The organism is Cellulosilyticum sp. ST5 (assembly GCF_046529625.1).
GTDB classification, from domain to species: Bacteria; Bacillota; Clostridia; order Lachnospirales; family Cellulosilyticaceae; genus Cellulosilyticum; species Cellulosilyticum lentocellum.
On record NZ_CP132338.1, the window covers coordinates 4,650,104 to 4,765,446 of the forward strand.

101 protein-coding genes, 2 tRNA genes, 1 pseudogene and 3 riboswitches (2 of these 107 running past the window's edge) are annotated in these 115,343 nt (G+C 34.5%); of the genes and pseudogenes, 87 read left to right on the top strand and 17 right to left on the bottom strand.

Annotated features, from left to right (window positions below):
* Positions 1-239, top strand: the end of a protein-coding gene (locus QTL86_RS22245) for a DUF4097 family beta strand repeat-containing protein (protein ID WP_410496060.1). 565 nt of this gene lie to the left of the window's left edge; the window shows 239 of its 804 coding nt (coding positions 566-804); its start codon lies beyond the left edge, outside the window; the stop codon is at positions 237-239.
* A 76-nt stretch (positions 240-315) separates the two neighbouring features.
* Here the strand turns inward: QTL86_RS22245 and QTL86_RS22250 are convergent, their stop codons facing one another.
* Positions 316-1,362: a hypothetical protein gene (locus tag QTL86_RS22250; RefSeq protein WP_410496061.1), complete on the bottom strand. Its 1,047-nt coding sequence runs from the start codon at positions 1,360-1,362 to the stop codon at positions 316-318.
* Positions 1,363-1,522: 160 nt separating this feature from the next.
* Between QTL86_RS22250 and tkt the strand changes: the two genes are divergently transcribed.
* The 13 genes from tkt (at position 1,523) to QTL86_RS22315 (ending at position 18,015) form a co-directional block, all read left to right on the top strand.
* Positions 1,523-3,502 carry a transketolase gene (gene tkt, locus QTL86_RS22255; protein ID WP_410496062.1) on the top strand — a complete coding sequence of 660 codons (1,980 nt, stop codon included), beginning with the start codon at positions 1,523-1,525 and terminating at the stop codon, positions 3,500-3,502.
* 307 nt (positions 3,503-3,809) lie between these two features.
* Positions 3,810-7,214, top strand: coding sequence for an insulinase family protein (locus QTL86_RS22260; RefSeq protein ID WP_410496063.1), 3,405 nt, complete (start codon positions 3,810-3,812; stop codon positions 7,212-7,214).
* Between the two features lie 161 nt (positions 7,215-7,375).
* Positions 7,376-7,816 carry a hypothetical protein gene (locus QTL86_RS22265; protein ID WP_410496064.1) on the top strand — a complete coding sequence of 147 codons (441 nt, stop codon included), beginning with the start codon at positions 7,376-7,378 and terminating at the stop codon, positions 7,814-7,816.
* 13 nt (positions 7,817-7,829) lie between these two features.
* Positions 7,830-10,013 (top strand): protein translocase subunit SecD, encoded by a 2,184-nt coding sequence (gene secD, locus QTL86_RS22270; RefSeq protein ID WP_410496065.1) that lies wholly within the window; start codon positions 7,830-7,832, stop codon positions 10,011-10,013.
* A 269-nt stretch (positions 10,014-10,282) separates the two neighbouring features.
* Complete coding sequence (locus tag QTL86_RS22275; RefSeq protein ID WP_013658438.1) at positions 10,283-10,843, top strand: YdeI/OmpD-associated family protein; 561 nt, start codon at positions 10,283-10,285, stop codon at positions 10,841-10,843.
* Positions 10,844-10,893: 50 nt separating this feature from the next.
* Positions 10,894-11,337: a GNAT family N-acetyltransferase gene (locus tag QTL86_RS22280; RefSeq protein ID WP_127067811.1), complete on the top strand. Its 444-nt coding sequence runs from the start codon at positions 10,894-10,896 to the stop codon at positions 11,335-11,337.
* A gap of 160 nt (positions 11,338-11,497) precedes the next feature.
* On the top strand, positions 11,498-11,830 hold the full coding sequence (locus QTL86_RS22285) for a Dabb family protein (protein WP_410496066.1): 333 nt from the start codon (positions 11,498-11,500) through the stop codon (positions 11,828-11,830).
* 423 nt (positions 11,831-12,253) lie between these two features.
* Positions 12,254-13,012: a basic amino acid ABC transporter substrate-binding protein gene (locus tag QTL86_RS22290; RefSeq protein WP_127067809.1), complete on the top strand. Its 759-nt coding sequence runs from the start codon at positions 12,254-12,256 to the stop codon at positions 13,010-13,012.
* A gap of 156 nt (positions 13,013-13,168) precedes the next feature.
* Positions 13,169-13,909, top strand: coding sequence for an amino acid ABC transporter permease (locus QTL86_RS22295; RefSeq protein ID WP_127067808.1), 741 nt, complete (start codon positions 13,169-13,171; stop codon positions 13,907-13,909).
* Between the two features lie 12 nt (positions 13,910-13,921).
* Positions 13,922-14,644, top strand: a complete 723-nt coding sequence (locus QTL86_RS22300; RefSeq protein ID WP_127067807.1) for an amino acid ABC transporter ATP-binding protein — start codon at positions 13,922-13,924, stop codon at positions 14,642-14,644.
* A gap of 238 nt (positions 14,645-14,882) precedes the next feature.
* The gene (locus QTL86_RS22305; protein WP_410496067.1) at positions 14,883-16,352 is read left to right on the top strand and encodes a protein adenylyltransferase SelO; all 1,470 of its coding nucleotides are present in this window, start codon (positions 14,883-14,885) and stop codon (positions 16,350-16,352) included.
* A gap of 255 nt (positions 16,353-16,607) precedes the next feature.
* Entirely contained in the window at positions 16,608-17,474 is an 867-nt protein-coding gene (locus QTL86_RS22310; protein ID WP_410496068.1) for a helix-turn-helix domain-containing protein, read from the top strand.
* Between the two features lie 124 nt (positions 17,475-17,598).
* Positions 17,599-18,015, top strand: coding sequence for a pyridoxamine 5'-phosphate oxidase family protein (locus tag QTL86_RS22315; protein WP_127067804.1), 417 nt, complete (start codon positions 17,599-17,601; stop codon positions 18,013-18,015).
* A gap of 106 nt (positions 18,016-18,121) precedes the next feature.
* On the opposite strand, the gene queC is transcribed toward QTL86_RS22315, so the two are convergent.
* Genes queC through QTL86_RS22330 form a run of 3 tightly spaced genes read right to left on the bottom strand, consistent with a single transcriptional unit; the run spans position 18,122 to position 19,822 of the window.
* Positions 18,122-18,805 (bottom strand): 7-cyano-7-deazaguanine synthase QueC, encoded by a 684-nt coding sequence (gene queC / locus QTL86_RS22320; protein ID WP_410496070.1) that lies wholly within the window; start codon positions 18,803-18,805, stop codon positions 18,122-18,124.
* Positions 18,806-18,824: 19 nt separating this feature from the next.
* The gene (gene queF, locus QTL86_RS22325) at positions 18,825-19,322 is read right to left on the bottom strand and encodes a preQ(1) synthase (RefSeq protein ID WP_127067802.1); all 498 of its coding nucleotides are present in this window, start codon (positions 19,320-19,322) and stop codon (positions 18,825-18,827) included.
* Complete coding sequence (locus tag QTL86_RS22330; RefSeq protein WP_190283420.1) at positions 19,319-19,822, bottom strand: QueT transporter family protein; 504 nt, start codon at positions 19,820-19,822, stop codon at positions 19,319-19,321. The genes queF and QTL86_RS22330 overlap by 4 nt, the downstream gene beginning before the upstream one ends.
* A gap of 279 nt (positions 19,823-20,101) precedes the next feature.
* Here QTL86_RS22330 and QTL86_RS22335 point away from each other — a divergent pair, with 279 nt between their 5' ends.
* Positions 20,102-21,436, top strand: coding sequence for a stalk domain-containing protein (locus QTL86_RS22335; RefSeq protein WP_410496071.1), 1,335 nt, complete (start codon positions 20,102-20,104; stop codon positions 21,434-21,436).
* A gap of 101 nt (positions 21,437-21,537) precedes the next feature.
* Here the strand turns inward: QTL86_RS22335 and QTL86_RS22340 are convergent, their stop codons facing one another.
* Complete coding sequence (locus tag QTL86_RS22340; protein ID WP_127067800.1) at positions 21,538-21,738, bottom strand: helix-turn-helix transcriptional regulator; 201 nt, start codon at positions 21,736-21,738, stop codon at positions 21,538-21,540.
* 2 nt (positions 21,739-21,740) lie between these two features.
* Complete coding sequence (locus QTL86_RS22345) at positions 21,741-22,199, bottom strand: DUF3796 domain-containing protein (protein ID WP_127067799.1); 459 nt, start codon at positions 22,197-22,199, stop codon at positions 21,741-21,743.
* A 264-nt stretch (positions 22,200-22,463) separates the two neighbouring features.
* Positions 22,464-22,577, top strand: a riboswitch (SAM riboswitch).
* Between the two features lie 292 nt (positions 22,578-22,869).
* On the opposite strand from QTL86_RS22345, the gene QTL86_RS22350 reads away from it, so the two are divergent.
* The 33 genes from QTL86_RS22350 (at position 22,870) to QTL86_RS22510 (ending at position 56,169) form a co-directional block, all read left to right on the top strand.
* Positions 22,870-23,043 carry a hypothetical protein gene (locus QTL86_RS22350; RefSeq protein ID WP_190283419.1) on the top strand — a complete coding sequence of 58 codons (174 nt, stop codon included), beginning with the start codon at positions 22,870-22,872 and terminating at the stop codon, positions 23,041-23,043.
* A 4-nt stretch (positions 23,044-23,047) separates the two neighbouring features.
* Positions 23,048-23,188: a YezD family protein gene (locus QTL86_RS22355; RefSeq protein ID WP_243118623.1), complete on the top strand. Its 141-nt coding sequence runs from the start codon at positions 23,048-23,050 to the stop codon at positions 23,186-23,188.
* A gap of 130 nt (positions 23,189-23,318) precedes the next feature.
* Entirely contained in the window at positions 23,319-24,110 is a 792-nt protein-coding gene (locus tag QTL86_RS22360) for a methionine ABC transporter ATP-binding protein (protein ID WP_127067797.1), read from the top strand.
* Complete coding sequence (locus QTL86_RS22365; protein ID WP_243118622.1) at positions 24,107-24,898, top strand: methionine ABC transporter permease; 792 nt, start codon at positions 24,107-24,109, stop codon at positions 24,896-24,898. The genes QTL86_RS22360 and QTL86_RS22365 overlap by 4 nt, the downstream gene beginning before the upstream one ends.
* A 26-nt stretch (positions 24,899-24,924) precedes the next feature.
* Entirely contained in the window at positions 24,925-25,806 is an 882-nt protein-coding gene (locus QTL86_RS22370; protein ID WP_410496072.1) for a MetQ/NlpA family ABC transporter substrate-binding protein, read from the top strand.
* Positions 25,807-25,880: 74 nt separating this feature from the next.
* Positions 25,881-26,738, top strand: a complete 858-nt coding sequence (nifH, locus tag QTL86_RS22375) for a nitrogenase iron protein (protein WP_127067795.1) — start codon at positions 25,881-25,883, stop codon at positions 26,736-26,738.
* Positions 26,739-26,762: 24 nt separating this feature from the next.
* A complete protein-coding gene (locus tag QTL86_RS22380; protein ID WP_127067794.1) occupies positions 26,763-27,107 on the top strand; it encodes a NifB/NifX family molybdenum-iron cluster-binding protein in 345 nt (114 codons plus the stop codon).
* 19 nt (positions 27,108-27,126) lie between these two features.
* Positions 27,127-28,026, top strand: a complete 900-nt coding sequence (locus QTL86_RS22385; RefSeq protein ID WP_410496073.1) for a radical SAM protein — start codon at positions 27,127-27,129, stop codon at positions 28,024-28,026.
* 92 nt (positions 28,027-28,118) lie between these two features.
* Complete coding sequence (locus QTL86_RS22390; RefSeq protein WP_410496074.1) at positions 28,119-29,597, top strand: nitrogenase component 1; 1,479 nt, start codon at positions 28,119-28,121, stop codon at positions 29,595-29,597.
* Positions 29,590-30,924, top strand: coding sequence for a nitrogenase component 1 (locus tag QTL86_RS22395; protein ID WP_410496075.1), 1,335 nt, complete (start codon positions 29,590-29,592; stop codon positions 30,922-30,924). The genes QTL86_RS22390 and QTL86_RS22395 overlap by 8 nt, the downstream gene beginning before the upstream one ends.
* Before the next feature lie 306 nt (positions 30,925-31,230).
* A complete protein-coding gene (locus QTL86_RS22400; RefSeq protein WP_410496076.1) occupies positions 31,231-32,529 on the top strand; it encodes an O-acetylhomoserine aminocarboxypropyltransferase/cysteine synthase family protein in 1,299 nt (432 codons plus the stop codon).
* A gap of 67 nt (positions 32,530-32,596) precedes the next feature.
* On the top strand, positions 32,597-34,156 hold the full coding sequence (locus tag QTL86_RS22405) for a nitrogenase component 1 (RefSeq protein WP_410496077.1): 1,560 nt from the start codon (positions 32,597-32,599) through the stop codon (positions 34,154-34,156).
* Positions 34,157-34,161: 5 nt separating this feature from the next.
* Positions 34,162-35,526, top strand: a complete 1,365-nt coding sequence (locus tag QTL86_RS22410) for a nitrogenase component 1 (protein ID WP_410496078.1) — start codon at positions 34,162-34,164, stop codon at positions 35,524-35,526.
* 18 nt (positions 35,527-35,544) lie between these two features.
* Positions 35,545-36,447, top strand: a complete 903-nt coding sequence (gene metA, locus QTL86_RS22415; protein ID WP_410496079.1) for a homoserine O-succinyltransferase — start codon at positions 35,545-35,547, stop codon at positions 36,445-36,447.
* A gap of 199 nt (positions 36,448-36,646) precedes the next feature.
* Complete coding sequence (truA, locus tag QTL86_RS22420) at positions 36,647-37,384, top strand: tRNA pseudouridine(38-40) synthase TruA (protein WP_410496080.1); 738 nt, start codon at positions 36,647-36,649, stop codon at positions 37,382-37,384.
* 76 nt (positions 37,385-37,460) lie between these two features.
* Positions 37,461-38,021 carry a hypothetical protein gene (locus QTL86_RS22425; protein ID WP_410496081.1) on the top strand — a complete coding sequence of 187 codons (561 nt, stop codon included), beginning with the start codon at positions 37,461-37,463 and terminating at the stop codon, positions 38,019-38,021.
* 90 nt (positions 38,022-38,111) lie between these two features.
* Positions 38,112-38,930, top strand: coding sequence for an HAD family hydrolase (locus tag QTL86_RS22430; RefSeq protein WP_410496082.1), 819 nt, complete (start codon positions 38,112-38,114; stop codon positions 38,928-38,930).
* 17 nt (positions 38,931-38,947) lie between these two features.
* Positions 38,948-40,300, top strand: coding sequence for a CapA family protein (locus QTL86_RS22435; RefSeq protein WP_410496083.1), 1,353 nt, complete (start codon positions 38,948-38,950; stop codon positions 40,298-40,300).
* A 65-nt stretch (positions 40,301-40,365) separates the two neighbouring features.
* On the top strand, positions 40,366-40,851 hold the full coding sequence (locus QTL86_RS22440; protein WP_410496084.1) for an HD domain-containing protein: 486 nt from the start codon (positions 40,366-40,368) through the stop codon (positions 40,849-40,851).
* A gap of 196 nt (positions 40,852-41,047) precedes the next feature.
* Positions 41,048-41,842: a GNAT family N-acetyltransferase gene (locus QTL86_RS22445; RefSeq protein ID WP_410496085.1), complete on the top strand. Its 795-nt coding sequence runs from the start codon at positions 41,048-41,050 to the stop codon at positions 41,840-41,842.
* A 184-nt stretch (positions 41,843-42,026) separates the two neighbouring features.
* Positions 42,027-42,824 carry a MerR family transcriptional regulator gene (locus tag QTL86_RS22450; RefSeq protein WP_410496086.1) on the top strand — a complete coding sequence of 266 codons (798 nt, stop codon included), beginning with the start codon at positions 42,027-42,029 and terminating at the stop codon, positions 42,822-42,824.
* An 88-nt stretch (positions 42,825-42,912) separates the two neighbouring features.
* The gene (locus QTL86_RS22455; protein WP_410496087.1) at positions 42,913-43,392 is read left to right on the top strand and encodes a hypothetical protein; all 480 of its coding nucleotides are present in this window, start codon (positions 42,913-42,915) and stop codon (positions 43,390-43,392) included.
* Entirely contained in the window at positions 43,393-44,052 is a 660-nt protein-coding gene (locus QTL86_RS22460) for an NAD(P)H dehydrogenase (RefSeq protein WP_127067780.1), read from the top strand.
* Positions 44,053-44,211: 159 nt separating this feature from the next.
* Complete coding sequence (locus tag QTL86_RS22465) at positions 44,212-44,940, top strand: 4Fe-4S binding protein (protein WP_410496088.1); 729 nt, start codon at positions 44,212-44,214, stop codon at positions 44,938-44,940.
* A gap of 71 nt (positions 44,941-45,011) precedes the next feature.
* Positions 45,012-45,563 carry a PadR family transcriptional regulator gene (locus QTL86_RS22470; RefSeq protein WP_410496089.1) on the top strand — a complete coding sequence of 184 codons (552 nt, stop codon included), beginning with the start codon at positions 45,012-45,014 and terminating at the stop codon, positions 45,561-45,563.
* A 15-nt stretch (positions 45,564-45,578) separates the two neighbouring features.
* Positions 45,579-46,061: a flavodoxin family protein gene (locus QTL86_RS22475; protein WP_127067777.1), complete on the top strand. Its 483-nt coding sequence runs from the start codon at positions 45,579-45,581 to the stop codon at positions 46,059-46,061.
* A 196-nt stretch (positions 46,062-46,257) separates the two neighbouring features.
* Positions 46,258-46,342: riboswitch (NiCo riboswitch) on the top strand.
* 154 nt (positions 46,343-46,496) lie between these two features.
* Complete coding sequence (locus QTL86_RS22480; protein WP_127067776.1) at positions 46,497-47,384, top strand: cation diffusion facilitator family transporter; 888 nt, start codon at positions 46,497-46,499, stop codon at positions 47,382-47,384.
* 24 nt (positions 47,385-47,408) lie between these two features.
* Entirely contained in the window at positions 47,409-48,065 is a 657-nt protein-coding gene (locus QTL86_RS22485) for an L-2-amino-thiazoline-4-carboxylic acid hydrolase (protein ID WP_410496090.1), read from the top strand.
* A 48-nt stretch (positions 48,066-48,113) separates the two neighbouring features.
* Positions 48,114-48,986 carry a PhzF family phenazine biosynthesis isomerase gene (locus QTL86_RS22490; protein WP_410496092.1) on the top strand — a complete coding sequence of 291 codons (873 nt, stop codon included), beginning with the start codon at positions 48,114-48,116 and terminating at the stop codon, positions 48,984-48,986.
* 166 nt (positions 48,987-49,152) lie between these two features.
* Positions 49,153-50,670, top strand: coding sequence for a replicative DNA helicase (locus tag QTL86_RS22495; protein ID WP_410496093.1), 1,518 nt, complete (start codon positions 49,153-49,155; stop codon positions 50,668-50,670).
* A complete protein-coding gene (locus QTL86_RS22500) occupies positions 50,660-51,376 on the top strand; it encodes a DUF6063 family protein (protein WP_410496094.1) in 717 nt (238 codons plus the stop codon). The genes QTL86_RS22495 and QTL86_RS22500 overlap by 11 nt, the downstream gene beginning before the upstream one ends.
* Positions 51,377-51,394: 18 nt before the next feature.
* Positions 51,395-55,819, top strand: coding sequence for a hypothetical protein (locus QTL86_RS22505; protein WP_410496095.1), 4,425 nt, complete (start codon positions 51,395-51,397; stop codon positions 55,817-55,819).
* 98 nt (positions 55,820-55,917) lie between these two features.
* Entirely contained in the window at positions 55,918-56,169 is a 252-nt protein-coding gene (locus QTL86_RS22510) for a hypothetical protein (RefSeq protein WP_410496096.1), read from the top strand.
* On the opposite strand, the gene QTL86_RS22515 is transcribed toward QTL86_RS22510, so the two are convergent.
* From QTL86_RS22515 to QTL86_RS22525, 3 genes are all read right to left on the bottom strand, one after another.
* Positions 56,166-57,566, bottom strand: coding sequence for an MATE family efflux transporter (locus tag QTL86_RS22515; protein ID WP_127067769.1), 1,401 nt, complete (start codon positions 57,564-57,566; stop codon positions 56,166-56,168). The two genes, QTL86_RS22510 and QTL86_RS22515, sit on opposite strands and share 4 nt — an antisense overlap.
* An 18-nt stretch (positions 57,567-57,584) precedes the next feature.
* Positions 57,585-58,028, bottom strand: a complete 444-nt coding sequence (locus QTL86_RS22520) for a MarR family winged helix-turn-helix transcriptional regulator (RefSeq protein ID WP_013658408.1) — start codon at positions 58,026-58,028, stop codon at positions 57,585-57,587.
* Positions 58,029-58,318: 290 nt separating this feature from the next.
* Complete coding sequence (locus QTL86_RS22525) at positions 58,319-59,182, bottom strand: LysR family transcriptional regulator (protein ID WP_410496097.1); 864 nt, start codon at positions 59,180-59,182, stop codon at positions 58,319-58,321.
* Positions 59,183-59,302: 120 nt separating this feature from the next.
* On the opposite strand from QTL86_RS22525, the gene QTL86_RS22530 reads away from it, so the two are divergent.
* The 8 genes from QTL86_RS22530 to QTL86_RS22565 all read left to right on the top strand — a co-directional run bounded on the left by QTL86_RS22530 (position 59,303) and on the right by QTL86_RS22565 (position 69,424).
* Positions 59,303-61,039: an ABC transporter ATP-binding protein gene (locus QTL86_RS22530; RefSeq protein ID WP_410496098.1), complete on the top strand. Its 1,737-nt coding sequence runs from the start codon at positions 59,303-59,305 to the stop codon at positions 61,037-61,039.
* Positions 61,036-62,793 carry an ABC transporter ATP-binding protein gene (locus tag QTL86_RS22535; protein ID WP_410496099.1) on the top strand — a complete coding sequence of 586 codons (1,758 nt, stop codon included), beginning with the start codon at positions 61,036-61,038 and terminating at the stop codon, positions 62,791-62,793. Before QTL86_RS22530 ends, QTL86_RS22535 begins: the two co-directional genes overlap by 4 nt.
* Positions 62,794-62,985: 192 nt before the next feature.
* On the top strand, positions 62,986-63,414 hold the full coding sequence (locus QTL86_RS22540) for a MarR family winged helix-turn-helix transcriptional regulator (RefSeq protein WP_127067765.1): 429 nt from the start codon (positions 62,986-62,988) through the stop codon (positions 63,412-63,414).
* Between the two features lie 136 nt (positions 63,415-63,550).
* Complete coding sequence (locus QTL86_RS22545; RefSeq protein ID WP_410496100.1) at positions 63,551-64,192, top strand: nitroreductase family protein; 642 nt, start codon at positions 63,551-63,553, stop codon at positions 64,190-64,192.
* 194 nt (positions 64,193-64,386) lie between these two features.
* A complete protein-coding gene (locus QTL86_RS22550; protein WP_127067763.1) occupies positions 64,387-66,126 on the top strand; it encodes an ABC transporter ATP-binding protein in 1,740 nt (579 codons plus the stop codon).
* A complete protein-coding gene (locus tag QTL86_RS22555) occupies positions 66,113-68,044 on the top strand; it encodes an ABC transporter ATP-binding protein (protein WP_410496101.1) in 1,932 nt (643 codons plus the stop codon). Before QTL86_RS22550 ends, QTL86_RS22555 begins: the two co-directional genes overlap by 14 nt.
* 203 nt (positions 68,045-68,247) lie before the next feature.
* Positions 68,248-68,997 (top strand): hypothetical protein, encoded by a 750-nt coding sequence (locus QTL86_RS22560; protein WP_410496102.1) that lies wholly within the window; start codon positions 68,248-68,250, stop codon positions 68,995-68,997.
* A gap of 103 nt (positions 68,998-69,100) precedes the next feature.
* Complete coding sequence (locus tag QTL86_RS22565) at positions 69,101-69,424, top strand: rhodanese-like domain-containing protein (RefSeq protein WP_127067761.1); 324 nt, start codon at positions 69,101-69,103, stop codon at positions 69,422-69,424.
* Between the two features lie 827 nt (positions 69,425-70,251).
* On the opposite strand, the gene QTL86_RS22570 is transcribed toward QTL86_RS22565, so the two are convergent.
* Both QTL86_RS22570 and QTL86_RS22575 read right to left on the bottom strand, forming a co-directional pair.
* Positions 70,252-70,638 (bottom strand): VOC family protein, encoded by a 387-nt coding sequence (locus QTL86_RS22570; protein ID WP_410496103.1) that lies wholly within the window; start codon positions 70,636-70,638, stop codon positions 70,252-70,254.
* A 328-nt stretch (positions 70,639-70,966) separates the two neighbouring features.
* Entirely contained in the window at positions 70,967-72,154 is a 1,188-nt protein-coding gene (locus tag QTL86_RS22575; RefSeq protein WP_013658396.1) for a pyridoxal phosphate-dependent aminotransferase, read from the bottom strand.
* Positions 72,155-72,506: 352 nt separating this feature from the next.
* Here QTL86_RS22575 and QTL86_RS22580 point away from each other — a divergent pair, with 352 nt between their 5' ends.
* Both QTL86_RS22580 and QTL86_RS22585 read left to right on the top strand, forming a co-directional pair.
* Positions 72,507-73,718 (top strand): Gfo/Idh/MocA family protein, encoded by a 1,212-nt coding sequence (locus tag QTL86_RS22580; protein WP_410496104.1) that lies wholly within the window; start codon positions 72,507-72,509, stop codon positions 73,716-73,718.
* A gap of 141 nt (positions 73,719-73,859) precedes the next feature.
* Complete coding sequence (locus QTL86_RS22585; RefSeq protein WP_410496105.1) at positions 73,860-74,207, top strand: zinc ribbon domain-containing protein YjdM; 348 nt, start codon at positions 73,860-73,862, stop codon at positions 74,205-74,207.
* 65 nt (positions 74,208-74,272) lie between these two features.
* On the opposite strand, the gene QTL86_RS22590 is transcribed toward QTL86_RS22585, so the two are convergent.
* Positions 74,273-75,880, bottom strand: a complete 1,608-nt coding sequence (locus QTL86_RS22590) for a cache domain-containing protein (protein WP_410496106.1) — start codon at positions 75,878-75,880, stop codon at positions 74,273-74,275.
* A gap of 244 nt (positions 75,881-76,124) precedes the next feature.
* Positions 76,125-76,994, bottom strand: a complete 870-nt coding sequence (locus tag QTL86_RS22595) for a C39 family peptidase (RefSeq protein WP_410496107.1) — start codon at positions 76,992-76,994, stop codon at positions 76,125-76,127.
* A gap of 1,128 nt (positions 76,995-78,122) precedes the next feature.
* On the opposite strand from QTL86_RS22595, the gene QTL86_RS22600 reads away from it, so the two are divergent.
* The 8 genes from QTL86_RS22600 (at position 78,123) to QTL86_RS22635 (ending at position 86,275) form a co-directional block, all read left to right on the top strand.
* Positions 78,123-78,497: a GntR family transcriptional regulator gene (locus tag QTL86_RS22600; RefSeq protein WP_013658391.1), complete on the top strand. Its 375-nt coding sequence runs from the start codon at positions 78,123-78,125 to the stop codon at positions 78,495-78,497.
* A gap of 3 nt (positions 78,498-78,500) precedes the next feature.
* A complete protein-coding gene (locus QTL86_RS22605; protein ID WP_127067756.1) occupies positions 78,501-79,361 on the top strand; it encodes an ABC transporter ATP-binding protein in 861 nt (286 codons plus the stop codon).
* 3 nt (positions 79,362-79,364) lie between these two features.
* A complete protein-coding gene (locus tag QTL86_RS22610) occupies positions 79,365-80,024 on the top strand; it encodes an ABC-2 transporter permease (protein ID WP_127067755.1) in 660 nt (219 codons plus the stop codon).
* A 71-nt stretch (positions 80,025-80,095) separates the two neighbouring features.
* Positions 80,096-80,273, top strand: a riboswitch (cobalamin riboswitch).
* A gap of 336 nt (positions 80,274-80,609) precedes the next feature.
* On the top strand, positions 80,610-82,139 hold the full coding sequence (locus QTL86_RS22615) for a cobyric acid synthase (protein ID WP_410496108.1): 1,530 nt from the start codon (positions 80,610-80,612) through the stop codon (positions 82,137-82,139).
* On the top strand, positions 82,136-83,485 hold the full coding sequence (locus tag QTL86_RS22620; protein ID WP_127067753.1) for a cobyrinate a,c-diamide synthase: 1,350 nt from the start codon (positions 82,136-82,138) through the stop codon (positions 83,483-83,485). Before QTL86_RS22615 ends, QTL86_RS22620 begins: the two co-directional genes overlap by 4 nt.
* Entirely contained in the window at positions 83,485-84,441 is a 957-nt protein-coding gene (cbiB, locus tag QTL86_RS22625) for an adenosylcobinamide-phosphate synthase CbiB (protein WP_127067752.1), read from the top strand. The genes QTL86_RS22620 and cbiB overlap by 1 nt, the downstream gene beginning before the upstream one ends.
* Before the next feature lie 46 nt (positions 84,442-84,487).
* Complete coding sequence (gene cobD, locus QTL86_RS22630) at positions 84,488-85,582, top strand: threonine-phosphate decarboxylase CobD (protein WP_410496109.1); 1,095 nt, start codon at positions 84,488-84,490, stop codon at positions 85,580-85,582.
* A gap of 417 nt (positions 85,583-85,999) precedes the next feature.
* The gene (locus QTL86_RS22635; RefSeq protein WP_127067750.1) at positions 86,000-86,275 is read left to right on the top strand and encodes a cysteine-rich small domain-containing protein; all 276 of its coding nucleotides are present in this window, start codon (positions 86,000-86,002) and stop codon (positions 86,273-86,275) included.
* A gap of 58 nt (positions 86,276-86,333) precedes the next feature.
* Here the strand turns inward: QTL86_RS22635 and QTL86_RS22640 are convergent, their stop codons facing one another.
* The gene (locus tag QTL86_RS22640) at positions 86,334-86,852 is read right to left on the bottom strand and encodes a peptidylprolyl isomerase (RefSeq protein WP_334295405.1); all 519 of its coding nucleotides are present in this window, start codon (positions 86,850-86,852) and stop codon (positions 86,334-86,336) included.
* A 48-nt stretch (positions 86,853-86,900) separates the two neighbouring features.
* Positions 86,901-87,308, bottom strand: a pseudogene (locus QTL86_RS22645) (copper amine oxidase N-terminal domain-containing protein); the annotation flags it as partial.
* 218 nt (positions 87,309-87,526) lie between these two features.
* On the opposite strand from QTL86_RS22645, the gene cobT reads away from it, so the two are divergent.
* The 5 genes from cobT (at position 87,527) to QTL86_RS22670 (ending at position 91,299) form a co-directional block, all read left to right on the top strand.
* Positions 87,527-88,567: a nicotinate-nucleotide--dimethylbenzimidazole phosphoribosyltransferase gene (cobT, locus tag QTL86_RS22650; RefSeq protein ID WP_410496111.1), complete on the top strand. Its 1,041-nt coding sequence runs from the start codon at positions 87,527-87,529 to the stop codon at positions 88,565-88,567.
* Positions 88,568-88,650: 83 nt separating this feature from the next.
* Positions 88,651-89,481, top strand: coding sequence for an AraC family transcriptional regulator (locus QTL86_RS22655; RefSeq protein WP_127067747.1), 831 nt, complete (start codon positions 88,651-88,653; stop codon positions 89,479-89,481).
* Positions 89,482-89,536: 55 nt separating this feature from the next.
* Positions 89,537-90,097, top strand: a complete 561-nt coding sequence (gene cobU / locus QTL86_RS22660) for a bifunctional adenosylcobinamide kinase/adenosylcobinamide-phosphate guanylyltransferase (RefSeq protein WP_127067746.1) — start codon at positions 89,537-89,539, stop codon at positions 90,095-90,097.
* An 11-nt stretch (positions 90,098-90,108) separates the two neighbouring features.
* Positions 90,109-90,879: an adenosylcobinamide-GDP ribazoletransferase gene (cobS, locus tag QTL86_RS22665; RefSeq protein ID WP_127067745.1), complete on the top strand. Its 771-nt coding sequence runs from the start codon at positions 90,109-90,111 to the stop codon at positions 90,877-90,879.
* Positions 90,880-90,942: 63 nt separating this feature from the next.
* Entirely contained in the window at positions 90,943-91,299 is a 357-nt protein-coding gene (locus QTL86_RS22670; protein ID WP_127067744.1) for a DUF6483 family protein, read from the top strand.
* A gap of 82 nt (positions 91,300-91,381) precedes the next feature.
* Here the strand turns inward: QTL86_RS22670 and QTL86_RS22675 are convergent, their stop codons facing one another.
* Both QTL86_RS22675 and QTL86_RS22680 read right to left on the bottom strand, forming a co-directional pair.
* Positions 91,382-93,592, bottom strand: coding sequence for an endo-1,4-beta-xylanase (locus QTL86_RS22675; RefSeq protein WP_410496112.1), 2,211 nt, complete (start codon positions 93,590-93,592; stop codon positions 91,382-91,384).
* 170 nt (positions 93,593-93,762) lie between these two features.
* Positions 93,763-95,517 (bottom strand): methyl-accepting chemotaxis protein, encoded by a 1,755-nt coding sequence (locus QTL86_RS22680; protein WP_410496113.1) that lies wholly within the window; start codon positions 95,515-95,517, stop codon positions 93,763-93,765.
* A gap of 240 nt (positions 95,518-95,757) precedes the next feature.
* Here QTL86_RS22680 and QTL86_RS22685 point away from each other — a divergent pair, with 240 nt between their 5' ends.
* The 16 genes from QTL86_RS22685 to QTL86_RS22760 form a co-directional block, all read left to right on the top strand.
* Positions 95,758-96,681, top strand: a complete 924-nt coding sequence (locus QTL86_RS22685) for a DMT family transporter (RefSeq protein WP_410496114.1) — start codon at positions 95,758-95,760, stop codon at positions 96,679-96,681.
* A 299-nt stretch (positions 96,682-96,980) separates the two neighbouring features.
* A complete protein-coding gene (locus QTL86_RS22690) occupies positions 96,981-97,526 on the top strand; it encodes a QueT transporter family protein (protein ID WP_330547567.1) in 546 nt (181 codons plus the stop codon).
* Between the two features lie 272 nt (positions 97,527-97,798).
* A complete protein-coding gene (hpf, locus tag QTL86_RS22695) occupies positions 97,799-98,332 on the top strand; it encodes a ribosome hibernation-promoting factor, HPF/YfiA family (protein ID WP_127067740.1) in 534 nt (177 codons plus the stop codon).
* Positions 98,333-98,589: 257 nt separating this feature from the next.
* Positions 98,590-101,166, top strand: coding sequence for a preprotein translocase subunit SecA (gene secA, locus QTL86_RS22700; protein ID WP_127067739.1), 2,577 nt, complete (start codon positions 98,590-98,592; stop codon positions 101,164-101,166).
* Between the two features lie 334 nt (positions 101,167-101,500).
* Complete coding sequence (locus tag QTL86_RS22705; RefSeq protein WP_127067738.1) at positions 101,501-102,937, top strand: ABC transporter substrate-binding protein; 1,437 nt, start codon at positions 101,501-101,503, stop codon at positions 102,935-102,937.
* Positions 102,938-103,038: 101 nt separating this feature from the next.
* The gene (locus tag QTL86_RS22710; protein WP_127067737.1) at positions 103,039-103,896 is read left to right on the top strand and encodes a carbohydrate ABC transporter permease; all 858 of its coding nucleotides are present in this window, start codon (positions 103,039-103,041) and stop codon (positions 103,894-103,896) included.
* Between the two features lies 1 nt (position 103,897).
* Entirely contained in the window at positions 103,898-104,725 is an 828-nt protein-coding gene (locus QTL86_RS22715; protein ID WP_127067736.1) for a carbohydrate ABC transporter permease, read from the top strand.
* Positions 104,726-104,751: 26 nt separating this feature from the next.
* On the top strand, positions 104,752-105,396 hold the full coding sequence (locus QTL86_RS22720; RefSeq protein WP_410496116.1) for a hypothetical protein: 645 nt from the start codon (positions 104,752-104,754) through the stop codon (positions 105,394-105,396).
* Between the two features lie 30 nt (positions 105,397-105,426).
* Positions 105,427-106,449: a glycoside hydrolase family 130 protein gene (locus QTL86_RS22725; RefSeq protein ID WP_013658367.1), complete on the top strand. Its 1,023-nt coding sequence runs from the start codon at positions 105,427-105,429 to the stop codon at positions 106,447-106,449.
* A gap of 409 nt (positions 106,450-106,858) precedes the next feature.
* Entirely contained in the window at positions 106,859-107,218 is a 360-nt protein-coding gene (locus QTL86_RS22730; protein WP_127067735.1) for a hypothetical protein, read from the top strand.
* 310 nt (positions 107,219-107,528) lie between these two features.
* A tRNA-Met gene (locus tag QTL86_RS22735) sits at positions 107,529-107,602 on the top strand.
* Between the two features lie 4 nt (positions 107,603-107,606).
* Positions 107,607-107,679 (top strand) — tRNA-Val (locus QTL86_RS22740).
* 255 nt (positions 107,680-107,934) lie between these two features.
* The gene (locus QTL86_RS22745) at positions 107,935-108,936 is read left to right on the top strand and encodes an aromatic acid exporter family protein (protein WP_410496117.1); all 1,002 of its coding nucleotides are present in this window, start codon (positions 107,935-107,937) and stop codon (positions 108,934-108,936) included.
* 182 nt (positions 108,937-109,118) lie between these two features.
* A complete protein-coding gene (gene spoIIE / locus QTL86_RS22750; protein ID WP_410496118.1) occupies positions 109,119-111,476 on the top strand; it encodes a stage II sporulation protein E in 2,358 nt (785 codons plus the stop codon).
* A gap of 173 nt (positions 111,477-111,649) precedes the next feature.
* Complete coding sequence (locus tag QTL86_RS22755; protein WP_127067732.1) at positions 111,650-112,552, top strand: stalk domain-containing protein; 903 nt, start codon at positions 111,650-111,652, stop codon at positions 112,550-112,552.
* Positions 112,553-112,604: 52 nt separating this feature from the next.
* Positions 112,605-115,343: the beginning of a PKD domain-containing protein gene (locus QTL86_RS22760; protein WP_410496119.1), read on the top strand. It continues 7,410 nt past the right edge of the window; only the first 2,739 of its 10,149 coding nucleotides appear in the window; its start codon is at positions 112,605-112,607; its stop codon lies off the right edge, out of view.

Consider the following 115,343-nt stretch of genomic DNA (forward strand, 5'->3'; position numbering starts at 1 on the left):
TGAAAATACAAGGTGATTTAAAGGGAAAAACATCTATAGAAGGTGGTGTTGGTAGTTTTTATTTAGAATTAGTAGGGGATGAAAAAGAATATAATTATACTATTAATAAAGGGATAGGGGAAACCATTATTAATAATCGAACTTACGAAGGCTTTGGTGACACCAAAGAAAATAATGATGCACCAAATCAAATTTCTATCGATAGTGGCATAGGAGAAATTAAAATTAAAACGAATTAGTGAAAAGCTACTTATAGCAGTTTCTATACTTTGAAAGGTATTAAGAAACAATATAAGTAGCTTTTACTTTTCTATATTAGGTTGTAGGTTGTTTAGAAGTGATATGTTTAGCAAGCAACTGCGCTATACGAGGCGTATCAGGGTCATAAACAACAGGCGTTATAGGATTGATATAGCCCTGCCTACCATATAAATAAAAGGAGGCATAATTATAAGCTTGGGCAGCTCTTTTTTCAGTAGGATAATTTCCAAGGTATATTTGTTTTTTCTGATAACCAATAAGTGCTTTAAAGCTATTTTTATCTTTGCAGATGCCTCTATAAAGCTTATTGGAGGTAATACGTTTGTGCTTATTATGTGGTTCTAATAATGTAAGCGAGATAGAAAGCTTATCATAGATTTGATTATACTCACTTTTGGTTAAAAACGGGATTTCGTTAGGCACAAAGTTTTTTTCTATGCCTCTAGCCCTGAGGAGGTCAATTCCTTTATTATAAGCAATAGCGGCCTCTATCTCAGAAGCATAATGCCCGAGTATGATATTCTTAGTTGTATAGATACTAGTAATATAAAGGGTTTGAGCACCTTTTTCCTTTTTTGAAACCCCTTTATAATGGTTAATGATGACTAGGTTTTCTCTACGGAAATCATAACAATTGTTATTTTTAAAGTAATAGTCTTTACCTAAAACGCTATGATTTTGAATATCGAACCTGGATAATAAATTTTGCTGAGAGATATGATCCTGGGTGTAAAGATAATTACCTCTTTTATAAATTTTATAAGTAGAAAAGAAAAATAAATCTTTTAAATCAAAGAGTAAAATCATATCTTTAGACAAATAATAACTAAAGTATGTAGGAAAGAGGTAAATTGGATTTTTAATGTAAGTATGATGATCTCTTAAATTACAAAGGCAGACAACCTTTTTATAATTTAAGTGTGACTCCGGAAAATTTGGAGGTCCTGGAGGAAGTAACATGATTGCCTCTGCTTCTCTAAGAACGTTTTCTGCAATTGCTAAAGAAGGAAAGGCACCAAGGTAAATTTTATGAGTCTGATATAAAAAATAAACCTTAAACTGCGCCTTATTGCGTTCAACTGTGGGATAAATATAAGACATAAATTCACCGCCTTTGTTCTAGAATACAGCAAAAGCGCTATAAATTCATTAAAAATATACAAGAAATCAAGTAAATTTACAATATACAGGGACATGCAAAAACAGTATAATAGAATTGTATGTTTAATCGAAAGACATTGTTTATCATAAGGAGGAAGAAATGGACGCAGTATCACAAAAAACTATTAATACCATTAGGGTGCTTGCAGCAGAAGCCATTCAAAAGGCAAATTCAGGACATCCAGGGTTACCACTGGGTTCAGCACCTATGGCATATACATTATGGGCTGATCACATGAATCATAATCCTAAAAATCCAAAATGGGAAAACAGAGACCGTTTTGTACTTTCAGCAGGTCATGGATCAACATTACTTTATACTTTACTTCACTTATTTGAGTACGGACTTACTATGGAAGATCTTAAAAACTTCCGTCAAGAAGGGAGCCTTACACCAGGACATCCTGAATATGGTCACACAGTGGGTGTAGAAACAACAACAGGACCACTTGGACAAGGTATTGCTACAGCAGTTGGTATGGCTATGGCTGAAAAACATTTAGCAGCACACTTTAACAAAGAAGGTTTTAACCTTGTTGATCACTATTCCTATGCATTAGTTGGTGACGGTTGCTTAATGGAAGGTATTTCTTATGAAGCAGCAGCATTAGCTGGTACACTTGGACTTGGTAAATTAATCGTACTTTATGATTCAAATAACATCACTATCGAAGGTGATACACAAATTGCTTTTAGAGAAAATGTAAGAGCACGTTTTGAGGCGCAGGGCTTTGAAACTTTCCTTGTAGAAGATGGTAATGATACTAAAGCTATTTCAGAAGCTATTGCTAAAGCAAAAGCGAATACATCAAAACCAAGCTTTATTGAAGTTAAAACACAAATCGGTTATGGTTGTCCTAACAAACAAGGTAAAGCAGCAGCTCATGGTGAGCCATTAGGAGCAGATAACATTGTAGAAATGAGAGCTTTCTTAGAACACCACAATGAAGAGTTCTTCGTAGCAGATGATGTTAAAGCACATATGGCAGAGCTTGTAAAAGCTGGAGCAGCTAAAGAAGTAGCTTGGAACGAACTTTTTGCAGCTTATGAAAAAGCTTATCCAGAACTTGCAAAAGAGTGGAAAGCTTGGCATTCTGATGAAGAAATTAGCTTAGATATTTATAACAACTACACAGATGAAGCTGGTAAAAAAGCAACACGTGTAGCTTCCTTTGAAGTAATTAATCATATGGCAGACATTGTGCCAAATATGATTGGTGGTTCAGCTGACCTTGCACCATCAACGAAAACCTATATGAACGGAAAAGGAGATTTCAGCGCTGAGGATTACTCAGGAAGAAATCTTCACTTTGGTATTCGTGAACATGCAATGGGTGCTATTGCAAATGGTATTGCAGTACACGGCGGGCTTAAAACATTCTGCTCTACGTTCTTTGTATTTAGTGATTATATGAAGAATCCAATGAGACTTGCAGCACTTATGAAACTACCAGTAACTTATGTGCTCACTCATGACAGTATTGGTGTAGGTGAAGACGGACCAACTCACCAACCAATCGAACAGCTTGCAATGCTTCGTAGTACACCAAACCTTGTAACCTTTAGACCAGCAGATGCAAAAGAAACAGTAGCTGCATGGGAATATGCACTTAATAGTAAAACTGAGCCAGTAGCTATTGTGCTTACAAGACAAGACCTTCCTTACCTTGCAAAAACAGGTGTAGAAGCTAAAAAAGGTGCGTATGTAGTAGCAGGAGTAGAACCAAAAGAGGCAGATATCATCTTAATTGCAACAGGTTCAGAAGTACAACTTGTAGTAGGTGCAGTAAAAGAATTAGAAGCACAAGGTATTAAAGCTACTGCAGTAAGTATGCCATCAATGGATGTTTTCGAAGAACAACCAAAAGCATACAAAGATGCGATTTTACCTCCAAACAAAACGAAGAGAGTAGCAGTAGAAGCACTTTCTTCATTTGGTTGGCATAAATATACTGGTCTTGAAGGACAAGTGATTTCAATGGATCACTTTGGTGAATCAGCACCTGCTGGTTTAATCTTTAAGAAAAATGGCTTTACAGTAGAACACGTAGTAGAAGTGGCTAAAGAAGTATTAGCGTAATCTATATTATATGAAAAGGACTTAAGCTCTTCACAAGCTTAGGTCCTTTTTCTGTAGATAAAAAAGTTTTATTTCATTTCTATTTGAATAGGGTACGGAGCTACTTTTTTGATGATGGCTAAATAGTTATTTTAAATTTATGGCATAAAGGTAAAATGACTAATATGAGATGGAGATACAATAGGAAATATATGAAATACGACTAATTATTTTGAAAATAAAAATTACTACTGAAAAAAGTTGCAAAAAAGTCTTATAATGGATATTGGTTGATTTAAAAAATAAAAGAGATAGAGGAGGAAATTAAGTGAGAAGAGTAGGGGCTCTCATATTAGTGGCTGCATTAATCATAGGATGTTTATCTCCTGCCACGTTAATGGCTGCAGTTAATGATTCAAAGACTTTACCACAAATAGGGGAAGTGGTATCAGGTTTTAAAGCTTTAGAAAAGGGGAAAATGGAAATTGTTAATGGACAAACAGTTTTATTTGAACATGTGAAATCAGGAGCTAAATTATTGTACATAAAAAACGCTGATAAAAATAGAGCTTTTGACATTAGTTTTAAAACACCAGCAAACGATAATACAGGTGTTAACCATGTACTAGAGCATGTAAGTACAGCAGGGTCCCAAAAGTATCCCTTTAAGGATGTTTTCTTTAATATAAGCAATCAAACCTATTGTAGTTATATTAATGCTTTTACGACTAATACAATGACCAGCTATCCTGTAGCTTCTATGAGCGAAGCACAGCTTTTAAAATTAGCTGATGTGTATATGGATTGTGTGTTTAATCCATTCATTTATAAAGAACCTAATCTCTTTAAAAGAGAAGCGTGGAGATATGAGAAAGAAAATGAAGGAGCACCTCTTAATTTAACAGGAATTATTTATAGCGAAATGCAAGGAAGTACAGATGGCATAGAGAATGCTGAAGTACGTAATTGCTTAAAAGCATTATTCCCAAACGGCACAATGAGTAATGCGTCTGGAGGTACGCCAGAAGCCATACCTACATTAACTTATGAAGACGTATTAAAGGTACATGAGACCTACTATCATCCTTCAAATGCTTTAATTGTACTTTATGGGGATCTAGATTATCGTAGTTTCTTAAAATTATTAGATGAAAACTATCTCTCCCAATATGATAAAAAGGCCATTACAGTAGACTATAAAGATGAAAAGCCTTTTACAACAGTAGCTAATAAAACCTATGATTTTCCTGCAGGTGAAAATGCCACCACTGGTGAGAGCATTATCAGTTATGCGTATGCAATGACGGATATATCCCAAACTGATAGAGTGGGAATGTCTATTATTGCCGAATACTTAAATCAAGGTAGTTCTATTGTACAGAAAGCCTTTAAAAGAGCTAATATAGGAAATACTTTAGAAGTTTATTATGAAGATAGTTTACCTCAGCCAGTATTAGTTTTTAGTGTGGCTAATACCTCTCCTAGTAAAAAAGAAGTTTTAGGACGTATCGTGGATGAAAGTATGAAAGCTTTAGTTACTAAAGGCTTTGATGAGACAGTATTAGAAATGATTATTGCTAATACTGAATTTAATAATGCTTTAGTAACAGAAGGAAGTCATCTGGGTGTCAATATTGCAGTAGCAGTGGCACAGTATTGGGCGGCTCATGGAGAATATGACTATTACAACAGTTATATGAGTCATATAGATTATGCTAAGGCCCATATGACAGATGGTTATTTAGAACAACTTGTAAAGAAATATATTGTAGGAAATAAGCATGCAGCTTTAGTAGCCACAGTACCTAAAGCTGGTTTATTGGAGCAAAAGAGAGCTCAGCAAAAGAAACAGCTAGCAGCTAAGGAAGCAAGTATGACTAAAGAAGAAGTAGCAAAATTATTATCAGAAACGGCTAGTTTTAATAATTGGAATGCAAAGGAAGACTCTAAAGAACATATAAAAGAATTGCAAGCAGTAAGCATCAAAGATTTACCCATAGAACTTAAAGAATATAGTATTAAAGATGTTACGGATAATGGTGTGAGATATTTAAGTGCTAACGCAGATGTGGGAGATACTTTTCTAGCAGATTTAATGTTTGATACATCAGGAGTAGCTGTAGAAGATCTACACTATTTACAGCTTTATGCAAATCTTATAGGGGAGATAAGTACTACTAAGCACTCCATTGATGAATTAAGCACACTAAAAAGTATGTATCTGCATAACTTCCGCTGCACTACAGATACATGGGCAAATGCCAAGACTGATTTTACTTATAGACCTATTTTAGATGTATCGTGGTTAGGCCTTATTGGTGAATCTAGTAAGTCTACTAATTTATTAGAAGAATTACTCTTAGAAACAGATTTTACACAAACAGATGAGCTGCTAAGTTATGTAAAAACAGCTCAGTCTTATTACAAAGACTATTTTAATGGATCACCTTATAATATCTTGTATCAATATAATACTGCAGCTTACTTAAGTGACCAAAATTATAGTGTTTATATGAAGCAAACAGCTTATTATCATTTTTTAAAAGAAGTAGAGTCTCTTTTACAAAAAGAACCTTCCAAGGTAACCTCAAAATTACAGCAAATACAAGATAAGATTATGAATAGGACACACTTAATGAGTGTTTTTGCAGGTAATGAGTCGCATACAGCCACCTTTTATAAAGCATTAAATACATTTATTAGCAGGCTACCTGAGAAAAGGATTAATACACAAAATTATTTTAATTTGCCAGAGGTGCCTACTAATTTAGGAATCGCCATGGATACAACGGTAAATTATAATATGCTTTCAGCATCATTTGGAAACTTAAGCAAGGACTTTAGTGGTAAGTATCTTCCACTTATGAACGTCATTTCAGATAATTTCTTAACAGCTCAGCTAAGGTATCAAAATAACGTTTATTCTAACATAGAAAGTGTAAGCTGGAATGGTATTAGATTATCAACTTATATGGATCCCTATATTGATAAGACCTTAAATACTTATAAAGACATAGAAAGCTTTACTCAAAGTTATGCTTTAACACAAGAAAGTTTAGATGGCTATATTTTAAAAGCTTTTAGTGAATATACCTTGCCACAAGGAGAATTAAGTGGAGCAGTTAATGCAGTCTTTAATTATATGTGTGGTTATAGTAATAATGAAACTGTAAAATTACTAGAAGAGATAAAATCAGCACAGGTAAGTGACCTAAAAGAACTAGGACAATTAATAAATGAAGTAGTAGAGGTAGGAGCTTGGACCAGTGTAGGGAGTAAAAGTAACTTAGAAAAGAATAAAAAGTTATATGACCAGATTATCTCGCTGCAGGATAAGGTAGCAGAACTTAATCAGTCTACTAACCTTACCAAAAAAGATTTTATTGATTTGCTTTTAGGTGAGGACACCTACAATAAAGCAGTTATACAAGGTCTTATTTCAGGAAAGTCAGATGAAATCCTTACTAGAGAAGAAGCAGCCATAAGTATTTATAAGCTATTAGAATCACACGATTTAATAGAGTTACTTAAGGGGAGTAACGTAGTAATTAAGGATGCTAATACCTTATCTGAAAAAGGATTAAAAGCAGTAGAGTTCTTAGTAGGAAATAACTGCATGAGCTTAGACGAAGACTACCAGTTCAATGGAACTGCGCCATTATCGGAAGATGACTTACTTCAAATAGTACTTCAAATAGGGCATTTACTAATAGTTACGGATGAAGCTGCTTAAAGAGGTAAGTGAAAGCTTTTGAAAAATAAAGCAAGAAATCGCTGAGCTTGAAATGAGTAAAAATATGACATAAAATGATAAGATTTTTTCAAATAAATAGTATAAAAAATTTTTGATTAGTATTATAATAGGTTCAAATGACTAAAAGAAGGAGGAGTATCATGAAGGCTAATAGAATAAGCTACCAAATAGCATATATAGGCCTATGTATCTGTGTGATACTCCTCTTTATGCGCCTAACACCAGATATGGTTGTTAAAAAAGAACAACCTACACAAGTGCCTTATGAAACCACAACTAAGCGTGCGCTTTATGATGTAGGAATGATGTCACCAAATCATTTATTAGGACTGATGCCTAAGAAAGTCAATGAGTTTGTGGAGCAGCATCTAGATGAAGAACTCATTCTTAATGAGCTTACAAGCTATGAGGAGTGCCTTGCATTATTAGATTATCTCAAGATGTTACAGCGGGTACTTTATCAAATGTTTGTTTGCTTAGTTACACTGATATGTATACATACTACTCGAAGAAGGGTTTTAAATTATATTTATAACAAGGACGGACCAAGGAGAAATATTCCTCTTATAACAACATTTTAAATTATAGGAGGAAATGAAAGTGAAGGCAAAAAAATATACGTTTTTTATTATTGTAGCCATTATTATAGGATTATTAATATTAGCTGTATTTGGAGCTCCTCATGTTAAAGGAGCTAAAGAAATGCGTTTTGGCATTGATATTAGAGGTGGCGTAGAAGCTATCTACGAACCTGTTGATTTAGACAGAGCAGCAACCTCAGATGAGCTTAATGCAGCTAGAAGTGTTATTGAAACAAGATTAGATAATAAGAACATACTAGATAGAGAAGTAACAATTGATAAGAAAAATGGTAGAATCATTGTAAGATTCCCATGGAAGTCTGATGAAGCAGAGTTTAACCCTGAAAAAGCTATATCTGAATTAGGTGAAACAGCTAGGCTAACCTTTAGAGATAGTGAAGGTAATATTCTTATCGAAGGTAAGGATGTAAAAAGTAGCCGTGCTGTAATGAATCAACAAACCAATCAGTATATGGTACAGTTAGTATTTAATGCAGAAGGCGCAAAGCTTTTTGAAGAAGCAACGGCAAAACTGATTGGTCAACAACTTTTCATTTTTATGGATGAAACTTATATTTCTGGACCTATGGTAAATCAGAAGATTTCAGGCGGGGAAGGCGTTATCGAGGGTACATTTACCCTAGATCAGGCACAAGACTTAGCAGAGAAAATTAGTTCAGGTGCACTACCATTCTCTATGACTGCTACAAGCCATAACACGATTAGCCCAAGCCTTGGAAGTGGGGCCCTAAAAGTAATGGTTATGGCAGGTATAACAGCGTTTGCACTTATTTGTTTATTTATGCTTGTCTTTTATAGATTACCAGGCTTTATAAGTTGTATTGCTTTAACGCTGCAGTTAGCGGTGCAGATTTTAGCTCTTTCTGTGCCACAATTTACTTTAACCTTACCAGGTATAGCAGGTATTATCTTATCCCTAGGTATGGGGGTAGATGCTAACGTTATCATTAATGAGCGTATTGGAGAGGAATTAAGGTCAGGAAAATCTTTACCATTAGCGCTTAAATCAGGTTATAGTAGAGCTTTTGCTTCTGTATTTGATGGTAATATTACAACAGCTATTGTAGCCATTATTCTAATGGCATTAGGTTCAGGAACAATGCTATCTTTTGGTTATACACTATTAGTCGGAATTGTACTTAACTTCATAGCTGGTATCTATACAACTCATAAGTTATTACTTTCTTTAATTAATTTCAAAGCGTTTAGAAATATCAAGCTTTACCATTTACCAAAGGAAAGAAAAACGATTCCTTTTTACAAGAAGAGATGGGGACTTTACAGTATTTCTATTGTATTAATGGTTATTGGTATTGCAAGTTGTTTCATTAATGGGATAGCATTAGATACAACCTTTAAAGGTGGAGCAATGCTTACTTATACTTATACAGGCGACTTAAATGTAGAAGATGTATCTAGACTTGCAACAAGTACCTTAAATAGAAATGTAACAGGACAGATCACAGAGGATTTAGGAAATAAACAACAAAAGATTGTTTTAAGCTTAGCTGGTACAGATAGCTTAAATGCAAAAGACCAAGTTAAATTAGATGAAGCTTTAGACAAAGCTTATGCAGCTAATAAATTAGAGCTATCAGAATCTTATATGGTAGAGCCTTATATCGGTAAAGAAACTCTTATTAGATCAATCATGTCTTTGGTGATAGCACTTGCATTAATTGTTGTTTATGTTTGGGTTCGTTTTAAGAAGATTGGTGGTTTATCAGCTGGAGCTATGGCACTTGTAGCTTTGGGACATGATATATTAGTCATTTTCTTTACATTCGTTGTTTTAAGAATTCCACTGGATACCAACTTCATAGCAGTAGCCCTCACTATTATCGGTTACTCCATTAATGATACTGTTGTTATTTATGACCGTATCCGTGAGAATATGGCACTTAATAGTAAGAATATGGAAGTACTAATGGATGACAGTTTAACACAAACCTTAACACGTTCTATTAATACCAGTGTAACAACAAGTATTAGTGTTTTAATTATGTACATTTTTGCTTATGTTTTTGGTATTGAATCTATTAAAGTTTTTGCACTTCCTATGATGATGGGTGTTTTAAGTGGTTGCTTCTCTTCAGTATGTTTAGCTGGTCCACTTTGGGTATCTTGGAAGAATAGCAAAAAGTTTAATAAAGGTGCACATGTAAAAACGGCTTAAGAGTTTTATAGTAAAAGAACATTATCAATAGTATTTGTTTGAGTATTTATGAGGAATATTACGGAGCAGAAATGAGAGGATAAGGATTACCTTCCGAAATTCTGCTCCGTATTTTTTGAAGCACTAAGGCTTACTTTTTTTGGTGAACATGTAAAAACTCATTCTTTTACTAAGCTTTAAAGTAAACATAGTGAGCATATGTGAAACTGACAAATTTAAATTTATTTAAGTGGGTCTTTGACAAAGAAGGTGAAATGAAGGAGGGGACTATGGGTCAAATCATGCAATTTATTAATCGGGAGGAATTTAGAAAATGGCTATCAGTACATTGCCTATCTAGTGACGGCATTTGGCTGCTATTTGGCAAGGCAGGTGGCCCGGAAACAATAACCGCTAGTGACGCGCTTGAGGAAGCACTTTGTTTTGGATGGATTGACGGGCAGATGCAAAGCATTGATGACAAGACATATAAAAAATATTTTTCTTTACGCAGAGATAATAGTAAGTGGTCAGAGAAGAATAAGGCATTAGTAAAGCAACTGGAGCAACGGGGAATCATGACCGACCATGGCAGGCGCAAAATTGAAGAAGCCAAGCAAAATGGACAGTGGAACATTGCAAAGCCAGCAGCTATTACGGAAGAACAGATTACGCTCATAGCCGCCATGTTAAAAGGCTTTGATCCTGCCTACTCCAATTTCATGTCGATGTCTCCAGCCGTTCAGAAAACTTATACACGGGCATATCTTGATGCAAAGACAGACGCAGGGCGTGCCAAACGCTTTTCCTGGATGGTAGAAAGGCTCAATAAAAATTTAAAGCCCATGTAGCAGATTTATGAGTATTATTGATATAAAGTAAATGAGTTAGGGGGTATTCCGTGGAAATTAAAATGATAAATGAGAATAAAAAACAGTTTCTTGATTTACTGTTGCTTGCAGATGAGTCGGAATCCATGATAGACAAATATCTTGAGCGTGGAGAGTTGTTTGCCTTGTATGATAATGAACTCAGAAGTGTATGTGTTGTCACAAGAGAGAGCTGTGATATATGCGAGCTTAAAAATATAGCAACATACGAAAAGTGGCATGGTATGGGATATGGCAGTAAGCTGATTCAATATATTGGGGCATTTTACAAAGATAAATATAAAACTATGATTGTCGGAACGGGCGATGTTCCTTCTATGATGCAATTTTATGGAAAAAATGGTTTTCATCTTTCACACAGGGTTCATAACTTTTTTACTGACAATTACGACCACCCAATGTTTGAAAATGGGGTACAGCTTGTGGATATGGTCTACTTAAAAAAAGAGTTATAACTGTGCCAGTCTTCGTAGCTTACGCCGGGGCGTTATGCCTCGGCGATATATTTTGTCATCATCGTGGAGCTATCGAAAAAATTTATCTACGATTAAGACTATTTATAAATATTATGAATAAATATGTTGAGAAGCTATAAGGAGACTAGTATAATGAAAAATGATTAATAAGAAACGAGGTTATAAAATGGTCAAACATATTGTAATGTGGCAAGTAGCAGAACATGAAGTACATGGGACAAAAGAAGAAGTAATGCATAAGATTAAAGAACAGCTAGAGGGACTTAAGGGTCAGATAGAGGGACTTCTTGAAATAGAAGTAGGTCTTAATTTTAATGCTTCACCAGCAGCTTATGACGTAGTACTTTACTCAGAATTCGTAGATGCATCAGCTTTAGATTATTACCAAGCACATGAAAAGCACTTAGCGGTAGCAAATCAATTAGTAAGACAAGTGGCAACTAGTAGAGCAGTGGTTGATTATACAATTTAAAATGTATTTTTATAAATAAACAATTTAGGACAATATTGTTAAAATGTGGTATAAAATCAAACGCGAAATGTATAGTTTTTAACATAAAGTATTCACTTAAGTGTTTCCATAAACAGCGTGTCCACATTTATGCTCTTAAAATAGTATAGTATTTTCAACTTATGCACAAAGTTATACACATTATCCACAAAAAATAAATAAGTCTATTTAATTTTATGTTTACTAGATGTTTATAAAATTGTGGATAAAAGTAAGAAAATATTAAATATCAAGGGCTCGTCCTAATTTTGATCAGAGAATATTTTCATTAAAGTATAAAAAAATAAAAATATAGATTGACTATTAATACTTGAATGTGTATAATTATTCATATCAAACAGGAAATAGATTATTTTATTAAATCACATAGAGGGGGATTATATAATGAAACAAAGTAAATTATTTAAAGTAGTAAGTTTAATAGGTATAAGTGTATTAACAATGGGGTTATTTGTTGGTTGTGGTAGCTCAAAAGATAGTAAAGTACTTGTAATGGGAACTAATGCAGAATTTGAACCTTTTGAATATCGTGAAGGAACAGATATAGTTGGTTTTGATGTAGATATTGCTAAAGCTATCGCAGACAAAATGGGAAAAGAATTAAAAATTGAAGATATGGCATTCGATTCATTACTTTTGGCATTAGGAAGTGATAAGATTGATTTTGTTGCAGCTGGATTAACAGTAGATGATGAACGTAAAAAACAAGCAGATTTTACTCAAACTTATTTTAAATCTAAACAAGTTATTATTGTAAAAGCAGACAATACAGAAATAAGTACAGTGGATAACCTTGTAGGTAAAACAGTGGGAGTACAACTAGGTACAACTGGAGATTTAGCTATTAGTGCTGTAGAGGGTGTAGAAGTGATTCGTCTTGACAAAGGTACTCAAGCAGTAGCAGATCTTCAAAATGGAAAAGTAGACGCAGTAGTTATTGATGAGGAACCAGCTAAGAAAATGATAGCAGGTAAAGATGATCTTAAAATTATAGAAGCACCATTTGTGGAAGAAGAATATGCAATTGCCATTAAAAAAGGCGATCAAGCATTAGTAGATGAAATGAATAAAGCGTTAGATGATCTTAAAGCTAGTGGTGAATACGATACTATTTATGAAAAGTATTTTGGTAAAGCAGAATAAGTTTATAGTTAATGGAGCTCTACAAACAAAGGGACTGTTCAGAATAAGGACTGTCCCTTTTATAGTATGAAAATATTTTCTAAATTATTAGACTTGACAATAAACTAATGTTATATTATAAATAGACAACATAATAATGAAAGTTGAGGTATAAGAATGGAAAACTTCTTTATTAACATATTCGGTCAACAAACCGTGTCGTTTTATCAGACCTTTTTTCAAGAAAAATATTATGAACTGATATGGCAAGGCTTACAGTGGACACTTGGTCTAACAGCGATTGCCCTCATTTTAGGACTTTTGATAGGTATTTTTGTTGCACTGACTCAGATTTGTGTATTGCCTAAAAAAGTTGGTGTTTTAAGAGCTTTTTTATATTATGTAATGAAATTTTTAAAATGGATTACAAGAGCTTATATTTACATAATTAGGGGAACACCGTCTGTACTTCAAATTGTGCTGATGTGGAATGTTGTATTTGCTACCTCAAGTATTGACCGTATTTGGGTAGGCGGTATTGCTTTTGGTATTAATAGTGGGGCTTATATGGCTGAGCTTATTAGAGCAGGAATACAAGGGATTGATAAAGGACAAATGGAAGCTGGACGTTCATTAGGCTTAGGTTATGGGCAAACAATGAGATATATTATCTTCCCACAAGCATTTATTCAAATGCTTCCTGCTTTTGTTAGTGAATTTATTATCCTGATTAAAGAGACAGCTATTATTGGATTTATTGGAGGGCTAGATTTAATGAAGGCTCAAAATATTATTACAAGTCGAACCTTTAATCCTCTACAACCATTATTAATCGTGGGTGTATGCTATTTTATCATTACTAGCTTACTGACAGTATTTATGAGGCAAATAGAGAAAAAGGTTAACGTGAGCAAATAAGGAGGGCTGAAAATGATTAAGGTAGTAGACTTACATAAAAGTTTCGGAGATTTAAAGGTATTACAAGGAATTAATGACTCTATTAATAAGGGTGAGGTAGTTGTTATTATCGGTCCATCTGGTTCTGGGAAATCTACGTATTTAAGATGTATTAATCAAATGGAAGAAGTCACAAGTGGGCAGGTTTTAGTTGATGAAGTCGACATTACTGATCCTAAGGTAGATATTAATGAAATACGTCAAAAAATAGGAATGGTGTTCCAGCATTTCAACCTTTTTCCCCATATGACAGTGCTTGATAATATTACATTAGCACCTATGAAGATTAAAAAGATGGAGAAGGAAGAAGCAGAGAAATTAGCATATAGCCTCTTAGAAAAAGTAGGACTAAGAGAGAAAGCCAGTGAATATCCTAATAAATTATCTGGTGGACAAAAGCAAAGAATAGCTATTGCAAGAGCCTTAGCGATGAAACCAGAAGTGATGTTATTTGATGAACCAACTTCTGCCTTAGATCCTGAAATGGTTAATGAGGTATTAGACGTTATTAAGGAACTAGCTGATGAAGGTATGACTATGATGATTGTAACGCATGAAATGGGCTTTGCAAAAGAAGTAGGTACAAGACTTTTATTTATGGATCAAGGCAAGATTATTGAAGAAGGCGTACCAAAGGATATATTTGATGCACCTAAAGAAGAAAGAACAAAACTTTTCTTAAGCAAGGTATTATAAATAAAATAAATAGAGAAATAGGGCTGTTGCTAAATTTTCTTCTATTACAAAGTATAGGTTAAGCATTTATTTGTGTAGGGCTATGTTTTGTGAAATAGGAGATCTAAATGACAGTCCTTTTTTAGTTACTATTGATAAGATAAGTAAAATGGTGTTGTATAATAATTAGAGTTATGAAGAGACTAAAAATGAAATCATATGATGCAAATAAATAATAAAAAGTAAGGAGGAAGATATTATGGAAGAACAATTTGTAGAAACTAAATGTAAAATGCTAGAAAATACGTATATAACTTTACCGGAAGCATTTTTCTCAAGGCAATCTCCAAGTAAAGTGCCATCACCACAGCTAATTCTGTGGAATGAAAATCTTGCAGAAAAAATGGGTTTAGATATAGATTTTTTTAAAAGTAAAGAAGGGGTGGAAGTTTTAGCCGGTAACAAGGTTTTACAAGGAACAACACCAATTGCACAGGCTTATGCAGGCCATCAATTTGGATATTTTACCATGCTAGGAGATGGAAGAGCCATTCTTTTAGGAGAGTATCTAACAAAAGAAGAACGATTTGATATTCAACTCAAGGGTTCAGGAAGAACACCCTATTCAAGACGAGGAGATGGAAAAGCAACACTTGGCCCTATGCTACGTGAATATATAATCAGTGAGGGAATGAAAGGGTTAGGCATTCCGACTACAAGAAGTCTGGCAGTATTAACGACTGGTGAAACCATTATGAGAGAAACGAGTTTACCGGGAGCTATCTTGGTGAGAGTGGCTAAAAGCCATATCAGAGTAGGTACTTTTCAATATGCAAATCAGTTTCAGACTAAAGAAGAGCTAAAGGCTTTAGCTGATTATACCTTAGAGAGACATTTTAAAGAGGGCATATCTAAAGCAGCACCTTATATGTATTTACTTCAAGAAGTAGTAAGAAGACAAGCAGAATTAATTGCAAAGTGGCAATTGGTTGGGTTTATTCATGGTGTAATGAATACAGACAATATGACAATTAGCGGAGAAACCATTGACTATGGGCCTTGTGCATTTATGGATAGCTATAATCCTGATACGGTGTTTAGTTCCATTGATACTAATGGGAGATATGCTTATCAGAATCAACCTAAAATGGCTGCATGGAATTTAGCTAGATTTGCAGAAGCCTTACTACCATTATTACATGAAGACCAAGCAGAAGCCGTTAAACTTGCAGAAAAAGAAGTAAATCAGTTTTTCACCTTATATCATAGTTTTTGGTATGAGGGAATGAGAAGAAAACTTGGTTTATTTCATGAAAATGAAATGGATCAATCTTTAATCGAAGCGCTTCTAGGTTTAATGCAAAAGTACAATGCAGATTATACCAATACGTTTCGCGAATTGACATTAGAACAGATGAAGCCTTCTAAACTTACAGCTTCTCAGGAATTTGAACAATGGTTTAGTTTGTGGCAACAACGTCTGGGGGGTCAAAAGGAATCTTTAGAGGAAGCAAGAAGCTTGATGGAGAGAAATAATCCTACAATAATACCTAGAAATCATAGAGTTGAAGAGGCGTTAGAACATGCCGTTAAGAATCAGGATTATAGACCTCTAGAATCTCTGGTAAGAGCACTTCAGAACCCTTATGATTATCAAAATCTGAATGATGATTATACAGTAGTACCTGAGTCATTTACTTGTGGGTATAAAACATATTGTGGGACATAATAGCGGTATTTTCTAAGATGGCTATTAAGTAGTGAATGGCTATAGAGGATAGGTTGTGAAATAGACGGAGTTTAGAAACTTCGTCTATTTTATATGCTCATTAAAGAACTATGGTGAAAGGAAAGACGAGTTACTATAATCCAGGATAGACACAAAGAATAAATTTATATTTGACGGTTGAAGTAATAGATATTAGAATAAAATGAAAATTAAAATATATAAAAATAAATCAATACACTATAGAAGGGACAGATAATGATGGACGACTTTAAACTAGTTCAGAAATTAATCGGTGAAAGTGTAACACAAGAAGATTTAAAACATGTAGACTGTTATGTACATCATAAAATGGGATTATTTATTCCAAGTACAGGGGCATGTCAATATGCCATTAAACCTAATCATACGCACCCTTCCTATATGTTTATTATTGATTTTTCTCTTGAGATGGTGCAACCTGTTATTGAAATCAAAGAAAATCATTATGTTGCTACTGCAGTATCGCCATATATACCTCACCAAGAGCAAGGAGAAAAGTTTGTTCATTATTACTGTATCTTAATTGAGAAAGTTTATTTTGAGGAACAATACAAAAGGTATACAGATGAGAAACCATATTTCAATTGGAAGCAGTTTGCAATATGTCAAGATATTTTGAAAGCCTTAAATACATTTGCTTTTGAATACAGTAAAAGAATGAAAAATTCAGATATAACATTGGAGGCACAAACGACTATTATCACTCATTGGTTAATAAGAAGTCTTATGGGAGAAAGTTATGATGTAAGGGCAATATCCTCTCATTATGCAGTAGCCCGTGCACAGCATTATATAGAAGAGCATTTTAGTGAAGGCATAACAGTGAAACAGTTGGCACAGCTAGGGAGTATGTCAGCCTCAAGCTTTAATCGTATTTTTAAAAAGGAGATCCACTTGACGCCCATCGAATATTTGATAGAAACAAGAGTAGAAAAATCGAAAAAACTTCTTAGAAGAAAAGAGATACCTATTACTGAAATAGCTATGAGATGTGGTTTTAGCAGTAGTGCCCATTTTTCATCAAAGTTTAGTAGGTTAGTGGGCGTGACACCTTCTGAATATCGCCATACATATAATAATTAATGCATATGATAAATACTATATAGAAAAGTAGTTGTTTTGTGATAGTAATTGCATTTATTTTGAAAGTGTATTTTATCTTTTATACGTATAATAATCCTATCATTTTTAAAGGAGAGATACATAGATGGTAAAAGAGAACATATTTAAATTAATGAATGAAAATCCGGTTTTTCATTTGGCAACAATGGATGGGGACCAACCAAGAGTAAGAGGAATGCTTTTATTTAGAGCTGATGAAGAGGGGATTATATTTCATACAGCATCTACCAAAGACTTATTTAAACAAGTAATGGAAAATCCCAAAGCAGAATTATGCTTTCAAGGACAAGGTAGTCAAATAAGAGTTTCAGGTATCTTAGAGCAAGTAAATGATGAAAAGTTAAAGAATGAAATCTTTAATCATCCTTCTAGAAAATTTCTGCAAGCATGGAAGGAAAATGGAATTGATGTGTTGCTTCAAATCTTTTGTTTGAAGAATGGAACCGCGGTAGAATGGACAATGGCAACTAATTTTGAAGAAAAGAAACCTATAAGCTTATAAGTAGAGAGTGGATATCATTACTGAAAGATTACCAAGGCAATAGTAAGTACTTTTTGAGTAATATAGCGGGAGTTCAGTTGAATTCTCGCTATATTTTTTTTGCTTTTTATTCTTGAAGTAAAGGATCTATAAGGTCATTTAACTTAAAAGCTTTTTCACGATCAATACAAGTACCACACTCTCGGCAAGGCGTAGTATGCCCCTCATAGCAGCTCCAGGTGAGGTGATAAGGAACATTAAGGCGTAATCCCTCACTAACAACATCAGCTTTAGTAAGACCAACAAAGGGAGCCACTACTTGTAAGGCTTTGCCACTACCTTCATAGATAGCCCTATTAATGGCCTCATTAAAAGTTTGACTACAATCAGGATAAGCATTACCAGCAGCATCATCGCTATGAGCACCATAGTAAATAGAAGAGCAACCTTTAGCTAAAGCAATACTTGCAGCTGAAGATAGAAAAAGCCCATTTCTAAAAGGGACATAAGTCGATACTGGCTTACCATTAGTATGCTCAAGTTGCTCAGCATAAGAAGTTTGAGGAATCTCCTCCTTAGAATGACTTAGAAGAGAGCAGTCACTATAGGTAAACATAGGTGTTAAATCAAGTTCCATACCTTCTAGCTCATAGTAGCTTAAAATACTCTTGGCAGCAGCTAATTCTTTGCTATGCTTTTGACCATAGGTAATGGATAAGGGAATTACATTTTCCTTGCCGAACTTTTCTATGGCAAGGGCTAGACAAGTCGTACTATCGATGCCCCCACTAAATAAAACCATTGCTTTCATATAGCACACATCCTTCCGATTAGCGATTATCTACTTTTTCAGGGTATAAATCATGATGGGTTAGTCGGTCAAAAGCAACAGCTTCCCATTTAGTCCCAGGCTTCCCATAATTACAATAAGGGTCTATAGAAATACCTCCTCTTGGAGTGAATTTACCCCATACCTCTATGTATTTAGGGTCCATTAGCTTAATAAGGTCTTTCATAATAATATTCATACAATCCTCATGAAAATCACCATGATTTCTAAAACTGAAAAGGTAGAGCTTAAGGGATTTACTTTCTACCATACGAGGACCTGGTACATAAGAAATATAAATGGTTGCAAAGTCAGGTTGACCAGTAATCGGACATAAGCTCGTAAATTCTGGACAGTTAAATTTAACGAAATAATCATTATCAGGGTGTTTATTAATAAAAGTTTCTAAGACCTCTGGGGCATAATTATCTCGGTAGGCTACCTTTTGATTACCTAAATGGGTTACACCGTTTAATTCCTCTTTTGTTCTACTACTCATACTAAATTCTCCTTTTGTGTTTTACAAATAATAGGTGCTAATGTTTTTACCAAAAGTACGCCTACAAGTGCAGGGATGATTTGCCCAATACATAAGCTCATAGCTAGTGCAGTATATGGCAGATTTAAAAGATAAGAAAGCCAAATAGAGACACCTAACCCTGGAACTAAAATAATAGGTAGGGCAATGAGCCATTTATTAAGATTACCTTGTTTAATAAGGACAATAGAGTAGGTTGTAACGATGCCAACAGCACAACCTCCAATCATATCAAGAAGACCTAAGCCACCAAAAAGGGCATTAGCAATAAAATTGGCGAGACCAAGTGGGAAAACTAGGAACGGAAAGAAATATGATAGGGCGTACATACTCGTAGCAATACGGATTTGATAAGCCCCAAAAGAAAAGCTTTGCGTAAAATACAAAATGACGATATAAAGCGCCATGAGCATAGAAGAAAAAACTAATTTTTGTGTTTTACTTAAGTTTGTCATATTCATAAACGTTCACCTCCAAATTAAATTCACAACAACATAAGTTGTCCCTAGTTTTGTTTTTAGACAGGATGGTCTCGAACTGTCTTATTAATTTAAGGCGTACCCTTACATCATATGTCAAAATAATAAAATATACAACATTATTTCTTTTTACTCCAATAAAAATAACAACTTATGAACAAAATGAAATGCACAAATGAGAGTATGCTATAATGAATTATCTTTAAAATGCGAAGGTTTTAATCATTTTTTCTAGGGTTATTTATAAAAAGGAGGAAAAAGATGAAAGCAAGGAAGATGTTAGCTATACTTTTAGGAATGTTGGTGGCAATACCATCAGGAGCTGTTATGGCACAGAAACCAGTAAGTGTTACGATTAATAACGAAAATGTAGTTTTTAAAGATGTAGCTCCTTTCATTGATAGTAATAATCGTACCTTAGTACCACTGCGTTTTATTAGTGAAGAGCTTGGCGCTCAGGTAGAATGGGACCAAGTATCTGGAACGGCTACTATTATGAAAGACAATATGAAGGTGATTTTAACGGTGGGACAAACCACAATGATAGTAAATGGAAAGACTAAAGAAATGGATACCAAGGCAACTATGCAAGACGGTCGTCTGTTTGTACCTGTTAAATATATTGGGGAACTACTTAATGTAGAAGTTAAGTGGCTTGCTAAAGAGAATACAGTAGCGATTACGCCAGGTATTACAAGCGATGCAGTAGTAGCTAAAGTGGGCGACTTAACGATAACAGCAAAAGAGATATTGACTCAATTAGATTATGAAATGATGATGATTCAATATCAATATCAATACGATGATAGCTTTTTTGAAACAGAGGAAGCTAAACAGTATATGGAGCAGCGCAAGGGAGAGCTTGTTGATTATATTATTAAGAACAAAGTGGCACTCATTAAGGGAAGAGAACTTAAGTTAGAGCCTACAGTGACAGAAGTAAATAATGAATTTAACAAAACTAAGGAAGATTATGAGACAGCAGCAGAATTTGAAAAAGCTTTAGTAAATAGTGGCTTAACAGCAGAGGGTTATAAAACTCAGATTAAAGATAGTCTAACGATTTCCAATGTTGCTAAATACATTAGTAAGAACATCCCTGTTACCGATGCTGAAATTAAGGCATATTATGAGAGCAATAGTGGAAACTATACAATGGCACCAGGTGCTGAAATGGCACATATTTTAGTTGCAACGGAGGAAGAAGCTAAGGCTATTAAAGCAGAATATGATAAAGATACAAGCTTTGCAGAGCTTGCTAAAAAGTATGGTACAGACGGGACTAAAGATACTGGAGGAGAACTAGGTTATATCGCATATGATTCAAGTTATTATGATCAGGACTTCTTAAATGGAGCAAAGACTTTAGAAGAAGGGCAAGTATCAAACCCAGTTAAAACCCAATTTGGTTGGCATTTAATAAAAGTTTTAAATGTACATAAAGAAGCTTATAAGGTGCCGTTAGAAGAAATAAAAGAAGACCTTAAAAACATTATCATTTCTGAAAAAGCAACTGAATTTATTTATAGTCAATTAGATGAATGGGGTAAAGAAATGACTATTGAGAAATATGAGGATGTGATTAATAAGCTTTAGGGCCTGCTAGACAATACTAAGGAGATTAATATAATTTTTCCTCCAAACAATAAAAAGAAATACCCATGGATATAAGTGGGTATTTCTTTTTGGGTTAATCTCTAATCAAAAATAAAAATCTCTTCAATCGGGGTATTTACAGCTTTTGAAATATCTATTGCTAACTTTAAAGAAGGATTATATCTCCCTGCCTCCAATCTCATTATAGTTTCACGTCTTACACCAACTTGTTCTGCTAACTGTTCTTGCGTTAGGTCTTGTAATAGTCGGTATTTCTTTAGAGTGCATTTAAATTCTGCCATACTTATTCCTCGTGTTCAAAGCGATATAATAAATATTGTTGCAAAAAGACTGAAAGGCCAAATGCTAATCCAATAAGAGCTATTAAAAAGCTTATTACTAACTCGGTTTTTTCCAGCTTTAGTACAAATACAAGGGTTAAGAATATAATCATCATCATAGAAATCTTATTTGCTAGGGCTTCTGCGCGATAAGCATTTACCTTAAATCGCTCGTCTATCAGCGTGTTGGACATCTTACCTTCATAATAGAAGCTGAAAAGGCCAAAGAATGCAAAAAAGAATAATGGAAAAGGTATATCAGTTAAATCTGGTAAAAATCCTAGAAAACCAAGCAACCCACAAAAACCTAATAAACCTAATTTGGGGTTTATTTTTCGAGTATAAGTGCGTTCTGTGTCGGTAGTTGAGTCATACAATAAGTTACTACTCCAAAATCGCTTGAACCTACTTTTTATATTCATAAAAGCTCCTCACTTTATGCGATATAATTGTATCTTTATGATATAAATATATCACATAAAAATAATAGTTTCAATAAAAATAGGTAGGATGATTTATAAGAAGCTTAGTGTATACCTCTCTAAAGCGATATATACCATATGTATAGCCATACAAAACAAATTAATAAAAATAAATATTAAAAATATATTGACAATAAAAAGCGACGAGAATATAATGCAATTAATAAAAGTAAAAATATAGAATTACCAGGAAATAATAAATTTTTCTTATCCAGAGAGGCAGAGGGACTGGCCCGATGATGCCCGGCAACCTGAAAGATAGCATAATATCTTTCAAGGTGCTAATTCCTACAAACTTTTAAGTTTGAGAGATGAGAAAGTGTAGATACCTCGATATATAGGTGCCACTTTCTTATCTAAGAAAGTGGCATTTTCTATAGTCTAGGAAAGTTCTACTTTTGTATAAAAATAGAACTTTCCTAGACTATAAGGGGTGCAGGGGAAGTATTCCCTGCCGTATTCAGGAGGGTGCTCAGCTGACATGTTTTTTTGTCAGCGCCGAAGGGAACCTAGGGTTCCCTAGCGGAAGAAATGTGGATGATAGTCCACTTTCTTGTTGCATAGGAAATATTAGAGTTTTCTTGGTTGAATAAGGAGGAGAATCAATCATATGGAGTTAGCTACAGACTATAGAGATCAAGTATGGCATACAAAAAAATTAGAGAAAGTCTTAGAAGACATATTGTCAACCATAGAAAACGGAAGCTTAACAGTCGTTATACAAGATGAGTATGCCATTCAGATTAATGTAAAAAATAATTATATCTATGCAGGAGGTGAATAGAGCAATGCCCGATAAGAATAACCAAGAAGAGGTAAAGAAAGTATTGCAAATTATAGAAACAATAAAATATGGATCTGTAACTGTAATGATTCAAGATGGGAAGATTGTTCAAATAGAAAAAAATGAAAAATTACGTATTAAATAATCTGTTAACTAGAAGAACTAGAGGCTGATTATTATTCTTAACAAGGGAATAATAATTGGCCTTTTATTGTATTCAAGAAATGAGGATTTTTTATTGAACTTACCATGCAAGTGGGAAAAGAGGTGATAGAATGAGTGACGCATTTATTAGCATAACAGATTTACACAAATCGTATGTGAGTCAAGGACAATATATCGAAGTTTTAAAGGGGATTAATTTAGAGATTACAAAAGGAGATATTTTTGGAATAGTAGGTTTTAGCGGGGCTGGAAAGTCAACCTTAGTAAGATGCTTAAATCGATTAGAAGAACCTGATTATGGAGAAATCAAAATTGATGGAAAGAATATTACACTTTTATCAAAGAAAGCACTTAATATCCAACGGCAAAAGATAGGGATGATCTTTCAAAACTTCAATCTATTTGAAAGCAAAACCGTTTATCAAAATGTAGCATATCCCTTGAAACTTGTGGGCTATGATAAGAAGCAGATTAAAACAAGAGTTAAAGAAATACTTGAGCTAGTGGGTTTAAGTGACAAGATAAATGCTTATCCAGGGCAACTTTCAGGAGGACAAAAGCAAAGGGTGGGAATTGCAAGAGCTCTTGCCAATAATCCAGATGTACTTCTAAGTGATGAAGCCACTAGTGCATTAGATCCCCAAACTACTGTTTCTGTTCTAGAGCTTTTAAAAAAAATTAATGATAAGTTAGGGATTACCATTGTTCTTATTACCCATGAACTAGAGGTGATTAAGTATATCTGTCAAAACATGGCTATTTTAGAGGAGGGGGAGTTGATTGAACAAGGCGAAGTGAGAAATATCTTTTTAAATCCTCAAAGCAGTACAGGTAAATTATTTATCAAAATCCACTCAGAATTTCAAAGAAATGATTGGGTAAAGGAAGGTGAGGGCATTTGAGTTTATATAAGCATTCTGTATGGGAAGTGATTCAAAGTACATTTACGAAACCTATATGGGATACAATTTGGCCAGCACTTGGAGATACCCTTTATATGGTTATTATCTCTACGCTATTTACATTAATCATTGGACTTATGCTAGGGCTCATATTAGTTCTAACCAGCAAGGAAGGTTTACATCCGGTTCCTTGGATCAGCCGTTTATTAGGAATAACCATTAACTGCTTAAGATCCATGCCTCAAATGATAGTCATTATACTCATGCTTCCCATAGCAAGGTTAATTGTAGGTAAAGCCTATGGGACTAATGCATGTATTATTGCTTTGGTTGCAAGTTGTGTTCCTATGTTTGCAAGATTAGTAGAAAGTAGCTTATTAGAGGTTGAAAAAGGAAAAGTGGAAGCTGCTAGAGCAATGGGGGCTGGGAATATTCACATCTTACTTACTGTTATGCTACCTGAAGCACTGCCATCACTTATTAGAGCTTTCACCGTGGCTGTTATAGCAGTGATTTCGATGACTGCTTTAGCAGGTAGTTTTGGAGCAGGAGGCATAGGAGACATCGCAGTAAGGTTTGGCTTTAATAGATTCCAACATGACATTTTATTAGCAACAGTGTTGGTGTTAATTGTGATTGTGCAGCTAGTTCAAGTAGCAGGGGATTTTATATCTAAATTACTTTTGAAAAAATGGCACTTAATCCATTTGAATCAAAGAGAGAGTAGCAAGAGTTTAAAAAAGACACTGCGTTTACTTTCCAAAGGAAGTAGTCAGCAGAAGTTATAAAAAAATGAATATGAGGAGTGATTAAAATGAAAAAAAGATTATTTGTAGGGGCAGTTACATTAGGATTAACGACAGCTTTAATGGGGTGCAGTTCAGTAGCCAAAACCAGTAGTGCACAAGTTAATACAGAGAATGAAAGGGTAGCTAGTGCAGGAGGTGAAAGTGAGAACAAGACAGGCAATGTAGAAACAACAAAGCTCATTGGTTTAGCTGACCTTGTTCCACATAATGAGCTTATAGAATTGGTGAAGCCTGCACTAAGCAAGCAGGGCATTGAAATAGAAATTGTTTCAACTGCAGCTGATGCTACTTGGTTAGATAAATTAAATGGAGGCGAGGTAGACTTTGCATTTTTTGCACACTGGCCTTATGTAGAAGAGTATAACGATGTTAGTGGCGTTAAGATTGCAAATGCAGGCAATATTCATGTAGAACCTATATCAGCTTATTCAAATGAGTATCAAAGCGTAGATGAAGTACCAGACAATGCAAAGTTTGTGATACCAAATGATGCGACTAATGAATATAGAGCGCTAAAGATTATTGAAAAAGCAGGTTTCATTAAATTAGATCCTAATCTAAAGGAGCTTAAAGCTTCTGTTAAGGACATTGTAGAGTATGTGAAACCTATTGAAATTACAGAGATTGATTCTATTCAAATTATTGGGCTTGCACAAGATTTTGATGTTTATATTACCAATACTAATAAAGCACTTGAAGCAGGTATAGATACAACCAAATATCTTTTTAGAGAAGATGCTAACTCTCCTTATGCCAATATTATTGCGGTAAAAGAAGAAAGGCTAGAGGATCCAGGGATTAAAGCGTTAGTCGAAGCACTTCGCTCAGATGAAACTAAGAAGTTTATTGAAGAAAAGTATAATGGTGCAGTTATTCCAGCAGAGTAGTATAAATAAAAGCTCAAGTGAAATGATCAAGCATCTTACTAAATAATTAAATAAAAATAAGGAGTGAATGTGTGATGGCAAAAGAAACAATAAGACAGGTAGCAATCTATGGCAAAGGAGGAATTGGTAAATCAACGACTACACAAAATCTGACAGCTGGGTTAGCTGAATTAGGTAAGAAGATTATGGTGGTAGGTTGTGACCCAAAAGCTGATTCAACTAGGTTATTACTTGGTGGCCTTGCTCAAAAGACAGTACTTGATACCATCAGAGATGAAGGTGAAGATATAGAACTTGGTACTATTTTAAAAACAGGCTTCAAGGGGATTAAATGTGTAGAATCAGGTGGACCAGAACCGGGTGTAGGCTGTGCAGGGCGAGGGATTATTACTTCTATTGGCACCTTGGAAAGATTAGAGGCTTACACAGAGGATTTAGACTATGTTTTTTATGATGTTCTTGGAGATGTTGTATGTGGTGGTTTTGCAATGCCTATTCGTGAAGGAAAAGCAAAGGAAATCTATATTGTAGCATCAGGTGAAATGATGGCACTGTATGCAGCTAATAATATTTCAAAAGGTATTCAAAAGTATGCTAATAAAGGCGGCGTTAGATTAGGGGGAATCATCTGTAACAGTAGAAGTGTGGATAGAGAACTAGATCTTCTGAGAGCTTTTTCTAAAGAACTTGGAACCCAGCTTATTCATTTTGTGCCAAGAGATAACGTGGTACAAAGGGCAGAGATTAGAAAGAAAACTGTTATTGAATATGACCCAAACACGCACCAAGCTGATGAATATAGAGAGTTAGCCAAACACATTGATGAAAACGACAAGTTCGTTATTCCAGAACCTATGTCTCAAGAAAGACTAGAAGAAATTCTTATTGAGTATGGACTAATGGATGGGCTAGTAGATGATTATAAAATTTAAGTAAAAAAATAAGGGGGCATTTAAGTGACCTATAGAGTAGCATTGGCTAGTAGCGATGGCATAGTCGTTAATAGGCATTTTGGCAAAAGCGAGAAGTTTCAAATCTATGAAGTGAATGATGAGCATGAAGCTAAGTTTATCGAAGAAAGAGAGAATACACCCTCCTGCCAAGAATTTGAGCATTCAGAGGAAGCACTACTTAAGACGATTAAAGTCATCAAGGACTGCCGAGTTGTATTTGTTTCACGTATTGGGGCAGGAGCATATGATGAGCTTCGTAGACATGGCATAGAAGCCTTTGAAATGGTTAGAGAAGTTAATGAAATCATTGAAAAGCTAAAGAAGACCAATATTAAATATTTAAGTTAGTGAAGAAAGGGGTGAAGAGATGGCTGAAGTAGGAACGCAAAAATATGACGATCATTTTGATCATCTATTTAAAAATCATCCGTGTTTAAGTAAGGAAGCACATTATACGAGTGGGAGAATTCATTTACCGGTGAGCCCTAATTGTAATATTCAATGTAAATTTTGCAAGAGGGGATTTAATAAGTCAGATATTAGGCCAGGTGTAAGTTCACTCCTTTTGCGGCCAGAAGAAACACCGGATATTTTGGAAAAAGCACTTAGTCTTTGCCCAGAATTAAAGGTAGTAGGTATTGCGGGACCTGGCGATACACTTGCCACTGATTATGCCTTAGAGACTTTTGAGGTTATAAGGAAAACACATCCTGAGCTACTTAGCTGCTTAAGTACAAATGGACTTAGGTTATATGACAAATTAGATAGGTTAAAGGAAGTAGGCGTAAATTCTATTACAGTTACAGTTAATGCAGTAGATCCTTATATTCTGACGCAGATTGTAGCTTATGTTATAGATGAAAATGGAAATAAGTTAGTTGGTATTGAGGCAGCGAATAAGTTAATAAATGCTCAGATGAAGGGCATTAAGCGAGCGGCTGAATTAGGTATCCTTGTGAAAATTAACAGTGTTCTTATTCCAGGTATTAATGATGAACACATTAAAGACATTGCAAAGGTTACTAGGGAGCTTGGGGCTAGGATATTAAATATTATTCCACTTATACCGCAGTATGAACTAAGTCATATTAAAGCACCAAGCTGCAGCTTACTAGAGAAGGTTAGAGGGGAAGCAGGAGCATACCTAGATGTATTTAGACATTGTAAGCACTGTAGGGCGGATGCCTGTGGTATACCCGGCAAAGGACAAAGCTTACATAAGGAGCTATATGATAAAGAAGTTGTAGAGACCTTTTCTCATGGCTAGGCCTAACAAAACAATAAGTGAAGAATGAAGCTGGCAGAAGACTAAGAAGGTATTAGGCTCTATAACTTATGGGATTATAAATGGAGGTAATGATGAGTAAAGTAAATTTAGATTTACCAGAAGTAGCGATTCGAGAAACGAGACTTGGCTCTATTACAGGTTATTGTGGAAGTGCCAAGGAATTAGTAGGATGTTCACGTTGTGGCAAATTAAAAGAAGGTGAGCATCAGTTTAATCAAACCATAGGGTGTTCAGTAGGGCAGGCTATTTGTACTGTTGTACTTATTCAAGATGCAGCAGTAGTAAGTCATGGACCAATAGGTTGTCTAGGTTGCTTACATGAGTTTGACTTTACCTATCAGCAAAATGGTGATTTAAGAGGTGTGAGTAGTCCTACTCAAAGAAAGCTTTTTTCAACTGATATTGAAGAAAAAGATACCATTTATGGTGGTAGTCAAAAGCTGAGAGAAGCCGTCAAAGAAGTTTATGAGAAAGTAAATCCTAAGGTTATCTTTGTGGCAACAACTTGCGCCGTAGGTATCATAGGAGATGATGTAGAAGCTATCACAGATGAATTACAAGAAGAATTAGGCATTCCTGTTATTGGTATTTATTGCGAAGGTTTTAGGTCAAAGATTTGGACTACTGGTTTTGATGCAGGCTATCATGCTATTGCTAGAAAACTGATTAAACCAGCAGCGGAAAAACAAGAGGATCTAGTCAATGTGGTTAATTTCTGGGGCTCAGATGTTTTTGGAAAATGGTTTAAAGAATTAGGTCTAAGACCTAACTATGTGACACCCTATTCTACAGTAGAGCAGCTAGAACATAGTTCTGAAGCTATTGCTAGCATACAGATTTGTGCTACTTTAGGGTCTTATCTTGGAGCAGCACTAGAACAAAAATTCGGAGTACCTGAAATAAAGACTTCTGCACCTTATGGTATTGAACAAACGGATAGATGGTTTAGAGAATTAGGGAAATTGACCCATAAAGAAAAGGAAGTAGAGCTCTTTTTGAAAAAGCAAAAAGAAGAATGGCTTCCAAAGATTGCAGAAGTAAGAAGCAAGCTAGAAGGCAAAACAGCTTATGTAACAGGAGGGGCTTCTCATGGTCATTCACTACTTGCAGTATTAAATGAATTAGGAATGAAAGGTGTAGGGGCTGCTATCTTTCACCATGATCCACTGTATGATAATGGATCAGTAGAAGCAGATGCTCTAGCACATGTAGTAGATGATTATGGCGATGTACCCAATTACAATGTATGTAATAAACAAGAGTATCAACTTGTTAACTCTCTTAATAAAGTGAAGCCAGATGTCCTTCTAGCAAGACATGGCGGCATGACACTGTGGGGTGCTAAGTTTGGTATTCCGTCTTTACTTATTGGAGATGAACACTTTTCAATGGGGTATGAGGGAATTGTCAATTATGGGAATAAGCTGTTAGAAGTAATTGAAAATGATGAGTTTGTTAAGAACTTTTCTAAGCATGCGATTAATCCTTATACAAAATGGTGGCTAGAACAAGAATCTGGTAAGTTTTTAGGAGGTAAACAAAATGGCTAAAACAATTGAACAACAGAGAATTACTTGTGCTATAGGAGCACTTCAAACTGTAACGGCCATTGAAAGAGCTGTACCTATCTTACATTCAGGGCCTGGCTGTGGTATGATGGTAAGCCGTTTTTTTGAAAGAGCAACAGGGTACGCAGGAGGAAATACGGCACCTTGTACAAATTTCTCAGAGAAAGAAGTAGTCTTTGGTGGCCTTGATAAGCTAAGAAAAAATATAGAAAATACCTACAAGGTATTAGATACAGATTTGCAAGTTATACTCACTGGCTGTACCGCAGCTATCGTTGGAGATGACATTGAGTCTGTAGTTAATGAATTTGCAAGTGAAGGAAAGCCTATTGTTCATGTAGAGACAGCAGGATTTACTTCAAGTAACATTGTGGCACATAGCAAAGTTGTCAATGCTATTATTGATCAATTTGTGGATAGCAGGTATGACAAAACCAAAGAAAAGAATAAAAGGCTAGTGAATCTCTTTGCATCGATTCCTTATCAAGATCAATTTTGGAAGGGAAATTTATTTGAACTTAAGTATTTATTAGAAGGGCTTGGGTTACAGGTTAATATCCTATTTGGACCCTATTCTGAGGGTGTAGAGGAGTGGAAAACTATTCCACAGGCTAACTTCAATATTTTAATATCTCCTTGGTTTGGAAAAGAAATCGTTAAGAACTTAGAGAAAAAATATCAGCAGCAGTTCTTTGAGTTTCCGTATCTTCCTATTGGGGCTAATGAAACAGAGAAGTTCCTTGAAGGCGTTATAGCTTTTGCGAGTGGGCAAGGCGCGGCATTAGATGAAGCTCGGGCTAAGCAATTTATTGAAAGAGAAAGTAAGGCTTACTATGCAGAAATTGATAGTTTAGCTACTTTCCTTACAGAATTTCGCTATGGTTTACCTAGCTTTGCTCATATTATTGGAGATGCTAGTTATGTTCTTGGGTTATCTAAGTTTTTACTTCATGAAGTAGGTATTGTACCAAAAGAAGTTTTTGTAGCGGATAAAACACCTGCATCTCAGCAGGAAAGAGTAAAAGAAATCTTAAAGACAACTTCAGATAAGAAAGAAATACCACTATACTTTACGCCTAGTGGAGGAGAAGCACAGGAAATCATTAGAGGAGCAGTTCACCCAGGGCGAGGTATTATATTAGGGTCAGGTTGGGATAAATATTTAGCCAAAGAAAAAGGGTATGATTTCTTATCCATAGAAAATCCTTCACCTTATCGATTGGTATTAACGACTGGCTATGCAGGTTTCAAGGGAGGACTAAGACTTATCGAGGATATTTATGATGTAGTCCTTGCGAGCTATAAGTAGTTAAAAAGTAAATAGGGGATGGCAGAAAAGTTTTATATGAAAAACATATAATGATTCAGCACAAATAATACAAAAATAAAGACAGTAAAGAAAACAATAAAGCGATAAAATAATTGAATAGCAAAGGTCGACTAGAAAACTAGAGACCTTAGTAAGTAAGCAGATGCTTATTTACTAAGGTCTCTTTTATTATCAAAAACAAGAGAAAGTAGCCACTCCCTCTTATTTCTTCACAATGTCTCATAGTGGCTATTTAATGTGGCGTAGAAATTACAAAGTAGTTAAATAATAAAAGGAGGCAATGATATGCCAGAATACAAATTTGATACATTAAAAGTTAGAGGTGGATACAATCCAATAGATCACAATTATGCAGTGTCAGTCCCTATTTATGCAACAGCATCTTATGAGGCAGGAACGACGGAACGCTTTGACAGGTTAAGAAGTGGGGCGGAGTTAGGATACCTGTATAGTAGAATTGGTAATCCAACTGTGAGCGTATTAGAGGAAAGAGTAGCACAGTTAGAGGGGGGAAGTGCAGCAGTAGCAGTAGCATCAGGTATGGCAGCGATTACTTATGCACTGCTTAATGTAGCTCAAGGTGGAGGGAGAATACTAACTACTCATCAACTATACGGAGGAACAGCAGATGCGATTAAAAAACTTTATCCTGCTTCTGGCATTGCCATTGATAAAATTGACAGTGATAGCAGTATAGAGGAGATTGCAAGTGCTATAAAGGAAGATACCAAAGCGATTTTTATTGAAAGTATTAGTAATCCTAATGCCGTTTTAGTTGACATTGAAGCCATTGCCAAGGTCGCTCATGATCATGATATTCCCCTTATTGTAGATAACACGTTTGCCACACCTTACTTATTTAGCCCAATTTCATATGGAGCAGATGTGGTTGTTTATTCTGCTACGAAAGCACTTAACGGGCATGGCAATGCCATAGCTGGACTTATTGTAGAAAGTGGAAAGTTTAATTGGGCAAATGGGAAGTTTCCTCAATTTACAGAGAAATATTATACCCTAAGAGATCTTAATGACGTAGAAAGAAGCTTTGTAGAAGCTTTTCCAGGTGCTAGTTTTGTGACCAGAATTCGACTTGAATACCTAGCTTATTTTGGTGCAGTGCTAGGACCATTTGATGCTTATTTAATACTTATAGGTTTAGAAACTCTATCAGAACGTGTGGCAAAGCAAGTAGCTAATACAGAGAAAGTAATTAGATTTTTAAAAGGACATTCAGCAGTGGTATGGGTAAGTTATCCTACATTAGAAGAAAGTCCTTACAAAACCTTAGCAGAAAAATATTTTCCAAAAGGAGTCGGCTCTACTTTTACCTTTGGCTTTAATGGAAGTGATGAACAGATTAGTAAACTAATTAGTTCAGTCAAGCTCTTTAGTTATCAAGCTAATGTGGGAGATGCTAGGTCACTAATCATTAATTCGCCAAAGGCTACACATGGAGAATTAACCCCGGAGGAACAAAAGCTAGCTAAGATTGCACCTGAGACTATTCGTTTATCTATTGGGCTAGAAGATGCAGATGACTTAATTAACGATTTAAAGCAAGCATTTGAGATTTCACTAAGGTAAAGTATCTTTTTATTAACAAGTGCAACTTTTTATAGAGAAAAATAATAAGTAAGGGGGTTCTAGTTAGATGGCAAAGAAAATTAATTTAGATATGACGGAAGTGCAAAGCAGAGAGCAAAGATTAGGAACCATTATAGCATGGAATGGGACTGGAGCAGAACTTCATAGACAATCTGCATATGCTTTAAGAGGATCAGGAGAAAGAAAAGGCTGCAAAGAAAAAGGATGCAAATTATGTGAGATAAAAGGTCCCTTTTCACAAGGCTCTGTTTGTAGTGAACAAATGGTAGAATGTCAAGCGGGAAATGTTAGAGATGCTGTACTTATTCAACATTCCCCCATTGGATGTGGGGCCGGTCAAGTACCTTATAACTCTATTTATAGAAATGGCCTTGCTATGCGTCATCATGAGGTGGAAAATATTAGGATTATCAATACTAACTTACAGGAAAGTGATATGGTATTTGGTGCACTAAATAAACTGAAGCAATCTATAGAGGATGCATGGGAAAGATATAAGCCAAAAGCTATATTTATAGGAACTTCCTGTGCAACAGGAATTATCGGTGAAGATATCGAAAGTGTGGCAGTTGAGAAAGAAGAAAAATTAGGTATTCCTATTGTTCCATTAATGTGTGAAGGTTTTAAATCTAAGCATTGGAGTACAGGGTTTGATGCCACACAACATGGCATATTGAGACAGATTGTAAATCGTAATCCTAAGAAACAAGAAGACCTAGTCAATGTTATTAATTTATGGGGGTCAGATGTTTTTACACCAATGCTAGCAGAACTTAATTTAAGAGTTAATTATGTAGTGGATTTAGCATCAGTAGATGACCTGGCACAGCTTTCAGAAGCAGCAGCAACTGTAGGTTTTTGTTATACCCTTTCTTCATATCTGGCAGCAGGACTTGAAGAATCTTTTGGTGTACCAGAAGTAAAGGCACCAATGCCTTATGGTTTTCATGGTACTGATGAGTGGCTAAGGGAAATAGGGAGAGTGACCAATAGAGAAGCGTTAGCAGAGCTATATATTGAAAAGGAACACAAACGGGTGGCACCTAGAATTGCAGAACTTAAAGAAAAACTAAAGGGAATAAAAGGATATGTAGCAACAGGTTCAGCTTATGCCCACGGACTTATCCAAGTATTAAGAGAACTGGGAGTTATAGTAGATGGTTCTTTGGCTTTTCACCATGACCCAGTTTATGATAGTGGAGATCCTAAAGAAGATTCATTAGGTCACTTAATAGAGCACTATGGAGATATCAAGTCTTTTAATATTAGTAATAGACAGCAATACCAACTTTATGCTTTTTTGAAGAATACAAAACCCGATTTTATGCTGATTAGGCATAATGGCCTAGCGCCACTTGCTTCTAAGTTAGGGATTCCAGCAGCACCGCTTGGGGACGAACACATTGCTATAGGTTACCAAGGCATTATTAATTTAGGCGAGACTATTTTAGAGATACTGGCACATAAAAAGTTTCATGATGATATTAAAGCACATGTTAAGTTACCCTATAGAAAGTGGTGGCTAGAACAAAGTGACCCTTATATACTAGCCAAAAAGCCAGAACTGATTGAGGACTACTTAGATGATGTGAAGGAGGAAAAATAAAGATTATGGGCATAGAAAAAGATAGTAATGGGCAAACCAATTCAATTAATCAAGTGCGTTATGGGTGTACGGTGGGAGCACTTCATAGTGTAGTAGCTATTCCGGGAGCAATGCCTATTACCCATTGTGGTCCTGGGTGCGTAGATAAACAATATACAAGTATAGCTTTTTACAATGGTTTTCAAGGCGGTGGTTATGCAGGAGGTGCTGTTACACCTAGCGTAAATGCTACGGAGAACGAAGTGGTCTTTGGTGGTGAAAAGAAGTTAGAGGGCCTCATTAAATCGACGCTAAAGATTATAGATGCAGACTTGTATGTGGTTTTAAATGGTTGTATAGGAGAACTTGTAGGGGATGATGTAGGTGCTGTCGTTTCTAAATTTCAAAAGCAGGATATCCCTATTGTGTTTGCAGATACAGGAGGATTTAAAGGTAATAATTTTATTGGTCATGAGCTCATTGTAGAGGCCATCATTGATCAATATGTAGATAAATTTGCAAAGGATAAAGAAACGAAAGAGCAGGGACTTATCAATGTATGGACAGAATTGCCTTATCAAAATCCTATGTGGCGTGGGGATTTAAAAGAAATTAAAAGACTATTAGAAGGAGCAGGGTTTAAAGTTAATATTTTATTTGGCCAAGGTTCAGGAGGAGTAGAGGAATGGAAGACCATTCCTAATGCCCAGTTTAACCTGGTGCTTTCACCTTGGTTAGGACTAAAGACAGCTCAGTACTTAGAAAAAAAATATAATCAACCATACTTACACATTCCTGTACTGCCAATAGGGGCAAAGGAAGTAGCAAGGTTCATTAAAGAGGTAGTGAGCTTTGCAGGTATTGATGCTGCTAAAGCAGAAGCTTTCATTGCACAAGAAGAAAAAGAATACTATTACTATTTGGAGCAATTTGCTGATTTTTACTCGGAGTATTGGTGGGGCTTACCTGCAACTTATGCAGTGGTAGGAGATAGTACTTATAATTTAGCGATTAACAAGTTTCTAGTTAATCAATTAGGACTTATTCCAGCTATACAGATTATTACAGATAATGCTCCTGAAAAATATAGAGTAGCTATTGATGAGGAGTACAAAAAATTAGCAGAAGATGTATCGGCCCAGGTAGAGTTTGTAGAGGATGGTTATATAGTAGGTCAGCTTTTAAAGAAGGCAGATTATGGACATAAGCCACCTGTTATATTTGGATCCACTTGGGAGAGAGATACAGCAAGGGATCTTAAAGGGCATATTGTAGAGATAGCATTTCCTGTTTCCTATGAAGTTGTTATTAATAGGACTTATGTTGGATATATTGGTGCATTAACCTTACTAGAAAAAATATTTACAACCTCTATTAGTAAGAGTGCGTAATACAGAGGAGGAAGAGAAATGCCAGTAAAAGTCCCGGGAAATTTACCAGCAAGGCTTATATTAGAACAAGAAAATATCTTTGTGATTTCAAATGAACGGGCCATTCATCAAGATATTAGACCTATCAAAATCATAATATTAAATCTGATGCCTACTAAAATTGCTACAGAAGTACAATTGCTACGTTGTTTAACGAATACGCCTCTTCAAATAGAAGTGGATTTACTATATACAGCCACTCATATCCCAAAACACACAGCTAAAGAATATTTAAATGGTTTCTATAAAGAATTTAGAGAGATAAGAGGAAGAAAGTACGATGGCATGATTATTACAGGTGCACCAGTAGAAACTTTAGAATTTGAAAAAGTTGAGTACTGGCAGGAATTATGTGAAATTATGGAATGGTCTAAAACCCATGTTCATTCTACATTACACTTATGTTGGGGAGCACAGGCAGCGCTTTATTATCACTATAAAGTGCCGAAGCATCCAACAAATGAAAAACAATTCGGCATCTTCAAGCATACAGTAACTAATCAAAAATCCAAGCTTTTTCAAGGTTTTAATGATGAATTTGATGTCCCCCATTCAAGACATACAGAGGTAAGAAAAGAAGATCTAGAGAAGCATACTGAATTAGTTATTTCAGCAATATCAGAGGAAGCGGGTGTGCATACTGTTGAAAGTAAAGATGGAAAATATATTTTTGCTATGGGTCATGCTGAGTATGATTCAGAGACATTAGCTCAGGAATATTTTAGGGATCAGGGAAAAGGTTTAAAGCCTAATACACCCCAATATTATTTTCCAGAAGATGATATCACTAAGAAACCTATTAATAAATGGCGTAGCTATGCCTATCTATTTTATACGAATTGGGTTAATCATTATTTATATCAAACAACATCCTATGAATGATAGGGAAGGGGTTGTCACTAGGCTTCTGTAAAATACAAGATATATCTTGTGTTAGAGAGCTGTTTTGTGATAGCCCCTTTTTGTGATGTATCTAAATGCTAAAATCAATGTTATAATAAATGAAGCTAATGATAGGTAGGTAAAAGATTATTTTAGTAGCCTAGCATTTATTCAAAAAGAAAGCATATAGGTAAATTGAATGAGAAATTTTAAAATTGTAATTCAGTATGATGGCAGTCGTTATAAGGGGTTTCAACTTCAAAGAGATACAGATCTTACGGTACAAGCAAAAATCGAAGCAGTTCTTGAGAAAATGACAGAGGAGCAAGTAGAGATTATTGGCTGTGACCGCACAGATGTGGGGGTTCATGCAGAAAATTATGTAGCTAGTTTTAAAACGGAGTGTACTTTAAGCACAGCGTGTATGTTAGATTATTTGTATGAATTTTTACCTGAGGACATTGTGGTAAAAAGCATAGAAGAAGTAGATGAGCGCTTCCATGCACGTTATAATGTCAAAGCCAAGACTTATGAGTATACCATTAGTTGTGGTGCTCAAAGAAATGTCTTTAATAGAAAATATGTGCATCATATGTCTGAGAACTTTGACTTGAAAAGGATGAACGAAGTAGCGGCTGTTTTTAAAGGTACCCACGATTTTCAAAGCTTTACAAGTTTAAAACCCAATGGCAAATCAACTATGCAAACCATTAACGAAATTGAAATCATCCAAAAAGGGGATATCCTTCAGATTCGCGTAACAGCAGATGACTTCTTATTGCATATGCCAAGAATGATTATTGGTGCAATCGTTGAAGCAGGGAAAGGAACGATAACAGCTCAGCAAACTCAGGAAGTCATGGATAAAAAACAAAGAGCAGCAGGCTATCCTATGGCCAAGCCAAAAGCCCTTTCACTAGTAGAAGTAAAATATTAATAAATAAATCAAACCTAAAAGAAAGGTCATAAAATTTATAAGCCATACTTATCAATTTTATGTAACGGAAAAAAGAATGTACTGTGTAATCGGTGAAAAAATACTTCGTTGTGAAGTAAAGAAAAAAGAAGAACTCTCTTCTCTGTGTAAAGTAGGTTCGGCTCAAAAGGAACAAAGCATTGCGAATAACCGTTTATTTAAAACAGAGCAGGAAGCAGCTCAGTTTATTAAGAAAAGAAAAATGAACAAGGTAAATGAAAATAAACAAGTAGCTAACGCAGTAGCAACTTGTAAAGCCCTTTATGAAAAGCTTTATGAAGAAACAGGTATTGAAGTAAGAACCATTGATAGACAATGGACAGTGAGTTCAGCAGAAAAGCACATTATTAAATTAAAAAGAACATTACTCGATAAACCAGAAACTCATGATAAAAATGTAAGCAAGAGCTTTGGTATTGCACCGAATCCTAAAAAAGATAAAAAGAAATTGACTCAAAAAAATAAGTCAAGTAATCATGATTCAAGAAGTAACGCTAAAAGTAATCGCGCAGAAAAAAGTAGTTCAGACAAAAAGCATTCAAACAGAAATAGTACAAGCAATAATGCTACTAAAAGCTTTAGTAGTAAAATGAAATAAATAACCATTTAACTAATCCTAGGACATAAGCATCAATCATGTTCTAGGATTTTAGTTTTTGATATACTTATAGATAAGGAAGGTGGAGGAATGAAGACATTATATGTGACAGACTTAGATGGCACTTTATTAAATACCAAGGATAGAATAAGTGAATATAGCAAAAAGGTTATTAATGAGCTAATTAAGGAAGGCATGCACTTTACCTATGCTACAGCAAGATCCTTAATCTCAGCGGCTGTAGTGGCTGAAGGCTTAAGTCCTCAGATACCTGTTATTGTTTATAATGGAGCCTTTATTTTAGATGCCACAACAAGAGAGGTTATGGCCTCCAGTGGGTTTAATGTAGAAGAAAAACAGTTTATAAAGAAGCTATTACATCACTATCAAGTAAGCCCTTTAGTATATGCTTTTATAGAGGGGATAGAAAGGGTAAGCTGGATACCAGAGCATGAAAATGAAGGTATTCGCTATTATTTAAATAATAGAAGAGGGGATAAGCGTTTTAGAGAAGTAGGGCAAGTAGAAGCTTTATATGAGGGAGAAGTCTTTTATTTTACTTGCATAGGAGAAAGGGAAGAATTACTTCCAATTTATGAGGCATTAAAAGACCACCCTCATTATAACTGCTTATTTCATCAAGAGCTTTATAGAGAAGAGTATTGGTGTGAGATTTTGCCAAAGAAAGCGACTAAAGCTAATGCTATTAAGCAGTTAAAAGAACTCTTTCAGTATGACAGGGTGATTGCTTTTGGGGATGCGATGAATGATATACCTATGTTTGAAATAGCAGATGAATGTTATGCAGTAGCCAATGCTGTTCCAGAGCTGAAAGAATTGGCAACAGATGTAATAGAAAGCAATGAAGAAGATGGTGTAGCTAAGTGGTTAATACATCATTTTTCTTAAATAAGGGAGGGGATACTATGAAAAAGAAGTTAATCGCTATTTTAGCAATATGTATTTGTCTTTGGAGTAGTCAAGCTTTAATGGCAGATATAGTGGTCACTACAGTAGAGAAAGCGATTACTATGCAGGATCATACGACTTACAGGAAGGAAGGAACGACCATGGTGCAAGCAGCACCTTTTCTAAAAGCACTGGGCTATCAAGTGACTTGGCAGCAAAAAGAAGGCACTTTGCTTATTACGCCAGGTAATATAGTGATTAAGGCAAATAGCCGTCAAGCTAGCGTAGGGGGAAGTAACTATTACTTAGAAACAGCGCCAGTGGTTAAAGATGGAAGAGTTTATATACCACTTAAGTTTTTCACGGATTTCTTAGGTTATAATGTGACTTATAAAGAAGGACAGATTAGTATTTCGGGTACTGAAAATATAGGAAAAGCTGGAAAGTATGAAGAAGAAATAAGTGAAAAGCGTATCACCATATCAGCAGCAGGAGATTTTACATTAGGATATTACAAAGGACAAAGTAGTGGTGGTCGCTTTGATGAAGTAGCTAAGGCAAATGGTTATGCTTATTTTATGAAAAATGTAAAAAGCATTTTTGAGGAGGATGATTTAACCATTGTTAATTTAGAAGGACCTCTCACCACTAGAGGCAGTGCAGCAGAAAAGGAATTTGCTATTAGAGGGCTACCTGAGTACATAAAGATTTTACAGTTAGGAGATATAGAGGTCGTAAGTTTAGCTAACAATCATAGTAAGGATTATGGGAATGTGGGCTATACAGATACAAAAAGTGTTTTAACAAAGCATCAAATTGGGTATTTTGGTAGTGATCAAACCTACTATGCAACCATTAATGATATCCGAGTGGCTATTATTGGAGAATCCGCTTGGAGTAATGATCAAGGTATGAAAAATAAACTTAAAAAGCGTATTACAGAAGCTAAGGCAAAAGCGGACTTAATCATTGTAGAGTTTCACTGGGGAATTGAGAGAGAAAATATTCCTAATAAAGTGCAGCAGGATTTAGCTAAGTACGTCATTGATCAAGGTGCTCATTTAGTACTGGGTAGCCATCCACATGTGATTCAAGGTATAGGAAGTTATAAAGGTGCCAATATTGTGTACAGCATGGGTAACTTCTGCTTTGGCGCTAATAAAAATCCTGATGATAAAGACACCTTTATTTATAAGGAAACCTTTGTATTAACTAAAGATGGCATTGTTTCAGAAAGCAATGAAATTATTCCTTGTTCTATTTCTTCTGTATCTAATAGAAATAATTATCAACCTAAGGTCCTTACAGGTGCAGATAAAGAACGTGTATTAAAACGCATTGAGAAATATAGTAAAGGCCTCAAAAACTAGACAAAAGTAAATGAATACAAAGAAGTTTTCTTGAACTGAAGATGAAAGGAATATAGGAGGGAAATATGATTAATAAATTAGCATATAAGATGATGACGTATTATAGTGGAGATGCTAAACGTATTCAACATTTTACTAAGGTACATAGCTTTGCCAAACTTATTGGGGAGATGGAGCAGTTAGATCAAGAAACACTCACCCTAATAGAAGTAACAGCCCTTGTACATGATATAGGGATTAAAGAAGCAGAGGCACAATTTGGTAGTAGTAATGGTAAGTTACAAGAACAATTAGGTCCAGATTTAGCAAAGAAGATTTTAAAAGAACTAGGCTATCATGAGGAGAAAATTGAACGTGTTTGTTATGTAGTAGGTCATCATCATACTTATACAGATATACAAGGAATAGACTATCAGATTTTAGTGGAAGCAGACTTCCTTGTGAACTTTTACGAAGATCAACTAGGCAAAGAAGCTATAAAGACAGCTTATAACAATATTTTTAAAACCCCTAGTGGAAAAAAGCTTTGTGAAATAATGTATGGGATCTAGGACTATTAATGCCTATGGTTGTTAGGAAATTACTGTGTTAAAATTCAAAAAATATTGAGATGTACTAAGATTGGATTTTAAGACAAAGATACGTAACATGTTTATGATTAGTAAAGCGGAGTTTATACAAGAATATTACCCCCCTAAGGGGCATGTTCCCAGGGTTATTTTTATAATCGAAAGGAAGAATAATCGAATGAACGATATTACAGTAAATAAAACAAAATGGGACGAAATACAGAATCTTTATACAGACTACTTTGATGAACTTGGATACAAAAATGACGGTTTTCATAATTCTATGATGTTTGAAGGAGAACCATATCTCATCATTTGCAATGACGAAGAGTCAGGATTTTTTTCTGTTGGAAATTCGTGGGGCAATGGTAACATGTTAAGAGGATTTTATGTGATTCCTTCAAAACGCAGAGCATCAATAGAAATATTCAATAAAGTAATGGATGATTTTCAGATTGAAGCAGCCCTTGTTGCAAGTAATGATTCACATTATGTTGGGCTTGCATTTGAAAAGATGAATGCACTTAAAACATTTTTTGATATGCAGGCATTTAACTTTATTTATGGAGAGCCTGAACGTGAAGCCGAGTATGGCATGGATTGTGTAAAAGAGGTAAGTCCAAGTGAATATGAATTAATGAACACTCTTACCGAGAAGCAATGGGAAGGTTGCTTTGAAAATGGAAATTTCAAGTTCTATAAAATCACAAATAATAATGAGACATTAGGATATGGTGGTATAGGTAAGATGATAAATAATCAGAAAAATGTTGACGTAGGCAATTTCACACTTCCACAGCATAGAAGGAAAGGTGTCGGCAGAAGTATAATGATAAACCTGAGCAAGATTGCTATCCAGCAAGGGTTAATCCCTATTGCAGGATGTTGGCATGGCAATGCAGAGAGCATTGCAACGTTGATAAGCAGTGGTTTCATTCCTGAAAATAGAATTTTTTATGTGAGATTTTGTTAAATATAATCTTGAAATAGTCTTTAGGCACTGGTAAAGTTTTTTGTTTACTTGGCAGGGAACAGTTCAGTTTATGAGTTGGTCCTTAATTAATAGATTTACTCTAGCAGTTGTGAAATCATGAGAATGAGAAAAGAATTTAAACTATGTAAAGAGCAGAAATGAAATAAAAAAAGAGGATTAAAAGATGTATACAATAGGTCAAGTGGCAAAGTTCTTAGGAGTATCAAGGGATACATTAAAGTTTTATGAAGAAAAGGAATTGGTAAAACCTAAACAAGATGATGAGAATGGATACCGTAAATACAACGACTATGATATTTATGATGTGATTACCACTAATTTTTATAGGCATCTCGATATAGAAGTAAAAAAAATACAAGAAATAAGACAAAGCAAAAGTATCATAGAAATAGAAGAGCTTCTAGGAGAAAAAAAGCGAAGGATAGAGGAAGAAATAGCATATAAACAACTGCTTTTAAAGAGGCTTGAAGAGGTGGAAGAAGGCTGTAAAAACATTAGAGACTACTTAGGAAAATATACAATTAAGGAGATGCCTCTTTTACTTATAAAGGGAGAAATATCTGATTTTATGGCCTATGATGAATATGAAATGATTAAAAAAAATACAGATCAATTGAAAGAAACGGTAACGCTTACAGACATAAGGCGCATTATTAGCTTTGATGAGAAAGGCGTGACAGGGGATAAATGTGTTGTTGTAAATGCCATAGAAAAGGCAGAGGTACCAGTTCAAGGGAAAATACTTTCACATCCTAAATGTATTTATACCATTGTAGAAAATGGAAGATGGCTAAATGGTGAAAATGATGTAGCGGAGCATGTAGAAGCCTATTTAAGAAAGGTTGGAATGGAGAATGGATATGAACCAGTAGGGGTAGTGTATGTAAATATTCTGCTGACAACCTATGAAGAGGGAGTAGAGCGTATCTTCTTAGAAATCTATGCACCTATAAAGAACTAAAAATTTTAGACTTTGGTATTGACCTGTGGGTTACTCCTAGCTTTAGAATAAGCTTAAATTAAAGCAGTTTGTTTAAGAGGTGGGAGAAATGAATACAGTTATTATTACTGAAGGGATAAGTGCATTGGCAGAGAGTACTTATATCTTTGATTTATATCAAACAAAAGTAAAGGCATGCTGTGGATGTTGGTCTTGCTGGCTTAAAACACCAGGAAGATGTATCTTTAATGAATTAGATACTCTCTATTATCACTACATTAATGCAGAACGTATTATTTATTTGGCAAAGGTAAAAAAAGGCTTTATAAGTAGTGAACTTAAAGCGTTTTTTGATAGAATGTTACCTCTCTATTTACCATATATTTCGGTGAAAACAGAGGAATGTATGCATGTTCCAAGATATAGCCATTATCCAGATGTTGAGTTTTATTATGAAGAAGAATTTGAGACAGATAGAGAAAGAGAAGTTTTTGAAAACTATATTAAGCGTACCTTCTATCAGTTTTATTCTAAGCTGATTGTAGTAAAGCCGCTGGTGGCTTGTGACAAAGTGGAAGAGGTGAACTAAATGAAAATGATTATTTTAAATGGGTCACCTAAGGCTAATTCTAAAAGTAGTAATACAGAAATTTTTATTCATCACTTTACATCAGCTATGAAAATGAAATATGAGGTTAAATATATTGCCACTGAAGAGCCAAAAGAATTAGCTCAGTATATAAAGACTTTTGATACCATTTTAATTGTTATGCCACTTTACATACATGCTATGCCAAGTGGTGTCATGAAATTAATAGAGCATTTAGAATCGTCTTGCTCTAACAATCAGTCTATTGGTTTTATCGTGCAAGCGGGCTTTCCTGAAAGTGCACATGAGAAATTTGTGCGCGAGTACTTTGAAGAACTGGCAAAAAGACTTCATTATCAGTATTTAGGCACGGTAGTAAAAGGAGGATCAGCCTTTATTTATCGAAGGCCAAAGCACTTCAAAAAACTATATAAATCATTAGCTGACTTAGGTCGTATTTTTGAGGAAACACATGCATTTGATAAAAAGATTACGCAAAAGTTAGCTAAGCCGTATCAGTTTAACAAGTTCGCCTTATGGCAGCTTAGACTTATAGATAAAATAGGATTAGTGAATTATGAGTGGAATGCTATATTAAGGCAAAACAATGCTTTGGAACACGCACTTAATCAACCATTTTTAGAAGAAGTGAAAAAATAAAAATTTAGAATAGATTATAATTAGGGGGCTCAATCTTACGATAAGTGAGTGTCTCTTTTTTTATTGAATTTTATTAAAAAAAGCAATAATTCGTTGACTTAATATATCAGATTGATATATTATTTATATATCAGTCTGATATATTAAGGAGGAAGATAAATGAAAAGACAAAAGGTGCGAAAGCTAGTATTACTCATTTCATTACTTTTATTTCCTATAACAATTTACTATTTTTCGCCTTATCTTATTATTCAAGGAGCACTAGAAAGTGTTATATCAGGGAGTTTTATTGTTTTTGGCTTGATGCTTATTTTATCAGTATTTCTTGGCAGAAGTTTTTGCAGTTATGTTTGTCCAGCAGGAGCATTACAAGAAGCGAGTTTTAGTTTTAATGATAAGCCATCTAAAATAGGTAAGAGAAGATATATTAAGTATGTCATATGGGGGATTTGGATATTAAGTGTTGCATTTTGTTTTTGGCGTTCAGGGGGCATTAAAAAAGTAGACCCACTTTATATGACAGAATATGGCATCTCTATTGCTGAACCAGGTGCTTATATTTTATATTATGGCTTTATAGGCTTAATCTTATTGCCTAGTTTAATATGTGGTAAGAGGGCTTTTTGCCATTACTTTTGTTGGATGGCCCCTTTTATGGTGATCGGAACGAAAATCAGAGATCAATTACATTTGCCAGGACTACATATTGAAGCTGATAGTAATCAATGTATAAGTTGTAATAAGTGCAGTAAAAGTTGTCCTATGAGTCTTGATGTTGCAAAGATGGTTAAAAAAGAGGAATGTCAAGATTCAGAATGCATTTTATGTGGAGTTTGCGTGGATACCTGTCCTAAAAATGTATTAAAGTATAAGATAAAAAGTAAGTAACGAATTATAATAGCGACTGGATAGTAATAAAAAATAAAGTGAACGAAATACACATACGCAGGAGAGAAAATATGGCAAATGAGAAGAAAATGGATTGTGTGATTTTAGGATTATTAAGTCATGAATCTATGACAGGCTATGAAATTAAAAAAATAATGGATACAACATTGAGTTTCTTTTGGGGAGCTAGTTTTGGAAGTATTTATCCTACGCTCAATGGTCTTGTACGTGAGGGAATGGTCACTAAATATGAAACAAAAGAGAATGGAAGAAATAAAGCCATTTATCATATTACACAAGAGGGAAGACTATATTTAAAGAAGTGGCTTCAATTGCCTATAGAAAAAGATGAGATGCGTTATGAGACGCTTTTAAAACTATTTTTTGGAAATGAAATAGGTGAAGGGGGGACACTTAAGCATATAGTGGCATTTAAAGATAAAGTGCAAAAGCAATTACCTATGCTGGAAGGTGCTGTGAGAACTTTAGAAAAAATAGAGGATGAAGATGATACACACTTATACTATAAGCTAACAGCTATGTGCGGTGTGAAAATTTATGAGGCATTTCTTGAGTGGAGTGAAGAAGTAACTGAGATTTTAAAAGAAAAAGGCAGAATTTAATCAAGGAGGAGAACTATGAAAGCTATAGTAGTTTATTTTTCATTAGAGGGCCATACACAATATATAGCAGAGGAAATAGCTAAAAATCTAAAAGCAGATACATTATCTTTGAAAACAGCAAAAGCATATCCAAAAGGGAAATTAGCTAGGATGTTTTGGTGTGGAAAATCTGCAGTATTTGGAGAAAAACCAAAGCTTGCACCCTATGAATTTGATGCATCTAAGTATGATGTAGTAATCCTTGGAACACCTATTTGGGCAGGAAGTCATGCAGCACCTATTAGTACATTTCTTGAGAAAAATAATATAGGTGGGCATAAGGTGGCAATTTATGCGTGTAGTGCAAGTGGTGATGCACAGAAATGTTTTGAACAACTTAAAAATAAATTTGAAGAAGTAATAGCAACTTTAAGTCTTATTAATCCCAATAAGCAAACTTATGCAGAAGATAGATCGAAGGTAGAAGCTTTTTGTAAAGCAATACAAGAGAGAATATAATATGTACAAAAAAATAATGCATTCAAGATGTATTTGAATGTAGGCTTTGAAATAGTAGGTGAAAATGACGAGGAGTATATCATAATTCACCCTTTGCGTAGCCATCCATCTGCAGCAAAGGCATAAGTAATTGAGTTGCGTAGTATATTTGTAAAAAGTAGATTGACAAATAGACTTGTTCTCATTTACAATGAGTTTAATGAGAATAAATCAGGTTATTATGTTGGATGTAATAACTGGGCCAATATATTGGCAACAGGAATCAAACCTGTGGGACTATAATAAACACTATAGTCTCGCAGGTTTTTTTGTATTAGGAGATATTTCTATCTACTAGTATATAGGGAATGTGTGGAATGAAGGATCTAGTAGTATTTCCAGCAGAGTAGGCGGCTAATTTATTTTATGAGTATTTCTAAGGGGGAAGTAAGGCGTATGGAAAAAAGTAAGTTTAAGATTGTAAAGAAAGTATTGTGGCTTATTTTATTAGCAAACTTTGCAGTGGCAGCAGCTAAGGTGATTTTTGGGATGATTATTAATAGTGCTAGTATGACAGCAGATGGATTTCACTCTATAACAGATGGTTCATCCAATATTGTAGGGCTTATTGGAATTGGAATTGCATCAAAGCCCATTGATGATGATCACCCTTATGGGCACAAGAAATTCGAAACGATTACAGGGCTTTTTATAGTAGCAATGCTAGTTGCTTTAGGACTTAAGATTATAGTAGGGGCGATAAGTCATTTTATTAATCCTATAACACCGGAAATTAGTGTTTCAAGTTTAGTGGTGATGATCATTACACTAGGTGTTAATCTATTTGTCACAACATACGAACGCAAAAAAGGTGAAGAATGCAACAGTACGATTTTGATTTCAGATGCCATGCATACCAAAAGTGATATTTATGTAACGATCGGTGTACTTACGACGTTGGTGGCTATTAAACTTGGGGCACCAGTATGGATAGATCCACTTGCATCACTGATTGTAGCAGGATTTATTTTGAAAGCAGGCTATGAAATATTTGATATGACCTGTGGTGTGCTGGTAGATAAAGCAGTAGTGGACAATAAAGAAATAGAGAAAATTACAGTCAAACATGAGCTTGTCAAAGGTGTACATAAAATCAGAAATCGTGGAACAATAGATGATTTACATATTGATATGCACATTTTAGCTTCTTGTGATTTGACACTTGGACAGACACACAAGCTTTCACACGACATTGAAGATATGCTGCAAAAAGAGCTTAATCCTCATGCACAGGTTATTATTCATATTGAACCTTACGAGACGGAGCTAGGTAAAGAAGATTAGAGGGTATAAAAGGAGTTGATTTTGATGATTTTATTTATGAGTAACATACTTTTAAGATTCAATAAGAAAGACATTATCGCTGAAAGGAATATAACCTTCTACAAAGTTTTTAAAAAGAAGATAAGGGGACATCTGAAAGAGATTATTCCACAAGTTCCTGATATTGGTGATAGCATTTTTAAATCCAGCTATTTAATAGGAGTTGCTTTTATTGCATGGTATAAAGCATTTTTAGAAATGGGCTTATCAAGTGATGAAGCCAATATTTGGATTTGGAAAGGGACAGAAAATGCATTGAAAAAAATACCACGTTTTATGATACCTTTGGTAAAAAAAATCTATTTGGGCGGAATGCTTCGTAAGGCTGAGGAACAGACAGAAAAATCTAAGAAAGGAACACTGCCTGAGTATGATTGGTCCATTAACTATGTAAAAGTTGGCAGGAATAAATTTAGGCTTGATACCTATGAGTGTGGCCTAAAAAAGCTATGTAAAAAGTTCGGTGTTGAAGAGATGCTCCCTTCATTATGTAGAATGGATTATCTTACCGCTCACTATCTCAAATATAGCTTTGAAAGAACCAAGACACTAGGAGATGGTGATGAGGTATGTAATAACCAATTTAGTTTTATAGGTGAATGCGCATGGGCACCAGAAAAGGGATTTGAACACAGGAAATAAGCTGCCCATAATAGAGTTGAGTAGATTAAGATAAAGGGAGAGATTTTAATGGATATTATAAAATATGATGTTTTTACTTTGACCGTCAATAAAGGAAATCCAGTAGGAATTATCGTTGATGGAGATAAGTATGATGATGAAATAATGCAAAAGATCGCTTATATTGTGGGATACAGTGAGTGTTGTTTTATATGTAAGTCAGACGTTGCTGATTATAAGTTGAGGTACTTTACACCAGGACATGAAACACCACTATGTGGTCATGCAACTATAGGGACAATGAAATATATTGTTGATCGTTTAGGTATAAATAATGATTTAGATTTTAAAATAGAAACAGGAGCAGGGATACTAGACATTCACTATAACTATGATGCTGATGAAATATTAATGGAGCAAGCAAATGCTACTTTTACTCCGTTTGAGGGAAATAAAGAGCAGTTATTAAATGCAATAGGATTAAGTGTAGAGGATTTAGATATACGTTATCCTATTGTGTATGGAAGTACTGGCTCTTGGACTACACTTATACCGATTAAAACATTAGAGAGTTTTCAAAGGATGAAACCTAATAATCATTTATTTCCTAGTATTTTAAAAGAGATGCCCAGAGCTTCTATTCATCCTTTTACATTAGAGTGCTATGATCAAAAGAGTGATATGCATGGAAGGCATTTTTCTTCCTGTTATTCTGGAACCATTGAAGATTCAGTAACAGGAACAGCTAGTGGTGTTATGTCTGCTTATTATTTAAAATACATAAAAGGTAGTGATGAAGTAGATCTGATCATTGAACAAGGAAATGAGATAAATAAAGAGGGCTATGTTCATGGATATGCTTTGAGAAATAATGATGAGATAGAGGTAAAAATATCTGGAACAGCAGTAAAGTCTAAAATATTTAAAATAGATTTGATATAGAGCTATATTTAAAATGCCGCCAGCAATGGCGGCATTTAATCTTAATACTTTTTGTAACTAGGATAGAAAAATGGTAGTAATTACTATATTTGGAATACTAACCTAGCCGGATTTTGTAGTATAATAGGATGAAAATACTTAACTTAGACTTTTGGAGGCAGCTAGAATGAGTATAGAAGCAAGGAGTGTAGTGGAACAGTTTGGTGAGCGTATGAAGAGACTTGCCATTTATGAACCATTACATCGTCTGGATAGAAAAAAGGGAAAAGATAAGAATGGGAATGAGATTCCTTATTATGAACTAGGAATGCTCACCTTATTATTTTTCTTTGAAAATATGATTATGCGTCATAAGACAAGTGGCGTTAGAGAGCTTGCTTTATTTTTATATGAAGTATGTCATGAAAAAATTAACTTAGATGAAACAGGCTTTGAGGAATTAGCCAGAGAAATTATAGAAGTCTATAGACCATCCAATGGAAAACGTAATAGTAGGAGCTTTTACAATTGGGAAACGGGCCAAGAGGAAACCGTCTACTATTCTATTTTAAAAGCCGCACGTTCAGATTTAAAATCAAATACCCAATATTATGCTTTAGATGAACAAGGTTTAGAGCTTATTTTTTCAAGTAGAGAATACTTTAGTGAATTTCAAATTTCAATTAATCAGTTACTCCTTCGTAAACAGCTTGAAAAAGGTGAGTTCATGGGCTCTCTTAGACAATTGGATGAAATGGATTTATCCGCTGAAGCACTCACAGAACGTCTAGCTAAAATTAAACATGAAGTGAGCCGTAGTATTGTTTCTGAAGAAACTTATACAAGGTATAAGAAGCTTATTGAAGATATTAATTTAAGACTAATAAGAGAAAATGAGGAGTTTGAAGAACTTCATGAATTTGTAAGATTAACTAAAGATAGCTTAAAGTATCAGCTAGATAATGAGAAAGATAAAAAGGCTTATGAATTCATTTTAAAAATTGATAATAGGTTAGAAGAGGTACATCACGAGCATAGTAAACTTTTACAAGAAAGCATTGCTCTAAGAACGCATGCCTTAGATGCAGCACAGCAGTCTCTTTATTACATTGGTATCGATAGTTTTAATTTTGAACAAGAAATTGTGGATGCACTTATGGGGAGACCGATGCCACTTTATACAAGTGGAACCTTTATGGAACCTTTCCTAAGCCTAGAGCGTGCTAAACTATGGCATCCAATGAGTGTCTTTTATAAACAGCGTATTGAAAGAGTGGGTGAAGAAGATAAGGGTAAAGCCTTTACATACGGCGTCACAGAGGAAGAAGTGCGTAAAGGCAAATCTAAGATAGGTTACTATTTTAAAGAAGTGATGAGCGAACTTATACCTTTATTTGAAGAGAAAAGTGTGACCACTTTAGAGGAGATTTGTAATCAGATAGAAGTATTAAAACCTGAGTGGTTAGAACAAAGACTTTTTTATGATATGTGGATGATCTTACATCAAAAGTCACCTATTACATTTGAGAACTTAGATGAAGAGAGTATATTAAATGGCATTAAAGAAGCTTTAGGTGGGATAACCAATAGTATCAAGGTTGTGGAATATGAAGGAACCGTGCAAAAAGTATCCCGTTTTGAAATTAAAAATATGTTAATTGACATTACAATGAGGCAAAAAGAAGGTGAGAGAAATGAACTATAGAAATGAGGAAATTATAGAAGCTTATAAACTCTATAGCAAGCTGGCAGTAGAAGGTACCAGCTCCTTAGGAGAAATGAGGGCTTATACAAGAGAGGAACACATAGAAGAACTGATGAATCAGTTTGCAGCCCAGGATCATGCTACGATTATCATTGCAGGAGAACAGGTGTACTTAGTACCTATTGCAAGCAGTTCACCTTTTCATATGAGCAATGAAACCATTAAGAAACTTTATCTGCCTAATAACGCCACTAACTTAGATATTTATTTAATGTATGTAGTAGCTATCATTTTATTAGGAGAGTTTTATAATAGTTATCAAACCAAGGAACCAACAAGGGTGTTTATTAGTATGGAGGAATGGCTAGAAGCTGTTAATACAAGAATGGAAACTCTTGCGCAAATAGATAAAGAAGTGCTTCAAAAGGTTGAAGAAGAACAAGAATACAACTGGATAAAAATCTTAGAAAAATGGTTAGCGCTAGATGATGTAAAAGAAAAAGCTAAAAAGCTAACAGGAGTAACAGCAAGTCGTATCAGCTTTTTAAATATGACGAAGCAGTTCTTAGAGAAGCAAGATATGATTAAAGACATCGGAAATTATGAGATAGAAATCACTGAGAAAACAAAGGTCATTATTCAGCGTTATTATATGGATTATGAGTATAATCGAGGAATATTAGATTTTATTTATCAGTATAGCTAGAAAAGAGGGACAACACGAATGGCATCAATTTCTAAAATTAGATATACCAATGTAATTTATGAAAATGGCGGGAAACGCTATAATGACGAGGTATTTACGTGTGCAGGACATAATACAGCCATTTTACTTGAAAATGGTGGGGGGAAAACTGTTTTTATTCAAGCAGCCCTTCAAGCTATCTTGCCACATACGGATCTAGGAGAACGTAAAGCAAAAGAAACCTTTGTTCTAGAAGGAAATGCAGCACATATTGCTATTGAATGGATTATAAGTGATAAACCAAGACGCTATGCTCTAACAGCAGTAACGCTTTATCTTCAAAATAATGAGTTAAGATCTTATAAATATGCTTATGAATATGGCGTAGAAGATAAGGACAATATTGAAAGTTTACCTTTCACAAGAGAGGAAGGCGAGGCAGCAAGAGCTGCAACTAGGGTAGAGATGAATGAATACTACCAGAAAATGAGTAAAGAGCATATAGCAGCTAAGACTTTTGCTACGACTAAAGAATTTCATCAATACATTGAAGAGTACTTTAAAATTATCCCTGAAGAATGGCGCAGTATTACAGTCATCAATGGTGGAGAGGGATCGGTTGAAGCTTTCTTTGATGGCTGTAAAACAACTTCAGACTTAGTTGAAAAATTACTTTTACCAACAGTTGAAGAAGGCTTAGTAGGTAAAGGCGCCCAAGAGTTCGCAGGAACTTTTGAAAGTCAGAGGGAACATTTTAATAAGCATAAACAATTAGAGCGCAGCATTAAAGAAAGTGAAAAAATTAAAGCTGAAATCGAATCTTATGTAACAAGTTTTAGCATGTATAATCAAAAGGTCAAAGAATATGAAGCTAAAAAAGAAGAGGCAAAGGCACTTTGGCTGCTTATTGAGGATAAAGAAGTACAGACAAGGGAAAAACTTACAGCCTGTGACACAGAGAAGAAACAATTAGAGACTAAGAAGAGAGTGCTGCAAAAAGAGATAGCACTTATTGAAGTAGAAGAGGCTAAAGCAGCTTTAAATGAAGCTAGACTAAGCTATGAAAAAGAAAATAAAGCTTATGAAAAAGCAAAAGAAAAAAAAGAAGAAAAAGAAAAAAGGCGTCATGCTCTCAAGCTCTCTAGATTCCAAAACAATATGAATGAAGCACAGGCAAAAATTAAACTTTATGAGGAACAGCTAGCTTTATTAGGTGAAGATACAGAAGTAGAAGCAATAAAAGAGGCCTTAGAAGAAAATAGAGGAGAAATCAAAGGCTATTTTGAAGGGCAATTAGCGAGGCTTCAAAAAGAGTTAGGCCACTTAGAGAGAGAAAAGGAACGCTATTTAGAAGAACAGCAAGAACAAGAGAAAGAAAAGAAACAGCTGGATGAAAAGCTTCAGAAGCTTAGAGGTGATGCAAGTAAGCTCATTGGTAAGCTAGAGCATCAAGAAAAGCAAATGAATCAGATTAAAATGCTAATTGTAGCACAAGGCGCTAGTGAGGATATTGAAGGGCAAGAGAAAAAGTGGAAGAGCCGTTTAGCAGAAATTGAAGAAGGTAAGCTTAAATTAGCACAAAACTTAAGGGTATTAGAAGAGCGCCAAGTAGAGCTTAACCAAGTTATTAGTGAAAGCACGAATAAGCATACTAAAGTGCTAAGAGAAGCAAGTAGAACCAGTATGCAGCTTCAGCAGCTAGAAGACGCTCATGAGAAGATTCTTGTGGAGATTAAAAAAGTTTTACCTGCCTTTTATCATTTATCATCTATTTATTTAAAGTCTAGTCAAGTAATAACAGCATTAGAAGAACAAGTAGAAAAGCTTATAAGAGAAAAAGAAGAGGCACTCTTACTTGAAAGACGTCACTCACATTTCCTAGAAAACTATGAGGGACGTGACTTTTTCACAGTTGAACCACTTCTTGAGCTTTGGGTAGAAAAATGGATGAATCAGTTTAGCTTTTTACAAACAGGAACAGCTTTTATTGCAAGTTTAGAAGATAAAGAGCTCAAACAAAAGATGTATACTCAGCCAAAATGGGCACAGCTAGTAGTTGTATCAGATGGCAGTGAGCATGAGCTCATCAGCTTATTAGAGGAACAAACAGCAAAGATGACTTATCCAGTAGGTGTTGTTACCTTATCAGAGGCTAGGGCACTGTTAGAACAAGAAAAGCAGGTAGAAAGTCTTATTTATCCAACCGCTTGGAGTGAGAATATGCAGACCACATTTTTTGAAATGCATAAGAAAGAAGCGGGTAAAGCTTTAGAAGAAGCTATGGCATATCGCAGGCAAAAGGAAAATGAATTACGAGAAATAGACCAAACTTTAGAAAAGGTCAAGAGTTTCCTCGAAACCTATTCTCATGAAAAGCATGCTAGCCTAAGAGAAGAAAGTGATTGGTTTAAAAGACAAGAAATGGAACTTGCCCGAATCATGGAAGATGCTAAAGATAAGTTAATGAAGGCCCAGAAGGAAGCAAAGTTAACAAGTGAAACGTTAAGAAAAGAAGCAGAAGAAAAAAATAGATTACACGGCTATGTGGAAAAAGCAACAGAGTATTTAGGCATTAAAGAGGAATGTGATAAAGAAGAGGTACGTATTAAAAAGCTTCAAGAGACCATTAAAGAAGAAGAAGGTGCGTATAGTAAAGTGGAATATGCCTTAAGAAATACCCTTGAAGTTTTAGAAGAAGCCAAAGAAAATTATAGTCTTCTAAGAAGCAGTGAAAGTCGCATAATAGATGATCCACTTTATAAAGAAGTAAAAGATGAAAAAGCTATTTATTCTAATAAGGATATTGTCTATTTAAGAGATAAGCAGGAACAGTTAAAAGAAGCCCTAGACAATAAGCAAAAAGGCCATAGTGAAATTGAAACTCTCTTAAAACACAATCAAAAGGTATATGAAGAAAATGAAAAGAGCTTTCGTCAGGAACAAGCAGAAAGAGAAGAACGCTTAGAAAGTATTCCAGTATATAGAGAAGCTTATGCACAGGAAATGGAACGATTATCTGAAGAACTCATAGAAGTGAGAAAACAACTAGAGGAATTAGATGAGCAGGTTAAATTAATGAAAACAGACTTTGATAAAAAAGAGCAAGAGTATCAAAGTAAAAAAGAAGCTTATGAAGTAAGTTATGGTGTGATCAGTGAAGAAGCTACACAATCCTTGCAAGATAAAGAACGATTATTAAGAACACAAGTTGAGCTAGCAGAGAAAGAAAAATCTTTAGTTAAACAAACTGCAGGCTTAGAACGTGAACTGAAGTTTATTTTAGATAACAAGCAGCAAATGGATAAAAAAGATGAGCTTTTTGGGTATTGTGCCCCAGAAGTAAAGGTAGGTATCCTAGATGAGGCTGTGGAGCAAGAGTTTATATATGACCTAAAGGTAAGAGTAATCGTAAGTCATTTACTTGAAAGTTTACAACAGCTTAAAAATGGTGTTGAAGCAGGTAAAAAGGTAGTAGAAGAGAAGCAAATTGATTTTAAGCTATTCTGCCAGAGAGAAATTAGAGATAGTAAGCTTAGAAACATGGCGGTGCAAGGCATTACACAAAAGCAAGATTATGATGCATTAGTGATATGGAAAGAAAATATCGTAGAACGTATTAACCATACGTTAACTATATTAGAAAGAGATCTGATAGATCAAGATCAGCAGATTTCACAATTTATTATTCACCTTTATGCTTACTTAAAAACAGTAGCTAGTGAATTAACGGAGATCCCTAAAAATACACGAGTGAATACAGAAGAAGGTTGGAAAAACATTTATGAGTTTGTCATTCCAAGCTGGCAAGAAGACAGTGGAAAAGAAAAGATCCGTACCCATATTTATAGTTTACTAGATGATATTGAAGGGGATAGCTTCTTAGACGATACAGGAAAAGAAGACACCGGGAAAATCAAGAAATATATTAAAGAGCAATTTAAACTTAGAAATTTATTGAAAGTGGTAATGGGGAATGATGCTATTCGTGTAAGATGCCGCAAGGTAAGTAACATTGGTGATATTAGTAGCCAAAAGTACTCTTGGGAAACCTCTAATAAATGGTCGGGGGGAGAAAAGTGGAGTAAAAACATGGCACTTTACCTAGGAATTCTCAACTATCTAGCTGAGAAGAAACAAAATATTCAAAGTGAAGAGCAAAAAGTAAGCCGCGCCGTTATTTTAGACAACCCATTTGGTAAGGCATCAAGTGGACATGTCTTAGAACCAGTATTCTTTATTGCTAAACAACTTGGTTTCCAAATTATTGCCCTTACAGCCCATTCAGAAGGGGATTTCATTAGAAGATATTTCCCGATTGTTTATAGCTGTAAGTTAAGAAGTACTTTAGATCAAAGAACTTCAATTTTTTCTAAGGAACAAGAGATTAAAAAAGCATACTTTATGGACAATGATCCAGTGGCACTCAGCATTTTAGGAAGCAATCAATTAAGCTTATTTGCTTAGTGATCTATAGTGAAGCCTGTCATAGTAATGGATACTAATAAAAAGAAATAAGATATGAAGATATAGATAGACTAATCCTAGTACATAAGATTAATAGAATGACTTATGTACTAGGGTTTTTCTATTTAGCGCTACTAAAGATAGGGGAAGTTATATATCATTCTTGCGCTATTTGGATACTTAGTTCAACTTCGGTATTTAAACCCATTTTTATTGAGGGAAAAGAGTTAATAAATGGAGGGGCATTTGGATTTGAAGGTGGCCTAGCTGTAACCGTAGTCATGTTAATAACTGTAATCAGTGGCTTGGTACTCATCGGTAAGCAGCCTCTTTTACTGTATAGGATTTAGGATTGAGCAGAAAGATGCAGTGTTTTCTGCGTGCTTAATGTTTTCATATGAGTAAGTTCTTTACCAATGAGTGTAATCGTCACACAAAAGGCTAAGGCATCGGCTACTGGTGCAGCAAATAAAATCCCATCGATACCATAGAAGAATGGTAATACAAGAATGAGAGGGATTAAAAAGAGTACTTGCCTTGAGAGGGATAAGAACACACCTTTAATAGCTTTTCCAATGGCTGCAAAGAAGTTAGAGGAGATGATTTGCACGCCATTAATAAGTACCATAAATAAGAAGATTCTCATGAATTTAACTGCAAACTCAAAGTAGAGCTGATCTCCTGTTCCAAATAAGGATATAACTTGTTTTGGAAAGAATTGAAAGGCAATGAAACCTAAGACAGAAATGACTAAACTAGAGCTGACTGCTAGCTTATAGATACCTCTCACTCTGTCATAATTTTTAGCACCATAGTTGAAGCTGATAATAGGCTGAGCACCTTGAGAAATACCAATAATAACAGATATCAAGATAGCATTTGTTTTCATTACAATGCCACTACATGCAAGTGGTATTTCACTACCATAAATAGATTGGGAACCATAGTGAATAAGAGAGTTATTGAGTACGATTTGAACAAGTGTAATAGCTAACTGATTAAGACTATTACTCATGCCTAGAGAAGCAATTTTAAGGCACTCTGGTACTTGAAGCTTAAAGTGGTGCTTTTTCAAATCAATATGTTTAAAACGACGAATATAGTTAATAGCCATAAGGAAAGAAACAAGCTGTCCTATGACAGTGGCAAGTGCAGCACCAGCAACACCCATATCAAATGTAAAAATGAAAATAGGGTCTAGGATAGTATTAATAATGGCACCTACTAACATACAAGTCATGGAGAATTTAGGGCTTCCATCAGCTCTAGCTAAATTACTCATACCATTGGTAACAATAAGTAGTGGCATACCAAGAGCTGTAATTCGAGTATAGACCTTAGCATAAGGCATAATATCTGGTGTACTACCAAAAACCGTAAGTAGTGGCTGCAAGAAGATTTCAATAAGTATAAAATAAATGATGCCAAACAAAAACATCATGCTAATAGCGTTACCAACAGCCAGTGCAGCTTCTTCCTTTTGTTTTGCACCTAGTGCTAAGGAAAAGCGAGCAGCACTACCAATACCAATTAATAAAGCAATAGAAAGACAGATGGTGGTAAGAGGATAGGCTACATTGGTTGCCGCATTTCCCAAATAACCAACACCTTGGCCAATAAAGATTTGGTCAACAATATTATATAAAGAGCTTACTAACATGGCTATGATACTAGGAATAGCGTAACTTTTTAAAAGCTTGGGGAGTTTTTCATAGCCAAGAGGATTTTCATGTCTAATCTCGTTCATCATTATTTCCTTTCAGTATTATTCATTTTCTAGTTCTATTTCTTCGGTTACTTCCAAAATCGCTTTTTCTCCAGCTTTATTGAGAAAAGAAAAGAAGAGTTCTCTTTCTTCTACAGAAAAATCTTGAAGAAGTTTTTCATACCATGTCTTTTGGATATGGAGAATTTGTTTATTGGCTTCAAGGGCTTTATCTGTAGGATATAAGCAGCAAGTACGTTTATCTTTTTTGAGAGGTTCTTTTTTGATAAAACCGGTTTTTTCTAAATAAGCAAGGGAACGGGTAATATTACTTGGATGAATATAAAAAAGTGTTACGAAACGATCTTGTGTTATACCGGGTTCATTACATATTTTCATAATATACATATGTTGGCTACTATTAAGACCAAGAGGAGCTAACTGACGATCTAAGTGTATTTTAGTATATCGATCAGTAATAGAAAGCCATTTTAAAAATTCCATAGAATCACCTCAGTTTTTTATTATATACCTAAAAAATTGCGTGCGCAATAATAAGTTTGCGCACGCAATTAAAATCATTTTTATTTCTTAATAGGTTTGAATGTATTTATTTAAAGTTTGCACCAAAGCCTAAGATAGCGGTACTAATAAGTATAATAAAAACTAAAACTCCCATTAAAGCAATTTTGATTTTCTTCATTGTCATCTCATTATAGTCAGCTAGTGGTTCATATTATAGCATTGAATATTGACTAAATAAATATTTGCTTACTAGGGCAGTAGCCTAAATATTAAACCAAGAACTGATAAAAAAGATCCATAACCGTTGATAAATAGCTGTTAGGATTACGTAGCAAACAGATATCGGACTCTAATTCCTCATCTGAAATAACTCTTTTTTCCATATTTAAATCTGATAAAAGTGGTAAGGCAGATTCTGGGATAATCCCTATACCTAATCCTGAATTAGCCATACTAGCCGTTGTTCTAGCATCATCATTCATACAAAATATAAAAGGATTAAGAGAGTTCTCATGAGCAATTTCTTGAAATATTTTTTCCCATCTACGATAAAGAATGAGGGGTTTTGTACAGATTTCGGTTAAACTAACAGAAGGATTAGGAAGATTCTCAAAGTAGTGTACATGACCTACAGCATAAACACGTTCTTGCCGTAAAATGGTGCACTCTAAATCAGTAGCTGAAAAGGGTGTGCGAACAATGGCAGCTTCAATAAGATTATTTCGAAGCCTTTCTAATTGTTCATAGGTATTACCTTCAAAAATATTAAAGCGTATTTCAGGATAAGCTTGATGAAAGCAAATGAGCCATTCATTGATGAGCGTGCTACCAATAGAAGAAATAATACCAAGGCGTAAGGTGCCTATTTTCCCAGAGTTATAATCTTCTAATTCTTTTTTAGCAATAGCCATTTGCTCCAGTATAGAAGTCGCACGTGCATAAAAAATACGACCGGCTTGGGTGAGTTCAATTTTTCTAGAACCACGTTCAAAGAGAATCACGCCTAACTCATTTTCAAGCTCTTTTAATTTAGTACTTAAGGGTGGTTGAGAAATATTTAATTTTTCTGCCGCCTTTGAAATGTTACCTTCTTGAACCGTGCTAACAAGATAAGTAAGTTGTTTAAAATCCATGCGATCCTCCTATATGAATTTAATATAGTTAGTATATCATATTAATAATTTTAGTATAGTATATACTGTGATATGATAAGAGTCGGAAATTTGAAAAAATATAAAGGCGAGGAGGAAGAAATGAAAGAATTACTCGTTTACTTAAAAGGTTATAGAAAAGAATGCATCTTGGCCCCCTTATTTAAAATGCTAGAAGCTTCTTTTGAATTATTTGTACCTTTAGTGATTGCTACCATTATTGATAAAGGGATTGGTAATGGAGACAAGACTTACATTATACAAATGTGTGCACTGCTCATAGGCTTAGGGGTGATTGGACTTATCTGTTCAGTAACAGCACAGTATTTTTCAGCTAAGGCAGCAGTAGGTTTTGGGACAGGTGTACGTCATGCTTTATTTAAGCATTTATTAGGCCTTTCTTTTACAGAGATTGATACCTTAGGGACACCGACCATGATTACCAGAATGACAAGTGATGTCAATCAAGCTCAAAATGGGGTTAATATGGTACTTCGTCTCTTTTTAAGATCCCCATTTGTAGTATTTGGGGCTACTATTATGGCCCTTACTATTGATGTGAAATCAGCCATGATATTTGTTATTGCCATTATTTTATTATCTTTTGTGGTATTTGGGATTATGCTTCTTAATATTCCTATGCTTAAAGCGGTACAACAAAGATTAGATGGTGTTTTAAGTATGACAAGAGAAAACTTAACAGGAGTTCGTGTGATTAGAGCTTTTTGCAAAGAAGAGGAAGAAATTGAAGCTTTTAATAAAAGAAATGAAACCCTGACTAAGCAGCAAAAGAAAGCTGGGGGCATCTCAGCTTTAATGAATCCCCTTACTTATGTCATTATTAATATTGCTATTATTAGACTTATATGGGTAGGTGCGCTCCAGGTAGATGCAGGCAATTTAAGTAGTGGGCAGGTAGTAGCACTTTATAATTATATGTCACAGATTTTAGTGGAACTGATTAAATTAGCAGCGCTCATTATTACTGTTAATAAATCAGTAGCCTGTGGTAATCGTATAGCAGATGTATTTCATATCGAGTCTAGTATGCTAGAAAAAGAGGCTATTCATACGAATCAAGTAAAAGTAAGCAGTAATGAAGAGAGCATTACCTTTAAACAAGTTTCTCTTACCTATACTAATGCTGGGGAAGAGTCTTTAACAGCTATTGATTTTACTGCTAAAAAGGGAGAAACCATAGGTATTATTGGCGGTACAGGATCTGGGAAGAGTTCTGTTATTCATTTAATCCCTAGATTTTATGATGCTACTTCTGGTGAAGTACTGGTTAATGGTATAAATGTCAAAGATTATCCTTTAGAAACTTTAAGAGAAAAAGTAGGTATTGTGATGCAAAAGGCAGTACTCTTTAAGGGGAGCATAGAAGAAAACCTACGCTGGGGTAAGAAAGATGCTACAGAGGAAGAGTTACAAGCAGCTATTAAGACTGCGCAAGCAGAAGATGTGGTAAGTGTTAAAGGCGGAATGAAGGCTGAGATAGAACAAGGTGGCAGAAATCTTTCAGGTGGGCAAAGACAACGTTTAACCATTGCTAGAGCTTTAGTGAAGAAGCCGGAAATTCTCATCTTAGATGATAGTACCTCAGCACTAGACTTTGTCACAGATGCCAAGCTTCGTAAGGCAATTAAAGCGTTAGATTATTATCCTACCGTGGTCATTGTGTCGCAAAGAGCTTCTTCAGTGCAATATGCGGATCAAATTATTGTTCTAGATGATGGTCAATTAGTTGGAAAAGGGACTCATGAAGAGCTTCTAGAAAACTGTGAGGTTTATAACGAAATCTACTATTCTCAGTTTAAGAAGGAGGTAGAGGGATGAAAAAGACTGGTTTAAAAAAAGATGTTCAAAAAGACACGCTTAAAAAAGTACTTCGTTATATTAAAAAGTATAGGAGCTTGATGCTGATTTCTATTCTCTTAGCGGTTATCATTGTGGCATTGACTTTATATGTTCCTATTTTAATCGGAAAGGCTATTGATGGGATTGCATATAGTCAGGTTCAATTTGATTATATTTTAAAACAGCTTATGATTGTAGCTATTATAGTGAGCATAACAGCCATAGCACAGTGGTTTATGAATATGATTAATAATAAAGTAACTTATCAGGTTGTACGTGATATGAGAGATGAGGCGTTTAAAAAGATTGAGATTTTGCCGCTTAAATATATCGATACCCATTCACAAGGAGATATTGTAAGCCGTGTTATTGCAGATGTAGACCAATTTGCTGATGGGCTATTAATGGGATTTACTCAGCTATTTACAGGTGTTGTCACCATATTGGGAACCTTGCTTTTCATGTTAACCATTAATGTAAGTATTACTTTTGTAGTGGTTTTAGTCACACCTCTTTCATTATTTGTAGCCAGTTTTATTGCTAAGAAAACTTATACCATGTTTAAATTACAATCAGAAACAAGAGGGGAGCAAACAGCTTTTATTGATGAGATGATTGGAAATGAAAAAGTAGTAAAAGCTTATGGACATGAAGAAGAAGCCATTAAAAAATTCGATGAAATCAATGATAGATTAGCAAAATATTCTTTAAGGGCAACTTTCTTTTCTTCTTTAACTAACCCTACTACTAGGTTTGTAAACAGTGTGGTGTATGCAGGTGTAACAATTACAGGTGCTTTTGCAGTATTAAATGGCAAGATGACAGTGGGGGCATGGTCTTGCTTTTTAAGTTATGCTAATCAATATACTAAGCCTTTTAATGAAATATCAGGGGTAGTCACAGAACTTCAAAATGCCTTGGCTTGTGCAGCTAGAATTTTTGAACTCATTGAAGAAGAAGCCCAAGCTCCTGAAAGTCCACAAGCAGTCACTTTAGAAAACGCTAATGGCTATGTAAGTTGTAAAAATGTAAGCTTTTCTTATGTCCCAGAGAAAAAATTGATTGAGAATTTTAATATTCAAATTAAACCAGGCCAAAAGGTAGCCATTGTAGGGCCCACAGGCTGTGGTAAAACAACGCTCATTAACTTACTGATGCGTTTTTATGATGTGAATCAAGGAAGCATTCAAGTAGATGACAATGATATTAGAGAAATGACGAGAAGAAGTCTTCGTTTAAATTATGGTATGGTGCTTCAAGAAACGTGGCTGAAGAAGGGAACAATTAAAGAAAATATTATCATGGGTAAACCAGATGCCACTGATGAAGAAATAACTGCAGCAGCTCAAGCAGCACATGCCCATTCTTTTATTAAACGTTTACCAAAAGGTTATGATACAGTCATAGAAGAAGATGGAGGCATGCTTTCACAAGGGCAAAAGCAGCTTCTATGTATAACAAGGGTCATGCTCACGGAGCCGCCTATGCTGATTTTAGATGAAGCAACATCTTCAATTGATACAAGAACAGAAATTAAGATTCAAAGTGCCTTTAATCGATTAATGGAAGGTAGAACTAGCTTCATTGTAGCCCATCGTTTATCAACTATTCAAAATGCAGATGTTATTCTAGTTATGAAAGAAGGGAAAATTATAGAGCAGGGTAATCATAATGAGCTTTTAGGTAAAAAGGGATTTTATTATCAGCTTTATAATAGCCAGTTTGCAGTATAGAAAGATAGAATAAAGAGGAGAGTGTCGTGAGTAGAGAGGCAGTCTCCTTTTTAATGTTTATAGAGATAAGTAAGGTAGAGCAATAAAGTATAGCTAGTTAGTAAAATAGTGAGAAGCGAGTGCCATTTTTTATGACTTGTGCTAGTGTGTTATAATATAACTATTATTTTTATAAAAAACGAGGTTGGGGCTATGGAACAAGAGATGAGAATAGGTATTCTTTTAAAAATGATTAATAATATTTATGAGAGAAATTTTAATAGCAAAATATCAGAGATTAACTTAACAACAGCTCAATGTGATTTACTAGGATTTTTGCATGAGAATGAAGGTAAAGAAGTAAACCCTATTGATATTGAAAAGAGATTTAATCTCAAACGTCCCACTGTAACAGGTCTTTTAAAACGTTTAGAAGAAAAGGAATTTATTAGATTAGTACCTAGTATTAAAGATAATCGATATAAGCAAATTATTTTAACTAATAAGGCACAAGGGCATCACCAAGAAATGTTAGCTGGTTTAAAAGAGATGGAAAACCAATTATATCAAGGAATTAGTGAAGAAGAAAAACAAGAACTAATAGGTATCCTAAACAGAATGCTAAAAAATATGTCGTTATAAAAAAATAATTAAATAGTTAGCAAGCTAATCATGTAGTAGATGAAATTAAGATGCTTAATTGCATATGAATTTTTATTGCTATACAATAGGATGGGTAGTAGTAAAAATAAACAAGATAAATAGGAGAGGGATATAGATGTCAGAATTAGATTTTATTTACAAGAGAAAAAGTATTAGAGATTATAAAGAAGGAGAAGTACCTAAAGAAGCTATTTTAAAGATGTTAGAAGCAGCAACTTTAGCGCCTTCTCCAAAGCACCAACAAAATTGGCATTTTGTAGTGGTACAAAACGGAGAGATTATAAGCAAAATGGCAGAGGCAGTAACAAAGAGTCACGAACATATTGCATCTTTAGCAAGGAATGAGGAAGAAAGAGCACAGTTTATGAAGGTACTTCCTTACTACCTTAATTTTCAGCGATCATCATGTGCGGTTATTGTATATGCAAAAGAATATGACATGATTGAAGAGAAAATCTTAAGAGCTAACGGGGTAGATGAAGCAATTATAGATGTGATTAAATCACCACAAGCAGGTGCGCAAGGTATTGGTGCAGCAGTAGAGAACTTCTTACTTGCAGCTGCTAATATGGGCTATGGCGCATGTTATATGACAGGACCTGCTCATGCAAAAACTGAGATTGAAAAAATCATTGGTTTTGAAAAACCAGGTTATTCTTTAATGGCTATTATCTCATTGGGTATTCCAGCTGATGAAACACCAAGGCAACCAAGACGTAAACCTTTAGAAGATGTTGTTACCTTTATTACAGAATAGTAGAAGAGGCCATAAAGAGATAGACCAGTTAAGATGTTAAATATTGCACTATATGTTAGGGCAGAGGGGAATTCCCTCTGCTTATTAAAGGGTAGAGAACTGACTATAGACGATAAAAAATTTTTTTGTTACAATAGTTAGCAAGCTAATTATAAAATAGTAAAACGACATAAAGATATAGAGGAGGAACAGCGATGATAAAAACCTTACTAGCTCAGGTAAAAGAATATAAAAAGTCATCTATTCTATCACCCGTTTTTATTGTACTTGAGGTTATTATGGAAGTACTTATACCATTTATGATGGCTTCCATCATAGATAATGGAGTAGAAAACGGCGATATGAAACACGTAGTATTCATGGGAGTTTGTATGATTGGTGCAGCCATGCTAGCATTACTCTTTGGCGCTATAGCAGGAAAACATGCTGCAAAAGCAAGTAGTGGTTTTGCAAAAAACCTAAGGGAAGCCATGTTTGTCAATATACAGGATTTTTCTTTTTCTAATATAGATAAGTATTCAACAGCAGGGCTTGTAACCAGACTTACAACTGACGTTACTAACGTGCAAAATTCTTATCAAATGGTTATTCGTATTTGTGCAAGAGCACCATTTATGCTGATTAGTGCTATGATTATGGCCTTTTTGATTAATGCTAGACTTTCAATGGTATTTGTTGGGGCTATCATTTTCTTAAGTGTGGCGTTGACACTAATTATAAGAAAAGTACACCCTGTTTTTAGGCAAGTATTTAAGAAATACGATGATTTAAATGCTAGCGTACAAGAGAATATTAATGCGGTTCGTGTGGTTAAAGCTTATGTACGTGAGGAACATGAAATGAATAAGTTTGAGAAGGCATGTGAAAACCTTTATCAAATGTTTGTTAACGCAGAAAAACTTATTATCTTAAATATGCCAGTGATGCAATTTGCTATCTATGCGTGTATCTTACTCATTTCTTGGTTAGGTGCTAAGATGATTGTTGGTGGAAGCTTAACAACAGGGGAGCTCATGAGCTTATTTGCTTATATTATGAATATCTTAATGAGTCTGATGATGATTGCTATGGTATTTGTAATGATCACCATGTCACGCGCTTCAGCCGAACGTATTGTAGAGGTCATTAATGAAGAAACAGATTTAACAAATGGTAAAAATCCTATCTATGAAGTGAAAGACGGTTCAATTGATTTTGAAAACGTAGATTTTGCTTATAACAAAGATAAAAGTAACTGTGTACTTGAGAATATTAACTTTTCTATTCGATCAGGAGAGACCATTGGTATTATTGGTGAAACGGGTAGTGCTAAGTCTTCCTTAGTACAACTTATTCCAAGACTTTACGACGTAGTAGGTGGCAAGGTTAAAGTAGGAGGCTTAGATGTAAGAGCCTATGATCTTGAAACCCTTAGAAATGAAGTGGCTATGGTACTTCAAAAGAATGTCTTATTCTCCGGTACTATCAAAGAAAATTTGCGTTGGGGTAATAAAGAAGCCAGTGATGAGGAGATTATCAGGGCATGTGAGCTTGCACAAGCAGCAGAATTCATTGAAAAAATGCCTGAAAAATATGATACTTACATTGAACAAGGTGGAAGTAACGTATCAGGTGGTCAAAAACAAAGACTTTGTATTGCCAGAGCCTTGCTTAAAAAGCCTAAAATTCTTATTTTAGATGATTCTACAAGCGCAGTTGATACAAAGACAGATTCACTTATTAGAAAAGCCTTTAAGGAAGAAATACCAGATACAACTAAAATTATTATTGCCCAAAGAATTTCATCTATTCAAGATGCAGATAAAATCCTTGTTTTAAACGAAGGAAAAATCGAGGGCATGGGCAATCACGAAGAGCTCCTAGCTAGCTGTGACATTTATCGTGATGTCTATATATCACAGATGAAAGGAGCAGAAGAAAATGAGACAAAATAAGATGCCAATGGGACATGGAAAAGGTCCAATGGGTCCAGGTAAAGGACATATGAAGCTTGAGAACCCTGGTAAGACTTTAAAAAGATTAATGGCTTATATTTTTAAGAATTATAAACTACATTGTATTGTAGTTTTCTTCCTCATTCTTATTAGTTCATTAGCTAGTGTAAAAGGAATTAGTTTTATACAAGAGTTAATTGATGATTATATCATGCCCCTTTTAGGGTCAAATAATCCTGATTTTAGTCAATTACTTGGTGCACTTGTGAAGATAGCACTTATTTTCTTAGTAGGTGTTTTTTCTACCTATTTATACAATCGTATTATGATTTTTGTATGCCAAGGGACAATGAAGAACATTAGAAATGACCTTTTTAAGCATATGGAGAAGTTACCTATTAAATACTTTGATACTCATGCACATGGGGATATTATGAGTATTTATACCAATGATACAGATACTTTAAGACAAATGATTAGCCAATCTATGCCACAGCTTATTGCTTCTAGTATTACGATTATAAGTGTGTTTATTGCCATGCTCTTTTTAAATATGCCACTCACATTGGTTACGTTAATCATGGTAGGTTTAATGCTTGTAGTAACTAAGAGCATTACTGGTAAAAGTGGTAGCTATTTTATGAAACAGCAAAAGAACTTAGGAGCAGTTAATGGTTATATTGAAGAGATGATGGAAGGACAAAAGGTTGTTAAGGTATTCTGTCATGAAGAGGACAGTATCAAACGATTTAATGAACTTAATGAACAACTTTTTGACAGTGCAAACAATGCTAATAAGTTTGCTAATATTCTCATGCCTATTATGAACAACATGGGTAACCTTAACTATGTGGTAACAGCTATTGTTGGTTCAATGTTAGCAATTGCTGGTGTAGGTGGCTTTACACTAGGAGCACTTGCATCCTTCTTACAATTTAATAAGAGCTTTACCCAACCTATATCTCAAATCTCACAACAGTTCAATGCAATCATTATGGCCCTTGCTGGAGCTGACCGTATTTTTAAATTATTAGATGAAAAGGTAGAAGAAGATGAAGGTTATGTGGAATTAGTTAATGCTAAAATAGGCGCAAATGGTGAATGTGTGGAAACCAAAGAGAGAACAGGAATTTGGGCATGGAAACATTATCATAAAGAAGATGGCACAACAACTTACCAAAAGCTTGAAGGTGACGTAGTCTTTGATCATGTAGACTTTGGTTACAATGATGAGAAGATTATTCTTCATGATATAGAACTTTATGCAAAACCAGGTGAAAAAATCGCCTTTGTTGGTGCAACAGGAGCTGGGAAAACTACTATTACCAACTTAATCAATCGTTTCTATGATATTCAGGACGGGAAAATTCGATATGATGGCATTAACATTAATAAAATTAAAAAGGATGATTTAAGAAGATCTCTAGGAATTGTACTTCAAGATACACATTTATTTACAGGTACAGTTATGGAGAATATCCGTTATGGAAAACTAGATGCCACAGATGAAGAAGTTAAAGCAGCTGCAAGACTGGCTAATGCGGAGTACTTTATTAAACACCTACCACATGGCTATGATACAGTTCTCACTGGAGATGGTGCTAATCTTTCCCAAGGTCAAAGACAGCTACTAGCCATTGCTAGAGCAGCTGTAGCTAATCCACCAGTACTCATCCTTGATGAAGCGACATCAAGTATTGATACACGTACAGAAAAGATTGTTCAAGAAGGTATGGATAGACTTATGGAAGGCAGAACAGTATTTGTTATCGCCCACCGTTTATCTACTATTAAGAATTCAAATGTCATTATGGTACTTGATCAAGGAAGAATTATTGAACGTGGTAATCATGAAGACTTAATTGCAAAGAAAGGTACTTATTATCAACTGTATACAGGTGCCCTAGAGCAAGATTAATATAACTTCCTATAATATAAGGAAAATCAAATAAAGGACATATTTAAGAGCATTTATACTCTTAAATATGTCCTTTTTTGATTGTAGTATAAGGTATCTAGTGATAAGATATAATTGATGTAAAATTCTGACTATAACATATAAAAGGAGATGCATGATTAAATATAGATTAAATAGAGAGAATGAAATAAGGAGGGGATACAATGATTTCAAAAATTAAAGGCTTATTAGTGGCACTGATCATTATAGTTGGTGGGGGAAGTATAGTAACGATAGGTGCTACTAATTGGATGAACCGAGATAGGTACTTATTTGTAGCTAAGGTCATTGGAACTGTACATATAGAATATCCAGAGTTAGATTCAATAATGAAAGAAGTTATATTAAAAAGAGATAATATAGGAATAAAGGCGGGTAATCGTCTATTACAGGAAAAAGGCTATATAAGGGGAGAGCTTGAAGGTTTTTTGAATCCATCTGGCATAGCCATAGAAATAATTATATTGGGGATAGTAGTGCTAATAATAAGTATAATTGTAATAAGACGGATAGCACATACTCCTATTAGAAAAAATGAATATTTACCATATATAGGCGCAATGTTTCTTGGATTACTATATGTTTTTATATTGGGAATAGGCATAAGTCAGATATTTCATTTTTGGAAAAGTGATAAGGAGTATGTATTTATAAGTGAAGTTGTAGGTACTATAGAGATGATCGATAGGAATGAAGGTTATATAAAAGCAGAAAAGATAATAAACACCCTATCTCATTTAGAACATGAAAAAATAGGAATAGAACTTCTAGAATCATATGGATATTCAAATATGAAAATTAGAGATGATGAGTTATTAATGATGAGATGGTTAGGAATAGTATCTATGTATCCTTTAGCAATATATTGCTGGGGTTTATTTAAATTAAAAAAGACAGAAAAGCAATTGATTTGACTTTATAAACTCATTTAGGTAAAGTTAAAGAGTCAAGAACGCTAATAGACAAGGAACAATTCTAAATGATTAACCATAGACAGTAGCTAGAAGGAGAACTAAAATGGACGAAATAGCAGAAGTACAAAGAATCAGTATAGAAGAAGCTAAACAGAATCTAGATGCAGACAAAAGCATTGTATTATTAGATGTAAGAACCAAAATGGAATATGCAGAAGGTCATATTGAAGGAGCCATTAATGTACCAGTTAATGAACTAGAATACCAGATTGAGGATATGATTCCAGATAAAGAACAAACTATCTATTTATATTGTAGAAGTGGTGTAAGAACCATTATGGCAGGAGATACCTTATTAAATCTAGGATATACCTCCGTATATGATATGGGTGGTATTATTTACTGGCCTTACGAAATCGTTAAGTAATTAAATAATAAATAGTATTTAGTTAGTATGGTAAATAGAAATTTGTCTTGGCGTTTATGAGAAGTACGTCTGAGAGAAAATGAGTGGGTATGGGTGCCTTCCGTTGTTCCGGTTCACATTTTTTGAAGCACTAAGTTCACTTATTTAGATGAATGGCAGAACTCACTTCGTTCAAACAGCTGCCTAAAACCCATCTAAAACGTTCACTAAGTGCTTCTAAAAAATGCTCCCAAGTCACTACTCCAGGCACCCATACCCACTCATTTTCACAAACGTTGTTGACCTCATAAACATCCAAGACAGTGAAGCAGCGTGGAAAGAAGGCGTAACGACAGTTAAAAAATACTCGAAGCCGGGGGCAGGCGCCCAAGGCAATAACGTATAAAGCTTCCCATAAGTCTATTTTGCCAAGAAGTAGCTCTGTAAGGAAGCTAGGGAGCCTTACAAGCATTATTGATCTCTTAAGTGTTCAAACCCCTAAGTGCAAAGTGCAGAAAAAAGATAATAACAAGTTTTGTTTTTTCTTAAAACACTTAATGGAGGCGACTTTACGCGTTATTGCTGGTAGAACTGAGAGAGGGTGGCTGCCTGACGGGGTGACTTCGGAGTATTTTCAGTAGGCACTTAGCGAACGTTTTGGATGGTACTTAGTCCACGTGCCCCCGGGAACCGAGCTTGTGGACGTTCATCCAAAAAAGTGAGCTTAGTGCCTACTGGAAATGCGGAGCCAAGCCACGATAGGTAGCCACCCTCTCTCAGTTCCGCCCATATAGCCCGTAAAGTCCCCGACAAATTTCTATTTATATGGCTGAATAGTTATATGCTTGTTATTCAGTAATCTCAATCCTAATACCATTTGGATCACTTATACAACTTTCGAAGTAACCATCCCCAGTTTCTCTTGGTGCACTTAGCAATGGATAACCATCTTGTACTATTTGGTTTGTGAGAGTAATGACATTTTCTCTACTGCCTACAGAGAAAGCAATGTGGTGAATGCCATTTACATGATCCTTTGGCTCCCGATATTCTAATAACTCATGTGCCATTATTTCTAATCTAGCACCTGAATCAAAAGATAAAAAGTAACTGGAAAATCCTTTGGCATTTACATATTTTTCGTTGCTCTTGGCATTAAAATATTTCATATAGAATTCTCTTGTACGCTCTAGATCATTTGTATAGAGTGCAATATGTGTTACTGAAACATTCATTTTACTATTTCTCCTTTTTATTCTGTAATTAATTCTAGAACAGCTGTTTTCACTTCTCACTTGTCTTATATTTTAATGATATGATAATATGTTGATACTGTGAAGTATTTCGTGAGAAGATAGGCGCTAATCTTTCTAAACCCTTAAAGGATAAGATATCAAAAAAGCACTACTAATAAGCATTCAGCTTCTTAGTAGTGCTTTTTTACGTCGGACTCTGGTTTAATATTTTATTGGGCTAGAGAAGTTTGTAAAAACAGGTGGAACCATCTATTGGTCTTTAAATTTATACATATGTGGGCAGCTAACCAAATCCCTAATAAAATTTTTATGCTTGATATTCTTGAATAAGTTTCTCAAAAGCTGGTAATGAGTTAACGATTTGTGATTGTTTAACACAGTAAGAAACTCTTACATAACCAGGGCAACCAAAATCATCACCAGGTACGAGGAGAAGTTCATACTTTTTAGCTTTTTCACAGAAGGCATTAGCATCTTCTTCTAAAGCTTTTACAAAGAGGTAGAAGGCACCATCTGGGCGAACACAATCATAACCAAACTTAGTAAGGCCATTATAAAGAATATCTCTATTTTCTTTATAAGCATTAATATCAGAAGTAGCACCGATACATTTTTGAATAACAAATTGGAATAAGCTTGGTGCACAAACATAGCCAAGGGCTCTACCTGCACCACAGATAGCAGCGTACATATTGCCGCCATCTTCCATTTGATCTGATACGGCAATGTAACCAATTCTTTCACCAGGTAAAGAAAGAGATTTGCTGTAAGAGTAGCATACCAAAGTATTTTTATAGTAGTTCATAAGGTAGGGTACTTTAATGTTATCATAAACAATTTCTCTGTAAGGTTCATCGGAGATTAAGTAAATAGGATGATTGTATTCTTTAGATTTTTCTTCTAAAATACTACATAATTCTTTAACTGTTTCTTCTGAATAAACGACACCAGATGGGTTGTTTGGTGAATTCATAATGATGGCTTTTGTATTCGGAGAAAGAAGGGCTTTAAAACTCTTAAAGTCAATCTGGAAGTTATCAGTATTAACAGGAACTACTTTAAGTTTTGCACCTACTGACTCTACAAAGACACGGTATTCGGGGAAGAAAGGCGCAAAAGTAATAAACTCATCACCAGGCATTGTAAGAGCTTTAGCACAAATACATAAAGAAGCAGCAGCTCCTACCGTCATGTAAATATGATTAGCTGTAACATTCGTACCAAATCTTTCATTAATAGAATCTGCTATGGTTTTTCTAACACCAGCATCGCCCTGTGCTGAGGTGTAGCTATGAAGAACATTAGAATCATTAGAATTTAATAATTCTAAAAGAGCCTCTTTTACACATTCTGGAGCTGGTACATTAGGATTACCAAGGCTAAAGTCATAGACATTCTCTGCGCCAATTTCCCCTGCCCTTATCTTACCATACTCAAAGATTTCTCTGATGACAGAGCGTTTTGTTCCTAACTGAAGCATTTCATTTGAAATCATGTTTTCTCTCCTTTTTAGTTAATTTGGTATTTAAGTTACTAGTTTATTGAAATCAAATTATTATTAACAAGTGTTTAGTATAATTTACAATATTTTTCTGTACATTTCAACCACTAGCCAATAAATATAAAGTTGTCTGAGCGTTTATGAGGAATGATGCTAGGCAGAAATGAGAGGATAAGGGCTACCTCTCGGAAATACGCTTCGTATTTTTTGCTGTCTTTAACTACTATACATAAAATTGGTTGCATTTTCTCAATAGTTAGAGTTAAATAGAAAATAATAGCGAAAAAGTCATGTATTATAGTAGCTATACGATTATAAAAAAATAGATCATTTTAGGAAGAAGACTATGGGAAAAAGGATTAAGGTTATATTAACAGGATTAAATGGTTATGGAAAAAATTTTATAACTGAAATACTAAGAGAAGAAATCTCTAAAGATATTCAATTAGTTGGAGTAGTGAGCAGAAATCCTACAGCTAATGAGTATTATGAGAAGCTACTAGAAAATGGTGTGATGTTATATACGAAATTAGAACAATGTTTAGTAGAAAATGAAGTGGACTTAGCCATTATTACGACACCCATGCATGTCCACTATGAGGAAGTCACGTGTGCTTTAAAACACGGCGTTAATGTGTTTTGTGAGAAACCATTAGCACCTACTATAGATGAATGTCTGGAAATAAAGAAAGTAGCGGAGCAATTAGGAAAGGTTGTTGCAGTAGACTTCCAGTGGTCCTATTCTAAGGCAATACAGCATCTAAAAAGAGATATTTTAGCTGGCAAATATGGTGCTATTAAAAGTATTAAAACAGTAGTTAACTGGAATAGACCTAAAAGCTACTTTGAAGATAGTAACTGGAAAGGGAAAATACAGGGTGAGAATGGTAAGTATATTTTAGAGTCTGTTATGAGTAATGGAGCAGCTCACTTTTTGCACAATTTGTTTTTTTTATGTGGAGAAACGATGCAGCAGTCAGCTTATCCTGTAAGTATTGAAGGAGAAGGATACAGAGCCCATCAAGTGGAAGGATATGATACTGTTTTTATGCGCATGATGACTAGTGAGGGACAGGAGTTATTATATCTAGCTACTATTGCAGCGAAAGAAGCAAAAAGACCTAGATTTACCATTGAATTAGAAAAAGCTACTGTAAACTTCCCAGAAGGAGAAGAAGAAAATATAGTTGTACATACTCATATAGGAGAACAAATGGTTTATGGTTCTCCAGAAGAAGGGCGTTTTAAGCATTATTTACGCGCAGCAGAAGCTATACAAACAAGAGAAAGAGTAGCTTGTGATGTAGAAACTATTTTACCAGGGGTTATAGCTGCTAATGCCGCTATGCAGTATATTGCGGTTCGTGAATTTCCTAAAGAACTTGTTTTTGAAGATGAAAAATCTGTTTATGTTAAAGAACTAGATAGATTATTAGAACGCTGCTATGAAGAGAAAAAATTACCTAATGAATTAGGTATTCATTGGGCCATTCCAAGTGAAACGATAGCTATTAAAGGATATCATTCTTTTAGAGGTATAGCAGACAAAGAAAAGTAATAGGTTAGGATAAGTTAGCTGATACAAAATAAAAAATAGGGCAAACTAGTCAAGATAAAAAACTTAAAAATTTGTCAAGTATTTAAGACTATGTTATGATAGATGGACTAGAATGTACAACAAAGAATGGAGAACAGAAATATGACAACTTTGCCGAATTGCCCAAAATGTAATTCAGAATATACTTATGAAGATGGGACGCTTTTAGTTTGCCCAGAGTGTGCTTATGAGTGGACGCCAACGACAGAGACCCAACAAGAAGATGCAAGTGCTATTAAAGATGCAAATGGTAATGTTTTAAATGAAGGAGATTCTGTAACAGTTATCAAAGATCTTAAAGTAAAAGGAAGTTCATTAGTTATTAAAATAGGAACAAAAGTAAAGAACATCCGTTTAATTGAAGATGCTACAGATGGACATAACATTGATTGTAAAATTGATGGGATTGGTGGTATGAAGCTTAAATCTGAATTCGTAAAAAAACTTTAATATAAGCTTTGAGTAAAGGAGCCTGTGCTTAAATTATTAAGCATAGGCTCCTTTTTATGTAATGCTTATTCTTTTAATTTAAAGTGAGAAAGAGCAGCTTTTAGGTCTTTAGCCATGTATTTAAGCTCTTCTGTATGTTCATCTAATTTAATAAGAGATTGATTAACATTTTTAGTTAAATCAGAAACCTCTTCAGCAGCTGCAGCAACTTCTTCAGAATCAGCGGCTATATTCTCAACTTTAGTAATAGCAATATTGGTACTTGCAGTAGCCCTGGTAAAAATGTCGTTAAAGACACTTGAAGGATCAGTATCTAAAGGATCTTGAGTGCCAGGGGAGAGTTGCTTGTTAATATAAGCATTGGTTTCAGCTAAAATACTACCTAAATTATCTACATGGATACTTGCTTCTTGTATACGATGAGCTTGATTGGTTGTACTATGAGCCACATCACTTATAGCAGCAAATACATTTTTTGTAGAATCACTAGTTTCAGAGCTAATAGTAGCAATCTCATCAGAAGACTTTAATAGTGCATGAGAAGCTGAGTCAACATTACGAATGAGGATAGATACGCTTGTAATCATCTTATTAAAATTATTAGCTAAGTCGGTAAATTCATCATTACCAATAAGTTGGATGTTTTTACTTAAATCTCCTTTGGCTACATCACTAACGGCTTTATTCATATAATTGAGTTTTCGCTTAATCATAGTAGTGACAGCTATAGCAATTATAATACCTAAAATAATACCGATAAGAGCAGTGCCTAAGGTAAAGTAAACAATCGTATTTAAGCTATCAGAAATTTCTTTTTCACTAACAACACCGACTAGTTTCCAGTTAGTAATTTCGTCATTAAAAATAACCACATTAACTGTTTGTCCATTTAAATTAATCTGAGTATTAACTTGATTTTGGTCTTTAATATCATTCCAGTTAGGAAGTGTGGTTAAGCTAGATTTGATAAATGTATTCCGATTATTGTCAACTAAGATTGTGCCATCTGCATTGGCTAAAAGTACATAGCCTGTGTTTAATAGGTTAATATTTTGGACGAACTTTTTTATTTCATCAAAAGAGATATCTATAGCAACACAACCTACTTGTTCTTTATTAGCTTTCACTTCTTGGGAAACAGTAATAATAAGTCTATTAGTTGTAGGATCTATATAAGGTTCAGTAAAAATAGCATATACACCACTTCTATAAGAAGAACCGATGGCATTTTTAAACCAAGGTTTATCGGTGTAGTCGTCATTTTCAAGGGTATGATGAGGAATATTTTTTCCATTTTCTACAGTATACCAAGCTGTAACGACTTTACCACTATTAGTAGCATAATAGCCTCTTAGGGCACCCTCTGTTGTTTTAAGAGCAGCAACGATAGAGTCTTCAATAGCAGTCACATTATCTTCTAAGGAGCCACTATCTTCCATATGCTTTAGTTCATTTTTACGAGTTAGAATATTGAGTTGTTGGCCTAAGTTTTTTAAGTAGAGTTCAAAGCTATTCTTACTTTCTTTAAGCGTTTGAAAGCTAGTAAGTTGCATATTATCTGTTAAAACGCTATGGGATTTCTGGATAGACATAATACTTAAAAATGTAAGTGGTACAATAATAGCTACTAAAAAGCATGAAATTAACTTAATAACAATTCCTTTTTTGCGCATGAGAAGTTCCTTCCTTTGTGTAAATAATAGGTCCTATACAACAGACATTATAATAGGATTATTTTAATTATTCTATAAATAATAACAAATAATAGTAAATAATAGCAAAATACATTAAGATATCTATTAAAAAAAATATATTTTGTAGTAAATAGCATTTATTTTTTGAGATATTGATGAAGAAGAGACCTTTAAGGAGAAGCTTTTACAAGCTAAATAATTTTTGATAAGACAAATAAAGAACCTATGAGCTAAATGCCCATAGGTTCTTTATTTGTTTAGTAAGTGTATCTAGGTCCCAAGTTTGATTGCTCCTAATTAAGCTATCCGAATCATTAACAATAATTTTTCCATTAGGAGCAATACCTGTTAAAACAATAAAATGTCCAGAAGTGGTAAAATCTCCGGGGCGCATACTTGCAATAATAGGATTACCATTAGTAAGGCGACTAATAATAACATCGTCATTTAAAGGTAGTTCTTCACTGGTAAGACCTAAAGTCTCTGCTCCTTTTGTCATGAGATCCCAACTGGAGCCTCGTCCTTCTACCAAGTAACCTTGTTCATAGCTAAAGTCAGCTATGGCTTTTGGGTTGAGTTCGGTATTTCCAGTGAGACCTACAGCTACCATAGAAAGAGCCGTAGGACCACAACCATTTACGGCAATAAAATCATCTCCATAGTGTTCATAGCCCCATCTTGTATCCCATTGAATAAATAAAGGAATTTCTCCAGGAGTATAGTCTTTCGTGATAGAAATAGGAGATTTATCCTCAAGGTTAGCTAGGTAGTTGCCATAGTTGTTTACAAAAGCGATAGTTTCAGGTTTCTTTTCGGCAAGCTCTAGAAGCGAAGCTGGATAATCTGAGTAGTTGGCATCTGCTAATATGTCTGAGCTCTCACTTGAATAGAGAATGGTCTCAGGAACTGAAGAAGTAGGAAAAGAAAAGAAGGTTTTCTTTACTAACACAGCTACACATAAAACAAGTAACCAGAAAAAGATATAGCGAGTAGCTCGTATTAACTGTTTTCTTTTATGTTTTTTCTTAGATTTTATAGTAGTCCTTTTATAAGTGGGGGATTTGGTAAGATAGTTCCCAGGATTTTCGTTCATAAATACCTCCTTAGTGCTAAGTTACTTATTTAAATATAACCAAATTATAGTCGTTATTATACATAGGAAATCTTACAGTGAGGCAGATTTATTTATTACAGTTTAGTAAGAAAGATATTTATGTCATTTTTTAGTGAAAATATGAATAGAAATTTGTTGGTGGTTTTACTGGGCCATTTGGGAGGAACTGAGAGAGGGTGGCTATCCTACGTGGCTTGGCTCCGTATTTTCAGTAGGCACTAAGCTCACTTTTTTGGATGAACGCCCACAAACTCGGTTCCCTCGAACACGTGGGCTAAATACCATCCAAAACGTTCGCTAAGTGCCTACTGAAAATACTCCGAAGTCACCCCGCTAGGACAGCCACCCTCTCTCAGTTCTACCAGCAATAACGCGTAAAGTCGCCTCCATTAAGTGTTTTCAAGAAAAAACAAAACTTGTTATTATCTTTTTTCTGCACTTTTCACTTAGTGGTTTGAACGCTTAAGAGATCAATAATGCTTGTAAGGCTCCCTAGCTTCCTTACAGAGCTACTTCTTGGCAAAATAGACTTATGGGAAGCTTTATACGTTATTGCCTTGGGCGCCTACCCCCGGCTTCGAGTATTTTTTAACTGTCGTTACGCCTTCTTTCCACGCTGCTTCACTGTTTTGGATGTTTATGAGGTCAACAACGTTTGTGAAAATGAGTGGGTATGGGTGCCTGGAGTAGTGACTTGGGAGCATTTTTTAGAAGTACTTAGTGAACATTTTAGATGGGTTTTAGGCAGCTGTTTGAACGAAGTGAGTTCTGCCGTTCATCTAAATAAGTGAACTTAGTGCTTCAAAAAATGTGAACCGGAACAACGAAAGGCACCCATACCCACTCATTTTCTCTCAGACGTACTTCTCATAAACGCCAAGACAAATTTCTATTTAGAATAGTATCTCAATAACGACTTTATAAATTAACAAATCATATTGACAATCTAAAAATATAGAGTTAATATCTGTATATAGACTATATACACAGTATATGTACAGCTGGCTTGAGAAAAGTATTTAAAATTAATATAAGTTTAAACAATAACATAAAAGTATTGATAAGTGTAAAGGGTTGTGAATTAAAAAGAGGGAAAGGAGTGAAGGTGTGGATATTATTATTGTAAATGACAGTGCAATTCCACTTTATGAGCAGATTATTAGCCAGATTAAAGAACACATTTTAAAAGGTGAGATTCAGCAAGGGACTTTATTACCCTCTATTCGTATGATGGCAAAAGAATTAAAGGTAAGTATTATTACAGTAAAAAGGGCTTATGAGGATTTAGAGGCGGAAGGCTTTGTGCAAACTACACCAGGAAAGGGGACTTATGTTTCTTTAGCTAATAAGGAACGGCTCAAGGAAATGCAAATGAGCCAATTAGAAGAAAAACTAGAAGCTATTGTAGTCGCAGCCAAAAGTATAGATATGACTTTAGAAGAACTTCAAGAACGCGTAGCCGTTATTTATGAGGAGGTATAGAAGATGGAAGCAGTGGTTTTTAAAGATGTTAAAAAACAGTTTGATGGATTTGAATTAAATATTCCCAAGTTAAGTATTAAGAAAGGGTATATTACTGGTTTTATAGGTGAAAATGGGTCGGGTAAAACGACTACTATTAAACTAATGCTAGATATGCTTATTCCTGATACGGGCGAGGTTCTAATTGATGGGATGAGAGTAAGTGAAAATGCGAAGGCAATTAAAGAGAAAATAGGATATGTGGGAGAGCCAACTGGTTATCCTCAAGAATCTAAGCTTAAAAATATTAAACGTATGGTAAAGCCTTTTTATAAAGACTGGGATGAAAAGCTTTTTAATAGCTATATGGAGCGTTTTGGATTAAAAGAAGATAAAAAGTATGGTGAATTATCTACAGGGCAAAAAAAGCAATTTGCGCTTATTGTAGCTCTGGCTCATAAGCCGGAACTTATTATTTTAGATGAACCAACAGCAGGGCTCGATCCTGTTGTAAGAAGTGAAATGATTGATTTATTAATGGAGCATATGCAAAACGAAGAAGTAACTATTTTTTATTCGACCCATATCACTTCAGATCTTGAAAAAGCAGGAGACTATCTAGTATATATACGAAATGGCCGCATCGAAATGCAAGCCCCAAAAGATGAACTTTTAAACAATTACTGCATTGTTAAAGGGCCAAAACATTTATTTGATAAGGAAATTCAAAAAGAGCTACTAGGCTATAAACAAACCAGCCTAGGTGGTGAAGCACTAGTGAGAAGTAGAGCATTAGCCAAGGAGCTTTTTGGCAATGAAGTGAAATATGTAGTGCCAACTATTGAAGATGTTATGGTGCTTTTATCTAGCAAGAGGGGGGAATAGAGGATGAATGGAACATTTTTACTCGTTAAGAAAAATTGGATTTATCTAACAACATCCATTAAATCAGCTTTAGTGTCAAGTATCTTATTCTGCTTATTTATGCCAATGTGGAGTATTGGCTTTGGTGTTGCTATGCCTGCATTATTAGGGTATATTTTAATTTATAGTATTATGGCATATGAGGAGCGTAGTAAGGTAGAGCTCATGACAGCTGCTATGCCTATAAGTAGAAAGGAAATGTGTGCTTCAAGATATATAGAAAGTATCATTTATCTTGTAGGTGGTTGTATGATTGCTCAAATAGGTTTATGGTTGAATTTTATATCTCAGCTGCACATGATGATGGAAGAAATACTTAAGCTTGCACCTATAATACTAGCGGTTACTTTCTTAATAGGAGCTATTTATAACAGTATTATCTTACCAGTTATTTTTTATTTTGGAACGATTAAAGCCAGATATTATTTAATGTTTAGCTATATTCTCATATTTGTAGGTGCTAATACGATAACTAACATGAGATTAGTAGATGAAAGTATAGTAGTATATATCAATAAACTGGATGGTATTATGCCGATACTAATGATGCTAATAGGTGTTATAATTTACTATATTTCGTATCGTATTAGCCTTAATATTTGGAAGAAAAAAGATTTTAAATAGAAGAACATATAAGCAATCTAATAATGATGAAGCATTTCAAAATACGAATACCTATGCTAGAATAAAGGAAATGAATAATAAGCATTTAAGGCGCTGTGTAAGCTTAATAGGGAAATGTGTGGAACACTGCAGCCCCCGCTACTGTATATAAGGACTAACTGCCAGTAAGCCACTGTAACTTGGTTATGGGAAGGCGGCAGAAGGGAAGAATTATAAGCCAGGAGACCTACCTTAAATGACAAAGGAATCTTTCGGAGGGAAAGACGCTTATCCATTAAGAAAACTAATATAGAGATGCTGCGAACTAGCGTAAGTAGCGCTGACTATAAAAGAAAAGAGCTTAGAAGAATGTAGGGTAGCTCTTTTTATTAAATAGATAGAATCTATGTTCTTATATAAGTAAAAGTCTCCCCGATGTGGGAGGCTTTTTATTTGTTATTGTTATAAGAAAGCGTATATTTTACCACTATCATAAATAGAAATAGAGTGAACAACAGTATAAGATGCGAGATTGCTTAAGCCTCTATTTTTTACAATATATTTTTCATTATTCAGTCTTAATTCATTCATATTAAAGGAGCACTTATGGGAAAAAGTATTATGTTTCAAGGAACGGCCTCGAATGTAGGGAAAAGTTTATTAACTGCGGGGTTTTGTAGAGTATTTAAACAAGATGGCCTTAGGGTTATTCCTTTTAAATCTCAAAATATGGCGCTTAACTCGTTTATTACAGAAGAAGGCTTAGAGATGGGAAGAGCTCAGGTTTTTCAAGCAGAGGCGGCAGGAATTAAACCTAGTGCTAGGATGAATCCTATTTTACTCAAGCCTACAAGTGATCAGGGCTCACAGGTAATTGTAAATGGGAAAGTATATGACAATATGACAGCTAGAGAGTATCATGAATTCAAACCACAGTTAGCAGAAATGATTAAAACACATTATGAGAGTTTAAGTAGTGAATATGACGTCGTGGCTATAGAAGGAGCAGGAAGTCCTGCGGAGATTAACTTAAGAGATAAAGATATTGTCAATATGGGTATGGCGGAAATAGCAGATTCACCGGTTATTTTAATTGCAGATATTGATAAGGGTGGAGTGTTTGCTTCTATTTTAGGAACCATTATGCTTTTAACAGAGGAAGAAAGAGCTAGAGTCAAAGGTGTGATTATTAATAAATTTAGAGGAGATCGTAGTATTTTAGAACCAGGCATCAAAATGCTAGAGGATTTAATTAAAATCCCTGTATTAGGTGTAGTGCCTTATACGTATTTAAAGGTAGAGGATGAAGATAGTTTAACAAGTCGTTTTTATCAAACTGTAGGCAAAAATAATGCTATTGATATTGCTATCATCCACCTACCTCATATCTCTAATTTTACAGACTTTAATATGTTAGAAATACAAGAGGATGTACAACTAAGATATATAAGACGTGGTGAAAAAATTGGAATACCTGACTTAGTTATTTTGCCAGGAAGTAAAAATACTTTAGCAGACCTAGCCTATTTAAAAGAAAGCGGTTTAGATATAGAACTTCATAAACTACATGAACAAGGTAATCTTATTATGGGCATATGTGGTGGTTATCAAATATTAGGCGAAAAAATAGCAGATCCTTATGGTGTAGAAGGTCATATGAAAGAAGCATATGGGCTTGGCTTACTTCCTATTGAGACGACTTTTGAAGGTGAGAAAGTAACGACTCAAGTAGAGGGAACTATTTGTAAGGACCTACCAGGGTTACTAAGTGCAGTGACATCTACTAAGGTAAAAGGTTATGAAATTCATATGGGTGTGACAAAAATGGCAAAAGAAGCAAAACCCTTAATGACTTTTACAAAGAGACTAGGCCAAACAATAAATGAATTAGAAGGAACTTGTAATGAAGCGGGTAATGTATTTGGCACATACTTGCATGGTATCTTTGATGAAGCTAATTTTACTAGAAACCTTTTAAATGCCATAAGAGTTAAGAAAGGATTAGAAGCAGTAGAAAATAGCACTGTTTCTTTTGAGGCTTTCAAACAAGGTGAATATGACAAGCTAGCACAAGTACTTAGAGAACATGTAGATATGGTAGCTATTTATGATATTTTAGGAGCAAAAAAGAAATGAAAAAATTATTGATTGCAGGAACAGCTAGTGGTGTGGGGAAAACGACTCTTTCTCTAGGAATTATGAAGGCTTTGCAAGCAAGGGGCCTTCAAGTTCAACCTTATAAAGTGGGCCCAGATTATATTGATACAGCTTACCATACGAAGGTAACAGGAAGAGCTTCTAGAAATTTGGACCTTTATATGCTAGAAGAGGAACAAGTCAAGTATCTATTTAATAGAAGTATGCAGGAACCTGATATTGCTGTAGTAGAGGGAGTAATGGGCTTATACGATGGTAAAGGCAGTTCTATTGCTGAATGCAGCAGCGCATCAGTTGCTAAGCTTTTGAAATTACCAGTGATTTTAGTGATTGATGCAAGAGCTATGGCAGCGTCTAGTGCAGCTATGGTGTTAGGTTACAAAATGATTGATCCAGAAGTGAATATAGTAGGGGTTATAGCGAATGGTATCAAAACAGAAAGTCACTTTAACTTAGTAAAAGCTTCTATTGAAGAGTACTGTCATATACCAACTATTGGCTATTTGCCTCCAGAAGACCATTTTAGCTTGCCTTCTAGGCACTTAGGGCTTATTCCTAGTGAAGAGTTAGAAGCTTTAGAGGAAAGAATAGAGCTTTTAACCGAAGCAGTAGAAAAGTATATTGATTTAGATTTACTTTTAGAACTTATAGAAGGTGAAGAGGTCACTAGTACATTTAAACCTATTATTAAACGAGATTATAGGATGAAAACAATAGCGGTAGCTTATGATGAGGCCTTTCATTTTTATTATCAAGATAATTTACAGTTATTAGAGGATTTGGGAATAAAACTTATTTATTTTAGTCCTTTATCAGATTCCAGTTTACCTATGTGTGATTTGATTTATATCGGTGGTGGCTTTCCAGAGGTCTTTGCAGCAGACTTAGAAGCTAATCAGACAATGAGGCGGGTACTTAAAGTAGCTCATGAAAATAACATTCCTATTTATGCAGAGTGTGGTGGACTTATGTATTTAGGAGAGCGCCTTATAGATCATGAAGGGAAAAGCTATGAAATGGTAGGGATTTTTAAAGGGGAAAGCCGTATGACCAAGGGATTAAAGCGTTTTGGCTATTGCTTTGGAACTGCCGAGGAAGACACCTTACTTTCTGAAAAAGGACAGACATTAAAAGGACATGAGTTTCATCATTCAGAGTTTTACACCAATGAAAAAGCAGTTTATAAAATGCAAAAAGACAACAAGGGTGAAGTTTGGGTAGGAGGCTATACAAAGGGTAATACCCTAGCCACTTATTTACATTTACACTTTTATAGCCATTTAGAAGCTGTAGAAAGATTGTTAAGTGTAGGAGGAAAAGCCTAATGATGATGCTAGAATGTTTAATCACGGCTTATGTACTAGATTTAATTTTCGGAGATCCTTACAATTTTCCTCATCCTGTAAGATATATAGGCCGCCTTATTAAATGGAGTGAAAAGCAAATAAGAAAAATAGCAAAGACACCTAAGGGTTTAAAGGTAGGAGGCTTTGTTTTATGGGGTATAACTGTAGGCACAACAGTTACAGTAGTTTATTTGGTACTGGCATTAGCTAAAGTACATTGGTTGCTTTATTTTGTTGTAAATAGTATTTTATTATACACAACTTTAGCAACTAAGTGTTTAGGGGATGAAGCTAATAAAATTAAAAAGGTACTAGAAACAGATACGCTAGAAAAAGCCAGAGTGCAGCTTTCTTATATAGTAGGAAGAGACACATCCAAGCTGAGTGAGAAAGAAATTATTCGTGCGACTGTAGAGACAGTAGCGGAAAACACTGTAGATGGTATCATTGCACCTTTATTTTATGCCTTTATTGGAGGAGCACCTTTAGCTTTTGCGTATAAGGCTATTAATACCTTAGATTCTACAGTAGGTTATAAAAATGAAAAGTATAAAGACTTAGGTTTTGCTTCTGCTAAAATAGATGACATAGCTAATTACGTGCCAGCAAGGTTAACAGCTGTTTTAATGAGTTTAGCAAGCGTCCTTTTACACTTTGATGCTAAAAACTGTTTAAAAATTGCTATTCGTGATAGAAGGAATCACAAAAGTCCTAACTGTGCTTATCCAGAAGGCGCAGCAGCAGGGGCTTTAGGTGTGCAATTAGGTGGGACTAACGTTTATTTTGGTGAAGTAGTAGTGAAACCAACCATAGGAGATGCTACAAGAGAACTAGTGATTGCAGATATTACAAGAGGAAATCAGTTGATGTATATGACATCGGTTGTTGGAGTACTCATTTTCACTGGTCTATGGCTTATTTGCTTTTTGTATTAAAATTTGCATACTGCATGTAATACACTAAAAAGAGGAGAAAGAATACATGATTAATCTAGGACATGGGGCAAATAGTGCTGAAATGGCAGCACTTTATGGGAAGAAACAAGAGGAACTTATAGATTTTAGCTCAAATATCAATCCTTTTATGAGTGAGCACTTGGTCAATTCAGTACAAAGTGCCTTAAAAAGTTGCCAAAACTATCCGGATATTCATTATACTAAGCTTAGAGAAGTACTTAGTCAGTATCTAAGCTGTGAGATGAAACAAATTATACCTGGAAATGGTGCTACGGAAATCATGTACTTACTAATGAAAACGCTAGGGGAGAGTAGTAGGCAAAAGGAGGAGCCTTTTAGATTAGGTATTATAAATCCTACCTTTTCTGAATATGAAAGAAGTGCCAAGCTAAATGGTTTAGAAATTGTGCCTTTTCAGTTAAAAGCATCTACAGAGTTTGATCTAGAAGTAGAAAAGCTTAAAGCAAGGCTTCATGAAATAGATGGCTTATTTATTTGTAATCCTAATAATCCAACAGGGAACAGCTATAGCTTAGCTTCTATTGCTAAACAAATGGAAGAAATGCAAAAGCTACTCATTGTAGATGAAACCTTTATGGAATTCGTAGAAGAGGAAGCAAAATATAGCTTAATGCCATTAGTACAGAGTCATAATCAGCTCATTATTATTAAAGCTGTTACTAAGTTTTTTGGACTACCTGGTTTAAGATTAGGCTATGGAGTAACAAGTAATAAAGATTTATTAAGAGGAATGTATCATTTTAAAGAGCCATGGACGGTTAATGGTTTTGCTGAATACTTAACCCCAGTTTTATTAGAGGATAAAGTTTTTCAAAAGAAGACAAAAGCCTATTTCAAGGAAGAACGTAATCATCTATTAGAAGCTTTAAAGAAGCTCAAAAATATAAAGGTTTATTCTACAACTGCTAATTTTGTATTAATAGAGCTTAAGGCTATGACAAGTCAGGAATTAAAAGAGCAGATGATCATAAAGCATAATATCCTTATAAGAGATGCTTCTAACTTTAAAGGACTAAATAAGCATTTTATTAGGGTAGCCATTAAAGGCAAGGAAGATGATGACAAACTATTAAAGGCTATGTGGGAAATTGTAGGATAAAGATAGCAATTTGTCTGGGTGTCTATGAGGAATACGTCTGAGAGAAAATGAGTGGGTATGGGTACCTTACGTTGTTCCGGTTCACATTTTTAGAAGCACTAAGTTCACTTATTTAGATGAACGGCAGAACTCACTTTGTTCAACAGCTGCCTAAAACCCATCTAAAACGTTCACTAAGTGCTTTTTAAAAATGCTCCCAAGTCACTACTCCAGGCACCCATACCCACTCATTTTCACAAACGTTGTTGTCCTCATAAACATCCATGACAATGGAACGGCGTGGAAGAGGGGCGTAACGACAATTGGTGATTTGCATACAGTTAAAAAACACATAGAACCAGGGGCAGGCGACCCAAATTTTGTTTGTATAGATGAATAGTTCTAAAAAGACATAAGTAATAAAGGAGAAAATAGTATATGGAAAACTATAAATTTATGCAAAATAAAGCATGTGAGTATTTCCCTTGTCATAAGCTTAAGAATGAGGAGGAATTTAACTGTTTATTTTGCTATTGTCCACTTTATACATTGAAGGATCAGTGTGGTGGTCATTATGTGTACTTAGAAAATGGGATTAAGAGTTGTCAGGCTTGTACGAAACCTCATGATAAGGATGCTTATGAGCATGTGATGAAAAAGATGAAGGATCTTATGGAAATGGGTAAGAGAACCCATAATGAGATAGGAAAATAGTAATATTTAGTACAACAGCCGATTGAAAAACTAAGAAGCTTCAATCGGCTGTTAAAATTTATTTGTCTTCAATTTTAATAGGTGCTGTAACCTTAAGAGCACCCAGGCTTACACGTATACTTTCAATGACAATATCTTTAAGAGGTTTATCTTGATTATTGGTATCTACCAGTTGAATTTTTTCAATCATATCAAGGCCAGAAATGACCTTTCCAAAAGCAGCATATTGGCCATCTAAATAGGTACCATCAGCAGACATAATGAAGAATTGGCTACCTGCTGAATCAGGATTCATTGCTCTTGCCATCGAAATGACACCTTTTGTATGAGAAAGGGTATTAGTAGTAAAACCATTAGAAGAAAACTCACCAGCAATACTATAACCAGGTCCACCAGTACCATTACCATTAGGATCTCCGCCTTGGATCATAAAATCTTCAATGACACGGTGGAAGATCAGTCCATCATAGAAGCCACTATTAGCTAAGGTAATAAAATTATTAACTGTATTAGGTGCTAAGTCAGGATAAAGCTCTAGAGTAACAGTACCATAACCTTTAATTTTTAAAGTGGCAATAGGTAAGGCGTTGTTATTCTCGGGCTGAGTAGTGATAGCTATTAGATTCTGCTGACTAATCCAGTTCACCTGACAATCTAAATTTTCACTAATAAAACGTAAAGGAACCATGGTAGTATTGTTAATTACTTTAGGTGCTGTTTGAAGCTTAGAAGTGACACCATTTACCTTAACAGTAGATTGACCCAGAGTAAGTATCATAGTGGCATTCGTTTTACTAATGATAATTTCTCCATTTACAGCATTATAATTGACTTTGGCACCGAGATTTTCACTAATAACACGAAGTGGTACTAGTGTTGTTCCGTTTTCTTGAATAGGAGAGGTGGTGCTTTGAAGCGGTTTACCATCTAAAGTAAGTTGAATATTTTTAGCAAAGCAAGGAATAGATAATAAAGTTAGTGTAAGCATGAGACTAAGAAATAACAGTGATTTTTTTAAATGAGTTATGTACATCTACAAAGATTCCTCCTTTTAAAGTGTAAGTACTTAATGAATTCATTATAGCATTATTTTCTAAGGCTTGACTACTTATGAAGTACAGCTTGATATCATTTGAAATACATATGGGACATAAATCTTTTATGCTATACTATATATCGAAGAGTGTAGAAATATTAATGAATTAAGTTAGAACTCTATAAAAGTAAAAAATAAAAGAAAGAGATAAGATTATGGCGTGTTTAGAAGAAACCTTAAAACAAATTCAACCTTTAAATAAAGATATAATGGATAAAGCACAGCAAAAGATAGACCTTTTAAGCAAACCTTTAGGAAGCCTAGGTTATCTGGAAAATTTATGTGTGCAGCTAGCTGGTATTTATGAAAGAGTAAGCTTTAATATGGAGAAAAAGACTGTAGTGGCTTTTGCAGGGGATCATGGCGTCTATGAAGAAGGCATAGCAGCAGACCCCCAGTGGATAACAAAAGCGCAGATTCCTAATTTTGCATCAGGCATTTGCGCAGTGGGGACTTTAGCAAAGTATATGAAGGCAAATGTCATTGCAGTAGATGTTGGGGTGAATTGTGAAGAAAAATTAGAAGGAGTATTAGATTATAAAATTAGAAAAGGCACCTCAAATATCCATAAAGGCCCTGCCATGAGTAGGGAAGAAGCGGTAAGGAGTATAGAAATAGGTATAGAGGTAGCAAAAAAGGCTATTGATGAAGGAAGTAGGGTATTAGCGATTGGAGAAATGGGTATTGCTAATACTACACCTTCGAGTGCCATTATTTCTGTATTTGCAAATTGTGATCCTAAAGAAGTGACAGGTAGAGGAGCAGGTTTAACACCAGAAAAAGTGGGACATAAAGCTAATATTATTAGAGAAGCGATTGCTCTTAATACCCCAGATCAAGAGGATGCTATAGATGTACTAATGAAGGTAGGAGGCTTTGAAATTGGTGCTATGGCAGGCGCTATTTTAGGTGCAGCAGCTTATAGAGTACCAGTTATTTTAGATGGTTTTATTTCTTATGCCGCAGCACTTTTGGCTAAAAAACTTCATGAAGAAGCAGCTTCATATATGATTGCCTCTCATTATTCAGCAGAACCAGGAACGGTAAAAGCACTGGAGCTATTAGGATTAAAAGCTATTCTACATTTAGATATGAGACTCGGAGAAGGTTCGGGGGGAATCTTACTTTTCCCTCTACTAGACACAGCTAATTATTTATATGAAAACATGGCAACAAGAGCAGCTAGTAAATGCTAAGGTCAAAATACCGTTATATTATGATACGACTTTATCGGGTTAGCAAGCACCAATGGTTATAAAATACTAATTGAGGTGAGGTTATGAATTGGATAGATACGTTAAACCACTTAATAGAATATTTGGAAGAACATCTAGATGAGAAAATAAGCCCAAGGCAGGTAGAATTAATAACTGGTTGCCAATATAATGTCTTCCAAAGGGCATTTTCTTATATTGCAGGAATCACCATTAATGAGTACCTTAGAAGAAGAAAATTGTCAGAGGCAGTATATGATCTGCAAGTGTCGAATGCTAAGGTAATAGATGTAGCAGTGAAATATGGCTATGAATCCTCAGATGCTTTCTGCGTTGCCTTTAAAAAGCAACATGGTATAACACCTATAGAGGCGAAGCAGCCTAATAGTATTCTTAAATCATATCCTCGTCTTGTGTTTAGTTTAAGTATAGCAGGAGGTAGTGCTATGAAATATCAAGTAGTTGAAAAGGGAGAAATGAAAGTGGTAGGGGTTTTAGGTGATGTTAACCAAGGCTTGTGGGGACAAGTAAAAAGTGATGGAACTTTAGAAGAACTAGAATCTTATGGTATGGACCATAGTTCATTGGGCTTATGTTGGGGATATGATGAGGATGGTAAAAACACTTATATGGTAGCAGTGCAGCCGCTAAAGAATATAGAGGTTAATCCAAGATATGAAACTTATGTGATTCCTGCAGCTTCATGGCTTATTTTTAAATCAGTAGGACCTCTATTTCCTACTCTGCAAGAGACATGGAAGCGTATTTATGGTGAATTTTTACCCTCTAATCAATACAAACAAAATCCTGATATCGTAACAGTGGAGAAGTATTATGGAAATGATACAGAGAAGGAAGATTATACGGTAGAAATATGGATTCCTATTATGCTTTAGTGATAGAATGACTAGAGATGATGGGAAAGAGATGCAGTTAGAAAGAGGTTAGAAAATGAGTAAAATAATTCTTGTAACAGGTGGTGCTAGGTCTGGGAAAAGTAGTTATGCAGAGGCACTTTGCAAAGCACAAAATAATCAAACGGCTTATATCGCAACAAGTATTCCTTTTGATGAAGAAATGAAAGAACGTGTAAGAAAGCATCAGGAAATGCGTCCTAGTGAGTGGACAACTTATGAAATATATGAAAATATAGCAGGACAAATAGAGGAGATTGCCAAGGAGCATCAAACGGTTATTTTAGATTGTGTGACGCTGATGGTGAATAACCTTATGTTTAAAGAAAACTTAGATTATGATAAGCTTTCAGAAGAAGAGGTAAATCAGTTAGAACAAATGATTAAGGAAGCGTTTATAAAGCTTCTAGAAGCAGTTAAAGAAACAGAGCTTTATTTTGTTTTAGTAACTAATGAAATAGGGTTATCTCCAGTAGCTGGTAATAGACTTACTAGAATCTACACAGATATTATTGGACGTATGAATCAGCTAATTGCAAAAGCAAGCGACGAAGTTTATTTTGTAATAAGTGGCATTCCTATGAAAATCAAAGGGTAATGGGAGAAAAAATGAAAAGATTAATAGGTATTATGCAGTTTATGACGAGGCTTCCTATACCGGTGGATACAGGGATAGATGAAGAGTTTCATAAAAGTATGATTTATTTTCCCGTAGTAGGCTTAGTTTTAGGTTTGTTCTATTATGCTATGGGAATAGTGAGCCAAGAGGTATTTAATACGTATATTGCAACTATCATCATTTTAATAGGTGAAGTCATCTTAACAGGGGGACTACATTTAGATGGATTAGGTGATACCTTTGATGGCCTTTATAGCTACAGAGACAAAGAACGTATGTTGGAGATTATGAAAGATTCAAGACTAGGAACCAATGCCCTTCTAGCCATTTTACTTGTTTTATTGCTTAAAGCAGGCTTTATATATACCTTGCTAGAACAAGGCCTGCTCTGGGTTATTTTACTCATGCCAGTTGTGGCTCGCAGCATGCAAGTAATAGCTTGTTATAAAACAAAGACTCCTAGAGAAAAAGGCATGGGTAATCTCTTTATCGGTAAAGTAAGTACACCATATTTAATAGGAACAATCCTCATTATGTTAGGCATTATAGGAATAGTAATATTTATAGTAGGGGAACTAACGCTGTCAAGCATCTTGATGCAGTTAGGAAGTGTGTTACTCCTTATAATAGCTGTTAGGTTATTTGTTCGCTCAATATACAAGAAGATTGATGGCATAACAGGTGACATTCTAGGCTGCATTTGCGAATTAGCAGAATTAGGTTATCTAGTCTTAATATATGTAACATATATCAGCTTTTAACTTGAAACAATAAAACAAGTAGTATAGAATGTTAGAAAAAATACTAAAGGAAGTGTTTAAACCGTGTTAAAAAACGATTATATTTTAACTCAAATAGAAGGTTTAGCAAGAGCGATAGCTAAGATATTTTTTAATAAAGAAACTGTTGTTTATGAAGCAGAAGAGGAAGAAACATTTACAGATGAACTCTATCTACACCTTAGGGAGATGATAGATAAGGGGGAGATTAATGAGGCTGAAAATATACTTTATGAACATATGAATACCGCTGATCTACGTTACTTAGAATTAATGGTGGATTTTTATAACCGATTGAACAAATTAGATGAAGCATTTTTAGAGGAACATGATTATGGGAAGGATGAAATCTTACAAGGTTTGAAAGATGTGGCTAGCCACTATGGTGTACCTCTTAATTAATAGAATAGCCGGCTGAACTAGTGATTAACACTAAGCCAGCCGGCTATTTTATTTTTAGTAGGAACGTGGCAAGGGGGACCTACTACTTTATAGTTATGCCGTCATAAACAATTTCTATAGCACCAGCCTTAAAATTGGTATAGCTTGACCAATCTTGTTGGTTAAAGCGAATATCAAATTTTAAGCCAGCCTCAGAAGGGGAGAGGGTGACGGCATCCTTAAAGCTAATTTCAAGATACCCATCATTAAAGGTTCCTTTAACGGAAGATGTATAATTCACATACCAAGGAGCTTTATTCAAGGTAATGCCAGCAGTATCACACCAGAAAGATTGAGGCGTATTACCATCTTTTGTATAGTAATAGCGAATCTTAAGTAATGATAAATCAAGAGGTGCAGTACCACTTGCTGTAACAGTATATTGTTGAGCAATAGAGCCACCGATTTGATTTTTAACGGTAACTACTGGAACAACTGTTTCACTAGGATCCACAGGGTCTACAGGGTCTACAGGGTCTACAGGGTCTACAGGGTCTACAGGGTCTACTGGGTCTACTGGGTCTACTGGGTCTACTGGGTCTACTGGGTCTACTGGGTCTACTGGGTCTACTGGGTCTACTGGGTCTACTGGGTCTACTGGATCCACAGGATCCACTGGTGTGGTATCACCTATAACACCCCAAAAAGCAGGTTTTGCTTTGAAGTTAGCATCGAATAAAAGTGGTGCTTGACTACTTCTCCAAGATTCGGAATCTATTGTACCCCAAACAACAGCGGCATTAATATCTATGCCTTCTTTCTTTAGCTTTTTAAGGACATCCATAAAGGCTTTATATCTTGTGCCTTGAGCTGTAAAGCCAGAGGTAGAAAGATCTGTTGTGGTAATGTCTAATTCAGTAACTTCTATTTTAACACCTAAAGAAGCATATTTTCTTACAGCTGCTTCAAATTCACTTACACTTGGACTATACATATTATTATGTTGTTGCATACCAATCACATCTAAGGTACCATTAGCAACTAGTTTTTTGCAGAGTTCATAAATATACTTACTTTTAGCAGATTCACACTCGTTATAGTCATTGTAAGCTAATAAAGTGCCGCTAGGCGCATATTGACGAGCATATTCAAAAGCTTTTGGAATAAAGTCTTCACCTATTACCTGCATCCATAAAGAAGTAGTGGTACTAGCTACAGTACCAGGATTTCTATAACCGTTAGAGGTACTTGGATCAATGGCTTCATTAACAACGTCCCAGCTATAGAATTCTACATCTGGATATTTAGCTTCTAATGTTTCAAATACAGTTTTAATATAGTTTTCCAATCTCTGAAGCATAACTTCTTTAGAAACTAAAGGGGCATTGCTATCAGTAGAGTAGTTCTCAGCAAAGAACCAACGAGGTGTTTGTGCATGCCAAACGAGAACGTGGCCACGCATTGGAATATGATTATCTCTTGCAAAGTTAAGAATAGGAGCAGCTTGAGTTAAGGAAATTTGAGGAGAAGTTTGATCTCCAGTTGCTTCCATATAAGCAACGGTTGCCCCACGGTCCAAAATGGCATCAGGTTTCATTTCATTGCCACAGGTTAAACTATTAAAATGCTTTAAGATTAAATCTTTATTAGATTGGCTTAAAGTATTAGCAGTAATAGCAGTACCGAATTTAAAATAGCTATCATAAGCTTCTTTAATAGAAGGAATGTCTGTTTCAATCTTAGCATCATCTAAGGCAAGGGTAGTAACATTGTCTATGTAGAAATCCATGGTACCGCCTTCAACATAGAGTTTAACAGCATCCATACCACCGGTGTAAGTATAGGTACCCTCTAATAATGTCCAGTTACCTTTTGTAGCACTTTTAGAAACAATATTCTTATAAGTTTCGCTGCTGCCTGTAGGTGTACAAGCTAGTGACAGTGTTAGGGTTTGGGTATTACTAGCAGTGCTATCATTGTACATAACCCAAGCTGAGAAGCGATAGGTTTTTCCTTCCTGAAGAAGATTAGTAATATTGCAAGAAGGTCCATTCCAACTACTTTTTCTACTAGTAACCTTTAAGCTTTGACTACCTTTGTAAGCTGCATCTGTAGCAATAGCAACTGTTTCACTGCCTCTAGGACCCCAACCTTCCTCATCTGTTTCAAAGTCGAAATTAAAAGAAGTGGCACTTAAGGTGGAAGCATAAATACTCATAGGATCAATGGTGGTATATAAGCTAAGAGGCATGGAACTAGTAGCAGTTAATAGAGCAGCAGTGAATAATCCCAGTTTTTTTGCTTTTTTATTCATATTTTTTCCTCCTATGTAATAAGTTGATGATTGTGATTTAATATTGCCATAAATTAAATGAATTTAAAGTACTCTACGACATAATGTAGGATTTTTTGTACTAAATGGTATGAGATAGATATATGGAGGAAAAGAAAAAAGCTGTTGCACTTAATGCAACAGCTTTTGGTTTAAAGTTTGAATCGTTCGATTAATTTATGTAGAGAATGAGAAAGTTCGGCTAGGGTCTTACTAGAATTAAGTAATTCTAGAATAGAAGCAGATTGTTCTTCTATACAGGCAGATGCTTCCTCAGTGGCAGCTGCATTAGATTGAGCTACCAAAGCTAGATCATGCATGGTTTCATAAAGTTCATTTTTCTTAGTAGTTAGTAGCTCGCTAGAATGATGTAGGAGTTCAGCCATTTTTGTAGATTCCTGAATGGCATTAGCGATTTCTTTATATTTAGTTTCTGTAGTGATAACACTTTCTGATTGAATAGCCAGGGTTTCTTTTACTTTGCTAGTAGTGGCTACAGCATTACTAGCATCAGCTTGAAGAGTGACTACCAAGGCATCAATCATTTTTGTAGAGGCAGCTGTTTGTTCTGCTAATTTACGAATTTCTTCAGCAACTACAGCAAAGCCGCGGCCGTGTTCACCAGCTCTGGCTGCTTCAATCGAAGCATTAAGGGCTAGTAAATTCGTCTGAGAAGAAATGCTGGTAATTAAATTACTAACTTCACCAATCTGAGAAGAGCTTTCGTTAGTTTTCATGATGCTAGCATATACATCGGAAACATGAGCATTACTTTCGTTAGTCTTAGCAGTCAGGGTTTCAATAATACTTAAGCCAGTATTAGTAAGGGCAGAAATCTTTTCAGAGAGTTCATTAAGAGCATCAACGCTGTGGCTATCTTGGTCTAATAAATCTCCTAAATCTTTGAGTTTATTTAAACCTTCAGTGGTGCTACTAGCTTGGTCTGAAGCACCTTGAGCAATTTCTGTAGTAGAACGTGCAATTTCATCAGTAGCAACAGAGGTTTCAGAAGAGTTGACACTAAGCTGAGTAGAAGAGTCAGCTACCATTTTAGAAACACCTTTAATTTCTTGAACCATATTTTTTAGGTTATCTTGAATATCTATTGTTGCTCGTGCTAAATCACCGACTTCATCTGGGCGTGTGATATATGTATCAGGTAAGCTTTCGCCAATTTCATAACTAGCAATTTTCTTAGCATGATTAATGACAACTTGAATAGGTTTTGTAATAGAGCTAGATAGAAGAATTGCAATAATAAGACCTAATAAACAGGTAAATATAATACCAATAGTAATGGATAAAGTAGAAGCTTGGATACTACTACTAATGGCAGCCAAAGAATCTTTAGTTGCAACACCTAGAAAAAGGATACCAATTATAGTACCATTAGAATCTTTTAGAGGTTCATAAATAGTAAAGTAATTCTCATCTAATATCTTTGCATAGCCGACATATTTTTCACCACTATTAACTGTATTATAAGCAGCGCTAGAAGTATCTAAATAGGTATTGATTGCTTTTTCACCTTGCTCATTTAATACATTGGTATTTACTCGCATGAAACCTTCACTGTTTTTGACAAATAAAGTAGCATATACATCTAAGTCTTCTCCTAAAGTGTCAATCATTTCATCTTCAGACGTAATAGGCTCACCAGAGGAAGTAACTAGAACATTATCCTTAAGAGCAATATCTCCATAAGCATTATATAAATAACGGTTTGCTACTTGAATATTAGTACTGAGTTGCTTATTAAGTAAAAGTTCCTGAAGGTCGGTAAGCGATTGTTTGGCACTAGAAGTAGAGAATATCCCCATGAGTACCATCGGAATTAAGCTAACTAGCACAAACATGAGCATAAGTTTGCGGCTTAGCTTTAACTGAGAAAGTTTAAAATGATTCATATTAATCACCCCTTTTAAAATATTATATCATAAAGTTAAGAAAAATTTAAAATAACATCAAAATAAGTGAGGGTTTTAGTGCGAATTGTATAAATGGTAAAAAAATATACGACATAATATGTAAAAAAACGACAATAATATGGCGAATGCACAAAAAATGAAAAATAAAACTTTTATAAATAAAGTAAATGAATTATATTATTTAAGTATATGTACATAAATAATGGAGGATGACAGGCGATGACTAATACAAAGAATATACCTAAAGGCATAGGAGATTTACTCCTTTTAATAACAGCAATTGTATGGGGTGGAGGGTTTATAGGTGTATCTAAATCGCTAGATACCTTATCACCTTTTTATATGATAGCGATTCGTTTTGCTATCGCAAGTGTTTTGATGATTATTTTATTTTGGAAGAAATTTAAAGCGATTAAAAAAGAGGACCTCTTACCTGGCTGTATGATTGGTACCTTTTTATTTTTAGGTTTTACCTTTCAAACAGTGGGAGCTCTTTATATTAGTGTAGGAAAATTATCCTTTTTAACTGCATTAAATGTTATTATTGTTCCTTTTCTTACTTTTGTTGTATTTAAACAACATATTAAAAAATACAACCTTATAGCAGGATTAATTGCTGTAGTTGGCTTTGGTTTTTTAAATTTAAATCAAGAAGCAGGTTTTAGCGTCGGTGGTGGAGAGCTTTTAGGCATTTTATGTGCCGTATTTTTCGCAGCTCACATTACTGTATTAGGTCAGTATGCAGATAAAATGGATGCCATTGTATTAGCTATTTTACAAATGATTACTTGCTGCGTTTTAGGCTTTATTTGTGCCTTATTATTTGAAGAGCCGCCTAAGGCTATTAGTATGGAAATGGCTATACCTGTTGTTTATTTAGGTGTATTTAGTAGCTTTTGTGCGTTTCTTTGCCAAACGATAGGGCAAAAATATACTTCAGCTTCAAGAGCAGCTATTATTTTATGTATGGAATCTGTATTTGGGACAGCATTATCTGTACTTATTTTAAAAGAAGCATTAACACTTCAAATGATTATAGGAGCCACTCTGATTTTGACTGCTGTAATAACAGCTGAGTATATGCATGTGAGAAGTGAAAAATCGGAAACAGCTAAAGAACAATTAATAATGAATAATGAATAAAGAACAGCAGTTATTCTTAGAGGGTGACTAGCTTGAAAAATGAAGAGGAAGAGAGTATAATAGTTAAGCTAGTAATAATATGCAGACAGTTCGAAAGCCTCCTGTCTTTAAACAAAACTACGGTAAATAATAAGATTAACAAACGGTGAGATAGAGTTTTCTTAAAGAAAGCTCTGTCTTTTGATGCACCGCTTGCAATACATTTATCGTAGGAACCTATTCCTACGATTTTTTATTTGTAAGAATAATCTATTAATCATTTACCTCGGCTAAATTTATTTTAAAAAGGGGAAATCAAAATGATGAAAACAAAGATTACTACCAAACAGCTTGTGCAAATAGCTTTAGTAGCAGCTATTTATGCCGCATTAACAGGATTATTTATGACTATTAGCTTTACACCACTTCAGCTACGTTTATCAGAGATTATGGTATTTTTAGCTTATTTCAATCCGCTTGCTACAATTGGTTTAACTTTAGGATGCTTTTTAGCTAACCTTTTATTTTCACCAACACCTGTGCTGGATTGTATCTTTGGTACTTTAGCAACTTTAATAAGCGTAGGTGCTATCAGCTACACAGCTAAAATCTTCAAGGGTAGTAAGAAAGGTATTTGGGTTGCTTCTATGTGGCCAGTAGTATTTAATGCCATTATTGTAGGTGCAATGCTTTACTTCGCAGGCTTTAGTCTGCCAAGTGAACACGGGGCAGTAGTAGCGTTAATCTCATCCATGGCAAGTGTAGGCTTTGGTGAATTTATAGTCGTTATGGTAATGGGTATTCCTGTCACACTACTAGTTATGAATAAATATAAAAAAGCGATTAGCCAATTTTTACAAGCATAAGAAGGTGTAATACACACCATCTTGATAAATCAGATTGAAAAGGCGACGATTTTAATCTAGAAAATCATCGCCTTTTATTTTTACAAAGTTTAATAACAAATAATTATATAGCATCTCATTTTAATTCATACTAAATTTATATTGGAATTTTAAACTAAATTTAAAAATATACTATAAAAAAGAGGAAAAGCGCATTATGTGTAGAATAATTATAGTATAACCCTATGATATTAAAGACAGAGACTTCATAGAGTTGAAAGGAGAGATGCAATATGAAATACAACATTAGTGGAAAAAACATCGAACTAACAGCAGCACTAGAAAATGCAGTGGAGGAGAAAATCGTTAAATTAGATAAATATTTTAATGATAGTGTTATGGCCCAAATTACACTTAGTGTAGAAAAATTAAGCCATATTATTGAGATTACTATTCCTTTTAACGGCTCAGTATTAAGAGCAGAAGTTGAAGGCAAGAATATGTACAATATTATGGATGATGCCGTAGCAGTAATAGAAAAACAAATTAATAAGTATAAGAATAGATTAAGAGATAAACATAGAAATACAGTTAGTGAGTTCACACCAAGCTTCTTAGAAGAAGATGCTAGTGATGAAGTAGCACTCAAAATTGAAAAAACAAAGAAATTTGCTATTAAGCCTATGAGTGCAGAGGAAGCAGTACTTCAAATGGAATTAGTTGGACATAATTTCTTTGTATACTTAGATGGTGAGACAGAAGAAGTTAATGTAGTTTACAAGAGAAAAAATGGCACATATGGTCTTATCGAACCTGTATTAGAATAAAAATGATAGCTAAGGGGTGTAAGAGCTAAAGCTTGCTCTTACACCCCTTTTTGCATGCAAGTTAGATAATATAAACACTTTAAACGTAAAACTTGAAAAGAAGTAGGTTTAAAGCTAATATAATGGGTATAATTGGATTAAGCACCTAGTTGTAATGCAATTTAATATTTGTTATACTTAAGGCTGATGTTTGAATAGAAAGAAAAAGACGGATAGAAATACTTAACATACATATAAAGATAAAGAGGGTGAATAGTTTGAAGATAATAGATAAAATTTTTGGGACTCACTCCCAAAGAGAGCTTAAAAGAATTGAACCTATCGTTGCGAAAGTAGAATCGTATGATGAAGCTATGCAAAAGCTTTCAGATGATGAATTAAAGCACAAGACTGTAGAGTTTAAAGAGCGTTTAGAAAAAGGTGAAACCTTAGATGACATTTTACCAGAAGCTTATGCTGTATGTAGAGAAGCTAGCTGGCGTGTACTTGGTAAAAAGCACTTCCGTGTACAAATCATGGGTGGTATTATCCTTCACAATGGGCGTATAGCAGAGATGAGAACTGGTGAAGGTAAGACTTTAGTAGGTATGCTTCCTGCTTATTTAAATGCACTTGAAGGTAAAGGGGTACACGTTGTTACTGTTAACGATTACTTAGCGCAACGTGACTCACAGGAAATTGGACAAGTGCATAATTTCTTAGGACTTTCAGTAGGATGTATCCTTAGTGATATGAAAAATGATGCTAGGCGTGAAGCTTATAACAATGATATTACTTATGGAACTAATAATGAGTTTGGTTTCGATTATCTACGTGATAATATGGTTATTTATGCAGAGGAAATGGTACAGAGAGACCTTAACTTTGCGGTAATCGATGAGGTTGACTCTGTTCTTATCGATGAAGCTAGAACACCACTTATTATTTCAGGACAAGGTTCTAAATCTACTAAGCTTTACACATCAGCTGACGTATTTGTACGTCGTTTAACAAAAGGGCGTCTCTTAGGAGAAGAATCTGCTATGAGTAATCTTATGAGAGAAGAGATTGAAGAAGAAGGGGATTTCGTTGTAGATGAGAAACAAAAGACGGTAACCCTTACTCAAGATGGTATAAAAAAAGCAGAACAGTATTTTGGACTTGACAACCTAGCAGATCCAGAGAATATGGAAATTCAACATCACATCAATATTGCCCTCAAAGCTCACAACTTAATGCATAGAGAAAAAGACTATATCATTAACGAAAAAGGTGAAATTATTATCGTTGATGAATTTACAGGACGTTTAATGGATGGACGTCGTTACTCAGATGGTCTTCACCAAGCTATCGAAGCAAAAGAAGGGGTTGAAGTTAGAAAAGAAAGTCAAACACTTGCTACCATTACTTTCCAAAACTACTTCAATAAATACGCTAAGAAATCAGGTATGACAGGTACAGCTCTTACAGAAGAAGCTGAGTTTAGAGATATTTATGGTATGGACGTTATTGTTATTCCAACTAATATGCCTGTCTTACGTAAAGATCATCCAGATATCGTATTTAAGAAAGAGGATGCTAAGTTTAAAGCTGTTATTGAAGACATTAAAGCATCTCATGCTAAGGGGCAACCAGTACTTGTTGGTACAGTAACAATTGATACTTCAGAACTTCTAAGTAAATTACTTAAACGCGAAGGGGTACCACATCAAGTACTTAATGCGAAGTACCATGCAAAAGAAGCTGAAATCATTGCTTTAGCAGGTAAAAAAGGTGCTGTTACCATTGCTACAAACATGGCTGGTCGTGGTACAGATATTCAGCTTGAAGAAGGTGTACAAGCATTAGGCGGTCTTAAAATTATTGGTACAGAACGTCATGAATCAAGACGTATTGATAATCAGCTCCGTGGACGTTCAGGACGTCAGGGTGACCCAGGTGAATCTAGATTCTACCTTGCACTTGAAGATGATTTAATGAGATTATTTACACCAGAATCAACACTCAAAATGTTTGATGCACTTGGTCTTCCAGATGATGAGCCAATTGAACACAAAATTCTTTCTTCTGCTATTGAGCGTGCTCAAAAGAAAGTTGAAGGAAATAACTTTGGTGTACGTAAGCATTTATTAGAATATGATAAAATCATGAATGAACAAAGAGAAATCATTTATGGTGAACGTTATAAAGTACTCAAAAATGAAAACTTACGTGATAACATTGTAACCATGGCTAAAGATGTTATTAGCACAATTGTAGACAACGCAACTCATGGTATTGAATATGCAGAAGAATGGAATCTTCCAGCTATGCTTGAGCATTTACGCAGTGTTATACCAGTAGAAAATGTGAATTATACTAAAGAAGAACAACAAGGTCTTACTGCGCTTGCGTTAAAAGAAAGATTATATGAAGAAGCAGAAAGATTATATAATGCTAAAGAAGAAGAAATAGGCGAACAATTAAGAGAAATTGAACGTGTTATTTTACTTAAAGTAATCGATCAAAAATGGATGGATCATTTAGACAATATGGATCAAATGAAACAAGGTGTTAACCTTCAAGCATATGGTCAGAGAGATCCAATTGTAGAATATCGCTTCCAAAGCTTTGATATTTTCGAGGAAATGACAGAAAATATTAAATTAGAGACAGTAAGAGCACTATATCACGTAAGAATTAGAGAAAACGTAGAGATTAAGCGTGAGCGTGTGGCAGAACCAGTAGCTGTTAATCACCAAGATGATAGCTTAGGTGCAAAACCTATAGTTAAAAAAGAAAAAGTTGGAAGAAATGATCTTTGCCCATGTGGTAGTGGTAAAAAATATAAAGCTTGTTGCGGTAAAAACGAATAAAGTAAAATAAGGATAGCTCCTAGGAGCTATCCTTATTTTTTACTATTTTTACTTTATTATGTCGTATCAAGTATAGTTTTAAATTAAAATAAGCTAAAAAATATAGATTTAGTTTTATTAATGTAAAAGTATAAGCTAAAATTCAGTAAATACAATTTTGGGGTGGTTAAAATAGACAAAAAAATAAACGAACTAATATAAAAAATTAATATTTAATATAAAAAAATCAATATAGTGATATAAATTGCAAGAAAAGGTGATGACTAAATAAACAAAGTGATTTAAAATAATATTAAGTTAAAAAAATTAAAAAATTAACTTCAGGAGGGAAATTATGAAAAAGAAATTATTTACCTTATTGTTAACGACAGCTATGGCATCATCTTTACTTGCAGGTTGTGGTGGCAACCAAACAAAAACTGACGAACCAGCAGCATCACCTTCCGCAGCTCCAAGCGCATCAGCTGAAGCAGAAAAAGATACCTCTTCTCTTGCAGGAACAACTATCAGTGTTTATACTCACGGGGGAAATAGAGTTCTAGGAGAAGAAAAGAAAGATGATGCAGGTAATACTTACCGTGATGAATCTACAGCTATCTTAAAACATTTAGCTGAGAAATTCACACAAGAAACAGGTATTAATGTTGAATTAAATGTAATTACTAATGAAAGTGAAATTGAGCCTTTATTTAAAGTTGAAGATGACAGTGTTGATGTTTTCACAGCTCCTAACTGGAGTTTAGAGCAATGGGCTGCTTACACAGAACCATATTGCACAGTTGAAGAAGCAGTAGAGTTATATGGTGACTATGCATATGCAATGCCTAATGATGAGAAAAACATCTTTAGTATCATGCCAGGTAAAGCATATAACCAAGCTGTAGTATATAATGAAGAAGTATTAAAATCAGTAGGTTATGATGCTATTCCAGCAACACAAGCTGAATTTGAAGAAATGTGCGAAAAAATTCGTGCAGCAGGCATCACACCAATTTCTATACATAGAGTTGAAAACTGGCCTTTAGCTACTCTTAATGACTTTGCAGCTTATGTATCTGGTGTTCCAAATGCATTCGAATCAATGTTAAAGAGTGATACACCATTTAGTGAAACAGAACCAGTTGGAAAAACAATTAAAATGTATACAGAGTGGAAAGCAAAAGGTTTCTTTGAACCAGAAGTTTATACAGACTTTGGTGTTGCAATGGACTCTGTAGCTTATGGTAAAGCAGCTATGATGTTATTCGGTTCTTGGGTAGTACCTCAAATTCAAGGTCGTGTACCAGCAGGAACAGATCCTTCTATCATTAAATTCGCACCAGCTCCTGACTTTGGAAGTGGTCGTTATGTATTAGCAGCACCAGCAGATAACTGGGCTATCAGCAAATTCTCTAAAAACAAAGAAGCAGCAAGAGCATTTATTGAGTATGTATCTGAAGATGCACAATTTATAGCAGACAGTGGATACATTGCAAACAAAAAAGGTGTTACTCCTGTAGTACCAGAACTTTATAGCATTATCGATCAAATGGTAGAATCTGGTGAAGCTATAGCAATGATGCAACCAGCACAAACTCAAAACACAATCAATAACCAAAATGTATTAACAGAAGCAAACTTATGGGCAGATTACAAATATGCAGGTTTATTATTTGATGCATTAGACGTAACAAAACCAGATGATTGGACAGCATACAACAAACAAGTAGAAGCACAAAATAAAGCTTATGTTGAATATAGAGATGAATTAGGAGTATCTTGGCAAGAATAGAAATTCTTAGTTGACTGCATAAGTTAAGTAACATTAAAGAGGAGGGAGGATGCCTCCCCCCTCTTTAATGTTATATATTTTTAGCAGGGAAGGAGCCAAAAATGAGACAGGATAAGAATAGCAGAATCATTATATTTACATTTTTAATTATACCCGTTATCCACCTCTTGATTTTTTCGTATATTCCAATATTCACCAATTTCTACTGGAGTCTTACGAACTATAAGGGTGTAGGTACCCCTAAATTTATCGGGCTAAAAAACTACCAACGTATTTTTACAGATCCACAATATCTTAAAGTATTCAAAAATTGTCTTTGGTACATGGTTGTAGCTATACCACAACTGATTTTTGCATTCGGTTTGGCGATTGTAGTAAACGGAAAATTCCGTGGACTTAATGTATTTAAATCTATTTTAATTATTCCTTATTTACTTAATGGTGTTATTGTATCTACGATTTTTATTATCTTCTTTAATAACTCAGGTACGTTAAATACATTATTAGGTTATTTAGGAATAGATGGACCACAATGGTTACAGAATTTAAAATTAGTTAATCCATCTATAGCTTCTATTAGTATTTGGCGTTATTATGGTATGAACTTTATTATGTTCTTTGGCGCTTTGCAGACTATACCATCTGAATTATATGAAGCAGCAGCAGTAGATGGTTGTACAAAATGGCAAGAAATTAAATATATATCTATTCCATTTATTAAAAATGTATTATTTATCAATATTTTATTGAGCATTTCTGGCTCTATTCAAGTATTTGAAATACCTTATATTATGATGAATGGTTCTAATGGAACAGTTACACCTGTTATTCAAATCCAACAGAGTGCATTCTCAGATAGTCGTTTAGGATTTGCAGCAGCTTTATCTGTTGTTGTATTCTTTGTTGTAGTACTGGCAGTACTATTACAAAATATAGTAACTAAGAGAGGAGAGGAATAGAATGATACAAGAAAGTAAAGGATTTAAAGTATTCCGTTATCTGTTTTTAATATTGTCAGCATGTTTTGTTATTATTCCAATCATTCCACTCATCTTTATGGCCTTTAAAACTGGTACCGAATATGCAACGACAAGTGTACTTCAAGGACCTGTAAATTGGTTTAATAGTTATAACTTTAAATATGCCATAAAAGTAGGTAATCTTGGAAAAGCACTTGTTAATACCGCTATTATTTTAGGCGTTTCATTAACTATTCAAATCATGTTTACAACTATGGTCTCTTATGTGCTCCATCGTTTTGAATTTAAATTGAAGAAATTAATCATGGCGCTATTTACCATGACTATGTTCATTCCTCTTGTAACAACGCAAACAGTAGTGTTTCAAATTATGTATAAGCTTAAATTAGTAAATAAAATGCCTAGTGTTATTATTTTATATTCTGGTGTAGGTATTATAGGTATTTATATTATGTTTAATTTACTTGATTCTTTATCAAGTGAATTAGATGAAGCAGCTTTAATTGATGGAGCAAATTATTTTACAATTTATGGAAAGATTATTCTTCCGCTTCTAAAGCCAGCTTGTACAACGCTTTTAATCTTGAATGGAATTGGATATTATAATGATTTCTACGTTCCAAATCTTTATTTAAGAAAAGATGTACAGACCTTTACCGTAGCACTTTATAAATTCTTTGGTAATACGGCAACACCGTTTGAAATTGTAGCAGCGGCGATTCTCATTGGTATTATTCCAATAGGTATTGCATATATTTTCTTACAAAAATATATTTTCTATGGATTGGCAGGTGCAGTGAAGTCATGATGAAGGAATCTCTTCTTTATAAGGTAATGTCCGCAATACATGTCATTTTATTCGTAAGTGTTTTATGTTTTGGCATTACGCTTTTATCAGGGACTTTACTTATGATTCCATCTATTGCAGCAGCATTTGTTACTGGGAGAATGATTATTTACAACGAATTTGATATTAATGACAGTATTATTAAAAGTTTTTTTAGAGAATTCAAAAAAGCCTTATGTTTACTTCGCTTTATTCCTGTTAATTTAATTTTGCTATTTAATATTGTAGGAATAATGGTTGCAGTAAAATTAGAGATGACTATGTATGCGGTACTTTGCTTAGTTATAATAGCTCTTTTACTTACTATGATCTTTTATATTGCAGGGTTTTATGTGTTTATAGCTAATAAAATGACATTGGTAGAAGTTGCGTTTTGTATGTTTTATAAGCCAACTTTATTAATCCCGTTATTTAGTGCAATGGTTATTTTTACTTTCTTTTTTCAAGGACTTATTGTAAAAATTTTACTCGCTTCAGGTTTTATATTCTTATTTATTATAGAACTCGTAGTGTTTTTGCATATGCTTTATTACAAGCAATTAAATGGAATAGAAGAAGAAGGAGAATATGCTCAGTTAGTAAAATACGCAATGGGAAAATGTGCTAATTTAGAAATAACACAGAAAAAGTAGGATGAAAATTGACTGAGAGGTAAATTAAAAATGAGTGAATTAAAAATGTTATCACCAGAAGTGAAAAATGTACCTTGGCAAGAAAAGCCAGAAGGGATAGTAGGAGCTCCTATATGGAGATATACAGAAAATCCTATTATCGGAAGAAATCCAGTAAAGGGTGTAGCTAGAATATTTAATAGCGCAGTAATGCCCTATGAAGATGAATTTATTGGTGTATTTCGTGGAGAACAAACCAATGGCATTCCTTATATTTATATGGGAAGAAGTAAAGATGGAATTAAGTGGGATTTTGATGAAAACAAAATACCTTTTATAGATGAAGATGGCAATCCTTTTATGCCAATCTACGCATATGATCCACGTTTAGTCAAAGTTGAAGATACTTACTATATTATTTGGTGTCAAGACTTTTATGGTGCAGCCATTGGAATGGCAAAAACAACAGATTTTAAAACCTTTGTAAGAGTAGAAAATCCATTCTTACCATTTAATCGAAATGCTGTATTATTCCCTAGAAAAATTAATGGCAATTTCATGATGCTATCTAGACCAAGCGATAGTGGACATACACCTTTCGGTGATATATTCTTAAGTGAAAGCCCTGATCTTGTTTACTGGGGAAAACATAGACACGTTATGGGTAAAGGAAAACAATGGTGGGAGTCACTGAAAATTGGTGGTGGTGCAGCTCCTATTGAAACGACTGAAGGATGGCTTTTATTCTATCATGGTGTTTCAGGAACCTGTAATGGCTATGTCTACAGTATAGGTGGTGCTATTTTAGATATAGATAATCCTTCTATTGTAAAATATAGATGTGAAACTTTCCTTCTAACACCAGAAGAATGGTTTGAGGAACGTGGTTTTGTGCCAAATGTTACTTTCCCATGTGCAACAGTTCATGACTCAGCTACTGGAAAAATAGCTATTTATTATGGTGCAGCAGACAGCTATGTAGGGCTTGCTTTTACAAAGCTTGAAGAAATTGTTGATTATATTAAAGAACATAGTGTATTAACTGAAGAAGATAAAGAGATTGGAAAGCGTTAATAGCAATAAATAATAGTATTTTCATTATAGAGAAGCATAAAAGATAACCTTGTGATTAAATGTGAGATACACTGAAGGTTGCTTTTATGCTTTTTTGTTTTTGAAAATCAAAAGAGATATATATTATTAGGCATAAATGAGATAGTACTAGAATAAACTAATCAAGTGGGGAGAAAAAGGCTTGGGTTTAGTTTTAAGAAGTGAAGTATCTTGAAAAATGAAATTGTACAATATACACCTAGAAACAACGAAATATAAAATATATTTGTGAAAAATAAATAACTATAAAAAATAAAAATGTTAACTAAGTAGAAAAAATAAATAAAACTTTTAAAATTTTAACTCATATAGTATAATATATGTATAAAAGATATTATACACCTGCATATTAATTAAGGGGGGTGGGATTATGTATAATATGATTAAAGAAAGGTTTACTAGGAAATTTCCATCAGCAGAAAACTTACTTAATGAAGAAGACCTATTTATAGGTAACAAGAAAACAATTCCTGCTAGAGAATGGCTGCTTAAGGTGGTCATGCAAGAAAATGAAGATGGGCCCTATGTAGAATATTATGCAATCCATGGGACAGGGGGGCATTTACATGAGCGCATTTACAGTAATGGGAAAGAAGAACAGCTAGAAGTACTTAGGCAGTATATAGCTTATTCACCGAATATACCAGGAGATCGTGAAAGAAGCGCAAAGGATTGTGAAAATTTCAACAGACAATTGATGTGTGAACTTAGAAAGCAAGGACTCATGTAATTAAAAATAAGTATAAAATCCACTCTTAATAGAGTGGATTTTATTGGTTAATAAGATCTTTGCTAAAGCCAAACAACATAGTCCGTGTGGTTAATAACCACCTATAAGGTGAGGTATCGCTAAAGCACTATAAAATAAAGAGGTTTGCTTCATTTTATAATAGTAGTATAAGTAAATCTTCTGTAAACCATACTAGGAAAATAATACTGAATAAAATCTTAATAAAAAAACATAAAAAATGAAAAAAACACTTGCATTATGACAAGTAATAGGATATACTACAAAAGTGCTTGAGGCACAGAAAAAATATGGCGGAATAGCTCAGTTGGCTAGAGCACACGGTTCATACCCGTGGTGTCATGGGTTCAAATCCCTTTTCCGCTACTATGGTCGCTTAGCTCAGCTGGGAGAGCACCTGCCTTACAAGCAGGGGGTCATAGGTTCGAGCCCTATAGCGACCATTTCTTAAAAGAAGAGCTATAAAACTTTAAAGTTTTATAGCTCTTCTTTTTTTGCTGCTTGTAAAGTAAAATAGAGGTAGAGATATATGAAGAATGAAGAGAGATGTATGAACGCTTACCTTATACATTGATACCTTTTATTATATGCTAAGCATATTGGAATAGGCATAATTTAATCTATATCTATAGTAGTATAGCTTATAAATTGTAGTGTAAGTTAAATGTGAAGTGAATAAAAATGAGGAGGGAAAGGAAATGAAAAGAATCGTTGGAGTAAGAACGATTAAAACAGGTTTAGGTGCCAGTATTGCTATGGTTATAGCAGACCTTATAGGACTTAAATATATGGCTTCAGCAGGTATTATTACCATTTTAAGTATACAGAGTACTAAGAAAGAATCTATGCAAATAGCAGTTAGAAGATTTATTGCTACTTGCGTAGCTTTATTGATAGGAAGTATTTTATTTCAGATTTTAGGTTTCAGACCTTATGTATTTGGATTATATCTAGTGTTCTTTATTCCTATAGCTGCTAGATTTAAGATGACAGAAGGAATTGTACCAGCCTCTGTTTTAGTAACGCATTTATTAGGGGAACAAAGTACAAGTATCAGTTTAATAGGCAATGAACTTTTATTAATGATTGTTGGTGCGGGAGTTGCTTTAGTGCTTAATTTATATATGCCTAGTATAGAAACCGAACTTTTAAAGGATAAACGTGCGATTGAGGAAGAGATGTATCAACTTTTTACATATATGGCTGATACCTTAGAGGAGAAAGCTACTACTATAGAAACAGATAAAATACTTGAACAGCTACAAATGCATCTTTCCAATGGAGAAAAGAGGGCACATCGTAATGCCAATAATTATTTTTTTAATTTTGATTCGCCATATGAGAAATATTTCAACATGCGAAGTAGTCAGTTTCAGGTACTTCAATATATGTTAAGACACTTTACACATTTATTTATGAATGTAGAGCAAGGCTATGAGGTAGCAGCTTTTACAAGACGAGTAGCAGATTCTGTTAAAGGAAAGATTGTGGTAGAAGTGCTATTAGATGAATTAGACGCTTTAAAAGAAGGTTTCAAGCAAAGCGTACTTCCTAGTTCAAGAGAAGAGTTTGAAAATAGAGCCATGCTTTATCAATTTTTAAATGATATGGAACACTTTTTAGATATTAAAAAAGCTTTCAAGGATAAATTAAACGATAAAGAAAGAAAAGAATATAATAGTTACTACGATTTAACTTAAGCATTCGACAAGATAAAAAGCAGTATCAAGTGGAGAAAAGCTTTTCCTGGGAAATACTCACCCTTTCGTTTGTAAATCAATAAAATATGTCGCAAAATTTTATGTGTTGCTTACCAAATATTTACAAAAATCTAATCCTACTGTTTGTATAATTAATATTGCTGCAGGAGGGAGAGATTAAGTTGATTAATACAGAAGAGAAAAAAAAGATAGCAGTAAGTGAATTATTAAAAGGGATTAATTGGATGACAGTAATGCTATGTTGCATGGCATTTTTTATGGGGAGAATCCAGTTGTTTGGTGGCTTTTATACCTTGGGCATTGCTTATGTTGGAGCAATGTATCTGAACAAGCAAACGAGAAGATGGGGAGCTGTATTAGGTATTCTGGGGTTATTATCAGTTGGGAAATTAGATACCATCTTAGTTAGGTATATTCTTATTCTTTTACTTTTAATGGGCTTTCGCATGGGAATGCAGTTTTTTGGTAGTGAGTGTAATACAAAGAATCAAACTGTTTTAACGGGATTAAGTACATTTATTATTTCCTTGATGTCACTTCTTATAGGACAAGCTACGATCTATAGCATGGCAGTATGTTTACTAGAGACAGCAGTGGCTATGGGATTGGTAACTATATTAGCTTATAGTATCCAAGTCTTAGATAAGAAAAGGACAACTCCTTTAACTCAAAACGAAATGGCTAGTATGAGTTTCCTAATAGCGGGGCTCTTAGGGGGGATGATGGATTTTTATATGATAGTACCCTTTTTTGAGAGAGTTTACTTCAAGGATGTTTTTATATTTATTTTAATTCTTTCTGTAATTTTCCTAGGGGGAATGAGCAGTGGGATTATTATGACTTTAATCATTAGTACCGTCTTAGTAGTTATTGGTTATATGCCTACACAGTTTGTAGCGATTTACTTATTTGCAGCACTCATTGGCGGCTTATTTTATTTTTTGGATCGAGTAGGGATTGTTTTTGCTGCAGGTTTAGGTTTGCTTTTAGGCTTTGCTTTATTTAATCAAAGGGTGATTGACTTACCTATTGTAGGGGCTTATGTGGGAGCAGTGGTGATGAGTTTGTGCATTCCTAGAAATTATTTTGGACTAGGAGACTGGTTTGGCTATGGTATAGATGTGGATGAGGAAAAGCACCTGATACATGTTCAAACCATTATTACTGAGAGGTTGAATCATTTCTCAAAAGCCTTTAATGACTTAAGTAAGACTTTTGAGCGTATATCGGATAAAGAAGTTCATTTTGGACAAGCTGATATTCAAAATATGATAGAAGATACAGGAGAATGTATTTGTCAAAAATGCTCTATGAACCATTTTTGCTGGCAGGATTATATTAAAGATACCTATGCTTCTAGCTATGATATGTTAGATACCATAGAGAAAAAAGGCTGTATTACAGTAGCAGATATCCCTGTAAAATTTAAAAATGCCTGTATTAACGCAGAAAGCTTTGCCTTTACTTTAGGCTTTAAAATGGACCTACTTAAATTGAAACGCCAATGGCAAAAGCGTTTTGTGGAAACTAGGGGGCTTATTAGTCAGCAGTTTGAAGCCGTTTCTGAAAGTATTGAAAAACTCTCTTCTAATATTCAAAGTGAGTTTTACTTTAATAAAGAAGATGAACGAAATATTAGGGAGCATTTACATATGAAGGGCATTCGAACCAAAGATATCATGGTACTAGAAAATAATGGCCGTAAAGAAGAGATTCATATTTATGTCCATTATAAAGGAGAAATGGATCTTAAGGAACGATTAATACAAGGGATTCAAGAAGCTTTAGACTTAAAAGTGGATGTCATTAAATATGAGTATCATATAGAAGAGAAATATTGTTATTTTAAATTAGGTATTAGAAAGCAGTTTAACATTACAGCAGGTGCTGCAGTAGCAGCTAAAGGAGACATATCAGGGGATGTGTATAGCTTTATGGAGCTTACAAGTGGCAAATACCTTTTAGCCCTAGCTGATGGTATGGGCAGTGGTAAACTTGCTAATGAAGAAAGTACAGCTACCATCGAGCTGTTAGAAAGCTTTATGGAGTCAGGCTTTAAAAATGAAGTTGCCGTTAAAATGATTAACTCAGCCCTAGTATTAAAATCAGATATAGATAACTTCTCTACCATGGATATTACCTTGGTAGATGAATATACAGGCATTGCTGAATTCCTAAAACTAGGAGCATCTACGAGCTTCTTAGTACGAGATGAAGAAGTAACCACCATTAAAGCAAGTAGTTTACCTATTGGCATTTTGGACCGCGTTGATATTGTAAGCTGTAAGAAGCAGCTTAAAGATGGTGACATGGTGATCATGGTGACAGATGGTATTTTAGAAAGTAAAAATGACTTCCTTAATAAAGAAGAAACCTTTAAACACTTTATAAGAGAAGCAAAAAGTAATAATCCTCAATATTTAGCAAGTTATTTGCTAGAGAAGACAAGGAATCTTCTAGCTGGGGAAGAAAATGATGATATGACTATTATTGTAGCGAGAGTTTGGAAACAATGTTAATAAAAAGCCGTTATAAGAGGAAGAGATAAAGTTCCTTTTATAACGGCTTTTATATTGAAAATTTTTCTGGAAATATATATTGAGAATTGAAATAAGTATAATTTGATGAAAATATTGGATTTAAGACAAAAATATGATAAAATATTTAGAAAATACTTGCAAAAGGGGAAAATATGAAAAAGCATTGGGGAGTTTTCTTATTAAGTGTCTATTGTATGGGGATACTAGTACAAGCAGAAACATATACATATGATGATTTGAATCGTCTTACAAAAGTTACATATGAGTCTGGGGTTGTAATAGAATACACATATGATCAAGCGGGCAATATTATAGGGGTTACTACTACAGGGGGAACTAAAAAAGAGGATAGTAATAGCGGAAATAATGGAAACCAAGGTAATAACAATGAAGGTAGTGGGAATAGCGGAAACCAGGGAAATAACAACGGAAATAATGAGGGGAATGGAAACCAGGGTAATAACAATGGAGGTAGTGGGAATAGCGAGAACCAAGGTAATAACAACGGAAATAGTGGGGGGAGTGGAAACCAAGGTAATAACAATGGGAATAGCGGAGGCCAGAGTAATGGCAATGGAAATAATGGGGGTAATGGAAACCAAGGTAATAACAACGGAAATAGTGGGAACAGTGGAAACCAGAATAATAATAACGAAAACAATGGAAATGGTCCCAAGTATACTAAACTACTCTTTACATTAAAAAATAAAGTATTAGAAATTGATGATCAGAAGATAGAGATGGATGCTTCTGTGTTTGTATCAAAAAATAATCGTTTAATGGTTCCTATTAGATACATTACTTATGTACTTAATATTTCACCTGATCAAATTATATGGGATAAGAATAATAAGCAAGCAGTCATTCAAGGAGAAAAGCAGATTAAAATAGGCATCAATAAAGATTACATGCTTGTAAATGGGGAACAGGTGAAGCTTAGTGAGAAAGCTCAAGTTATAGATGGCAGGACGTATTTGCCTATTGGAGATATATGTAGGGCCTTTGAATTGAAGTACAGTTGGGATAATACATTAAAACAACTACTTATTTATTAGAAAAACTAGATAGGGTTTAAAAATAAGATAATGAATTATAAGGGGAAAAATAATGAAAATGCAAAAAAGAGTAATTTGTATCATGCTAACTATTATCTTACTTTTACAATATACTTATGGAGAAAAGACTATTGATATAACAAATAATGATATTGGTATAAAAGCAACACAGGGGGATGTTACAACTACCACAGCATCTGCATTACAGATAAATCAATTAAGTGAGTATATACCTAAATTAGGTATCCAAGTTAACTTTAATGCTCCAGGATGGAATGTGTTTGATGATGATAATAAAAATATCTGGTATGAAAATATGGATGATTGGCATAATGGTGACCATGGAAATTTCTTAAATGGAGGAACACATAATTCAAGAACAGGCAAGGAGGGGAGAGCGAGGTTTAATTTTATAGGATCTCAATTTATACTTGCTGTACAGAGCCATTATGGCAGAAATCAAGGGGTTCAAGTTATTATTGATGGAGAACTGGTTGATACTATTCCATATGTGGGAAACTATGGATGGGGACATACAATATATTATATTTGCCCCCAGTTATTCAGTGGTGAACATTCAGTAGAACTAAATATGCCAGCAAGCAATACTTATATGATGCTTGATATTATACAAGTTAATGAAAACGGTACAATTAAGCCGTATGAATTAATAAATAAGGATAAGTATTACTATGAAAGCTCAGATGAAAGTAATGAAAATGTATATAATGCTATTGTAAATAAAAAGGAGCAGATAGATGCTTTAGGAATTGAAGAGATAAATATTACATGGTCAACAAATTATTATAAGTATGAGGAACCATGGTCTATTCTAACAGAAGATTCACAAGGAGCATTTTTTACAACATTTGCCAGTATTGATTATGTAAAAGATGGAAGTCCAAGACATGAAAATTTTGCTGTATGGAATGAGGGATATTGGAAAAAAGGAAATAGTGTAGAGGGAGAAAATGGGGACTTTATTAGTGCATGGGCAGGTGGAGATGTTATATCAAGGGCTATTAGTCGCCCGAACTCTTATTTTATTCCTAAAGAAACAGATGAATTTAGCATCTATAGTATTTTGCCGGAAATTATAAATATTAAGTTTAATAGTGAAGGGATAATTAACTATAAACGAGGAACTAAGGTTAATGAACCTTTACCGGTAACTACATTATTAATAAAAGAGCAGAAAGATTATAGTATTAAGTTACAGTGGTATAAGCCATATACGAATCTTCCAATAGAAAGCTATAAGATATATCGAAATGGTGTAGAAATAGAGGAAACTCAAGAAAACACCTTTAAAGATACTAATATTGATTATCAGACCCTCTATAATTATACAGTTGCTGCAATTTATGAAGGGGAGATACAATCTGAAAATGGTAATCAAGTAAATACCATTATTATGGAACCCTATATTTCACAAGTGACTCCAACTAATCAAAGTACTATTGGTGGTGATAGTGTAAACTTTAAGATAAATTATATGACTAATAATAGTTTAGAGGAATGCAATTTAAAAGTGGAATATACTAATGAGAGTGAGTATTATAGTATTCCAGAGGAAAATATCAAGGGGAGCCAGATAGAAGGAGGTATTAGCTATAGTGCTATATGGGATTTAGAGGATATTATAAGTGGGAATTATGTAGTTAGAATAAGCATGGAAGATGAAAGAGGTATTCACATACTTAAAGAATTAAACTATGTAGTTGATACGACAAAACCTTCTCAAGTAATCAGCTTAAAAGCTGAACCGGGAGAAAAACAAATTGAAATTAGTTGGCAAGAAATTGATGATGATAGTATTGCTTATTATGAAATACATAGATCAGAAGTAAGAGATGGAGTATATACTAAGTTAGCTACAATTGAAACGGGAAAGGCTAATAGTTATTTGGATAAGGCTATAGAAGCAGAGAAAGAATATTACTATAAATTATATACTAAAACACGGTTTGGCATTATAGGAGAAGCAAGTGAATCTATAATGGCTATAGCTTTGAAAGATACAACTCCACCAGAGGTAATAGGGATAGTCCCTTCTAATAAAAGTAAAATAGGAAAAGAAGTTGTTGTTACTGTAAGAACACAGGATAATATCGGTATTAAAAGTACTACCTTACAATATTTAAATGAAGAAGGCAAATGGATAGAGATCGATACAGTTTCTAATCAATCAGAAGCTATATTTAGTTTCACAAATCCGAAAAAGGAAGGTACTTTAACTATTAAGGCAATTGCTACAGATACTTCTGATAACACTAATATAGAAGAAGTTATAAGAACATATACGATTGTTGCGCCTAATTGTCAAACAATTACCTTTAATACAGTAGAAACTTCAAGTACACAAATGATGTTAAAATGGGATAAACTTGATATTGAGGATTTCGAAAAATTTATAGTTTATTTAAAAAATCCGCAAGATGGAAGTCTTATTACTAGTATTGAGACGGGCAATGTATTAGGAACTAATATAAGTAATTTAGTGCCACAAACAGATTATCTTGTACAAGTTATAGGATACGACATATGGAAAAATGAAGCAGGTATATCAGAAGAACTTTGTATACGCACGACTAATGATGGTGAAATACCTTGTATCACAGCAATTTCTCCAAGTTCTAGTAGATTGAATAAAGAAGTAAACATTTCTATACAGGCAGAAGATAATCATGCATTACAGAATATTATCTTTCAGTATTCTTTAGATTGTTTAAACTGGCAAGAGTTTGCTAGTACAAATATTAATAATGAAAAAAAGGCTCAAGCTAGTGCT

What these genes read in the sequence shown, in the direction of transcription:
- QTL86_RS22575 (WP_013658396.1), bottom strand. Translation starts at nt 72,154, where the DNA reads ATGATTTCAAATGAAATGCTTCAGTTAGGAACAAAACGCTCTGTCATC.
- QTL86_RS22720 (WP_410496116.1), top strand. Translation starts at nt 104,752, where the DNA reads ATGTCCGCAATACATGTCATTTTATTCGTAAGTGTTTTATGTTTTGGC.
- QTL86_RS22350 (WP_190283419.1), top strand. Translation starts at nt 22,870, where the DNA reads ATGGAGTTAGCTACAGACTATAGAGATCAAGTATGGCATACAAAAAAA.
- QTL86_RS22520 (WP_013658408.1), bottom strand. Translation starts at nt 58,028, where the DNA reads ATGGAATTTTTAAAATGGCTTTCTATTACTGATCGATATACTAAAATA.
- QTL86_RS22425 (WP_410496081.1), top strand. Translation starts at nt 37,461, where the DNA reads ATGTACTGTGTAATCGGTGAAAAAATACTTCGTTGTGAAGTAAAGAAA.
- QTL86_RS22475 (WP_127067777.1), top strand. Translation starts at nt 45,579, where the DNA reads ATGAAAGCTATAGTAGTTTATTTTTCATTAGAGGGCCATACACAATAT.
- QTL86_RS22690 (WP_330547567.1), top strand. Translation starts at nt 96,981, where the DNA reads ATGATGAAAACAAAGATTACTACCAAACAGCTTGTGCAAATAGCTTTA.
- QTL86_RS22310 (WP_410496068.1), top strand. Translation starts at nt 16,608, where the DNA reads ATGATGGACGACTTTAAACTAGTTCAGAAATTAATCGGTGAAAGTGTA.
- QTL86_RS22480 (WP_127067776.1), top strand. Translation starts at nt 46,497, where the DNA reads ATGGAAAAAAGTAAGTTTAAGATTGTAAAGAAAGTATTGTGGCTTATT.
- secD (WP_410496065.1), top strand. Translation starts at nt 7,830, where the DNA reads ATGAAAGTGAAGGCAAAAAAATATACGTTTTTTATTATTGTAGCCATT.
- QTL86_RS22355 (WP_243118623.1), top strand. Translation starts at nt 23,048, where the DNA reads ATGCCCGATAAGAATAACCAAGAAGAGGTAAAGAAAGTATTGCAAATT.
- cobU (WP_127067746.1), top strand. Translation starts at nt 89,537, where the DNA reads ATGAGTAAAATAATTCTTGTAACAGGTGGTGCTAGGTCTGGGAAAAGT.
- QTL86_RS22440 (WP_410496084.1), top strand. Translation starts at nt 40,366, where the DNA reads ATGATTAATAAATTAGCATATAAGATGATGACGTATTATAGTGGAGAT.
- QTL86_RS22400 (WP_410496076.1), top strand. Translation starts at nt 31,231, where the DNA reads ATGCCAGAATACAAATTTGATACATTAAAAGTTAGAGGTGGATACAAT.
- nifH (WP_127067795.1), top strand. Translation starts at nt 25,881, where the DNA reads ATGGCAAAAGAAACAATAAGACAGGTAGCAATCTATGGCAAAGGAGGA.
- hpf (WP_127067740.1), top strand. Translation starts at nt 97,799, where the DNA reads ATGAAATACAACATTAGTGGAAAAAACATCGAACTAACAGCAGCACTA.
- QTL86_RS22290 (WP_127067809.1), top strand. Translation starts at nt 12,254, where the DNA reads ATGAAACAAAGTAAATTATTTAAAGTAGTAAGTTTAATAGGTATAAGT.
- QTL86_RS22745 (WP_410496117.1), top strand. Translation starts at nt 107,935, where the DNA reads ATGAAAAGAATCGTTGGAGTAAGAACGATTAAAACAGGTTTAGGTGCC.
- QTL86_RS22305 (WP_410496067.1), top strand. Translation starts at nt 14,883, where the DNA reads ATGGAAGAACAATTTGTAGAAACTAAATGTAAAATGCTAGAAAATACG.
- cobS (WP_127067745.1), top strand. Translation starts at nt 90,109, where the DNA reads ATGAAAAGATTAATAGGTATTATGCAGTTTATGACGAGGCTTCCTATA.
- queC (WP_410496070.1), bottom strand. Translation starts at nt 18,805, where the DNA reads ATGAAAGCAATGGTTTTATTTAGTGGGGGCATCGATAGTACGACTTGT.
- QTL86_RS22250 (WP_410496061.1), bottom strand. Translation starts at nt 1,362, where the DNA reads ATGTCTTATATTTATCCCACAGTTGAACGCAATAAGGCGCAGTTTAAG.
- QTL86_RS22585 (WP_410496105.1), top strand. Translation starts at nt 73,860, where the DNA reads ATGACAACTTTGCCGAATTGCCCAAAATGTAATTCAGAATATACTTAT.
- QTL86_RS22430 (WP_410496082.1), top strand. Translation starts at nt 38,112, where the DNA reads ATGAAGACATTATATGTGACAGACTTAGATGGCACTTTATTAAATACC.
- QTL86_RS22410 (WP_410496078.1), top strand. Translation starts at nt 34,162, where the DNA reads ATGGGCATAGAAAAAGATAGTAATGGGCAAACCAATTCAATTAATCAA.
- queF (WP_127067802.1), bottom strand. Translation starts at nt 19,322, where the DNA reads ATGAGTAGTAGAACAAAAGAGGAATTAAACGGTGTAACCCATTTAGGT.
- QTL86_RS22390 (WP_410496074.1), top strand. Translation starts at nt 28,119, where the DNA reads ATGAGTAAAGTAAATTTAGATTTACCAGAAGTAGCGATTCGAGAAACG.
- QTL86_RS22345 (WP_127067799.1), bottom strand. Translation starts at nt 22,199, where the DNA reads ATGAATATAAAAAGTAGGTTCAAGCGATTTTGGAGTAGTAACTTATTG.
- QTL86_RS22490 (WP_410496092.1), top strand. Translation starts at nt 48,114, where the DNA reads ATGGATATTATAAAATATGATGTTTTTACTTTGACCGTCAATAAAGGA.
- QTL86_RS22545 (WP_410496100.1), top strand. Translation starts at nt 63,551, where the DNA reads ATGTCAGAATTAGATTTTATTTACAAGAGAAAAAGTATTAGAGATTAT.
- QTL86_RS22570 (WP_410496103.1), bottom strand. Translation starts at nt 70,638, where the DNA reads ATGAATGTTTCAGTAACACATATTGCACTCTATACAAATGATCTAGAG.
- QTL86_RS22555 (WP_410496101.1), top strand. Translation starts at nt 66,113, where the DNA reads ATGAGACAAAATAAGATGCCAATGGGACATGGAAAAGGTCCAATGGGT.
- QTL86_RS22510 (WP_410496096.1), top strand. Translation starts at nt 55,918, where the DNA reads ATGACTTATGTACTAGGGTTTTTCTATTTAGCGCTACTAAAGATAGGG.
- QTL86_RS22675 (WP_410496112.1), bottom strand. Translation starts at nt 93,592, where the DNA reads ATGAATAAAAAAGCAAAAAAACTGGGATTATTCACTGCTGCTCTATTA.
- QTL86_RS22580 (WP_410496104.1), top strand. Translation starts at nt 72,507, where the DNA reads ATGGGAAAAAGGATTAAGGTTATATTAACAGGATTAAATGGTTATGGA.
- QTL86_RS22560 (WP_410496102.1), top strand. Translation starts at nt 68,248, where the DNA reads ATGATTTCAAAAATTAAAGGCTTATTAGTGGCACTGATCATTATAGTT.
- QTL86_RS22335 (WP_410496071.1), top strand. Translation starts at nt 20,102, where the DNA reads ATGAAAGCAAGGAAGATGTTAGCTATACTTTTAGGAATGTTGGTGGCA.
- QTL86_RS22705 (WP_127067738.1), top strand. Translation starts at nt 101,501, where the DNA reads ATGAAAAAGAAATTATTTACCTTATTGTTAACGACAGCTATGGCATCA.
- QTL86_RS22455 (WP_410496087.1), top strand. Translation starts at nt 42,913, where the DNA reads ATGAATACAGTTATTATTACTGAAGGGATAAGTGCATTGGCAGAGAGT.
- QTL86_RS22495 (WP_410496093.1), top strand. Translation starts at nt 49,153, where the DNA reads ATGAGTATAGAAGCAAGGAGTGTAGTGGAACAGTTTGGTGAGCGTATG.
- QTL86_RS22595 (WP_410496107.1), bottom strand. Translation starts at nt 76,994, where the DNA reads ATGAACGAAAATCCTGGGAACTATCTTACCAAATCCCCCACTTATAAA.
- QTL86_RS22590 (WP_410496106.1), bottom strand. Translation starts at nt 75,880, where the DNA reads ATGCGCAAAAAAGGAATTGTTATTAAGTTAATTTCATGCTTTTTAGTA.
- QTL86_RS22385 (WP_410496073.1), top strand. Translation starts at nt 27,127, where the DNA reads ATGGCTGAAGTAGGAACGCAAAAATATGACGATCATTTTGATCATCTA.
- QTL86_RS22610 (WP_127067755.1), top strand. Translation starts at nt 79,365, where the DNA reads ATGAATGGAACATTTTTACTCGTTAAGAAAAATTGGATTTATCTAACA.
- QTL86_RS22635 (WP_127067750.1), top strand. Translation starts at nt 86,000, where the DNA reads ATGGAAAACTATAAATTTATGCAAAATAAAGCATGTGAGTATTTCCCT.
- QTL86_RS22275 (WP_013658438.1), top strand. Translation starts at nt 10,283, where the DNA reads ATGGGTCAAATCATGCAATTTATTAATCGGGAGGAATTTAGAAAATGG.
- QTL86_RS22435 (WP_410496083.1), top strand. Translation starts at nt 38,948, where the DNA reads ATGAAAAAGAAGTTAATCGCTATTTTAGCAATATGTATTTGTCTTTGG.
- QTL86_RS22535 (WP_410496099.1), top strand. Translation starts at nt 61,036, where the DNA reads ATGAAAAAGACTGGTTTAAAAAAAGATGTTCAAAAAGACACGCTTAAA.
- QTL86_RS22605 (WP_127067756.1), top strand. Translation starts at nt 78,501, where the DNA reads ATGGAAGCAGTGGTTTTTAAAGATGTTAAAAAACAGTTTGATGGATTT.
- QTL86_RS22515 (WP_127067769.1), bottom strand. Translation starts at nt 57,566, where the DNA reads ATGAACGAGATTAGACATGAAAATCCTCTTGGCTATGAAAAACTCCCC.
- QTL86_RS22755 (WP_127067732.1), top strand. Translation starts at nt 111,650, where the DNA reads ATGAAAAAGCATTGGGGAGTTTTCTTATTAAGTGTCTATTGTATGGGG.
- QTL86_RS22525 (WP_410496097.1), bottom strand. Translation starts at nt 59,182, where the DNA reads ATGGATTTTAAACAACTTACTTATCTTGTTAGCACGGTTCAAGAAGGT.
- QTL86_RS22505 (WP_410496095.1), top strand. Translation starts at nt 51,395, where the DNA reads ATGGCATCAATTTCTAAAATTAGATATACCAATGTAATTTATGAAAAT.
- QTL86_RS22445 (WP_410496085.1), top strand. Translation starts at nt 41,048, where the DNA reads ATGAACGATATTACAGTAAATAAAACAAAATGGGACGAAATACAGAAT.
- QTL86_RS22620 (WP_127067753.1), top strand. Translation starts at nt 82,136, where the DNA reads ATGAAAAAATTATTGATTGCAGGAACAGCTAGTGGTGTGGGGAAAACG.
- QTL86_RS22485 (WP_410496090.1), top strand. Translation starts at nt 47,409, where the DNA reads ATGATTTTATTTATGAGTAACATACTTTTAAGATTCAATAAGAAAGAC.
- cbiB (WP_127067752.1), top strand. Translation starts at nt 83,485, where the DNA reads ATGATGATGCTAGAATGTTTAATCACGGCTTATGTACTAGATTTAATT.
- QTL86_RS22285 (WP_410496066.1), top strand. Translation starts at nt 11,498, where the DNA reads ATGATTAATAAGAAACGAGGTTATAAAATGGTCAAACATATTGTAATG.
- cobT (WP_410496111.1), top strand. Translation starts at nt 87,527, where the DNA reads ATGGCGTGTTTAGAAGAAACCTTAAAACAAATTCAACCTTTAAATAAA.
- QTL86_RS22300 (WP_127067807.1), top strand. Translation starts at nt 13,922, where the DNA reads ATGATTAAGGTAGTAGACTTACATAAAAGTTTCGGAGATTTAAAGGTA.
- QTL86_RS22655 (WP_127067747.1), top strand. Translation starts at nt 88,651, where the DNA reads ATGAATTGGATAGATACGTTAAACCACTTAATAGAATATTTGGAAGAA.
- QTL86_RS22725 (WP_013658367.1), top strand. Translation starts at nt 105,427, where the DNA reads ATGAGTGAATTAAAAATGTTATCACCAGAAGTGAAAAATGTACCTTGG.
- metA (WP_410496079.1), top strand. Translation starts at nt 35,545, where the DNA reads ATGCCAGTAAAAGTCCCGGGAAATTTACCAGCAAGGCTTATATTAGAA.
- QTL86_RS22465 (WP_410496088.1), top strand. Translation starts at nt 44,212, where the DNA reads ATGAAAAGACAAAAGGTGCGAAAGCTAGTATTACTCATTTCATTACTT.
- QTL86_RS22360 (WP_127067797.1), top strand. Translation starts at nt 23,319, where the DNA reads ATGAGTGACGCATTTATTAGCATAACAGATTTACACAAATCGTATGTG.
- QTL86_RS22395 (WP_410496075.1), top strand. Translation starts at nt 29,590, where the DNA reads ATGGCTAAAACAATTGAACAACAGAGAATTACTTGTGCTATAGGAGCA.
- QTL86_RS22460 (WP_127067780.1), top strand. Translation starts at nt 43,393, where the DNA reads ATGAAAATGATTATTTTAAATGGGTCACCTAAGGCTAATTCTAAAAGT.
- QTL86_RS22450 (WP_410496086.1), top strand. Translation starts at nt 42,027, where the DNA reads ATGTATACAATAGGTCAAGTGGCAAAGTTCTTAGGAGTATCAAGGGAT.
- QTL86_RS22680 (WP_410496113.1), bottom strand. Translation starts at nt 95,517, where the DNA reads ATGAATCATTTTAAACTTTCTCAGTTAAAGCTAAGCCGCAAACTTATG.
- QTL86_RS22330 (WP_190283420.1), bottom strand. Translation starts at nt 19,822, where the DNA reads ATGAATATGACAAACTTAAGTAAAACACAAAAATTAGTTTTTTCTTCT.
- QTL86_RS22340 (WP_127067800.1), bottom strand. Translation starts at nt 21,738, where the DNA reads ATGGCAGAATTTAAATGCACTCTAAAGAAATACCGACTATTACAAGAC.
- QTL86_RS22265 (WP_410496064.1), top strand. Translation starts at nt 7,376, where the DNA reads ATGAAGGCTAATAGAATAAGCTACCAAATAGCATATATAGGCCTATGT.
- QTL86_RS22405 (WP_410496077.1), top strand. Translation starts at nt 32,597, where the DNA reads ATGGCAAAGAAAATTAATTTAGATATGACGGAAGTGCAAAGCAGAGAG.
- QTL86_RS22550 (WP_127067763.1), top strand. Translation starts at nt 64,387, where the DNA reads ATGATAAAAACCTTACTAGCTCAGGTAAAAGAATATAAAAAGTCATCT.
- QTL86_RS22715 (WP_127067736.1), top strand. Translation starts at nt 103,898, where the DNA reads ATGATACAAGAAAGTAAAGGATTTAAAGTATTCCGTTATCTGTTTTTA.
- QTL86_RS22615 (WP_410496108.1), top strand. Translation starts at nt 80,610, where the DNA reads ATGGGAAAAAGTATTATGTTTCAAGGAACGGCCTCGAATGTAGGGAAA.
- truA (WP_410496080.1), top strand. Translation starts at nt 36,647, where the DNA reads ATGAGAAATTTTAAAATTGTAATTCAGTATGATGGCAGTCGTTATAAG.
- QTL86_RS22710 (WP_127067737.1), top strand. Translation starts at nt 103,039, where the DNA reads ATGAGACAGGATAAGAATAGCAGAATCATTATATTTACATTTTTAATT.
- QTL86_RS22565 (WP_127067761.1), top strand. Translation starts at nt 69,101, where the DNA reads ATGGACGAAATAGCAGAAGTACAAAGAATCAGTATAGAAGAAGCTAAA.
- QTL86_RS22730 (WP_127067735.1), top strand. Translation starts at nt 106,859, where the DNA reads ATGTATAATATGATTAAAGAAAGGTTTACTAGGAAATTTCCATCAGCA.
- QTL86_RS22295 (WP_127067808.1), top strand. Translation starts at nt 13,169, where the DNA reads ATGGAAAACTTCTTTATTAACATATTCGGTCAACAAACCGTGTCGTTT.
- QTL86_RS22370 (WP_410496072.1), top strand. Translation starts at nt 24,925, where the DNA reads ATGAAAAAAAGATTATTTGTAGGGGCAGTTACATTAGGATTAACGACA.
- cobD (WP_410496109.1), top strand. Translation starts at nt 84,488, where the DNA reads ATGATTAATCTAGGACATGGGGCAAATAGTGCTGAAATGGCAGCACTT.
- QTL86_RS22470 (WP_410496089.1), top strand. Translation starts at nt 45,012, where the DNA reads ATGGCAAATGAGAAGAAAATGGATTGTGTGATTTTAGGATTATTAAGT.
- QTL86_RS22685 (WP_410496114.1), top strand. Translation starts at nt 95,758, where the DNA reads ATGACTAATACAAAGAATATACCTAAAGGCATAGGAGATTTACTCCTT.
- QTL86_RS22540 (WP_127067765.1), top strand. Translation starts at nt 62,986, where the DNA reads ATGGAACAAGAGATGAGAATAGGTATTCTTTTAAAAATGATTAATAAT.
- tkt (WP_410496062.1), top strand. Translation starts at nt 1,523, where the DNA reads ATGGACGCAGTATCACAAAAAACTATTAATACCATTAGGGTGCTTGCA.
- QTL86_RS22530 (WP_410496098.1), top strand. Translation starts at nt 59,303, where the DNA reads ATGAAAGAATTACTCGTTTACTTAAAAGGTTATAGAAAAGAATGCATC.
- QTL86_RS22315 (WP_127067804.1), top strand. Translation starts at nt 17,599, where the DNA reads ATGGTAAAAGAGAACATATTTAAATTAATGAATGAAAATCCGGTTTTT.
- QTL86_RS22500 (WP_410496094.1), top strand. Translation starts at nt 50,660, where the DNA reads ATGAACTATAGAAATGAGGAAATTATAGAAGCTTATAAACTCTATAGC.